This window comes from Streptomyces sp. NPDC045021, assembly GCF_056432645.1.
In genome coordinates this window covers 1-98802 of record NZ_JBWKIQ010000023.1, presented here as the reverse complement: position 1 = coordinate 98802, position 98802 = coordinate 1, and the positions used below count along the sequence as shown (strand labels likewise).

Below are 98802 nucleotides of genomic sequence, written 5' to 3'. Positions count from 1 at the left end.
GCGCGCGGTCTCCTCCGGAGACACGACGCGACGGCCCTACGGGCCGTCAAGATGCAGGGCGCTCCGCGCCCTTGACGGGCCTCCGGCCCTGAAGGTACGTCACCTTCGGTGACATACACGGGCCTTCGGCCCGAAGGGCCGGCCTCCGGCCGCCCCTTGGCTGGCCGTGGACAGTGTCCGCATCGACTGTCCTTCTGTGCAGGTTGGAGAGGTTGTAAGGGATGGGAGTGTGGTCCCCCTGGTCCTCGTACAGGTCAGGGCCTCTCGAGCCGCTCCACGCTGTCCTGTTGACGCTACGCAATTTAGCCTAACGTGTCGTCAGATTTTGTGGGCAACCCCAGGAGGGCTCTCCACCCGCGCGCGCCACTCTGCCAAGAGGTCTAAACCACTCGGTTTTGCACGGAAGGTTTCATCACTCACTCCAACGCAACAGAATTCCCTTACCCCTTATGCGAGAACTGCCAGAGCGAAAAGAAAGGAAGGGTTCCCTTTTAATGACGCACTCGGAGTACAAGAAGCTCGACGTCTGCTTTCGCGAACTCGCCTCCATATTCCTTGAGTTGCATTGACCTCCCCTTTGGATAAGCGTAGAATTACAATCGTTGCACCGAGCGGCAACTCGGATCAACACCAACGGGCACCAACCCGCCAACAGGAACGGACGGATCGTCAGTGGAAATTTCCATCGAACAGCAGGCGGAAGCATTCACTCGAGGTGCAGAGACCCTCATTGCATTGGTCGCCCGACTAGAGACGGGTAACCACCTATTGCAGTGCTGGACGACGTTCACTGGGGTGGAACTTCCCGCCCGTCTGATGGTGAGGGTTGCCGGGCCGACGCCCGATGACTTGGTCAGCATGGAGCCGCCGGAGCAGCGCGACACTTTCGCCCTGCTCCTGGGCGTGGCCTTGACGGACGCGCGCGCGACGGCGTGCGAGATTGTTGCGAACTCCACTGCACCGGGGTCGGTGCCGGTTGAACGGGCCTGGGTGGTGGAGCCCGGTTGGGCCGATGGTGAGCCTGTCCCGGAGGGATCGTGGGTCCGTCCTCTGTCTGAGGCGGAAGCCTGCGCCTCCTACGATCCACGGGATGCGGACGGTCGCGCGTTCGCTACGGCCTTCTGGCTGGGTGATGAGCCGTGTGAGTCGGATGATGAGCGGCTGGTCGGGCCGTTCGAGCGGTGACCTAGGAGGTCGGTAGAGGGCCCCGCACCTCATGGTGCGGGGCCCGTTGCTGTCTGGCCGTGCCTTGTTGCCACCCCTGCCGACGCGGCGGCCACCGGCCGACGCCCACCCTCAGCCAGCGCAGCCAGACCATGACCCGACCGCCAGCCGCCACCCACCCCACCCACACTCCATCAACGCTCATCAACACCAGGTACAGAAAAGGGGGCACAGCCGAGGGGAAGTCAGCGTAGTGCGCCCTCGAAAAAGGCCAACTGACCTGCGGTAACAACGAGGCCCAGCCCGGAGTAGTGCAACAGATGTCGCAACAGGTGTTGCAACAGAAGACGCAACGGAAGTCGCAACAGATATTGCCGCTCGCGTGTGTTGGGAATGGACCTCCCCCACTGTAGGGAGTATAGTTAGTCATGTCGGAATGGAGTGGGCGGCAACCCTCCCATACCGGCGGACCAGCCCACCAACAGCGGAACGGCCGGAGGCCGGCCTTTGCGCGCACCTGCCCGAGGAGCCCCATTGCAGACGATCGAAGTCGACCCGGAACGGGAGTACACCAACATCGAGCGCGCCCGACGCGGCGCCTCCCTCTTGGAAGTCTTCCGCCAGCAGTCGCAGTGCGTGCCGCCGATCACGTGTGAAGGGCTGGCAGGGCTGGCCCGGTTCGCGGTCGAGGCGTACGCGACCGCTCGGCAGATTCCCGGACCGAACGAGGCCGCGCTGTTGAGCGATGTCGCGGCCTACGTGCTGCACCACATGGACGGAGCAGTGTCGGCGCCCGGTTTGATCGTTGCTGCACTGCACCTGTTCGACGTGCAGACCGGGCAGCGCACGCCGGACGTGATCCTTCCGTCCGGGAGCGAGCCCGCTGACGCGGTCGCGTTCCTGACCGCCCTGGGCTATGCCGCCGTAGCTCTGGACGTCGAGCCTCAGGACGCGCTGTACGACGCGCTCCGGGCCTTCAGTGCCGAGGCCGAGGAAGAGCGATTCGAGCGCGCGGCTCAGGCCCGTACCGAGCGCCTGAGCGCCTAGAACGGCAACCGGCCGGTGTCGGCGGGTACTGCCCGCCGACACCGGCCCCACGAGGGGAGTTGTCTTGTTCCACATCGAGTACACGGACCCGGTTCCGGGATCGTTCGAGATCGCGAACGCTGCCATGCATTCACTGGTCGCCGGGTTGGGACCGGGCACGCATCACCTGGTGTGCGCCGGAGGACCGGACGCCAGTGATGGGCTGGGCCGCTGCGTCGATGTCGCGTGCGCACCCGATGGCACGGTCACCGCAGACCCGGCCCAGATCCTGGTGTTCTGCATCAGCCTGGCCGCCATCCTTGCTCCGGACCGGCCCGGCGGAGTAGTGGCCCGCACCTACGGCGCCGACGGCCGGGAAGTCGTGCGCGGTTGGGTGCACACGGGCCGATGGCTGGCCCCGCTCACCGCCACCGAGGTATTCGCCGCCTACTGCCTTGGACCTATTCCCATGGCGCCGGAATGGAACGTGGATTATCTGGCCGGTACGCCCCTGGAAAACCCCTGGTTTTCCAGCACGTGCGGAGAAGCCCTGAAATGAACGAAAGGGTGGGGCCGGTCAATTCTGGCCGGCCCCACCCCCGGCGGAAAGGACGTGCGGAATGCAGTTTTACCCCGACTATCCGACCCTGGAACCGCGCGGAGGGCGCACCCACTACGGAGTCATCGCCGTCTTCTCCAACGGAAAAGACGCTCTCATAGCCGAGATCCAGGGCGATGCAGACGAAGCGGGCAGGGTCGCTCTGTCTGCGTGGCGCCGATACCACGGGAGCGCCCGGGTAGAGATCCTGTGCGATGGGTGTTCCTGGGCCTACGTGACCGTCGACCGGCGCACGCACGAGAAGGAACCGTTCCTGTGTCAGGCCGGTTTCTGCCAACACCACTTGTGCGGGCAGATCCCTCCGGAGGAGTGCTACTGCCTGGAGGGCGCGTGAGGCGTGCCGGTTTCGATGAAGTGCCTGGTCACTGGCCCCCGTTGGGTTGACCGACACCCAGCATGGGAGTATGATTACAAACGTTGGATCGGGCGGTAACCCGGACCGACACCAACCCACCAACCGGGGGCCCGGACCATCGGGCCCCACCCCAGGGAGTCACCTTGACGGACGATCAGACCACCCACACCGGCCCGCAGCGGCCCACACCCGCGCAGTCGAGCCTTCCGGCCGAACAGCACCGCAAGCGGCGCGGGCACGACTTCTACCCGTCGCCGCAGGCGCTCGCCGCGATCCCCGCCCTGTACGCGACCGAGGACATCGCCCCGGCGGACAAGATCGTTCATGTGCACTACTTCACGGGCGCAGCCGACTGGTACATCACCGAACTGGACCCGATCTCCGGCATCGCGTTCGGATGGGCCCACCTGGCGGAGGGCGAGTGGGGGTACATCTCCCTCCCTGAACTGGAGGAGGTCAACTCCGGTTTGACCATCGTCGAGCGAGACCTGTACTTCAAGCCGACCCGGGTCGGCGACATCCCCGGCATCCGCCACTGAACCCCAGGGTGGGGCCCCAGCCCGGGGCCCCACCCGCACCCCGCCCCGTCACGCCCGGCAAGGCGCGGCAGGCACCCCAACCCACCACGAAGGAACATCACCATGAGCGAGACGCTCGCCCTGTCTGCGATCACGGCGCACATTGCCGCGCACGCCAGCGAATCCGATCTTGACCGCATTGTCGCTGTGGTCGTGGAGCGCCGTAAGGCGCTCGCGACGATGGCAGCCGCCGCCGTGACCGTGGGCGCGAAGGTCGAGATCGTCAACCTTCGGCCCGCCGACTACAAGGGCAAGCGGGGCACCGTCGCGTCGATCGAGGGCAAGCGCGCCACGATCACCTTCGACGGGCAGTCCACCAAGGACCTGCGGTGGGCGCGTAGCTCGAAGATCCACGTTCCCGAAGGCGTGACCCAGTGGACGCCCACGTCACTGTTCCCGCTCACCTGCCTGCGGCTGGTCTGACCCAGCCGGACCCGATGCGGTCCGGGCGCATGCGCCCGGACCGCATCACCAGCCCAGACCCCAACCCGCCCCCCAGGAGGACATCCGTGGCCGCTGAGAACCCCGCAGCTCCCCGCACCTACAGCCCCGCCGCCGAAGCCCAGATCCGGTCCGATGCCGAGGTATGGATGCACGGCAACGTCGAAGCCAACCGCGAACTGTTCGACAGCCACCGCGACTATGCGCGCCTGCTGACCCCGGAGCGCCGCATCACCGAGGCCGCCGACGCGTGGCACGCCAACAACCTCCTGAAGCGAACGGCGATCCACGAGGTCATGCGCGAACTCGGCGAACGCTGAACCCCCGCACACCACGAGCCCGCCGGCCCCGGGGCGGCAACCCCGGGGCCGGCCCGGCCGACCAACCCACCACGGAAGGCACCGCCATGACCCAGACCACCGCCGAGAAGACGGACACCCCCGCGGAACCGAAGGCCGCACCGCCGCTCCCCGCCGCACGGTTCCGCGCCAGTCACCGCGAACTGACCGACGCCCTGAACCTCGCCGCCCTGGCCGTGCCCAGCCGACCCCCCGTGCCCGTCATGCGCGGGATCACCGCCCACGCCCGGGGCCGGTCCGTCACCATCAGCGCCTACGACTACCAGGTCGCCGTATCAGTCACCGTCCCGGCCGAGCCGGGCAGCACCGGGCGCAGCCTGTTGGACCACGAGGAGTTGACCAAGGTCCTGGCCGCCGCCGTAGCGGGCGAGACGAAGGCCGACGCCCAGCGCATGAGTGTCGCGTTCGACGCCGAGCAGTTGTCCACGCCGGATGTGTCGGTCCCCCTCACGGCCCTGTCGTTGGAGGACTACCCGCCGCTTCCGGAACCGGTCGCGCCCCGGGCGACCCTGGACGCGCCGGAGTTCTTCCGCCAGCTTGCCCGAGTGCTGCCCGCAGCGGGCAAGGACGACACTCTTCCAGTCCTCACGTGTGTACAGATGAAGCTCACCGCAGACACCCTGACCCTGTACGCCACCGACCGCTACCGGCTGACCGAGGCGCAGGTATCCGCCGAGCCGTGGGACGAGGCCGACGCAGCTACCGCCGCGACGTCGGTTCCCGCCGAGGCGCTGCGTACCATCGCCAAGCGTCTGGGCACGTACACCGGGCCGGTGTCGATCGGGATCCGCGACGGCAACGACGGAGCCATCACGTTCCGGATCGGTTCGGCGGAACTGACACTGCGCACGGTGAGCGCCGACGACTTCCCCCACCTCCAGAAACTGATCCCCACCACCGCCGACACCGACACCGCGATCACCGTCACCCGCGCCTCGCTGATCAAGGCTGCGAAGAAGGCGCATGCCCTGCTCAAGGCCAAGGGCATGGCGGGCGGACACGCGCTGTTCCAGTGGGATGCCGCCGCCGCGATGACCCTCGCCCCCGGCATCGGCAGCGAGGAACAGGACAAGGTGCGCGGCGCGGCAGTGACCTCCAGCGTCGCCCGGGGAGACGCCGCCCCGCTGCAAGGCCAGAGCATGGCGATGAACGCCGCCTTCCTCCTGGTCGCCCTGGACGCGTTCACCAGCGACACCGTGACCATCCACCTGCCCCGGGCCCAGGGCAGGCAGTACTTCGGTCGGGTGCTGTTCACCGAAGGCCCGGACATCGCAGGCAACCGCTACCGGCACGTCGTGATGAGCGTCCGACTGGAGGAGCCCGCCGAGCAGTAGACCGCCGGCCTGGGGGCCGGGCGCAGTGCTCCGCCCGGCCCCAACCGGCCCCAGCAGTACCGGCGGAGGGGTTGCACATCCAAGGATTGAGAGTAGAATTACTACTGTAGATACGGGCGGCAACCCGGACCCCGACCCACCAAGGAGCCCCGCAATGACCGTCATCGAGCAGGAGCCCCGCTCCACCACCGTCCACGTAATGGTGCGCAACGACCCCACCGTGGACGCCCGGCACCGGATCACCGAGTTCACCGCGGACAAAGCCGCCGAGTGGGCACGCCTGTACGGGCCCGCGAACGCCGACCTGACCCAACCCGCCACGCTGTCCGCGCCATACGGCGAGAACGGCCCACTGCGCCCGTTCGGGACCCTGATCCCCATCGTCCTGGAGTGGAAGCACCGCACGCGGGTGGAAGCCGCCGCGATGTGCGCGGACCAGGCCGAGGGCGAATGGCTGTACACCCCGTTCACCAGCGCCCAGTACATGACCTCCATCCCTCTCGCCGCTCTGGCCCACGAGATCATCGAGGTGCTCGCGGGCGAGGACGAACCGACCGCCACCGCACCCGGAGTCATCGCCACCTGCCTCAACGACGGTAGGCCATGGCTGTTCTACAGCCCCGACTTCCCCCCGCAGACCTGAGACAGCCCACCGGTACAACCGCGCCGGTCCGGACGGCAATCCGAACCGGCGCGCCCCAGCCCACCACAGCGCATCGGCGAACCAATGGAGGAACCATGTACCTCGTTGAAGGCAAGCCCAGGACCATCACCGGCACGGACGGCATCACCCGCCAGGAGACGCCCCCACCATGACCTTCCACACCGCAGTCGCCATGTTCCGATGGGCGGTCCGCAGCGGAGAGATCAGCTATACCAGGCTCCAGAACAACGGGAGCCGGTCGACGCGTATCAAGGATGTGTTCCTTGGCTGCCCCGCCGACAGTGCGCCGGTCCGCACCTACTGGACGTTCGACACCATGGGCAAGTACCGGTGGACCGCCGACCACTGGGACGCGATGTACGCCGCCCAGCAGCGCATCCGGGCACTCTGGCACTACATCAGCGAAGTCCTGCCCGAGTGGCAGGAGGAGCGGACCGTCCACTACGCCGACAACTCCATCGTGCGCTACGACGTCGACCGCAACGGCAACCGGCGCACCATCACCCTGACCGGCCCCAGCGGAGACCTCTGCTTCTGACAAGTGAGTGCCGGTCCGGGCGGCAACCCGTACCGGCACGCCCCACCCTCCACCCAGCCCACCATCAGGGAGTCGGCATGCCCGCGAACACCGACCGCTGGACCGCATCGACCGTCACCGACCAGGGCCCGCGCCGTGTCATGGCCGACGCCGCCCACGATGCCCGCGACCGGGCCACGGGGCGCCGCGCGTGGGCTGTGGCCGACGGCATCGGCGACGAGTACGAAGCCGGGTACGCCGCAGAGCTGGCCGTGCGGACCGCCGCCCGGGCCGCCCTGCGCGGGGGCGCCGCCGCGGGCATCACCGCCGCACGGGCCGCCTTGCAGTACGAGTACGACGGCGCGCCGCGCGGGCAGGAAGGCGACTGCGTGATGGTCACCGCCGTCCCCATGCCCGCACGAGTCGGGGGCGGCTGGGACATCGCGTGGGTCGGCGACTGCCGCGCCTACGCCATCCAGGGCGGCATCCTGCGCCAGCTCACCGAGGACCACACCGAGGGCGAGACGATGCGCCGCCACCCGGACCCCTACTGGCAAGACCTCGCCTACTGCTTCGACCACATCGTCACCCGCAGCGTGCTGCGCCCCACTCCGATCGCCTCCATCCGGATCACCGGGCCCACGCAAGGGATCCTGCTGTGCACCGACGGCATGTCCAAGGTTCTGGATATCGAGGCCATCGCCGCACATCTCACCGTTGCCGTCCCGCTGCGGGCCGCCCGAGCCCTGGTCGCTGACACCCGCGCGCAACCCCGCGCCCGCGACAACATCGCCGCCACCGTCATCCAACCGCGCACCCGATGAACCGGACCCTTTGACGAGGAGAACTCCCATGGCTCGCACACCCAGAACACCGCCGCCCGGACGTCCGGCCGGCCCGCGCCCCCGCACCAACCGCGCCACCTTGAACGCCGCTACCGCCGTCCTGGAGGCCAGCGGCTGGACCCTGGATACCCACTACCGGTTGCGACGGACCGAGGTCAGCCGGGACGAAGTGCTGATAGCCCCCATCGTGGGAGGCGTCGACGCCGCCCCCGGAGGCCCGAGCGCCGAATGGCGAGACCAGGACCACAAGCGGGAATGGTTCGCCGCCGCCTACCGACTGCGTGACGTCATGACCGACGCCGGATGGACCGCGCTCGGCGGAACAGACGTGGGAACCTACTACCGCCGCCCTGCAGGCGACCCCGACCCGGCCCCTGCCGTCCTGGCGTCAGCCCCGCCGGGCGCGCCCGTCCGACTACTGGCGATCGTCGCCGATCTAGGCGTAGGCGAGGGCGACCTGGACGCAGCCGTCGACGAGGCGGTACACGAAGAGGCCGCCCAGGAGTACAACAACGGTGCCCACCCCGAGTTGGACGAGCAGGCCGCGCACGAGGCGGTGCACGCTGCCGCCGACGCCCGCGCGAGCGCCATCAACAACAAAGGGCCAGCCGCCCAACTGGCTTTCCTGTACCAGGGATGCGTGAGCGAGGCCGCATTCCGATCCCTGCTGAGCGACCTGAAGCATTGACCCCACCACCGCAAGAGTGTAGAATTACTATCGTTTGTTAGGGCGGCAACCCGAAGCCAACGATCCGACCCACCACACACCGGGAGTACTCCGTGAGCAACGACACCACCACGACCGCGCCGCCGGACCCCGACACCGGCCCCACGCCTACCGGGGGCGTGCCCATGCCGGTGAGCCGACTCGTGCCCAACCCGCGCAACGTGCGCTCGAACATGCACCTGACGGACTACTACCTCCGGCGGATCAAGGCCAACGGGGTCAAGGTCCCCGTGGTCGCCGTCGCCCAAGGCGACGGAACGTTCATGGTGACCATGGGTCACCGCCGCCTGGCCGCCGCCAAAATGGTCGGTCTGGAGGAGATCCCCGTCTACGTCGTGGAAGGCGACGGGCGCGAGGCGGGCGAGGACTTCATCGAGCAGCTGGTGGAGAACGACGCCGACGGCCGGGAGCCCCTGTCGGAGCTGGAGCAGGCCGACGCCCTGTTCGGGGCCGCCGAGGCCGGTATGGACCTCGCGACCGTCGCCACCCGCACCGGCAAGACCAAAGCCGCCGTCGAGCAGGCCGTCACCACCGCCCGCACGGTCGGGCCCGGCACACGGCGCGCCCTGGCGCAGGCCGACGACTACGAGTGGACCACCGAGGTCCTGTCGGTCCTGGGAGAGTTCGACGACGACCCCGACGCGGTCGAGCGGCTCATCACCGCGCACACCGCCGGCTACTTCGCCCACCAGGTCACCCGCGAGGAGAACGACCGCGCCGACGCCCGCGCCCGCGACCAGCGGCGCAGCGAGTTGCAGGCTGCCGGGGTCCGCCTGTTGGAGGACCCGGACGATCTTGGCGACGCCGCCCAGTGGCTGGCGGACCTGGTCGACGCGCAGGGCGAACCGCTGGACGAGGACACCCACACCGCCTGCCCCGGACATGTCGTGACCTGGGACGAGGACGCGTCCGAGCCGGAGGCCATCCTCACCTACTGCCTCGACCCGCAGGCCCACGACCACCACGACCCCGCGGAGTTCGCGCCGGAGTCGGACCCCGAGTCCACCGCCGACGACGTCCCGTCCACGCCGACCACCGCCGCGCCCGGCACGAAGGACGAGGGTCTGCCGCACAAGGTGAAGATCGAGGGCAACAAGGCGTGGCGGGCGGCGCTGGCCACCCGTCGGGATTGGCTGCGGAGCGAGCTGCTGGGCCGCAAGACGGCCCCGAAGCCGATGCAGCGGTTCCTTACCGAGCAGTGGTTGATCTGCCCCAAGCCGCTCCAGATGTGGACCGGTGAGGTCAGCCGGACCGCGATCCTGGCCGAGCTGCTGGGCCAGGACAAGCAGGCCGAGGCCGCGCAGCGCGCCGGATGGGTTCCGGCGGCCGCGACCCCGGGCCGCATGGTGCTGACCGGTTTCGCGATCTTCGCGGCGTGCTTCGAGAAGCGCATCACCGAGTCCCAGACCTGGCGCCACGACGAGCCCCAGTTCGACACCGAGGACATCCGCGCCGATGCCCGCACCTACCTGGCGTTCCTGGGCTCGATCGGTTATCCGCTGTCCCCGATCGAGCAGGCTGTCATCTCCGGCGAGCCCTACACCCCGCCGAGCGCCCCGCAGCGGAGCGAGGACGAAGGCGACGAAGGCAAGGACGACGCGGCCGAGGGCGACAGCGCCCCCGACGCCGCCTGACACACCCGCGACCGGCCCCCCGCCTCCGGGGGGCCGGCCCGGGCCACCGGCCCGCCACGCCCCGCCCCCACCTCTGTCGTCTCCCTGGGAGGCTCACTGTGAATTCAGACCGCGCCACCATCAGCGAGCGTGCCGCCCGCGCCGCGCTCGCCCGCTTCCGCACCCCCGAACAGGTCGCCGCCGACCTGGCCCAGGTCGGCCCCGTGGCCCTGTGGGAGCAGCTGGCCCGCGCCGACCACACCGGCCAGCTCTCCGGCTACGACCCCGAAAGCCAGCTCACCGCCGCGCAGCTCACCGCCCCGTTCCTCATCCCGAGGGCGACGCCAACTGGCCCGCTGCCCTGGAGGATCTCGGCGACGTGACGCCGCTGGGGGTATGGGTGCGCGGAGCAGACCGCCTGCCCGCGCTGCTGAAGCGGACCGTCACGGTCACGGGCAACCGGCACACCACCAGCCCCGGCAAGCAGCGCGCCGCGCTCCTGGCCGGTGAACTGGCCCGCGCCGGGCACACCGTCACCGCCACCACCGCGTACGGGATCGACGCCGCCGCCCACACCGGCGCGTACATCGCCTCAGCACCCTCCCTCGCCGTCCTGCCCTGCGGACTCGACCAGTGCCACCCCGCCGACACCGCCGATGTAGTGCGCAACGCCCTGGGCGAGGGCGGAGCCGCCCTCAGCGCCCAGCACCCCGGCACGCCCGCCAGCCGCCACACCCTGCGCACCGCCGCACAGCTCCTCGCCGCCCTGGCACGCGCCGTCGTCCTGGTCGAGGCCGCCATCCGCTGCCCCGCGATGGAAACCGCCGCCATCGCCCACCTCCTGCAACGACCGCTCTTCGCCCTGCAACCCGAAGACAACAACGACCCCGCCACCGCCGGGGGACGCCGACTCCTGGCCAAGGGCCGCGCACGGCCCATCACCCCCACCGACGCCGTCATGACGCTGGCCTGACACCCCTGGGTCCGGCCGGACAACGCACCGCCGTCCGGCCGGCCCCGGCCCACGCCGCTCCACCACCACGAAGGGACAACCCTGATGCGCGTCTCCGACAGAAGCCGCAATCGCTTCCACCGCATGGCCCGCTTCTGGCCCATCGACCGGGCCGAGTCCGGCACCCTGCCCGCCCTCCACGTCGCCGGCGCCATGGTGTTCGTCTACATCAGCCCCGACCGCACCGAACTGTGCGTCAGCGTCGACCTCGACACCATTCACCACACCCTGCTGCGCCCCGGCCCCAACGGCACCGTGCCCCTGCGTATCACCGTCGCAGACGAAACCGTCTACCTCGCATGAACTCCCGACATCGTCAGACACGGGCCGCGGCACCATCGCGCACCATCCCGCCCCCGAACGCTCAACCCTCAACCACTGAAGGGGATTGACCAGCAGACGATGGGGAGTACAATTACTAATGTTGGGTCGGGCGGCAACTCGATCCACCTACCGACCCACCATCCGGAGGAACTTCCGTGATCACCATCCGACACACCCGCGCAGCAGGAACCCTGATCGAAGGCAGCGCCAAGGGCGACGGCGTCTACGAGATCGTCCGCCCCCACGGCTTCCACTACTTCCCCTCGCTTCAGCAGATCGGGATCCGCCGCTCCCGCGACCGCGCCGCCAAGAAGTGGGAGATCAACGCAGCCACCAACGCGCTGCGGGCTGCCGGATTCGAGGTCGAGATCGTCATCGACGAGGACGACCGCCGCACCTTCGCCGAGGCCGAGCAGGACCGCTATGACCGCGCCGAGGACCGTACCGAGCGCCTTCAGGAGCGAGCCGGCCACGCCGCCGACACCAGCCAGGCACTGCGGGACGCGGCGAAGCGGCGGTGGGATGCGATCCCGTCCGGTCAGCCGATCCTGGTCGGCCACCACTCCGAAGGCAGGGACCGCAGGTTCCGGGATCGCACGCACCGGATGGAAGGCAAGGCCATCGCCGAGGGCGAGCGCGCGGCCTACCTGGCCGGCCGTGCGGACAGCGCCGCGCACTTCCAGCAGTACCGCCGCAACCCCGGTGTGACGCTGCGCCGTATCGCGAAGCTGGAGGCGCAGCTGCGGCGGATCCACAAGTGGCTGGACGGCAAGTCCGCGGGCGGCTACACCCGGGCACTGACCCCGGAGGGGACGGCGGAGCTGCACCGTGAGGAGGCGGAGACGTCCGAGGAACTGACGTACTGGCGCACCGTCATCGCCCAGGCCGAGGCCGACGGATTCAAGGTCTGGGGCAATGCCGATTTCACCAAGGGTGACTTCGCTCTGTCGCGCGGGCCGCTGGTACGAGGTCCTGCGTGTCAATGCCAAGTCCCTGACCGTGCCCGGCGGACCGGACATCCAGCGCGTGATCAGCACCCAGACCCGCGCCTACAGCTGGAACGACCTGCTGCCCTACGACGGCGTCACCGGCCGCCGCACCGCCGACGAGATGCGCGCCACCCTCGCCAAGTTCACCGACAACCCACAGCCGTAGCCGCTGGGTTGTCACCACAGCTCCCGCCGTCCCGGCGCGCCCTGCATGCCCGGGGCGGCGGGGATCCCGCCCCTAGCCACTCGGACCCCTGCCCGGCCGATCGAAGGAAGCTCCGCCGTGACCTCCAGCACCAGCAAGGCCCGCAACGGGACGTGGCTGGCCATGGTCGGCGCCGTCCACTGGAAGATGCTCGCCGATCTCCTCGGCCTCGCCGACGGCACGGCCCACAACTGGCACAAGCTCAACGGGGGAGACCGCGCCAGCTACGTCGCCAGCCACCTCCGAGCAGCACAAGCCCCGACGAGCCCCGAATAGCCCTACTACTGGCAGTCACCTGGCACGCCCACGCCAACACGAGGCCGGCGCTCACCGGCCACCTCTTGGCCTTCTTCGATGCCAATGCCTCCACCGTGGCCGCTCTCCTACACGTAGCCGCACCGAGCACCCTCCAACTACTGGGCCCGAGCTCAGCGCCCGCCGCCGTCCGGTTCCCTTCCTTCCACCACCTCCCACGGCTTGGCGATCGTGCCGTCGGGCTCCCAGCCGTACCGCGTCAGTCTGGCCGCCTCCTCTGCCCGGCCCATCTCTTCCAACAGCTCCGCCGTCGACCGCAGGGCATTGCGGTCCCCGGCGTCAGCGGCGCGCCGGTACCAGACCAGCGTCTCCGCCCGACGCCCGACGTGCCGCAGCATCGACGCCGCCTTGCCCAACTCGCCAGGGTCCTTTGGCGCTGCACGCACGTACCAGGTGAGGGCCTCCTCCACCCGGCCCGCCTCCTGCAGGATCCTCGCCACGTGCAATGGGGCGTAGGTGGCTCCCGCATCGGCGGCACGCTCGTACCAGGTGAGCGCCTCCGCCTCCTGCCCCGCCCGCTTCAGCATTTCCGCACCCCACATCAGGGCGAGCTCGTCGCCCGCCCTGGCCGCGAGGTCGTAGTGGGTGAGCGCATCCGCTTCCTGCCCCGCCCGCTTCAGGATCACCGCGATCTCCCGCAGGGCCCCCGCATCGTCGGCGTCGGCCCGCTCCCGCAGCCAAGCGAGTGCCGCCTCGTCCCGGCCCCCTTCCGTCAGCAGCGAGGCCGCCGCGCCCAGCGCCATGGTGTCCCCCGCGTCGGCGCGCTCGCCGAGCCACGCGAGCGCCGCCTCCGTGCCCTGCGACTCCTCCATCAACTCCGCCGCGCGGCCGAGGAAAAGGAAACCGCCGACCACGTCGACGGCCCGCAGGTACCAGCCGAGCGCCTCCTCTCGCTGGCCCGCCGCATCCAGCCTGCGGGCAACCCACTGCAAGGAGCCAGAGTCGCCCTGCTCGAAGGACTTCTGGTACCAGGGCAGCGCTTCGTTCATCCGGCCCAGCTTCTCCAGAGTCTGGGCGATGTGCAGCGCCAACGGAGCACCGGCCTCGGCATCACGCAGGAACCAGACGAGCGCTTCCTCCAACCGTCCTTCCTCCTTCAGCATCCTGGCCGTGGCACGCACTGCGGCGAGGCTTCCGGCGTCGACGGCACCCCGCAGCCAGGCGAGCGCCGCGTTGACCCCCCGCGCCTCCCGCAGGATCCGCGCCTCGGTGTAGACGGCTTCGGCGTCATCGGCCGCAACAGCACGGCGGTGCCAGGTGCGCCACTCCTCCGTCCGGCCCGCGTCTTTGAGTAGGGCGAACCCCAGCCGCCATTCCTCGTGCCTGCCGGTGCCATCGCCGTCCGCGGCGGCGGCGTAGAGGCGCATCGCGATCCGCAGCAGGCCCCGGACCCGGGCAGCGGTCGCAAGGCGGCCACGGTCGCCCGGGGCGGCGTGCCGGACGAGTGCGTCCCACGCCGCGGCGGGTACGCGGTCGCCGTGTCGGCGCTGTCGGCCGTGCTGTTCGAGGTAGTCTGCCAGGCGGTAGGCCGGCTGGTCGGATTCCGACCGATGACCGGCCCGGGGGCGGATCCGGGTGAGTGGGCCCCGGGTACCGCGCAGCGGCATGGCCGTGTAGGCGAGGGCGCGTTCCAGCCAGTCGTCGTCAAGCAGGTCCCACTCGATGTCGGTGAGGTAGCCCTCGGTGCTGGCCTCCAGCAGGGTCTGCGGAAGCGCGAGACCGTGGCCCAGCCGTCGAGCGTCCATAGCGGCCTCGATCAGCGCCCGCGCCGCTGGCGGCGCCGCACGATAGCGTTCGATCAGGGCGGGTGCGCCCGCGAGGTACTGCGTGATCTGCCCTTGTTCGGCGTGCTGGAGGGCTTCCGCCAGGCGGCAATCGCCGGCGGCCGAGGAGCGGGCCGCCGTCAGGTCCTCACTGGTGAACACGCTGGGGACGGCGATGCTCCGGTTCTTAACCAGCTGGCGGGCCTGCGCGTGAGGGTCCGGGCCCCGACTCGACTCGGAGGTGAGGGCGGCCCAGTGCTCGGGCCAGATGGTGCCCAGGATCAGAACCGGGCCCCTGTCGGGCGCGTTGAGCAGGGCACGAAGTTTGCTGGCGACCTGCGCGCCGTGCTCCGGGTCGAGCAGGTAGTGCTGGGCCTCGTTCAGCCACACCACGGTCTGCGGCGCCACCCGGTCCAGCTGTCCGATCAGGGCCGACGCGCGGTCGGGCTCGACTGGGTGCCACAGTCGCCAGCCGTCCGGCAGCCGCCGGACCGCCTCCCAGCAGGCCCGGGTCTTGCCCGTCGATGAACCGCCGACCAGCACCGCGATGTCGCTTCGCCCGCCCGCCACCACGGCGGCGACCACCTCGGCCAGCTCCGCGTCGAACCCCCGGGCGACGTAGGCGGGCAACGCGCCGAGCTCGGTGCCGGCGGCCGCTGGGGACAGCGCCGGGTGCACCTCAAGGTCGTCGAGGACGAGCCGGTCATCGTACTCGCCGATCGGGCGGCCCGCGGGGACGCGCATCAGCGCCTCAACCCACAGCGCGCGCACCCGTGCGGCCACGTCGTCCTCGTCCCACCTGGCCCGGCGTGCCAGCACGACTGCGACTGCGACCGCGTCCGGCTGGCCGGGCGGCAGGGTGGGCGAACTGATACAGCGTCCGATGGTGTCCCGGCTCGGCGCACCTGACAGTTCGTCGTCCTCGGCGACGTCCGCGGCCATCTCGTCGAGGCTGGGCGCGCCCGCCGCCGCGTATAGCTCGTATAGCAGGTCCTTCAGGTTCCGCAACGGACCCGGTGCCGGCAGCGCCCGTTCCAGCGTCCTCGGCCGCCGGACCGGGCGGCCCCCCTTGTCGCGACTCATCGCATCATCCTGCCCGACGGGGGACCACGGCGGGGCCCGTTCCGGGTCGCTGCCGATTCGGTCAGAGTTGCTTGTCGCAACTGGGAGTTGATCTTCCTTCGGGCCGCAGTGTGGTGCCCAAGCCGGCGCCGGCCGCCTGCCCGGCCTCGGGGACACCGGCCGTTCGAAGGAGAAGAACATGACGACGCCCAGCCACACCCCGCCGAACCAGCCCGATCCGGCGCCGTTCATGACGGTGCATACCGCCCTCATCCTCCTCGCTGCGGCCTTCATCGGCTCGGTGGTCGGGGGCCTGACCTTCCTCGGCGGCGGGCCCGTCGCCGGCGCGGTCCTCGCCGGGCAAACCGGCTTCGGGGCGAGCATTCCGGTGCTGCGATCCCTGATCCGCTGAGGCATGACCGACCCGGCTGAAGTCCTGCGGGCAGCGCACGTGCACGATGGCCGAGTCCCTGACGGACGCGGCTTCCCGGGTTCCGGTCCGACAGCGGGACCCGTGCGCCTGCGCCGACTTCGGCACTTCCGTACAGGCGCCCAGGGACGGTCCCGCGGCCGGTTTGGTCAGGTTGGGAGACCATGTGGCCGAATGACGAACTATCACCGGCTGTGTCCACGACGCGAGGGCACTCGGTAAGATCGAGTATTGCTCAGCGCCAGCACTGTGAGGGCTGCATCAGCGGCGTCGCAGTGAATAGTTCCCTCCGCCTCCGCTTATTCCAGTAGATTCGCAGTTCTCATCTTGGCAAGAAGTGCGTTGAACTCTTCCCTCAGCCCGGCAATGTCCGTCGCTGCCGAGTCCGGCTGACCTTTCGCGCGCTGAGGAAGCGGTTCAATGATCCATGCATTTGCGGGAACATCCAAGTCATAGAGCGTCTGCCATTTTAGGTGGTTGTCGGAAGTCACGCCTCCAACCGACTTGCTCCAGTCCGGCTCGCGCTCACCGGAGACCTTCTGCAGCGGGTAAGACGGGCCACCGATGTAGGCGGTCAGCCGATACAGGTGGCCTCTGCCATTAGGTTGCGCCGGCCTGACAACTTCCCCGATGCGGTAGTGCTTATTGGGAACCCAGTCAGAGCCATCAGCCTTTGGCCGCCTTCCACACAGGGCCTTCACTGCCCACCCGATTCCACCTTGGCGCTCCTCCGTTGGTCTTCCGGTGGCATTGAGAAGCAGATCACCCGGGCTGTAGAAATCGACGCTCCTGTCGCTATGCGGCACTTTGAAGGGAGATTCGTTATAGACAACACCGATTCGCCGCTCGCCGAAGTAGTAGTCGCCAATCCAGGAATCCGGAAGCAGCAGCGTACCAGGAACCGGCCCGTTTTCGTACGAGTTCTGATAGTACGTGTGGCGATCCGTCCCGCTCGTGAGGGACGTTTCAATCCTGCCCTTGACCTCAGCAGTGGGCGAGACTTGGGTACGGAAGAAGGGATTCTGATCTGCTATATCCGGCTTGTCATAGCCGTAATCCTGAATGATCGTAGAATCCACATAACTTCCGAGGTAATTGAACGCTGAGACTGGATGCTCATATTTACCCTCACAGCTCCATATCAAACCCTCGAACTCTTCCACCGTCTCCCCGACCTTTTCCGGCCACCTTTTAGGCGGACTCTCGACGGGACTGCGATGTTCTCCATAAGTGCGCCCGGCGTGAATTGCTCTATATTTGAATCCGTTCCCGGGCGTCTGCAGCTCGCCCTTGTCGATATGAATTCCGAGCCCCGCACCCGTGCCTGGATACAGGTGCACTTCAGAATAGTGGTTTCTCACACGGAGGCTAGAAGGTCCACTACTGGCAGGGGCGAAACCCCAATATTTCGAGTCCGGAGTAATGGCTATATCCCCTCCGATGACAGCGATATTGTCATTGCCATTGAACACCGATGGCGCGTCGCCTTCGCCGTAGCAGCCGATGTACGTGGCGAAATTCGGAGCGACGTTATCACAGCTGTAGTTTCGGTGATGGTTTGATGCAGTATGACACGAAACGAAGGTGCAGCCCAAGAATGAATGGTCATTAATTCCATCGCGGCCATTAGTTGAGGCAGAAACGTTCATAATCAGCATGGTATTGGCATCGTTGTTGCCATGGCTGCCGATGTCGAGCCCGTGTTGGCCATTGTTATCGAGAACGCAATCACGTATCTGCGTGAGGTTGGCGTTGGCTTGCCCCAAAGGGCCGTCTACTGATAGTCCGTTACGCCTGAAGCCAGAAACACCCACCGTCTCGATCAATGGGCCGTGCGCCAGAATTCGTACGCCATCCATCTGCGGGGCCTGATAGAAGGCGGGGGCAAATATTCCTTGATCGGGGAACGACTCAAGGGTGAACTGGCGAAGCACAGCATAGTCCGCACGAGCACGAGAGGGCGCTACAGCCGATCCGGAGGTCCAAGCGCCCACCAGGGCAATTGCGCAATAGACGGTCTCCCCTGCGACTGGACCGATAGCGGAGAGGTCGAAATTTCCGGCTTTGACATCTGCGAGTATGCGAGTATTTTCAGTTACGCCAAGGCCGGTTCCCCCTACTCCCTCCAGAATGCAATGGTGCTTGACGACAAGAGGTTTCCTAATCAGATAGTCTCCCGGAGGAAGGTAGACCACTTTGCCCTCGAGCACCGGCTCACCCGCTTCAAATCGCGTTGCGCAGTCCAGGGCAGCTTGGAGCGCGTCCGTGTCGTCGACCTTGCCGTCCCCTGCCGCTCCGAAGTCGAGCACGTTCAGCCGCGTGTCGCGGCGGGGCCGAATTGTCACCGTGCCCGAAGCATCACAGTCACCGATCCAGTTCGGAGCGCTGATGCAGGCTTTATCCTTAGCGCGGACGAGTTTTCCCGCACTGTTGACGCCAACCGCGCCAGGCTTTTCGGAGCCTAGGCCGCTGAGAACACCGCCTATTTGAACGTCGACCTTATTCCCAACACCCACCGTCTGCAGAGCAACCCCAAAGAACGGAAGGGTATGCACCGTCCCGCCTTCGGAGGTGCTCTGGACGGCAGGGGTGACGGTGCGCGATCCTGTGGTGCGGACCGCCTGGCCAGCTGTGATGGAGCGTTCGGCTTGCATGGTGACGGTGGTGACGGTGTCCATCAGAACGTCTCTTCCATCGAGGCTTAGTCGGTCGGACGGGTCGGCGAGAGAGCGGCTGAAGCGCGCGACCACCTCGACCTCGGGGGCGAAAATCGGCGCCCTTCGGCAGTACTACGCAACACACCACCGCTCGCACCTCTTGCGCTATCCCCCCATACCTCCACGCTAGGCGTGACCACCAGCCCGCGCATATCGGCAAGGCCTGATGGCCGTCCCGACCGCGGCCACTGCCCGTATTCACGCGCTGAAGGCATTTGGCGGAATCGAGTATTGCTCGCCGCCAGCAGGCCGGCTACCGCAACGTGCCTGACCAACCGGGACCGGCACGTCGACGAATGGCTCCCCATCCGCGACTGGACCATTCTGACCGTCCGGGAGTTCTGCGACGCCTCGGGCATCGCCCGCCACTGGACCTACGACTCCGAGCCGGGCGCCGCCGATTGGAAGGGCTCCAGTCGCTGCAGCTGCTCCCTGTGCATCCTGGCCAACCGCCAGGACCTGGTCCTAGCGGTACGCCGCCGCCCGCGCCTGACGGCCCTGTACGCAGAGGTCGAACGGGTCCGCGGGCATCGGTTCCGCGCCGATCTGTCCATTGCCCAGCTCGCCCAGCGCCCCGGCGGGCCGACTCCCGGCATCATCCTCACCGAGGACGGTCCCGCCTTCGACGCCCTGGAAAGTGCCGTGCGCGCAGCGCTGGCCCAGCCGGCTCGCCGCAGCTCAGCAACTGACCCGACCGCGCCGCATCAGCTGGATCTGATGTCCCCAGGGGACTGCGGGAGTTGCGGGCGATAGCGGCGAGGACCTGGTCAAGCTCCTGCGGTACGGGAGGCAGGGGCTTGACCCCTTCCCGCCTAGAGCGTACAATTACTATTGTAGATGGGTTTCCGGCAAGACACCCACTGCGCCCAACCCACCACACCAGGAGCGCTTCATGCCGCTGACCTTGAACGACCTTGACGTCACCGATCTGTTCTGCGGAGCCGGAGGCAGCTCAACCGGACTGGTCGAGGCCGGATACACCCTGCGTCTGGCCGCGAATCACGACCCGGTCAGCATCCGAACCCACATGGCCAACCACCCGATGGCCGAGCACCTGTGCGTAGACCTCAACGCCTATGAGAAGCGCCGGCTGCCCCGCACCCGCATCCTGTGGGGCTCCCCGATCTGCACCGAGATCGCCCCGTGCGGCGGCAAGAAGCGCACCCACGGCCAGCAGGCGATCGACGGCCTAGCGGACGGGGGCGCGAAGCCGGAGACGTTCGAACGCACCCGCGCCACCGCACTGGACATTCTCACCGCCGCCGAGGTGCACCGCTACGACGCGGTGCTGTGCGAGAACGTCATCGAGTTCGCCACCGACTGGGAGCTGTTCGACTGGTGGCTGGGCGGCATGGAGATCCTCGGCTACCACTACCAGATCGTGTGCGCGTCCTCCGCGCACCTGGGCGGCGGCACCAACGTGCTGGCGCCGCAGCTGCGTGACCGGCTGTACATCGTGTTCACCCGCAAGGGCATCCCGCTGCCGGATCTTGAAGTGCGGCCGCAGGCCCGGTGCCCGCAGTGCGGGCCGATCCTGGCCCAGCAGGTCTGGCGCAACCCGCGCCGCCGCAAGGTCGGCAAATGGGGTGTGCAGTACGACTACCGGTGCCCCAACCGGGTCTGCGGTCACCTGATCCTGGATCCCACGGTCCGCCCGGTCGAAGAGATCATCGACTGGGAGCTGCCCGGCACCCGGGTCGGCGACGGCCGCCCCGACCGCCGAAACTTCACGCCCTACGCCGCCTCCACCCGGGCCCGCATCGCCCGCGGGCTGGAGCTCTTCGGCGCCGACCCGCACATCGCGGTACTCCGTCGCAACGGCACCGCCGTTAGCGTCCAAGGCGCCGTCCCCGCCCTGTCCGCGCAGGGCCGCCATCACGCGCTGATCATCCCCAACGGCCGCAAGGGCTCCCCCCGCACCACCGACGAACCACTGAGCACCATCGCCACCAAGCAACACCACTCCCTGGTGCGCCCCGCCGCGACCGTCGACGACTGCACGCTGCGGATGCTGTCCACACGCGAGCTGATGTCCGCCCAACGCTTCCCGAACGACTACGCCGTGCACGGCAACCAGACCGAGCGGATCCTCCAGGCCGGCAACGCCGTCAGCGTCAACGCCGCCCGCTGGCTCGGCGAACGCCTCCTGCCCTGCCTCACCTGAACATCACGCCACCGCTGGTCCCGGGGCGGCAACCCCGGGACCAGCGCCTCCAACCCACCACCACCATCGCGGCCGCCCGCGCCGCCGCCACGGAAGGAGCGCCCACCATGCACCTCGATCCCCGCCGCCCGGCCTTGTGCGTCATACAGGCCACCATCGCCGACGCCGACGGCCACGCAGTGCTGGTCTCGCATTCCATGCCCGCCGCCCCGTTCGGCACCCCGGCCTGGCAGCTGCCCATCCTGGCCGGATACCTCAACCAACTACGCCGCGCCTCCTGCCCACCCACCAGCCAGAACCTCACCGACTACCTCACCACCCGCCGGGCAACCGCCCTGCCCAGCCCGCTGCAGCCCTACCGGCACAACCCCCTGCACGACAACCGCGTCACCTGCCTGCTCGACATCGCGCTGACCCCCAACGGGCCCATGGGCTGGCCCTACGTCAGCCTCGTCGTCATCGAGCAGGAACCCGACCTCGGCCGCTGCGGCTGGTCGCACATCGAGCGCCACCACGGCTACCTGAACGTCATCACCCACACCGCCGACACCATCCGCGAAGAACACCGCCGGATCACCGAACGGCTACGCACCGCCGAGAACGACGGGCTGCGCGCCGTCCAGCGGCTGGCCGCCGACGTCACCAACTGGATCGGCAAGATCCGCACCGCAGCCAAAGCCGATCACACCCTGGCCCGCGCCGCGCAGACCCGCCGGTCCATCACCTCACATCGCTGACCACCGGAGCGCGCCCGCTTCGCCCGTCCGGCAGGCGCGCCCCGGTCTGCCCGTGCCCCGTGGTTCGCCCATCGGAAACTTCCAGGACTTCCGCTGCCTGCCCAGCGCTGGACACCCCACTGGCTCGGGCGGTTTGAGTGGGCCCCACTGGGGCGGCTCCAACTGGCCCCAGTGAAGGATCAATTCGTTGTTCGCGGCGGCTTGAAGTGGGACCACGTGGCGGCTTGACGTGGCCCCGTCCTCGGGTCGTCGGAGCTACTCCTGCTGGGCGGCTTCGCCCAGCATGCTGTCCCTGGGTGGCGACTGTGCTTCGACGATGAGCACCGTCATGCCGGTATCGGTCCAGGTCTCGTGTTCCTCGCCCGCTGCCCAGCAAGCGGCCTGCCCTTGCACCAGGAGCTTGGGTTCGCAGTCGGTGCTGCTGGCCCAACCTTGGCCGTCCGTGACGATGAGGACCTGCGGCACTGGCGCAACGTGCCGTCCGAGACGTCCTCCTGCCGCCAGGTGCATGATGTTCACGGAGGCAGGACCAGCTCCGCCGTGGACACGGACGCGACGGACACCGCTGCTGCCGTAGGCGGTCGTCTCCCTGCCGGCAACCGAGTCGATGTTAAGGATCTTCATGCGTTGATTCTGACGGTGCGCGTGCCGTCCCGGAACCAAGATCCATTCACGCCCTGCATGAGACAGCTCCGCGTACTTCCCGATGGCTACTCGGCTACTTTGAGTTGCTGTTGCGCTTTGCTGTGAGCCAGGCGGAAGGACTCGGTGCCGGTCTCGATCAGGGTGCCGTTGAAGGTGAGACGGTCGACGATGGCCGCGCAGAGCCGGGGATCGGTGACGTGGTGATCAGCGCAAACGCCGCTCGATCGCTGATCGGATCTTAGGCACGGCCTGCTTGTCAAAGCCTTCGCGACGAAGCTCGAAGCGGTGGAGTTTCGGCATGGTTCCCTCGTTGTATCCGGTGACGAGGTAGCCATCGAGGTGCCGGTTGGGGTCCTCCTCCACATCCACAAGACCGAACCGGTTCAGCATCCGGTGGGCCTCGTATGCGTCCTTGCCGAGGCCGAACTGCCGGAGCCGGATGTCACTGGCGACGAATACAGGCTGGGGACCGAATCGGTAGTGGAGCCAGGCCAGCATCAGCAGGAAGTTGATCTCGGTGTCTTCCAGTAGATGGATCCATCCGTTGTGGAACAGCCCTGCTGGCAGCCATGGGATCCTCTCCTCCGCCGGCACCATGTAGCGGTCGGGGTTGCTGCCACCCTCGTATGGCGCGCCGCGCTCGTGGAGGAGCTGGAACCCTTCGTACTTGCCCCTGCCCTTGTTCCCGCTGGGCAAGTGAATGAGTTGGAACGCGTCTCCCGACAGGCGGTCCAAGGCGCTGTGCAGCTGCCGCACCTTCTTGTCGCGCACGGTGACGTAGTTCCTGTCGCCCTTCCGGCTCAGCTCTGACGGCGTGGCGAACAGGTCGACCCAGCTCACTGTGTCGATGTTGTTCAAGAGCAGTGGATTGCCCGGATGGGTGCCGGGACTTCGTGACTGGGCCACGAACAGGGCCGTGAGATAAGCCCTGAGGGCGATCCCACGGGGAGAGGGCAGGCGCGTCGATGGCGGACGCTCCTTCGGCGGTGGAAGGCGCCTGTCCGAGGGATCCCCGGGGAGTTCGGCCGACTCGGCGCGGAACATGAACTCGGACCGGACTCGCAGCCGTCCTCCAGACTCGACCGCGGCGAACTTCTCACACGCCTTGCTGACCTCGGCCTCGCTCTTCTCAAGCTTCACGCGGCGGGCTTCGTAGCGCTTGCGCTCGCTCGCGGAGAGGGGCTGAAGATCGTGGAGAAAGATCATGGAAACAACTTCCCCCTTCTTGATCTGAACGTCTTGATCCGCCAGTGACACCGTTGATCCAATGAATCGGAGTCGTCACTGGCGGATCAAGACGCGCTCCCAGTGTACTCGCGCGCCTTGGCTCATCAAAGGCATGCTCGGCAGCAGTAAGAAGCGCAGGCGCGGTTGGCCGCAGGAATGCGGATGGCCCCCGGGGACTAGCCGGGGGCCACTCATCCGGTGCCTCACCCCTCAGTAGGCAAGCAAGAAGGAGTACACCTTTGACGAGCGTACGTAACTCTCGCAATTCGCACGAGCCCGAGCGTCAGCCGGAGCGGCTGCCGCTCCGTTGGGCAGTGATCATCACGGTCGCAGCGGTGGCGGCTGTCGCCGTCGCGACCGCGGGGGGCCTCCCGGCAGCGATCGGGACGTTCCTCGCGGTGGCCGGAGGGCTGCACGTGATCGTGGACTAGTCACTTGCCATCTCCCGAGGTGGCCGGAAGCTGTCGAGCTCCGGCCACCCGGCCCGCCAACACCTTCCGCGCAGACCGTGGTCAGCGGTTTGCGTCAGCGGTGGCCGGTCCAGACGATCCGGTCCGCGAAGCCACCGTGCTCACGCGCCTTGACCTCGCGGATCTTCTCCAGCTGTCCCGCGTCGACCCCAGAACCGCGGCGAGCGCGTGCACGATCTCCAGCACGTCGGTGAGTCCTCCGATGCCTTGGCGTCGCCCGTGGAAATCGTCGCAGCCCAGCAGGCCCTGTAGGACCTGCTGGCCGACTCCTACCGTGCCCCGCTGTGGGCGGACGCATCCTGGAACTTCGACTTCGGCGACCGCAAGGAGATGATCCGCCGACTGCCTGCCCCGACCACGCTGTACGCGTACTGACCGGAAATGGGCGACTGCATCACCGCGCCACGATTGACACCTCACCCAGCAAGGCGCACAATTAACAGTGTCGGATCCGGGATCCGGTGCAAGACGCAGAAGATGGCCGGCGGAAGCACCTCGAAGAGGTGACGGCCCGGGGCGGCAACCCCGACCGAACGTCCCGCCGGCCATGGCACCCCAACCCACCAGGGAGGAGTGCCTCCAGTGTACTGACACCCGCTGCTGCGGGCGGTCGGCCCCGAGAATCTGGAGACCACCACCATGACGACGAAGCCCCCGAACCCGCAGATCATCACCGTCGACGGCCGTCGACTGGTCAACCGGGACTGGATGGCCGAGCACACCGGCGCCAGCCGCCCCACGGTGAACCTCTGGTACACCAAGCGCGACGCTCAGCCCGAGGACGTGCGCCACCCGGAGAAGGCCGTCACCATCGACCGGGTCGACTTCTACGACCTTCAGGCCTTCGAGCGGTTCTACGCCGGGCTGAAGGACCGCAAGAAGAAGAAAGTCCTGCCCACCGACCCGGCCCTGTACGCCGGCGACAGCGACGACCTGGTCTCGATCAACGAGGCCGCGCAGTGGTTCCACTTCGCCGGTCCCGGCGTCATCCGCAAGTACCTCGGCGCCAACGGCGACTACTTCCCCCAGCCCGCCGGCACCGTCGAAGGCCCCAGCGGGCGGCAGATCCCCGCGTTCCGCCGCGCGGACCTGCAGGAGTTCGACCGCAACCGCAATGGCGACAACACCGGTGCCGCCGGAAGCCCGGCCGGCCCCCGGCCCCGCGAGCGCACTGCTCGCACTCTGGAGCGTGTCGACATCGCGCTGGCGTACCTGCGCGAAGAAGGCGGATACCACCGCGGCGCAGGCGCCGCTCTCGCCGCCCAACACGGCGACCCCACCTGGAAGTGGGAGCGCGCCGTGAAGGAAGCGCGCACCCAGCTCGAGGAAACCAGCGGCGACGCCACGTCGTAGGGCCGCATCCCGCCTGTCCGGTCCGCCGACGTCCAGCAGGGCTGGCCGGAACGCTGGTCGCTACCGAAGCCCGTAGTTGATCAATGACGTTGCGGTGCCGCGAGGTCCCACCGTCCCGCAGGAGGTCGCATGTCGATCAGTTCGCGGGCGGTCGACTCCAGCCGCAACGCGTTCGCTCCCTTGATGAGCACTACGTCGCCGGACCGGACCTCGGCACTGATGTGCGCTGCCAGGTTGACCCCCGTCTCGGTGTAGGTGGCCTCGAGCCCAGCATCGCGAAGGCTCGCGATCATCCGTTCGGCGTGGTGACCGCCAACGCCGAACACACGGCCCACCCCGACGTTGATCACCTTCCGCGCGATCTGGTCGTGCCAGTCGGCGGTGGCTGCGCCGAGTTCGGCCATCTCGCCCAGGACGGCGATACGTCGGCGTTGCGTGCCGGCGATATCAGCGAGGGCATCCAGGGCGGCGAGGACGGATTCCGGACTGGCGTTGAAGGCGTCGTTGATGATCGTGACCCCGTCGTGCGCGCGCTCGAAGACTTCCATCCGTCCGCCGGAGGACACGACGGCCTCGTTCAGGCCGCGGATGATCGTGGCGAAGGGCACGCCTGCGGCGAGGGCAGTCGCGGCGGCAGCGAGGGCGTTGGTGACGTTGTGGCGTCCATAGATTCCGCGGAGCGCTACGGGGGCGTGGTGGGTGGCGTGATGCAGGACGAAGGCGGGCTGACCTTGGGGGTTGATCGTGATGTCGTCCGCGCGGACCTCGCAGCCCGGGTTAGTGCCGAAGGTCAGGGTGGGGGCGGCGGTCTGGGCGGCCATGGCCGCGACGAGAGGGTCGTCGGCGTTGAGGACGGCCACGCCGTCCGCGGGAAGCGCTCGGACAATCTCGGCTTTCGCGTCGGCGATGGCCTCCTGAGTGCCGAATTCGCCCAGGTGCGCGGAACCGACGCCCAGCACGGTGGCAATCTGCGGGCGGACCATGCCGCACAGCGCTGCGATGTGGCCGGTACCGCGGGCGCCCATCTCCAGCAGCAGGTAGCGGCTGTCGGGGGTGACCCGGGAGACGGTGACGGGGAAACCGATCTCGTTGTTGAAGCTCTTGAGGGTGGCGACCGTCGGGCCGTCCAGCGCCAGGATGGTGGCAAGGATGTCTTTGGTGGAGGTCTTGCCGGCCGAGCCGGTCAGCGCCAGGACGGTTCCGCGGTAACGGGTCGCGACGGCACGGGCGATGTGACCCATCGCATCCAGTACGTCGGGCACCAGGACCGCTGGCGCGTCGACCGGTCGGCTGACCAGCGCGGCCACGGCACCGTCGGCCACCGCCTGGGCGGCGAAGCTGTGCCCGTCGAGGGTGCGGCCCGCCAAGCACGCGAACAGGCCGCCGGGGGCGATGTCGCGTGAGTCGAACGACAGCGGCCCGGTGACCGGCAGGGCGGGGTTCTCGATCTGGTGCAGGGTGCCACCGGTCGCCGCAGCGACATCGGCGAGGGTCAGGGGGATCACGGAGCTCCTGGCGTGTGGGGGCCCAGGACGACGCCGCGGCCCGCGAAGAACCGGCCGAAGTCGTCCCACGGCACATGGTGGAATTGCTGCGACTGTCCAGGCAACCCGGACGGGTTGTGCAGGATGACCCCGTCAGCCCCGGAGCCGACCGCGAGCACCAGGTGCCCGCCCCGTTGCGCGGGGGCCGGGTCCAGGGTGCGGATCGTCTTGTAGACCGACAGCAACAGCAGACGGCCGCTAGCGGATTCGGCGTCGATCTCGCCGGCGGTCAACTCAGGTCGCACCTCGGCGTGCAGGCCCCAACGGCGGGCGACCCAAGCCGCGAACGGGGCGTAGATCAACCCCTGCACCGTGTCCTCGCCGGTGCGGACGTACGCGCCGGCCTCCAGGGCCTCGTGCAGCAGCGGCACGGAGGGCGGTACCGGGTGGCCCCAGAAGTCCAGCGCCATCCGCAGGCACGCCATGCCGCATATGCGCGGCGCCCAGAACGCGTACTCCTGCGCGCTGTCGGCGCCGGACTTCTGCCACAGCGGGTCGTCGGCCGCAGCCCGAGCACCCGTGAGGAACTCGGGCACCAGGGCTGCGGACTCCCATTGCGCGTAGTACGGGACACGGTGCGTGGTCACGAAGCCAGTCATGACCCCGCATTCTGCTACGGCACGTAGGCCCGTTTCGTGAACGCCGTGGCCAACACGTGCCCGATCAGGTCCTCGTACGCCATCCCCGCGGCCCGTCCCATCGTGGCCAGGTTCCCCAGATCCGACAGGCCCGGCACCGTGTTGATCTCCAAGACCGGGGTGCGGCCACTGGGGGCGAGCAGGAAGTCGACGCGCGACACACCGTGGGCACCCACCAGCCGGTGGACACGCAGCGCGAGCTGGCTCAGCCGTGTCGCCTCCAGCGCTGACACGTCGGCCGGACACGTCTCGCGGCGCTGCGCCAGGTCGTGCTTGGCCTGGTAGTCGTAGAACTCCCGATCGGTCTCCGCAGTGTGGATGGGCAGGGTGGTCAGGTTCCCGTCGATCTCCAGCACCCCGATCGTGGCCGGAATGCCAGGGATGTATTCCTCGACGAAGTACTCGCCGTACTGCTGCTCCCGGCTCTGCTCCAGCAGTTCGGCCAGCTCCTGGTGGGTGCGGGCGATGCCGGCCTCCAGGCTGCCGCCGCCGGAGGCCGGTTTGACGAAGACCGGGAAGCCGAGCGTCAGCGCCGCGGAGGAGACCATGGTTGCGGTGGAGTGGGAGGGGTGGATTTCCACCCAGCGGGGTGTGTCGATCAGGTCGGCGGTCACCGACCGCTTGAAGGTCGGCTTGTGCATGCCCACGGCCGATGCCTTGACGCCGGATCCGGTGTAGGGGATGCGCAGCGTGTCGAGCGCTCCTTGGATCTTGCCGTCCTCCCCGCCCAGCCCGTGGGACGCCAGCAGCGCCACGTCGATGCGGCCTTTGAGAGCGGTCAGGTCCAGGTCGTCCAGGTCGATGAGTTCCGCCGTCAAGCCGCGGACGGTCAACGCCTTGCACGCGGCTTCCGCCGAGGCGATCGAGCCGGGCCGTTCCGGCGAATCACCCCCGAAGAGGACGCCGATGCGCAGGTCGCAGTAGTCAGGGGAATGAGGCATGAGTGCTCCCAGGATGGCGGAGGGGGGTGAGGGTGGGGCCGTGCCCCGTTGACGCCGAGACCGCCGCACAGCGACAAGCCGTGAGGCCTGGTCGGCAGTAGGGCGAGGGGCCCGTTCGGCCGGGTGTACTGATCCTGGCCGCCGGCCTGGACCGCCGACAGTGAGAGTTCACCGCCCTCGGCGGGAGGAACCACCGCCCTGCCTGGGCGAGTTCGTCCGCAGGCCTGAGCGGGTACGGCCTGCGGCGTAGCGTGGAGACGACGCGTCAGCCCGGTTCGGGTGGACGCAGAGCAGGGGGCCTCTGGTGAGCACTCCAGTTCCGCCGCACCCGGCCGTACACGATGCGGCCTGCGGCAAGCGCCTGCGCGAGCGGATGCTGGGACAGCTCGGATCCGCCGATCCGGTACCCCCACAGCTCCGTGGGGCGATCGCCGAGCGAATACACCGGTGCTGCGGGCACACCCGGCTCAAATGCCACCGCTTGGCTGCGGGATGGACGGTCGCCCAAGCGGTGACCGCCGCCCACGCCCTGGTCGCCGAACAGCAGCTGCGGCCCGTCGGTCTGACCGAGCGGTCCTGGAAGGACTGGGAGGCCAGTACGGCGCCGAGCCCGGACTATCAGGACCTGGTGTGCCAGTTGTTTGCCACCGGCCCGGTGCAATTGGGCCTGGCTCGCGACTACTCCGACGCGCCGACGACGGGAGTCGCAACCGTTCCCAGACGGGACGACGTCGCAGCCGCACCACCCACGTCGCCGGTGGCGGCGCCGATCGAGGGAGACGCCACGAACCGCCGCACCGCACTCAAAGTCCTCACCGCCACCGCCACCATCGCCGTGCCCTTCACCATGCGACCGCCGTCGGTGGCCGACGCTTTCGCCTTCACCCAGGACCTGGAACGCACCGACCTGGGCCCCGGCACCTTGGAGCAGTTACAGGAGCAAATCGACGCCTTCGCCGGCGACTACGCCGCCTGGCCCGCGACGGCCGCATGGCCCCAGGTCATGGCTGTCCGCGAACACGCGGCCCAACTCCTGGCCGGGCGACACACACTGCGCCAAGGCCGGGATCTCGCCCATACCGCCGGGATGCTGTCCGTGGTGCTGGCCTGGCTCGCCCACGACCTGGGCCAGCCCCGCGCGGCCCTGGCGTACTGCGCCGACGCCCGCGCCCACGGCACCGCCGCCGAGGCCGGGGACGTGTGCGCGTGGGCCGACGACGCCGCAGCCACCACCTGCCTCTATGCCGACCAGCCGCACCGAGCCGCCCACTACGCCGCCCGCGGTCTGGCCTGCGCCACCACCACGGCGGCCCGGGTCCGGCTCGCCGCACAAACCGCCCGCAGCCACGCCCGCGACGGCAACACCGATGCCTTCACCGCGGCCCGCTCCCTCGCCCACGAAGCCGCCGCCGCCCTGCCTGCCCACGCCAGCGGCCTGTTCTCCGCCGACCAGGTCCGCCTCCTCGGCTTCGATGCCACCAGCTACCTCGCCCTCGACCAGCCCCGCCCGGCACGCGCCGCCGCGGAAGAAGCCCTCACCCAGTACGACACTGCGGTCCACCGCTCCCCCACCCGCGCCGCCATCGCCCACCTCGACCTCGCCGACGCCCACGCAGCCCTCGGCGACCTCGACGCCGCCCTGACCCACGCCACCATCGCGCTGCACGGCCGCCGCCCCGCCAACGCCATCACCACCCGCGCCCACCACCTCGCCGACACCCTCACCATCCACCACCCCCGCACACCGGCCGTTCGCACCTTCGTTCAACACCTCGCGCACTGAGGTCTCTGCACCGCCGAACGGCGGCCCGGGCTCGGCCCGCACACGGTTCGGTGGCTCTCCCACGGCGTCGACCCCAGCCGGACCACGCCACAGATGCGTGATCGTCATTAGTGGGTCGCCAGCGACGTGTTCCGCTGCGCAGTTACTGTCGGCGACGACGTCGCGTCTGCGCAACGGAGGCAATGCGGTCGGTGGGAGGTGCGGTCTGCGCCGTGCGCACCGCGTCATGCGCACGGGCCGATTGCGCATTGCGCAGCGGCCGCCCATTGCGCAGTGCGGAGCAAATCGGACACTGCGCAAAGGACGGTTGCGCAGAGACCCGTTGCGCAGGCGAACATAACGGACGCTGCGCAGTGGCTCGGGGGGCGCGCACGGGCCAGCGCCGCGATCACGAAGTGCGATGGCACCCCGGGATGGCGCCGCCTACGGCGTGGCACGGGACACGCGTGTCTGTACGCCCCGGGAGCACCGATGGCGCCCGTGGCTCCTCCGGCCGATGCCGTGGTTAGTTACCTCGAGACCCCGGTGTTGGCTCTTTCGGACTCCGTGGTTAGTTCGTCAACCATGGTTAGTTTCCTCGAATCCCATGGTTAGTTTTTATGCATTCCGTGGTTAGTTTCCATCCGATCCGTGGTTAGTTCTCCGACGACCGCGCTCGGATCCATGGTTAGTTCCAAAATACTTTTCCAGATCTCAGTTCCCGGCGCGCACGCAGACCTGCCCGGTGGTCAAGCCAAGTAGCCTCTGACCTGCCATGGAGAGGTTTCCTCCTGGCAACTAACCACGCCTGGTCGACAACTAACCATGGGGCGTTATGGAAACGTGATTTCTGACCCCCTTTCATGGTTACGTTCGTGGTTAGGTCCGTCGGGTTCTCTGGAGGCATCCCCACCGCCTCTTTCCCGGGAGCCCCGCCATGCCGTTATCCACCCGCAACCACCCATCACCGGAATCTCCGGATGCCACGCGCGAACTGCGCTCCCCTGCAGCCGCACCCGCCGTGGTGCGGGCAACGCACCGCCGGGTCTCGATGGCCCGGATCGGGGTGTGGGTGGCCGTGGCCGCCGGCCCTCTCGCCCTGGCCGTCACCGTTGCCGTCCCCCGCACCGTCGTGGCCGCCACCGCGCCGAAGGCCGTTGTGACGACCACGCCGCGCAGTGCGGATCCGGCCGGCGTGGCCGCGTTGTTCGTCGATCTGTGGCTGCGCAGTGACGCCGCCAAGCCGGACTCCTCCACTGCGCAAGCCGTCCGCACCCTCGCGCCGAACGTGGAGCTGCCGATGCGCAGTACCGCCGTCCCGGCGGTTGTCGTGCGCACGGTGGCGGTGCGCAGTGCGCTGCTGCGCCGTGGTGGTTGGTCGGTCGTGGTGGCTGCGCAGTTCACCGTCGGTGACGGTACGGCCGATTCCGGAAAGGTCGCCGGCGGGACGCCGGTGGCTTCGGCGGGGACGGTGGTGCGGTACTTCGCGGTGCCGGTGTTGGCGTCGGATGGGGCGGGACCGGGAGCGTTCACGGTCACCTCCGCGCCGGCGGAAGTGACCGGCCCGGCCACCGCGAAGGTTCCTGCTTCGGCGTTCCGGAGCCCGCTGGCGGCCGGTACGCCGGTGGTGGTGTCGGTGGGTGAGTTTCTGTCGGCGTACCTGGCCGGGGTCGGCGAGGTTGATCGCTATCTGTCCCCGGGCACCCAGCTGCCCGCGGTGCGCGGGGCGGGGTACCGGTCGGTGGTGGTGGACCAGGCCGCCGCCGATACCGACCGGGCGGCCGGAGCCACGGTGCCCGGTGATGGGACGCGCGTGCGCCTCCAGGCTCATGTCACCGCGAAGGACAGCTCGGACGGTCAGTGGCCGCTGATGTACACGGTGGCGATGACTGCCCGGGATGGGCGGTGGGAAGTCACCGCCCTCGAAGCCGGAGCCGAACCCGTCGACCGTTCGCCGGATCCCGCCCATTCGGCGCCGGTCGGCGGCAGCACTGCGACGGATGGTGCGTCCCGATGACGATCCTTCTCGCCGGGAAACTCGACGCCCTGGGTAACTCCTGGCTGAACACGCTGGGCAGTTGGGGCGACAAGGGTCTGAAGGTCGCCCTGATCGTGATCGTGTGCATCCAGGTGGTGCGCAAGGTCTCCCTGAAAGCCGGCATCGGCGCGCTGATCGCGATGGTCCTCGCGCTGGGTATCTACAACTCCCGCAACACCCTGGCCGATCTGTTCTCCGACGAGGTCAACAACCCCGCTGGCGGCGCAGGCCCCATCTCCCGAGTCGTCGACGGACAACAGCCCGACCTGGACCCCGCCCGGCCACTGCGCCTGACAGGCGCCTTCGGCGGTGGGGCGTGAGTACCGCGACCGCACGACCGCGGGTCGCCCGGGCCTACACCTCAGCGCGGCGCCACCCCTGGGTGCTGGGCAAGTTGGGCGACTGGGTGATTTGGTTCGGTCCCTACACGCCCGCGCAGATGCTCGTCATGGGCGGCGGCGCGTTCGCCCTGATCAAGACGTTCGCCTGGTGGTCGTGGATGGGACCGGTGCCGGTGGTGGGCTGGCTGGTCTCCATCTGGGCGGTGCGCGGCGCGAAGATCGCCGGTCAGTCGCCGTTCGCCGCCGCCTGGGGCTGGCTGATTCTCCTCGCCCAACCCGCCGCCGGCCGCATCGCCGGGCGCACCGCCCGCGACCACCGACCCACGGAACTGACCGGCACGTTCGTCATCGAGCACGCGACCGCCATGACAACGAAGCCAGCCGCAGTGACTGCCACGTCCCCCACCCCCGCAACCCGATTCGCGCATCAGCGTCCGGTCCGTACCACGAAACCCGCTCGCTTCCCCCGGCCTGGCCGAGCGGCACCGACTGCTCCGGCAGCGCTTCCGATCAGTGGTCTGGCGCAGCTGCTGCGCGCCGCGCAGGTCAGCGAGAACCAGGAGGCTGTGCGATGAAGGTTCCGTTCCGGCACATCGCCGGGCATCTGGTGTGGTCGGCGCATGGTTCGGTGTGGGCGATCTGGCGGATCGAGCCGACCGGCGGCCGGTACCTGCCCGACCGCGTTCGGGAGGAGTTCCTCAGCCGCGTCACCTCCCTGGTGCGCTCGTTGAACGGGGCACCGCGGCTGTTCGGACTGTGTGCGCGCACCGACCCGACGGAGGTCGCCGAGCAGCTCGCGGCCGGCGTGAACTGGCAGGAGTTGCCGGCGTGGAAGGAAACCGCTGGGGTCAACCTGGCGAGCCTGGCCGGGGCGGAGATGCACCGGCGCACCCTGTGGCTGGCGGTCCCGCTGTCCGCGACCTCCAACCGCTTCGATGTGGCAGCGACTACCGGAGCGATGTGGGCGGAGCTGTCCACCGCCTTGGGCATGGCCCCCGTGCCCGTCGCGGCCGCGGAGGTTGCGGAGTTCTACGAGCAGGCCGAACGGCTGCAGACCGCCCTGGGTGGCGGGCTGCCGTTGCGACCCGCGTCACCGGCGGAAATCGTGTGGATGATCCAGCACGCGATCCACCGCGGCCTGGCCGAACCCCTGCTCACCGACGCGGAAAACTCCCCGCTGTACGGGAGCCGGATGCAGGACGGCCAGTTGCGCTCCCCGTCCTACGCCGACCTCGGACAGGTCCGCCTCGCCGAGGGCGGCCGCCCCCACCCCGCCGACGACGAAGAACCCTCCGACCACGAGCACCGCCGACGCACATCGCGCCGTCCGGGATCCACCTCGGGTGCGCCGTGGTGGCGCAAGGACGGCGCTTCCCCGCTGTTGCGGCGGTGGCTGCAGGTGGAGTGCGAGGCCGGCATCGGCTACCAGGCCCACCTCGCGCTGGCCGAGCTCCCGCCCGCCATCGACGCGAGCTCGGCTGACGTGCTCGCCCAGCTGGAGCAGCTGCCCTTTCCTGTCGACTTCACCGTCGACCTGCAGATCGTCACCGCGGAACGGGCGCGGGAGACCGTGCGGCGCAAGAAGAAGGAGCTGCTGGACCAAGCCGAGCAGTACGGCGCCCAACCCACCGGCATGCCCCACTCCCTGCCCGAAGCGGCCGGCGACCTCGGAGAGATGGATGCGCGCCTGTCGCGGACCTCGGTGGAGGTCGAGGTCCAGTCCGTGACCGTCCTGACCGTCTGGGCAAACGATGTGCAGACCTGCGACGCGCGGGCCCGCGCGTTGGCGGCGGTCCTGTCGGGAGCGGATTACCGGGCGATCCGCCCGCACGGACTACAGACGAAGCTGTTCGCCCTAGGTCTGCCCGCGACCCCACGACCGACGGAGGTGCGGCAGTTCACCCAGCACCAACTGTCCGAGGACTGGGCGATGGGCGGCGCGTTCTGCGGCACCACGGTGGGCGACCCCACCGGGCTGATGATCGGCATCGATCTGGACTGCGGCACCCGACGCCCCGTCCTGCTCAACGTCGCCGACGCCCCGCAGCGCAACGCCTCCGCCTCTGTCGGCGTCGCGGGCGACCTGGGAGGCGGCAAGTCCGTGCTCAAGAAAATGCTGGCCATCGGGGTGGTGGACCGCGGTGGGCGCGCGATCGTCATCGACCGCACCCCCATCCGCGAATGGGCCACCTTCGCCACCTCCGCCGCCGGCGACCGCTGCCAGGTCATCGACGCCGTGCGGGCCGAGCTCAGCATCGACCCCTTGCGGGTCTTCGGCGGCGCCACCGGCGCCCGCTACGCCTTGTCGTACCTCACGCTGCAAACCGGCGTCGGACCGATGACCGAGCACGGCGCCGCCCTGCACCACGCCATCCAGGACGCCATCGCCACCCCGCACCCGTCGATGTCCGCCGTCCTGGACGCGCTGGACCGGATGTCCGGGCAGCGCACAGCAGCGGGTGAGATGGGCGATCTGCTGCGCATCGTGGCGGGCAACCCGCTGGCGGCGATGGTCTTCGATCCGGACCTGCCGCCGGTCACCTTGAACGACGACCTGGGCTCGGACCTGGTCGTGGTCACCACCACCGGCCTGACCTTGCCCCCGCGCGAGGCCTTCGCGAACCCCGAGGTCCTGCGCCAGCAACCCCTGGAGGCCCTGATCGGGCGGGCGGTGCTGTATCTGATCGCCGCCATCGCCCGCCAGGCCGCCTTCAGCGACCCCACGCAGTTCTGCGCCGTGGTCATCGACGAGTGCTACTGGCTCACCTCTTCCGCCGAGGGCGCCGCCCTGGTCTACGAGATCCTGCACGACGGCCGCAAGCACGGCGCCGGTGTCATCCTCGGCGCCCCCGACGTCGACGAACTCGGCGAGCACCACGGGCTGCTCGCCTACAAGGCCCTCACCCGCACCACCGACCGGGCCCGCGCCCAACGCGGCCTGGCCTTCCTCGGACTCAACGGTGAAGACGAAGACCTCCTGCAGACCGTCACCACTGATCTGTCGCCCGTCGGGCAGGCCGGGCGCGAGGGGGAGATGCTGCTGCGCGATCCGCGGATGAACGTCGGCCGCATCCGCGTAGACGTCCCCGCGGTGCCCCGCATCACCAACGCGATCTTCACCACCCCGGGCGCCACTCAGCCGCCCGGCGCACCTGGGGTGCGCATGCACAAAGCGCCGGTTGATCCGGCCCCTGCTCCGTCCGGCGGCGTGCACAGCAGTCCGGCCGATCTCGTCAACGCCCCGGGAGCCCTGCGATGACCGCCACCCGCAACCCCTCCGCCCTGTTCGTACTGTCCGCGCTCCTGCTGGCCGTGAGCATCCTGGTGTGGACCCACCCGGTTCACTCCGCTGCAGACAGCCGCCCCGCCCCCGGTAGCACCGTGAGCACCGGAAGCGGGAACTGCGCGCTGATCATCGGGCCGGCCAGGGACTACTGCCTGCACCCTCATGGCGATGTCCGGTGAGGCGCCTGGATCGCGGGACGCTGCGTTCGGCCGGCTTCGTCGGTCTGCTGGTCGTGGTGTTCCTGACGGTGAACACCACCGTGGCCGCGGCCGCCGACGGCACCGGCCAGGAGGTGGGCGGGCTGCTGGCCCCACTCAACGTCACCACCTCCGAAGGCGCCCCGCTGGACGGCTACGAGCTGGGGGCCGATGGCGGGAGCATCGTGAACTTCTCCGGCCAGACCCGCGCGCTGATCCTGGGCGGCCTGTTCACCCTGGTCCGCCTGATGGTGGGTCTGTCGTGCTGGCTGATCGAGTTCGCCTTCAAGTTCCCGCTGTTCACGATGCTGCTGCGCCCTGCGCAGGCGGCCTCGGATGCCTACAACGCCCACGTGGTGGGTGCGCTGGGCGTGAAGGGGTTGCTGCTGGGGTGGGCGTTCGTGTTCGGGCTGATCGTGTTCATGCGCGGCAAGCCCGGCAAGGGATTGGGCGAGATCGTGCTGACCCTGGTCATCGCGGCGTTCGCCGCCTCCGCGTTCATCCGCCCCGACTACCTCCTGGCCACCGGCGGACCCCTGGACCAGACCCACCAGGCCGCCCTCGAAGTCGCCCAGATCACCGTCAGCAGCCACACCTTCAGCACCGGGACACCGCCTCCGGTCGGCAACGGCTGCGATCACATCGTCGGGCCGGCGCAGGACGCCTGCACCAGCTCCGACGCGCAGGCCGTGGCCACAGCCCGGCCGCTGGAGGACGCGCTGACCAACGCGCTGATCGTCAAGCCGTACATGCTGCTGGAGTACGGACGGATCCTGGATCCCAAAAGCGGGGCCGACGCCGCCGCCTACAAGGTCCACCTGAAGTGGGTGAAGGGTGAGTACGCGCCTCGAGCCCCGGACCGGCCCGCCGATGGAAGCGATCCCTGCTCCGGAGTGCATGGCCCGGCCAAGGACTACTGCGAAAAGGGCAAGGGCGGCGGCTCTGGTGTGCTGGACAAGCTGACCGGCCCGCAGGATGAGAAGTTCTCCTCGTTCGCCAGCGACCTCGACGGTGCCGGCGACGTCGGCAAAGCGGCGGCCGACTACGCCAAGGACCCCACGTGGTCCCGGGTCGGCGGCGTGATCTTGCTTCTGGTCGCCGCGTTCCTGATCAGCATGATGGTCATCTCCATGGCGCTGGTCCTGCTCGGCACACAGGGCGCGGATGTGGCGGCGAGTGCCGGCGGAGGCATGGCGTTCGTGTGGGCGATGCTGCCCGGCCCGTCCCGCACTGTGCTGTGGAAATGGCTCGGCGTGTACCTGGTCTCCGCGATGGTGATGTTCACCGCCGCCGTGTTCCTGCCGCTGTTCGGGATCGCGGTCGACGCGTTGCTGACCGACGGCCCGCACCTGATGATCGAGCGCCTCATCCTGCTCGATGCCGCAGCTCTGGCCGGGCTCGCCTTCCAGCGCCGCCTGCTCGCCGGGGCCTCCCACTTCGGGGAGCGCCTGGCGCAGCGGATGCGGTACGCGAAGGTCGGCGGCACACACCTGCCCGGCGACAGCTCCGACATCGGCGCGGCTCTGGCCATGAACCTCGGCGGCTCCGGGAGCTCTGGCGGCGGAGCCGGAGGTCTGGCGGGCATGTTGTCCTTCGGTGGTGGGGGCGGTCGTGGCGGGCCCTCGGGTGGTCTGCTGGGTGGGTTCGGTCGGGGTCGGGGAGCGTTGTCGCATCTGGCGGCGCTCGCCGACGGAACCGGACAGCCCATGGACACCGGCCGGCTCCTGGGTGATGCCCTGGCCGAGGCCCGCCACGGCTTCGCGCCGTTGGGCCTGGCAGCGCACGGCGTCGGCATGGGGTTGCGGGGCACGCACGCGGCGCTGATCGGCCGGCGCCCGGACGACGAGAAGCTCGCCGCGATGCGCCGACCCACCCCGGACGAACCGTGGAACGCCCCGGGAACAGCCAGCGCCCCAGTGGGGCCTGGCTGCCCGGTGGCCGGGGTTCCGGTCCAACCGGTCACCCGTCCCGCTCCGGCGGGCTGGTCATCAACGCGGAGACCGGGGAGATCCTCAACGACCCGTCCGATGAACGGCCGCTGCTCAGCACCCGGTTGCACAACCGGGCGGTGCGCTACCGCGGGGCGCGGATCGCGATGCGCGGCGGCCGCCTGGCCTACGGCAGCACCTATGGGCTGCCCAGCACCATCAAGAGCGGGTGGAAGAGTGCGGGTCAGTTCTTCGGCGAGGACGTCCCCACGCAGGCGAAGGCCACCGGTCACCGGCTCGCGGAGGACGGCAAGGCCTGGGCTCCGGTCGGACGTGTCGCCGTCAAACCGGCCAAGCTCTTCGGGAAGGCGACGTCGTACGGCGGTCGGCGCGCGGCCACCGCCTGGAATGTCCACGGTGCCCCGGCCGTGCGGGACGCCACCACCGCGGCCACGATCTTCACCTCCGCCCCGCAGGTCCCCGACCCGGGCCCCCGACCGAAGAGCACCCGCACCCAGCCGGTCGACCCGCAAGCTCAGGCCCGCCAGCAGGTGTTCGACGCGCTGATGCAGGCCCAACGCATCGGCTGGGACCAGCAGCCGTCCTGGGGCGGTGACGGCGAATGAAGCGGGTCAAGCGGAAACTCGCCGGGCTGGGTGTGCTGCTGGCCTTCACCGCCGTGTGCTGTGCCGGGCCGCTGAACGCCGCCATGTCGGCCACCACGATTGCCGCTGCCGAGCAGGAGCAGCAGTCGGCGGTGACGGGTTCGGCGGCCGGGATCCCGGACCGGATGTTCGCCGCCTACCGGTCCGGTGCCGGCCAGGTCACCGACTACGTCCGCGCGTGCAAGGGGATGCGGTGGCAGGTGCTGGCGGGGATCGCGGCCATCGAGTCCCACCACGCCGTCGGGCACAGCATTGCGCCCAATGGCGACATCACCCCGCACATCCTGGGCCCGCGCCTGGACGGGACCGGGGTCGGCGGCAACGCCACGCCCATCTTCGACACCGACCACGGGGCGTGGGACGGCGACGCCACCTACGACCGGGCGGTGGGGCCCTTTCAGTTCCTGCCCTCCACCTTCAAGGGCGACGGCAAGGACGGCAACGGCGACCAGGTCGTCGACCCGCACAACGCCGACGACGCCGCCCTGTCGGCCGCGATCTACCTGTGCGGGAGCGGCCGCGACCTCACCGATCGCGGGCAACTGAGCCAGGCGATCTACGGCTACAACCACTCCGACGCGTACGTCGCCGACGTGCTGGCGAACATCGACCGCTACAACAGCCTCGGGGCGACCGGGGCCGTCCCCGGCGGGGCCACGGGGGATGCCCGCACCGTGCTGGCCGCCGCCCTGGCACAGCTGGGCGTGCCCTATTCGTGGGGCGGCGGCACCCCGAAGGGCCCCTCCCCCGGGGTCTGCTGCTCGCCCGGCGGGCAGGACGGAACCACGGTCACCGGCTTCGACTGCTCCGGTCTGACCCTGTATGCGTTCGCGCAGGCCGGCATCGAACTGCCGCGGCAAGCCGCCGACCAGGCCTCACGCGGCACCCGGATCCCACCATCAGCCGGAACCGCGGCCCTGCAACCCGGGGACCTGGTGTTCTACGCCTACGCACCGGGTGAGGACTCCACCATCCATCACGTCGGGATCTACCTCGGCGACGGACAGCTCATCAACGCCGCCCGCCCCGGAACCGTCGTACGGGTCGAACCCGTCACGGCCCAACCGGGCTACGCGGGAGGAGCCCGCCTCCTATGACCACCTCACCTCACCGTGTCTCGGGGCGCGCCCTGGTGGTGGCCGCCCTGGGCCTGGCGACCGCCGGAATCCTGCTGCTGGGCGTCGGCAACGCAACACCGCCCGAGCCTCGCGATCACAGCGCAGCTATTCCGGCAACGGCCACCGTGCCGCCCCCATCGTCCGCGAGGTCGGCACCTGCGGCCGGCAGCGCGCCTGCTGCCGGCCCGGTCAGATCCGCCCCGAGCGCGCAGCAGCATCCAGCAGCAGCCCCGGCCACGCCGATAAGCCCGCAACTGCCGCCGCCGGGTGCTGGTCCAGCCGCCGACCCACTCATCCAACGCGCCCTGGACCAGGCCACGCCCGCCGACCTGCCGCCTGTCACCGCCCGTGAGGTGGCGGAGCTGGGGCGCCAGGTGTGGACCGCCGAAGCCACCGGTAGCGGCCGCACCCGCTGGCCGGAGTACTTCTCCGCGCGGACAACCGGCCGGTCCGCCGCCTACACCCGGTTCCGCATCCAGGCCGTCACCGCCCGCCGCGACGACGGAGACACCCGCCGCGTGCTCGTGCGCTTGGTGTGGGCCGGCGCCGACCCGGCCGGGACCTTCCTCGACGGCCGCAACGCCGTCCTGTACTTCGCCCTGAACGGAGCAGGCCCATGGACACCCACCCGCTAGTCCGCAGCACCTTCGCCTCCCCCGACCACGACCAGCGGTGGCACGGTGCCCTCGGCGCCCTGCACGCGCTCTGGGACTTCCTGGACTGGATGCTCGACCGCGCCGTGTGGCTGGCCGGCGTCGGCATCGCCGCGTTCGCCTGCTGGACGTGGGTGCAGAAGCGTCTCGCGGCCAAGGCCCTGGCGCAGCGCACGTACCTGGAACTGGTGCCCTCCCGGCAGTTCGTCACCACACCGGAAGAGATCCTGCGCTTCGGGGCGCAGCTCATCCGCGCGGCCGGCGCCGGGAAGTGGTGGACCCCCCGCTCCGCGCGCACGGTTCGGATCCGGCTGCGCGCCGATGGCAGCAAGCCGCTGGCGTACCGGTTGGAGGGCCCGGCCTCCGCCCGCGACCTCCTGCTGCAGACGCCGTATCACCTGGTGCGGGTCGAGCCGGCCCGGCCGGTGCGGGACAAGGCCCGCGACTACACGGTGCGGTCCGTGTTCACCTTGCACGGCAACCCCGGATCCCGGTTGCGGGATGTGCCGCTGGAACCGGACCCGCTGCAGCCGCTCATCGACGCGGTCGCGGACCTGCGCAAAGACTTGGGTGATCTGGCCGAGGTCTGCATCGATGTGTCGCCCGCGTCGAAGTGGCGGATTCGGGCGCGGCGCTGGCAGGTCATGAACCGGGCCCGCGAGCAGAACCGCAAGGAATCCCGGCGCGAAGCGCGATGGATGAGCACGGACGCAGCCCAGGCCGAGGACTCGTTGGCGTGGCAGCTCATCAAGTGGCTTGCCCCGGAAGGCCGGCGCGGTGGTGGTGAGGGCCGGCGTCTGCTGATGGCGCCGCGGCCGCCACGTGTCGATCGGGACAAAGCGCTGGGCAAGCTGGTCGACGACAACGGGCTGGTGCGGGTGCAGCTGCTGGTGCGGTGCGCCTCCAACACCGTCGGCCGCGCAGAGCGGCGGCTGCGGCACATCGAGGCCGCACTGGACGTCTTCGGCGCCCGCGCCCGGTTCTCATCATCGGGGTGGTCGCTGGGGCCGCTGCGGGTGGGGCCGGACCGGTGGCCGTGGCGCAACGGGTTCGATGCCCGCTGGGCGTCCGGGCTGATCAAACCGGGCCGCAATGCGTGGGCGCGGATCGAAGAGCTGGGCGGGCTCCTCAAGCCCCCCACCCTCCACGCGCAGCTGCCGCTGCTGGCGGGTGACATCCCCACCTGGCGGCGCGGAAAGGACCTGCTGCCGCAAGGGCTCTACCGGGGCCCGGACGGCACCGAACGGATCATCGCCACCCGTGAGGCGGAGACCCTGTTCGAGACGCAGGTCGGCAAGGCCGGCTGGGGCAAGACCGAGCGCGCCCTAGTCCAGGCCGTCGCGGTCGCGCACAACGGCGGCGGACTGGCGTTCATCGACCCGCACCGCGACTCCCTGCACCACGTCGCCCCGTACCTCGCCCACAACACGATCATGGCCCGCCTCTGCCTGATCGATCTGACCGTTCACGCTCCCGAGGACCGCCTGGCCTGCTGGAATCCGCTGTCCATGACCTCCGGCCAGGCCCCACACGAAGTGGTCACCGCCACGGTGGACGCCTTCGCCTCCTCGCTGGGCTGGGGAGATGCCAATGCGCCGCGCGCCATCACCATCCTGACCAAGGCCGTCGAGGCGCTGGTGGCGGTCAACGCCGCCGCGGTAGCGGCCGGGGCGGCGGATTGCCAGGCCACCCTCTTCCAGATCCGGCCCCTGCTGTCCGACCCCGCCTTCCGCGACCTGGTCGTGGCGCGCCTGGACGACGAGGCCGCCCAGTGGTGGCGGACCTCGTTCGACTCCATCCCCAAGGAGGCGCTGCCCACCGTTCTCAACCCGCTGGACCGACTCGCGGCCTCCCCCGTCATCAAGGCGTTCTTGGGCCAGCCGGAAGGCTCCTACGACATCCGTCGCGCGATGGACGACGGACAGGTGGTGTGGATCTGCCCGCCAGGCACCGGTCCGACCAACCGGCTGCTGGTCTCCCTGATCGTCCGCGACATCCTGCGCGCGGGACTGTCCCGCCGCGACCTCCCCGAAAACAAGCGACGCCCGTTCCGGGTCTACCTGGACGAGCTGATCTCCCTGGACGGGGCGGCCAGCCAGTCGTTGGCAGAGATCACCGAGCAGCTGCGGAAGTTCGCGGTCCGGCTGCACGGGATGACGCAGTCCCTGGACCGGCTGCAGGCCTCCACCCGCACCGCACTGCTGCAGAACGCCTCCAGCCTGTCGACGACGGCCGGCTCCGTGGAGGCCATCCGGCACATCACCAACGAATGGAACGGCCAGGTCACCCCGGAAAGCGCAGCCGAACTGCCGCGCTTCCACCACTGGGCGTCATTCACCGTCAACGGCAACCGGGTCGGACCGCTCCTGATGCGCGGACCCACCCTCGAGGACGTCCACGCCGACCTGGCCCGGCCCAAGAAGCTCCGCGCCCTGCAGCGCGCCGCGGACACCAACACCGAAGCGCGGCCACTGAACGAACTCACCGCCGCCGCCTCCACCCACCAAACCCACGTCGTGTCCTTCCTGACCGGCAACCGCCCTGGCACCGCCCAGAGCGCTGGCGGCGCCGGCTCCGGCGGAACCGGTCCTACCCGGCGCCCCTCCCTGTCCAAGCAGCACGCACAGAAGGAGACCCAGTTCCTGTGACCACCGATCTGAACAGGTCCGCAACCGAATCCGCGACCGACGGCGCCGCGTTCGGCGGCACCGAGGAGATGCAGCCCTCCACCGAGGACACCGCCGCCCACCGGGCGCTGGCCCTGCTCGCCCAGCACCGGTTGGTCACCACCCCGCAGCTCCACCAGATGCTGGCCCCCGACACAGCACGGCAGGTGACCGGCAGGATCCTGAACACGCTGCGGGAGGACAAACTCGCCTCCTACACCACGTTGGGCGGCACCAGCCTGCTGCGCGCCTGGTACCTGACCGTGCGCGGAGCGCGGATGGTCAGCGGCTGGCCGGAGTTGCGCGGCCGTACCGTCCAGGCCCCCGCCTCCGGTACCGAAGCCTCGATGCGGGCCGCCCACACCTTGACCGTGCTGCGCGCACATCTGGCGTTCCTGGCCGATGCCCGCCGGCGCGGGGATGAGTACGGGCCGCTGGACTGGACGCCGGAGATCGCCCACCAACTCCCGGACACCGGGGGCGAGGACAAACTGATCGCTGATGCGGTCCTGCACTACACCGCGGCCGCGACCCGCGCTTCGCGGCGGGTGCAGTACCGGGCGTTCGTCGAAGTGGACCGGGCCACGATGAGCTCGGAACGGTTGTCGCGCAAGCTCATCTCCTACGCCCGCTTCCACGCCTACACCCCCACCTCCCCCCTCGGGCGGCGCGGCACCGTCGCCGAACAGCACGCGATGCTCGCCTGGCAGCGGTACTACCCCCGCTTCCCCCGCGTGCTGTTCATCCTCACCGGCGCCCACGCCCCCGCGCTACAGCGGCGGATCGAGGACCTGCGGGCGATGGTCGCCGGGCACCGGCTGGTGACGCAGCTGGCCGCGCAGGTTCAACTCGGCGCCGCGGTCTTGGAGGACCTCGAGGAGCACGGGCCGTCCGGTCCGGTGTGGACACCACTGGCCGGCCCCGCAGGCCACCGCACCTCGTGGATGGACCTGTGATCGCCGCCCCGCACGCCACCTCATCCCGCGCTACGGCGCCGCCCCGTGGTGGACACCACTGGCCGGCCGGGCTCGTCCCGGCACCTCACGGAAGCCGAAGGAGAGTTGCGTTCCCATGACCACCCACTCCCGCCCCACCAGCCCGCCCACCCACCCCGAACCCGCACCCGACCACGTCGGCGGCGCACAGACGTCGGCGGCCAGCGTGCGAGACACCGTCGCCGACCAAACCCTGGCACTGCTGGCCCAGCACCGACTGATCACCACCCCACACCTGCACCAGATGCTGGCCCCCCACGCAGCACGCCCGGTCACCGACCGGATCCTGAACGCGTTGCGGGAAAACCAGCTCGCGTCCTTCGTCATCCTCGGCGGCACGAACGGCCTGCGTGCCTGGTACCTGACCCCCCGCGGTGCGCAGATCGTGGCCGGCTGGCCTGAGCTGCGCGGCCGCACGGTCACCGCCCCGGCCTCCGGTGCCGAGGCCTGTCTGCGGGCCGCTCACACCCTGACGGTGGTGCGCGCGCATGTGGCCTTCCTGGACGAAGCGCGCCGGCGCGGCGACGAGTACGGACCACTGGACTGGATGCCCGAGGTCACCCAACCGCTTGCCGACAGCGGCGGCCAAGACCCGCTCATCGCCGATGCCGTCCTGCAGTACACCGCCGCAGCCACCCGCACCACCCCGCGCCGGCAGTACCGGGCCTTCGTGGAAGTCGATCGGACGACGACGTCCTCCGAGCGGCTGTGCCAAAAGCTCCTGGCCTACGCCCGATTCCACACCTACGCGCCGGCCGCCTGCCCCACGGGAGAGCCGGGCGCGACGTTCGCCTGGGAGCAGGTCTACCCCGACTTCCCCCGACTGCTGTTCATCGTCACCGGAGCCCGCGCCTCCCTCCTACGGCTGCGGATCAACGATCTACGGGCCATGGCCCACACCAACACCCAAGCCCTGCACTTCACCACACGGGTCAAAACCGGTGCCGCCGTCCTGGAAGACCTCGAAACACACGGCCCCTCAGGGGCGGTGTGGACGCCACTGATCGGCTCCGCCCACCGCCGATCCTGGATGGACCTATGACACCGATGACACACCCGAACAGCGCGACACACCACCGGGGTGTTCCCGCATGAGAAAGCTGCGCAGCCGCCCACCACGCTTCGTGGCCATCGACAACAAAGCCGTCGATGACCTGCGCCTGAGCGTCCTGGACGTCGGGCTGCTGGCCGTAGCACTGCGCTGCCCGGACGGCGCCGAATTCACCATCGAAGCCACCGCCCGCAAACGCAAGCCCGGACGTGAGGCCCTGACCGGGGCCATGCGCAACCTGGTGCAGCGGGGGTACGTCGTCAAACTCAAGATCCAGGACAACACCAACGGGCAGTGGCGCACCGAGTTCTCCGTCGCCGATGCCCCCTTCACCCCCAAGGACGTGGCCGACCTCCTCGACGAGCTGCCTGGGGCTCGCGCGGTGCGGGTGGAACCGGTCTGGTTGGACCCCCGCGACGACACCCCGGCACCAGCCTCCCCCACCACCCGACCGACGGGAACCCGTAACTCGGGTACGACCAGCAGGAACAGGAGAAACCCGCAGGTGACACCGACCGACGGGTTTCCGACGGTCGGCTACCCGACGGCCGGTAAACCGACCGCCGGAAAGCCGTCGGCTAAAAGAAGAAGACTTCAAGTACAAGACTCCTCTCTCTCCAGCGGCGACCCCTCACCAGACCCAGCGGACGCGCAGAACGACCGGGACAACAACGAGACAGACACTCCGGCTGCGCCACGCCAACAACCCATCCCCTCCAGTGCGCGGGCCGCAACAAAACCCGACCACCCGCCGGTGTCACCTGCATCGCCGGCGACGCCCGACAGCGCGCTGCCAGCGGTTGCGGCGCGGGTAGCGGAGGCCTGGGCCCGGGCCCGGACACGCCACGGGCACCCGATACCCGTCCGCGGCAAGACGCGGGTAGCCCGAACCGCGGCCGGTCTCCTCGCCGAAGGAATGGCCGAAACCGTGCTCCTCCAGGCTGCCGCTGACATGGCCCGCCACCCCACCTGGCTCGACCTCGGCCGGCATCTGGAGCACTGGAACCCCCCGCCGGCCACTCGTCGTCCCTCTCCCACAGCCTCAAGCACCGACAGCTACTGCAACAGCTGCGAATTCGGCTGGACCACACAACCGGACGGACGCGTCCGGAAATGCCCCTGCAGATCACAGCCGCCCCCAACCAAACCAGCGGAACCCCAGCACACCCACCGCCCCGGATCCTCGAGCACGCCCAGCACACGCCACTCGTCACCAGGAGTCCTCACATGAGCCCAACCCGCCCTCCCCGGACGGCCATCGACAACGCCTCGTATGCGCTCAGCCAGGCAGCGCAGAGATCCAGCCGCACCACCATTTGGCATATGCGGGCAAACCTGAACGAGGAGCCCCACCCGCCCCGGCAACCCCATGGCCCGAGCCGAACGCCCGCCGTACTGTGCGGTACGAAACAGATCGTGATCAGCCCGTCACACCACTTGATCGGGTTAGCCGGATCAGGCGGAGGCACGCACCGATCACGACCGTTGACAACCGGGGAGAAGCACGTGGCAACCAAGGCAGACCGCACCGCACCTCCGGTATGCCGCCGCGACGCTACTGCGGCCGCAGTCAGCGTGACCGCGCTCCTGATGGCCCTGACCGGATGCAGCGGTTCGGATACCAACGCACCGCGCACGCCGGCCCCAACGGTCTCGACGGCGAACTCCACACCGACCGCAGACCCGACGGCCGCAGCCAAGGCGGCAGTTGTCAGCACCATCGCGCACATGCGACAGGAGCAGGTGAAGGAGTACGCCGACATCGGTGGAACGACCAAGACGCAGCTGAAGCAGTACATCACCGGCAAGGGCCTGGCCCAGATCAACCAGTCTCTGTTCTCCTACGAGCGGTCCGGAGTGGTCTTCAAGGGCAAGCCGACCAGCACCTTCAAGGTGACCGCGATCGACATCAAGCAGAATCCGCACAAGGCCACGGTCGAGGAGTGCTTGGACACCAACGCCTGGCACGCAGTCTCCAAGGCCACCGGCAAGGATCTGGCCTACAAGGACCAGGCGCGGCGCTACATCGTCACTCACGACGTCCAAACGTTCGGAGTTCAGCATCAGTGGATGGTGCTGAACTACGCCGTCGACAAGGCCCGGGCATGCTGAGGCTCCGACTCGCGGCCCTGTGCGGCAGTGTTGTGCTGGTGAGTTGGGCGCTGACCGGCCTGGCTGTAGCCGAGCCGCATCCCTCGCCCACCATCACGCCGCCGCACGACTGCGGCAACCTCGAGGTATGTATCCCTGCCGAAGATCCCGGACATCCCGGGCAGGGCGGAGGGAGCGGCGGGTCCGGAGGCGATGGTGCAGGCGGCATCCAGATCTGCAAGATCCAAGGACAGGTCGTGCCGTGTCAGACCAAATTCGGCACGTTCATGGACGGCTGCTACTACGACGTCGCAGACCCGCCCCCGGATCCATCCGACGGGGTGTGGCACGGCCATAAGCCCGGCGACGGCGCGATCTACCTCAGGACGTGTCCCGCCGTGGTCGAGGGAGGCCAACCGGTCGGGACCGTCGGTGCCTTCATCTGGCTGCAGAATCCTCCCGCTACCGCAGCGGTCGATCCGGCGGTCCTCGCGCAGCAGGCCGTCGCCAAGATGACGCTGACCGGCGCCGAGATCGGTATGGCCCCCGCACCGGGCCGAACGGGTCTGGTCGGGCTGCCAGTGTGGATGTGGACCGCAAAGACACAGACGGCGTGGGGCCCCAATTCCGCGACCGCGACCGCTGGAGCAGTCAGCGTGACCGCCACCGCCCACGTCTCGCAGATCGCGTGGTCCATGGGCGACGGCACCTCCGTGACCTGCACTACGGCCGGCACCCCCTATCAGGGCTCCTTCGGCAATACGCAGTCACCGGACTGCGGGCACGTCTACCGGACCACGTCGGCCAAGCAGCTGAACAGCAAATTCACCGTGCTTGCCACGTCCACCTGGACGATCCCGTGGCAAGGCGGCGGCCAGCAGGGCACCGTCACCGTCGTCCGCACCTCGCAAGTGCAGATCGGCATCGGCGAGCTGCAAGTCGTTAGTTGAGTCTGCGCTTCAGGAGGACCAGGACGTTGAGCCACACCACCACTCCCCCACCGGGTACCGCGTACCCGGCCGGTGTCCCCGGCCAGGGCGGTCCGCAAGGGCCGGCGGTCGCAGCCCCCCGGGTTATCAAGCAACGTCGCCGCCGTCCGGGCCTCATCGCTTTGTCTGTTGCGCTGATCGCGAGCGGCGGCTTGGCCGGCGCTGTGCTCTACGCCTCCTCCGGGCATCGCACCGAGGTCGTTGTCGTGGCTCGGGACGTGGCCATCGGTTCGCAGATCACCCGGGCCGACCTGGGCCACGCATCGATCGCGCTGGACCCCGCTGTGAAGTCAGTGAAGTCCTCCCAGGCCGGGACGTTGGTGGGGCAGCGCGCGGCGGTGGATTTGAAGGCCGGGTCGTTGCTGTCGCCGGGCCAGGTGACGAAGGAGTCGCTGATCAAGTCCAATGAGCAACTGGTGGGTGTCTCCCTCAAGCCCTCTCAGCTGCCGGCGACACCTTTGTCGCCTGGTCAGAAGGTTCTGATCGTCAGCACCCCGGACCCGAACCAGGTCTCCGGCGCCGGCAAGACCAGCGAGCAGGGTCCTCCCAAGACGCTGTCCGCCACGGTCGTCGCGGTCGGCAAGCCCGCGACCGCCACCGGCGTCGTCGTCGTGGACGTCGCCGTGCCCTCCGTCGATGGTCCTGGCCTCGCGGCCCGGGTGGCGACGGGGAACGTGGCGCTGGTGGTGGCGTCCAGGGACGGCAGCTGATGGCCGTCATCGCCCTGGCCGGCGGCCTGGGCGCGCCGGGTGTGACGACGACGGCGATGGCGTTGCTGATGACGTGGCCGCTGGCGGCGGAGCGTCGGATGATTCTGGCCGAGTGCGACCCCGACGGTGGGGCGATTTTGTCCGGGGCGTTGCAGGGCCAGCTGGGCAACGCCCATGGTCTGCGCAATTTGGCACTGGCCGGGCGGCAGAACCAGCTCACGCAGGCGTTTTGGCGGCAGCTGGTGGACCTCACCGAGGCGGGGACCAGCGATCGGTTGGTGCTGCCGGGTCTTTATGACCCGGCGCATGCCTCGTCGATGGGGCCGGTGTGGGAGCAGTTGGCGTCCCTGTTCACCGGGATTGAGCAGCACCGGCACGACGTCCTGGTGGATCTGGGGCGCCGCGGTGCCTTCGGGCCGTCCGCGGTTCTGGCGCAGCGTGCCGATGTGGTGGTGATGGTGGCCCGGAACACGTTGCGAGGTTTGCAGAGCGCCGAGGTGCGATTGAAGGCGCTGCGTGAGCAGCTCGGCAGTGCGACGGAGATCGGGCTGATCCTGATCGAACAAGGTCCGTTCACCCGGCAGGAAGTGGAGAAGGAGCTGGCCCGGTTGGGTGTGCCGGTTCCGGTGGTCGCGACGTTGCCGTGGCAGGTGAAGCAGGCGGCGGTGCTGTCCGATGGGGTGGATCAGCCGCGGCGGTTCGAGCAGTGCGAGCTGATGCGCGCCGCCCGCACGGCGTCTGGGCCGCTGTTGCAGATGATCACGGAGCGGCGGCGTCGGCTCGGGGCGCCGGTCGCGGCGGGGAGAGGGTGATCGACGATGCGTGCCAGGCCCGTTCACAACGATCCTGTCGTCGTGCCGCAGCTGGTCAACCGGCTGCCGCAGCCGCAGTCCCCCTCCCCGGTCGACCCCCGTCTGGCCGCGGCTCACGCTGGCGCGCCCAGCATGCTCGCCGGCACGACGGCTCCTCAGGTGGTGTTGGACTACGAGGCTGTGCGGCTGATCAAGAAGGAGGTCGGGGACCGTCTGAAGGAACTCTTGCGCTCGCACCCCGGTATGTCCGTGGCGGCGCAGGAGCAGCAGGGGCGGGCGCTGATCAACGAGCAGGTTGCGATCTGGGCGGACGCGGTGGCCATCCAGCGCGGCACCGCCACCGACAAGGCCGAGGATGCCGCGGTCGCGCAGGCGGTGTTCGACCTGCAGTTCCGGGCCGGGCGCTTGCAGCAGCACCTGGACAACCCGCTGGTGGAGAACATCTTCATCAACAGCCACACCCAGACGGTGCTGGACTTCACCGACGGCCAGCGCCGTGAGGTGGCCCCGGTCGCGGACACGGAGGAAGAACTCAAGGAACTGTTGCAGGACTTGGCGCGCCGCTCGGGCCAGTCGGAGCGGTCCTTGTCGACCGCCAGCCCGTTCCTGCCGCTGCGGCTGGCCGACGGTTCGCGGCTGCAGGCGATGAGTGAGGTCACCCCGGGCACGTATGTGACGATCCGCCGGCACAGTCTGCGCGACGCGAACCTCGACGATCTGGTCCGACTCGGGGTCATCGACACCACGCTGCGCGACTTCCTGCGCGCCTGTGTGCGGGCGGGCAAGAACATCATGGTCGCGGGAGGACAGTCCGCCGGGAAGACCACTGTGCTGCGGGCCCTGCTCAAGGAGATCGACGCTGACGAGCGGTTCGGGACGTTGGAGACGGAGTACGAGCTGTTCGCGCACGAGAACGGCTACCACCGCCAGGTCGTGCCGATGGAGGCCCGCGAGTCCAACGGCGAGATCATCGACGGCCGCGGGGCCGGTGAGATCACGCTGATGGATCTGATGTACCGGGCGCTGCGCATGTCGCTGAAGCGGATTGTGGTCGGGGAGGTCCGTGGGCCGGAGATCGTGGCGATGTTGCAGGCCATGACCAACGGGCAGGGCGGCAACCTGTGCACCCTGCACGCCTCGCACCCGAGGGTGGTCTTCGACCGTATCGCCGAGCTGTACTTGCTGGCGCAGGGCAACATGTCGGAGGGCTTGGCGTACCGGCAGGCCGCCAACGGCCTCAATTTCATCGTGTTCGTCGACGGGTCGGTCGATGAGACCCTCATCGGCGGTCACCGGCACCGGTTCGTCTCCCACGTTCTGGAAGTGACCGGGATCGGGGAGGGCGGCCGCCCCGACACCAACGAGGTCTTCGGGCCCGCCCCGGAGTGGAACGAACCGCGGGCGGTGCCGCGGCTGCACCCCCAGTGCATCGTCGACCTGCGGCGGGCCGGCTTCGACGCCGAGCTCCTCAACGCCCCCTACGGGACCTGGCCCACCCGCCTGCCGCTCCTGGTGGAGGGGGCCGCGTGATGACGGGTCTGTTGTTGTGGGTGGTGGCGGGCCTGGCCGTCACCGCGGGTGCGGTCGGTCTGGTCGCCGGGATTGTGGGGACCAGTGCTCCACGCACGCCGACGCTGGTGGCCAGAGCGCGCGCACGCAGGTCGGGCGATGAGGCGCTGCGGGTGCGGCGGCGCACCCGTCTCGCGGTCGGCGCGATGGCAGGCGTCGCGATGTGGCTGGTCACCGGGGTGTTCATCGGCGGGCTGCTGATCGTGCTCGCCGTCATGGGCCTGCCCTGGCTGCTGGCCCCGACGAAATCAGCCGCCCATCGGATCGAGAAGCTCGAAGCGTTGGGCGACTGGACCCAGCGCCTGGCCAACGTGCTGCGCCTGGGCCGCGGCCTGGACGAGGCGTTGAAGCTGTCGCGTAAAGGCGTCCCTGCGGAGATCGCAGCCGAGGTCGGCGACCTGGTGGACCGGCTGCAGGTCGGCTGGCGGCCCACGGACGCGTTGCGGCTGTTCGCGGACGAGCTGGGCGACGTCACCGCGGACAAGGTGATCGCAGCGCTGATCTTGTCGAGCCAGGACCGTGGGCCGGGGCTGGCGACCGCGCTGGAGGATCTGGCGCAGTCGGTGCACGAGGAGGTCGCCAAGCGCCGCACCATCGAATCCGACCGGTCCAAGCCGCGCACCACCATGCGGTGGATGACCATCATCACCCTCGCGGTCATCGCAGCCGGATTCCTCGTCCCCAGCTACACCGCCCCCTACGGCACGCTCCTGGGGCAGCTGGTCCTGGCCATGCTGCTGGCCGGGTTCGCCGGGGTGCTGGTGTGGATGCGGCAGTTGTCGGAGACCCGACCCGTGCCCCGCTTCCTGATCGTCGACCCCCGCTCCCGCGTCACCCCACCCGCCGCACCAACTACGGCGGGCGGTGAGGGCGCGTGATCCCCCTTGCAGCCATCGTGGCCGGCAGCACGGTCGGCGCCGGTGTGGCCCTCCTGGTCAAGGAACTTCTGCGCCCGGCACCAGCACTGGGACCAGCCCTGCAGCGGCTGAACTACCCCGGCCCGGAAACGCCCGTGCCGGTCAGCGCTGACCGGGACGAGCGCTGGGGCGCCTGGCTGGTGGGACACCTGCAGGGCGTGCCCGGGGTGCGGATCCCGTTCACGAACCTGGCCCTGCTGGGTCGGACTCCGGCGCACTTCGTGCTCCGCAAGGTCGCCCTGACCGCGGCGGGATTGCTCCTACCGCCGCTGGCGACGTTGCCGTTCCTGCTGATCGGCATGCCCCTGTACGCCCCCGCGGTTCTCGGTTTGGTCATCGCCGCGGTGTTCTGGATCACCGCTGACCTGGAGGTCCGCGACCAGGCCCAGCGGGCCCGTGAGGAGTTCGCCCACGCCATGGCCGCGTTCTTGGACCTGGTGGCGCTCAAGCGGGCCGGGAACACCGGCGCGGAGCAGGCCATGGAGGAAGCCGCCGCCGTCGGCCACGGCTGGGCCTTCCAACGCATCCAAGAAGCCCTGGCCCGCTCCCGCCTGGACAAGATCCCGCACTGGGAGTCGCTGGAACGGCTGACCGCGGAGTTGGACCTGCCGGCGTTGGACGACCTGTCGGCGATCATGCGGCAGTCCTCCGACGACGGGGCGTCCGTCTACGCCACGCTCCGCTCGCGGGCGAAGAACCTGCGCACCGAACTCCTCGCGGACCAGGCCTCCCAGGCCAACGCCGCCAGTGAGGCGATGACCGCCCCCGGAGCCGTCCTCGCCGTCCTCGTGATGATCATGATGGCCTTCCCGTCGATCATCCGCATCCTCACCACCTAGACCCCAGCCCTTGAGCCGTTGAAGAAGGAGCACGAACTCATGCATGCGATGGCCGCCTACCTGACCCTCTGGGCGCAGCGAGCCCGTGAAGCCGTTGCCGAGGCCGAGGCGCGTGGGGACCGCGGGGACATCTCCATTACGACCGTGATCATCTGGGTCGCCGCCGTCACCGGCGCCCTCCTCATCGCCGGCACCATCGCGGTGATCATCACCAAATACAACGGCAAGCTCAGCGGCATCTGACGGCCGACATCACATGACGACGGGGAGGAAGACCACGTTGCGGGGACTGCGGCTGCGCTTATGGGCCGGCTCGCTGCGCAAGCACGCCCGAGGAGACCGGGGAGACTCGAGCATCCAGATGGCGATCGTGTTCCCGTTCGTCATCCTGGGCACCATCGCGGTCCTGCAGGTGTCCATGTGGTACTTCGCCCGCAACATCGCCCTGACCGCCGCCCGCGAAGGCGTCGCCGCCGGCCGCTCCTACCAGGCAACACCCGCCGACGGAGCCGCCCGCAGCCGCGAAACCCTGGAGCGCATCGCGGGCGACTCGCTGCGCGCAGCCGACGTCTCGACCGCCGGGAGCAGCGCCGTGCGGATGCGGATCACGGTGTCGGGGACGTGTCCCTCGATGCTGCCCGGCATCGGCGACCTGCACGTCTCCCAATCGGCCTCGGGTGCCCGCGAGCGCTTCACCACCCCGGCAGGCCCCTAATGCGACACCTCATGCGCCTGGGTGCACGTACGGGTTCGGATCGGGGCAGCGAGGCGATTCAGGCCGCGATCGTCACCCCGCTGCTGATCATGTTCCTGTGCCTGGCCATCGGCGCCGGACGGCTCGTCACATCCGGGAGCAAAATCGACGCCGCCGCGGAGGACGCCGCGCGGGCAGCGTCGATCGAGCGGACCTACGCCGCCGCGAAGACCGCAGCGGAAACCGCGGCCGTGGAGTCCTTGGACGATCAGGGGCTGGCCTGCGCATCGAGGGACGTCGCGGTCGATGTGGGCGGGTTGAGCGTGCCGGTCGGGCAGGTCGGGACGATCACCGTCACCATCACCTGCACCGTCGACCTCACCGACCTGCTCCTCCCGGTCCCCGGCGCCAAGACATTGAGCAGCACCTTCACCTCGATCGTGGACGCCTACCGGGAGAGGCAGACATGACGAACCCCTCGTACGGCGAGCACCTGTTGGCCCGACTGCGGCGTGACGACGGTGGCATCGCGGTGTTCGTGGCCATCTGCACGGTGGTGTTGCTGGGCATCATCGGTCTGGTCGTGGACGGCGGCGGGAAACTCCGCGCGACCGAACGCGCCGACGCGATCGCCATCGAGGCCGCCCGGGCCGGCGGCCAGGCCATCGACCCCACCCAGGCGATCCCCGGCACCGCCCTTCGCGTCGATCCCGAAGCCGCCCAAGCCGCCGCCTACGCCTACCTGCAGCACGCCGGCGCATCCGGCACCGCCGCGATCTCCCCTGACAGGACCCAGCTGACGGTGACCGTCACCGGCACCTACACCACCAAATTCTTGCCCGCAGTCGGGATCGGCTCCATGACCGTGACCGGCCACGGTCACGCGACACTCCTGCACGGTATGACCCAGCCAGAAGGGCCCTGACATGCCCCACCCGCCCTATACGGCCGCCGGACCGCACCGACGTTCAGCACCGCGGCGGCCCCGGAATTTCCTCATGGCTGGGGTGCGCGCCCTGACCAGTCTGGTCCTCCTGGTCGTGCTGCTGGCCGGGCTGCCGGTGCTGCTGTGGTGGGGCACCGCGATCGTCGCCGAACCGGGCCTGCAGGCGTTGGGCAGTTTGTTGACGACGCAGGACTCAGGTCAGGTCTTCCTCCTGGCCCTGGCCGTGGCCGGCTGGATCGGCTGGGCGTTGTTCACCCTCTCCGTCCTGGTGGAGATCCCAGCCCAACTGCGGGGCCACCGCGCACCACGGGTTCGGCTCCTGATCGGCCAGCGGGCCGCCGCCACCCTGGTCGGGGCGATCCTCATCGCCCTGCCCACCGGCACCGCAGCCCTCGCCTCCGCCGCCCCCGCACATGCCGTCACCACCACCCCCACGGGCGCGCCGGCCGGCGGCCGCGCCGGCGCCACGACCGCACTAGCCGACGCTCCGCACAGCGCGCGCGAGACCGGCACCGTCACCCACACCGTCCTCGATGCCCGGCCGGCGGAGAGCTTGTGGTCGATCGGCGCAGCACGCCTCGGTGACGGCAACCGGTGGGAGGACATCGCCCGCCTGAACACCGGCCGCACCATGACCGACGGCACCATCTTCCGCGCCGACGCCCCCATCCAGCCCGGCTGGACCCTGCACCTGCCCGCCGACGCGAAACCCGCGCCTCCCACGACCCACCACGGCGCTCCGGACAACACCCGGCCGGCGAGTGGACACCAGACACAACCGATGGGCGGGGCACACCGCGCGAACTACACGGTCGTTGCCGGCGACAACCTGTCCGAGATCGCCGCGAAACGGTTGGGGGACGAGCGAAGGTATCCGGAAATCTTCGCGCTGAATCAGGGCGAGGCCCAACCGGGCGGGCATCATTTCACCGATCCGGATCTGATCTACCCCGGGCAGCACCTCGACCTCCCCGCTCCCCCACACACCAAACCACCGGCACCCCGCCCCTCAGACCCCCACACGGTGCCAGGTCAGCACACGACCACTCCTCCAAGCCACGCGGAGCCCTCCGCCAACCCGGCCTCCCCCGCTACCACCGCGCCACGTCAGAGCGCGCACCCGACGGTGACACCCTCCGCCGCGGCGCCTGCCGCCCCCACCCAGGCTCCGGCGCCGAGCTCCGCACCGGCCACCACCACACCCCACCCCACCAGCAGCGGAACCTCCGCGCCCCCTGCCTCCGGGAGCGCCGCCGTGCCCTCTGCACCCCCGCGATCTACGACACCGGCCGTGGTGCCGGGTCCGGCTACCCGTGGTGACGACAGCACCGACCGCACCGTTGTCATGGCGGGCGGCGTGCTCGCACTGTTGGCCGCCGGCCTCATCGGCGGCCTCGGCCTGCGGCGGATCCTGCAGCAACGCGCCCGCAAGGCCGGGCAGACCATCTCCATCGAAGGCGAACCCACGCCATGGGAGCAGTCCCTTCACGCCAGCGCGGAACCGACCACGGTCTCCCTCCTCGACCGGGCGTTGCGGACTTTGGCCCATCACGCCGCGGCCGCCGGGTTGGAACTCCCCGTGGTCCGCAGGGCGCGGGTCACCAGCAAGACCATCACGCTCGTGGTCGAGGATCCCGCGCTCGCACCGATGACCCCGTTCGCGGCCGGCGAGCGGGACGGGCAGTGGGTCCTGAGCAGCAGGGCTCCCCTTCTGGATCCTGATGTGGCGCGGGAGGTGCCGGCCCCGTATCCGACGCTGGCGACACTGGGCACCACCACCGACGGGCACCTGGTCCTCACCAACCTCCTGCACTCCCGTGTCCTGCTCTTGGACGGACCCGAGGACGACGTGCTGGCCGTCGCCCGGGCCATGGCCTTGGAGGTGACCAGTAACGGCTGGTCGGACCACCTGGACATTCTGACCCTGGGGTTGGGCGGCCGGCTGGCGCAACTCCTGCCGCAGGGACGGCTGCGCGTGATGCCGCACCTGGCCTCCGCCGTCACCGATCTGGGCGGAATGCTGGTAGAGGTTCACCAGCAGCGCACCGACCCCGACGCCCCGGAACCCGACCCGCTGCCCTGGGTCCTGATCTGCGCCACCGCCCTGGACACCGCCCAGGCCTGGGAGCTGGCCGACACCCTGGCCACCGCCGCTCACCTGCCCGTCGTAGCGGTCCTGCCCGCCAGCGACAGCACCCGGCAGGCGTTCCCCGACGCCGACATCCTGCCCTGCGCACCGGCTGCCGAAGTCACCCTGACGCACCTCGCCGACACACCGCTCACGGTGCAGCGCATCAGTGACGACGCCTACCGCAGCTACGTCAACACCCTCGGCGTCGCAGCGCAGCCCGCGCAGCCCGCAACGGGGGCGTGGCAACTGGCCGCCGACCACAGCCGGGTTGCCACCGACCCCCGCCTGGCACCCACACCCGTGCTCCTCCAGCCCCTCGGCACCAACCGAGCACCGACCTCCTCACCAGATCCGGGCACACCCTTCCCCGCCCTGCGCGCAGCCGCCGAGCCCGCCCCCATCACCCTGCTCCCCCCACCCTCGCCCGACAGCGCACCCGCGACGCCCACGGGCAACCTCGAACCCCGCATCCCGCCCGCAGGCGGCTCGGTCGGCCCAGCGCCCAAAGTGCCCGCGGCCGCCGCTTCCAGCGAATCAGCGGATGTAACTGATGAGCCGGTTGATCCGAACGGTCCGTACATCCGGGTACTGGGGCCGATCGAGGTCACGGGCTTGGGCTCCACCGGCCACGACCCGAAGCTGGCCGCACTGGCCGCGCTGATCCACCTGCGGCCGGGCAAGAACCCCAGCGCCCTGGGCGAAGCGATGAGCCCGCACAAGCCGTGGTCCCCCACCACCGTGCAATCCAGGATCACCGCACTGCGGGGCAAACTCGGCTCCACCCCAGCAGGCGACCCCTACCTCCCCCGGCTCACAGCAGACGGGTACACACTCGCCCCCGGAGTGCGATGCGACCTGCACCAATTCGAACGGTTGGCCGCCCAGGGCCTTGCCGCCGGACCCAACGGGACCGGCCCCCTGGAAGACGCCCTGGCCCTGGTCCGCGGCACCCCCTTCGACGGGGACTACCCCTGGGCAGGAGGGCTGCAGCACGACATGATCTCCCGGATCGTCGACGTCGCCCACCACCTGGCGACCCTGCACGCTGAGGGCGACGTGCCCGATCTTGATGCCGCACGCCACGCCGCCCTGCGCGGCCTGTCCGTGGATGAGACCGCGGAGGTCCTGCATCGCGACCTGTTCCACATCCTGTTCGCCGCGGACGACATCCCGGCCCTCCACCAGGCCATCACCCACTGCGAACACATGGCCCACGCACACAACATCAGCCTGCAAACCCTCACCGAACAGACCATCACACTCCTGACCACCGACCATCCCGGAACAGCCCACACCGAACAGGCCTGACTCGGGAGCCCCAACATGACTGGGACCAACCATCAACACCCGCCCTACCGGCAGATCGCCGACGCTCCGCCACCAGATCCAGGGTGGCTGCCTCAAACCAGGTGCACGACTGCCGTCCTACAGATCATTGGAGGGGCAGTACGGCGTGGCCAACATGACGGCCCGCAGCGCGCTGCGGGTCCTGCGCGACGAAGGCCTGATCTACACCATTCAGGGCCGCGGCAGCTACGTCACCCACGCCGGCGGCCAGCTGACGGGCACGCAGGCGCAGGAGTCCTTGCCAGACGCCGTGCGCGGGCTGCGAGAGCTGCTGATGCTGATGAGCCAGAAGGTCGAGGCACTGGAGCAGCGGGTGTCGGAACTGGACGTGCCGAAAGCGGTGACGCGTAGGCCGTCGCCGTCCCGGGGGCGGCCTTCCGCTGAGTGTCAGTGGGGCCGATGAGCCTGCGCGCATGGCCGAAAACCGCGCGTTGCCCGCTGACCTGATCACACTCCAGACGGCTTTTAAGGATGCCGACACGGCGGTTGCCACGTACGTCGCGGACATCGAGGCCGCCCGACGTCTGGAGTTCCCCGATCCGCCCTCCGGCTGGTCCTCGGAGCAAGCGGCACTGAGAACTGCCTGGCCACAGGAGCAGGTCGAGGAGCTGGAGCGGCTACGGACAGCCCGATTGGCCGCGTTGAACGCCCTGTGGGAGCACCCCGACCACGCAGCCACCCTCAGCTCCGGGGACTGGAAAGAGCTCAGACAAGCTGCCGCCGGCACGGGCGCAGCGTAGTCCGCCCGAGGTCCCGGCCCTGCTCGGGTGTCTAGTGTGCGGCGGCGAGGTGGTGGTGCGCGGCGGCCAGTACCTCCGCCCGCGCGGCCTGCTCTCCTGCCGGCGGCCGGGTCTGCCATTCGACGAGCACGTCACGCACTGCCGAACAGACTGCCTTGATCTGTACGGCCATGTCGGCGTCCAGATCCTGCGATGCACCGTCCGCACCGTCAGGGCCGGTGACGACGGCGATGCCGTGCAGACCGTACGGGATCTCCGTATCCCGCCATCCGCTGGCCAGCGCCCAGGCGGCCACGTTCAACGGCGCCGTGAGGATCGCGCCTTCACCGTGAACGTGAAGGTAGGCCCGCCGGTGGAACACCGCCGCATCCACAGTGCCACCCACCAAATCACTCAGCACTTGGCGCTGCGCGGTGTACTCCTCGGGCAGAGCGATCTCCGAAACCGTGGCATCCAGTGCGATACACAGGGCAGCGGGCGGCATACCTGTCCTCCGACGACAGCGACAACTGGCAGCACCCGAACGGGTGCCCGATCATCACCCTTCCACGCAACCCGGGGCCGAAGTGCGCTTTCCAGCCCACGAGCAAAGGCATCAGCTGAATATGCGGCTCGGTCGAGCGCAACCGCGGGCACCGACAGCCCGGCCCACTCCGCACTCAATCCTCACCGCGCACGCGCACAAAACGGACGACGCCATGGCTTCCCCGGCCACAGGGCCATCGGGGACATGTTGCGCGCCGCCGGCCTAGAGCCTGTCTCCCTGATCCGGGCACATTTGGTTCGCGCGGTTCAACTGCTTGGTGGCAGGCTGCGGTTATGGATCAAGCTGAGGTATTGCTCATCGGAGGGCGCGCCGGCGTCGGCAAGACGACGGTGGGATGGGAGGTCTCAGCACATCTGCGTGCTGAGATGGTTGCTCACTGTGTGATCGAAGGTGACTTCATGGGGCAGGCCCATCCCGCTCCGGAGGGGGACCCGCGCCGCAGGAAGATCGCCGAGCGCAACCTGACGGCGCTCTGGTCGAACTATGCCGAGCTCGGGTATCGCCGTTTGATCTACACGCACACGGTGAGCGTTCTGGCTGAGAATGAAGGCATGTTCCGGCGCGCCATGGGTGCGAAGGTCAGGATCATCCGGGTGGTGCTCACCGCGTCCGATGCCACCGCTCGTGAGCGGCTGACTGGTCGGGAACTGGGGTCGGAGCTGGAGCATGAGTTGGAGGGCAGTGCCCGCAAAGCGCGGATTCTGGATGAGCAGATGCCCCTGGACACGGTGCGAGTGGCGACCGACGGACGTGCCGTGGTCGACATAGCGCGCGACGTGGCGAGCGCCACCGGCTGGCTGCCGAGCGTCTCCGGGTAGGTTCCTCGCCGCTCAATGTCGGGCCCAGATGAAGATGGCAGCGAGGTGGAGCGCGGCCTGGTAAACGATGGCGAGCTTGTCTGTTCGCAAGGCCAGGCCGCGCCACTGTTTGAGCCGGTTGATGCATCGCTCGACCGTGTTGCGCTCCTTGTACACCTCGGCATCGAACGCCGGTGGGCGACCGCCGGCGCGGCGCCTCGCCTCAGACGGTGACCGACCTGGTCTGAGGGCTGAGGAATGACTGCGTGGATTCCGCGTCGGCGCAGATGGCTGCGCCCGTCTGCGTTCCCGCCGTAGCGAGAGGAGCGCCAGCAGGTAGAACTCCGATGGCCGCGTGATGTCACCGCCGTGACGACCCTGCAGCCCGACGAGGACTGACCCCCTCCCGCCGGCGCCGCACCCCATGGCGCGGCACCGGCCCCCGGCCAGACGTCACCCCAAGCGCCGCCCGGAGGACCCGTCATGCCCCGCACACCCCACGCACCCACCGCTCCCCCGTCCCGACGCGACCAGCGACGGCCGGCCACCGGCCGCACCGTCCCGCCGCCCGTGTGGTTCACCGACCGGCTCGTATCCGTCCTGACCGCCACCCGGCCCATCACCTGCCTCGCCGGATACCTCGACCCCCCGACGTACGACCACCTGTGGCACCAGATGACCGCCAACCCCGCCCGGCCCTACTGAGCCCGCCTCCACCGCCCCACCATCCGCCGACACCGCACCATGCCCATCACGCCCGGAGTGCTCGAAGTAACCGCCATCGTGGTCCTGGCCCCCGCATACGTCCGCGCCATCGCCTTCCGCCTCCAACACACCACCACCAGCAACCCCACGCACGACCTCAACAACTGGCACGACACCGCCATCAAAACCGGCTAACCCCTCCCCCACCGACCCACGGACCTGACCGAACCAATCCCCCGACCCACCCGCCGCTGGGCGCGGCTGCAGCAGCGGCCACCTGACCCGCACAACGACCGGAACGCTGCGGCATAGTCGCTGCCTTCATCCCATCGGGCTGGGCTAAGCTCACGCCGCCCACCCCACTCAAGTGCCGGGGTCCCGAGTCCTGCACAGGTCTCGGGACCCTCGGCGCGCCGGAGCCGTTGCGACGCTCAGGCGTTCTGTCGCCCGGCGGTCAGCGGGCGCGGCGACGGAGCAGGATGTTCAACGTGGCGCGGGCGTCGCGGCGGCGCTCGGGGCTGCGGGCCGCGATCGAGGTCAGCGCCACCGAGGTGACGGTGAACGCGTACAGCGCGCCGGCCGCCCCGACGGTGATCGCGCCGTTGGTAGCGAGGGTGAGGGTGTCCATGGCGGATGCCTTCCGGTAGCGCCCGACCGCCGGTGCGGCAGCTCGTGACCCGCCCCAGCCATCTGCTCCGGAGGCAATCCGGCGATCAACCACCCACCCGCCCACAGCGGTCTACGCTGGTCACTGCATCCAGGCCGGATATTCCGGAGCTCTCCGGTCCGGATCCGGACCCCGGGGGCGGACATGGACGACACGACCGACGGCAGCGCCACGACCGTGTACGCCGCAGCCCTGCGCGACCTGTACGACAAAGCCAGCGCCCCGACATACGCCACGCTCCGCCGCCAAGGGCTCGCCCAGAAACCGCCGGTGACGCTGAAAGGCCAGACGGTCAGCGACTGGCTCTCAGGGATCGCTGTCCCCAGCCCCGGCCCGGCCATCCGGTTCCTGACCACTTACCTGCATGCCAAGGCCCGCCAGCGCAGGCAGCAGGTCAACGCGCCCGAAGGGTTCGAAAGCCTGCGGGTCGCCGCACAACGCGAACGCAACGCCAACCGGGGCCAGCGCGCAAGCGTCAGGACCGGGAAGTCCGCCAGTCCGGGCGTGGCGTTCGAGGCTCGCTACCGACAGTACGTGGCAGAGCGGCACGGCCAGTTGTCCGTGATCGGGCTCGACTTGTCCCGGCCCGGGTTGTCCTGCTGGTCGCTGGACGCCGCCTACCTCAGCCTGGAGCTCGCCTCCCACCGTCCCCTAAAGACGGCTGTCGATCCGGGTGGTGCACGCGTGGAGCGCGCCGAGCAGGCGCTGGCCTCGCTGCAGCGCACGTTGGTGCGGGGGCTGGCGGGCAGCGGCAAGACCACGTTGCTGCAGTGGCTGGCCGTCGGCGCCGCCAGTGGGAGCCTGCCACCGGAATTACTTCACCTGCGCGGGCGGCTTCCCTTCGTCCTGCCGCTGCGGACCCTCGTCCGCCACGCACGGTTGCCTGCCCCGCAGGAATTCCTCACCGCGGTCGGCTGCCCTTTCTACGCCGCCCAACCCGCCGGTTGGGCCGACCGGGTCCTGCAAGCGGGGCGCGGGCTGCTGCTCATTGATGGCCTGGACGAAGTGCCCCAAGCGCAGCGGTCCCAGACTCGCGAGTGGCTACGCGACCTGCTGGCCGCCTATCCGCAGGTGTCCTTGGTCGCGACGACGCGTCCGTCCGCCGTACCCGAAGGGTGGCTGGCGGACTGCGGATTCACCGAGCTGACCGTTAGGCCGATGAGCGCCCGGGACGTGGCGGTCTTCATCACCCGCTGGCACACCGCCGCGACAGGCAGCACCAACATGGACCAAGAACGCGCCCACCTGGCCGGGTTGGAAGACACCCTCAAGGACACCGTCCGCGCGCAACGGGACCTGGCCCAGCTGACCACGACCCCGCTGCTATGTGCGCTGGTGTGCGCACTGCACCGTGACCGGCGCGGCCACCTGCCCCAGGGGCGGATGGAGCTGTATGAGGCAGCGCTGGGGATGCTACTCGTGCGCAGGGACCGGGAACGCGACATCGACGCACCCGAGGGCATCGTGCCCACCGAACACCAGAGCATCCAGCTCCTGCAACGCCTGGCCTACTGGCTCATCCTCAACGGGCAGACCGAGATGGTCTACGACACTGCCTTATCCCTCATCGGCGACACCCTGCCCGCCATGCCCACCGTCAGCGCCCAAGGCAGTGCCGCCGACGTCCTGGCCCATCTGGTGGCACGCAGCGGCCTGTTACGCGCACCGACCGCCGACACCATCGACTTTGTCCACCGCACCTTCCAGGACTTCCTCGGCGCCAAAGCCGCCATCGACAACCGCGACATCCCCCTGCTCGTACGCCGCGCCCACGACGACCAATGGGAAGACGTCGTGCGCATGGCCGTCGGCCACGCCCGCCCCCATGAAAGCGCCGACCTGCTACGCCGCCTGATCACCCGCGGAGACCGCACCCCCAAACGCCGCACCCGCCTCCACCTGCTCGCCACCGCGTGCCTGGACAGCGCCACCGAACTCGACCCACACATCCGACAAGAAGTACAGGACCGCACCACATCGCTCCTGCCTCCACGCAGCCGCGCCGAGGCAGAGACCCTCGCCGCGATCGGCCCCGTCATCCTCGACCTCCTCCCCGGGCCCACCGGGCTGGAGGACGACGAAGCCGAAGCAGTAGTCCGTACCGCCGCCCTCATCGGCGGCGACGCCGCTCTCACCGTCCTCAAAAAATTCCGCACCTGCACCCAAGGCGAGGTGCCATGGGAACTCCAAGACGCCTGGGACACCTTCGACACCGACGACTACGCCCGCGAAATCCTCCACCACATCCCCGAACTACCCCTGCTGAACGTGAACTCTCGACAAAAGCTCAACGCACTCCAACAGATGAAAACGCCGCCATATATTATCCTTGACGGGAACTTCACCTGCAAAGACATCGCCGACACCCTCGATCCAAAGCTGCTCACATCACTGAACATTCATGATAATTCCACATTGCAGAACCTGGAATTCCTGCGCGCATACACCGGACTGACAGAGCTCCTTCTCACCGGCTGCCCCAACATTGCAGACCTCGAACCACTCACCACCTCGGCCGTCACCACACTCGGCCTCTACGCAGCTCTGCACAGCCCCGTCCCCGCATATGACCTCCGAAATCTCAAAAATCTTCTGCGCCTAAATCTGAGCACAAGTGTCCCGCACCCAGACCTCGCCACGCTTCCCGTCCAGGCCGATTTGATCCACCTCTACCTCGGGCCCACCACGAGCCTCACGCTCCACGGCATCAGCCGATGGCCGCGACTTACCTCATTGGCTTTGGGAGGCAAGTTCGAAGGAATCGCAGAGCTAGCAGAACTACCATCACTAAAGAATTTGTCTTTCCCAAGCGAGACCCTTATGGCACTTCCCCAAAAATTCCCCCCCTTCCCAGCATTGCCTATCTCCACATTTTCGATTGCGCATACCTCAGCGAGACAATAGGGCTTCGACATATTCGAGAAGTCTTTCCTCATCTCGAAATCCTCACTCTCGGCGCACCCGCCGGAGCCCGGCTGGACCTGACCTCGCTGCGCGACATGGCGAACCTCCACATCCGCATCACCGGGCAGGCGGAAGTCACCGGCGTCGAACTCTTCCCCGACGGCGCCATCACCCGCTCACCCCGCCCCCGCACCTGACCACCCCACCCCTGGGCATTCGGTGTATGAGGGTCAGCGCGCATTCGCAGGCCCCCGCTCCGTGGGTCTTGGGTCTCCCGCAGCGCACATCAGGCGTAGGCGCCTTTTCACACTACTGTGGGTGCGAGCCGTCCACGATCTCGGGATTGATCGTGTCGAAATACACCCAGTCCGTCGCAGGGGCTAGGTGGAACGTGCCCGGATAGTGCGAGTTGGTGATGTGGTTGTCGTAGCCGGCGCGCCACTCAGCCGCTCGGTGTTCTTGGGGATGAACTCTGCCAGTTTCTCCGGCGATTGGGCCGGCGGGGAGGGCTCGAAGGCGTACCCCGGCACGCTGACCATCGACTTGACCGCGCCCTGCCCAGGTGACGGCACGCTGGCCCGTGCCTGATGTGTTTTGTTGGATCAGGCCGTGTTCAGGGAACGGACCATGATCGCGTAGACCGGGGAATCGGCGAACGGCTGCCGTTCGCCCACCTTCGCGTACTCCCATGCTTCGTAGAGTCGTTGCACCTTGGCGTGCTCGGTGTCCACCAGGAGCACCGCGAGGGATTCGGGCCGGTTCGCCAGCAGACCTTCGTGGAGTTGTTCGGCGTATCCGGTCTTGCGCCATTTCGGTCGGACCATCAGTTCGGAAACGGAGAATGTCGCCGACGGTTCCGGGACTGGCGTGAGGTGTCCCTGCCACCATTCTCGTCCGGCCGTGGCAGGTGCGCCGTAGGCGAAGCCCACCGTTTCACCGTCTTCGTAGCCAACGACGCACGAGAAGCCGGGCATTGCACCCCAGTGATCCACGAACCAGGGGAACCGCTGGACGAACGGGTCGTCCATCTCCGTGGCGTAAGCGTCCGCGTGCACGTCAAGGAGGACCTGTCGCAAGGTCGGAAGGTCCTCGTGGTGGTAGTGACGCAGCTCTATCACGGTCGGCTCCATTCGGTGCGGAATCGGTCCGCCCACTCTTGCGTCACCACGGCGGACGGCGCCAGGGTCAGCAGGTCACGGTAGAAGTCGCCCAGGAGCGTTCGCATGCGCCCGGGGATGACGGAGTCGGACATCAGGTCGAAGACGCTCCCAGCGGTCGCACAGGCTTGGTCGACGTCGCCTTGGTGGAGCTGTGCCAGGGCGAGCCGTGTCGTGGCTAGGGCCCGGTTGCGGCGGAACTGACTGGGGATCGTGGACAGCGCTCGATGGGAGGCGCCCTCCGACTCATCCGCCCTGCCCAGACGGTCATAGACGATCGCGGTGATCGCGTGGAACTCGGCTGGGCCGTAGAAGGCGACCCAGCTCGGACGTACGGCCTGGGGAGCCTTGGCGAGCGCTTCTTGCGCGTACCCGAGGGAACGCAAGGACGCTTGCATGTCGTGCCGGTTGGAATGCGCGATCGCGGTCCGGGCGTGAGCCAGGGAGCCGAAGAGTGGATCGCGCCGGGTGATGGCCGTTCGTTGCGCCGCTTGGGCTGCCGCCACGGCGTCAGAGAACCGGTGTCGCTGGTGAGCGAGCATGGCAAGCGAGTTCCACACGCGCAGTTGCGCGGTGCTGTCGTGGGCCATGCCGGCCAGAGTCAGCGCACGGTCGAGGTGACGTTGGGCTTCATCGAGCCGCCGGGCGTCGATACAGGACCATGCCGCGGTCGCTGTGTAGTCGGCGGCCACACTGAACAAGCGCTGCCGTACCCGTTGAGAAGCGCTCTGTTGCTGGAGGTCGATGGCCTGCTGGGCGCCGGCCAAGGCCGCGTTCTCCAGGGCGTTGTGCCCGCCTTGGCGGTCGTCCAGGGCCATGAGCGCGTCGAGGCCGGCCCGCAGACGGAAAACGTCGGAGGCACCGACGGCCGGACGAGCCGCCAGCAGGGGAACGGCGGCGGCAGTTGCGGTGCCGGTCGCCGAGGTGAGGAAAGTGCGGCGCCTCACTGGCTGCTCCGGTGGCGCTGACGGGCGGGTTGCGCCCGATGGGACGAAGCCGAGTTCCTCGGCCGGACAAGTAAATACTGCCTCTAATGCGAACCTGTTCCTTGCTTGAGGCCACTTGGTCTCGCCGGAGGTGAGGTTGCGGATCGTCCGCTCGGATACCGTGCCCATTCTTCCGGTGAGCCGCTCAATCTCCGCATTCATGCGGAGCGCTAACTCAGCCTGTGTCAGAGCCAGTTCACACATTCGTTGCCTCAGGACCGCATTGCCCCCCATGAACCGACCGTAGCTCTCTGGTCACCGATCGCGCCAAGGGTCAGGTAATACACAAGTCAAATCTTCCGGTTGGTGACGAGCGACCCAAGCCCCTTCTGCCTGGTTCCCAGTGCCTGAGCCGCCGTTGACTGGACTCCAGGCCGCCCGACTCGTCAGCTCACGTTCGTTCCAGGTGAGCGGCCCACGAAGTACCCGACTGCGACGGAGGCACATCATGACCGGCGCCGACAGCAAGACCACACAGACGCGACCAAACCTGTCCAGCCGCCCCGCGCCCGAACGCGCGTCGCGTCAAGAATTGAGCAGCCGTATCCTCGGCCTTGCCGCCAGTGGCTGGGACGCGTTCCAGCGCCGATCCAGCCAGATCGGCGAGGGGCAGCCATCGGCTGGTGATGCCGAATGAGTGTGACCGGGTGGGACTGGATCAAGCGAGACGCTCTCGTCCTGGACACCTCCACTCACCGGGTCGGCGAAGTTCAACAAATCGGGTCTGCCTACCCCACCAGCGCAAGCCCCATGGAGTTCGCGTGGCTGCGGCCTCCGGGTGGCGGCGTCGAATGGAGCGCTCCCCTGTCCGCTCTCGAACCCGTGGATGACACCCCGTGACCCGGTCCGTGGTTGACCGGCCACGCCACCGCCGCCCACCGTGCCCCTCCAGCGACGGCCGCACCGCAGGCGCGCTCCTGATGCTCCTCAACGTGCTCGGCGCGCCCGCAGTTGCTGCCCTCCTCGTCTACGGGCAGCCGGCCGCTCCGCCTGCTCCGAGTTTCGCTGCGGCCGCTCCGGACACTCCGCCCCCCAGCCTCTGATCCCCGGTCTCCGCCGACGACCCGTTCCGGCGGAGACCGGTACCAACGCGCCCGGCTCCCGCCATCAAGGGATCACGGCTCCCCCGACCGTGACAGCGGGAGCCGGGCGCCCCCTGCAACACCCGCACAGCAGCATGCCCAGAAAGGACAACGCATGGCCAAGCCACCCCCGCCAGGTCCTCGCCGACCCCAGACGCCGACACCCCGGCCTCCGGACCCGACGCCGATCCCGACCCACGACCGCACCGCTGCCTAGAACCACACCACCTCAAGATCACTCGCAAGACGAAGGAGACCAGCCATGGGATGGGGAACTGGCAAGGGCGGTAGTGGCAGCAATGGCAAGCACTCCGGCGGGAAGGACCCGGGCACCAGCAAGCCGTCTCCGGACGGGTCACGGCCTGCTCCGGAGCCCAAGCACAAGGGCGGCGACAAGAAGTGACGCACTCGCACGAGCCGGAGCAGGCCGCAGCGCAACGCGACCTGCTCCGCGCGATCTCGACGGACCTGGGACATGTGCCGGCCCCGGAGTGGGTGAAGGCCATGGAGGGCGTGCCGCGACATCACTTCCTGCCTGACCGGATTTGGCTGGAGGACGGCGAGGGCGGATACGAATCCTGCGACCGGCAGAGCGACGCTGAGCGGTGGTACGCCGCCGCCTACGCCGATGCGCCCGTGGTGACGCAGGTCAACGACGGTGCGGAGCCGGAGGAAGGCGACGTGTGGGCCTCCTCCTCGGCCTCTGCCCCTTCCATCGTGCTGCGCATGCTGGAAGACCTCGACGTCCACCAGGGCGCGCACGTGCTGGAGATCGGCACCGGCACCGGCTGGAACGCGGGCCTGCTCGCACATCGCCTCGGCGAAGCCAACGTCACCACGCTGGAGATCGACGGCGCGGTAACCGCCCGTGCCCGTACCGCGCTCCATAACACGGACCTGTACCCCGAGGTGGTGTGCGCCGACGGAGCAAGGGGCTGGCCCCCACGGGCCACCTACGACCGGATCATCTGCACGTGTTCGGTGCGCCGCGTGCCGTACGCATGGGTGAAGCAGTCTCAGCCAGGAGGGGTGATCATCACGGCGTGGGACAACCCGTGGATCACGTACGGGCTGCTGCGGCTGGAGGTGAATGCCGGGGTCGGCGAAGGCCGGTTCAGCCCGCACAGCGCCTTCATGCTCATGCGGAACCAGCGCGCCGACCTCCGCATCTACCGGGACGTCGTCCGCGACGAACACCAGCCCGACGAGTCCAAGACCTGCCTGGCACCGTGGGACGTGACTGGCCAGGACATCGACGCACAGTTCGCGATCGGAGTACGACTGCGCGACGTCTGGTACTCCCGCCAGCAGAACCCCAACGTGGACGGCGTGATGACACGCCTGTGGGTAGCCACCACCGACGCCACCTCATGGGCCGCAGTCGACTACGACGGCGAGCACGACAACCAATTCACTGTCTGGCAGCACGGCCGACGCCGTCTCTGGGACGAAGTGGAAGCCGCCAACCGCTGGTGGAGGAAGACCGACCGCCCAGGACCGGAACGGTTCGGCCTCACCGTCACCTCAGCCGGACAGCAGACCTGGCTCGATGATCCCGACAACCACGCGACCCCGTGATCATCTTCGCCCGCTGAAACCCTGACACATCATGGCGATGACCCCCACCAGGTAGGTCGGTGGGGGTCATCGCGCGCTGTCTCACTCCCCGATGTCGATACCAAGCGAGTCGTCCACCTCCCGTAGCGCCTTCCCGGCGCGGCGCACCGGGGGTCGTCGTCCTGTTCGGGCCGGCGTCCGCGTGGCTTCATCGGAACCCTGGGCATCACCCTGCGTAATCTCACCGGTACCCGGAGCGCCGAAGTGGCGTACGCCGGCCAGGGAATGGAGAATTCTTCGTAGTCCTGGACGATCCGGTTCGCCTCGCGTGCAGCGAACGGATCTCAGCCGACCCAGGTTTCCTGGCCTTTCAGTAACTCTCGCTGGGCGCGGTCGCAAAGAAGGGAGGTGGCGTGACGAATCCCCAAACCGTCCTGATGCAGGCAAGCCAAGGTCCCGTACCGGAGAATTGGCGGGTCTTCACCAAGAAGCGGGGAAAACTGTCCGGCTTCCTGCGCGGGACATCGGATGATCCGGATCCGCTGCTGGTCATCACCCCTGACGAGGTCATCGAGTACAAGGACGAACGCAAGCCGCTGACGATCGTCAATTTCTACGATCTAGCTGGAGTAACCCTGAAAGCGACCGCAAGCACCTCCTCCGGAAGTATGCTGGCGGATCTTCACGTATGGGTGGACCTCAACTACCGCGACGGCCGGAAGGAAAAGTGGCGATCCACATCTTTCGCGGACGACCTACAGACGATTCAGGGGTTCATCGAAGCGTACGGTGTTCACAAGGCACTTCAAGGGCGCTGACCTCTGGCCCGAAACTTCTGCCCATTTCAGGTAACAAGAAGCCTCGGTAGCGCACCAAGCAGGCGTCGTCGACGATGTCGTCTGCGGTGGCTGGATGGTTGTAGAAGGCGGGCATGGGCGGCACGATGGCGGCGCCCATGCGGGCGAGGGCGAGCATGTTGTCCAGGTGGATCTCGCTCAAATGAGTCTCACGGGTGACGAGGACGAGCTTTCCGGCGCTCCTTGAGCGTGACGTCCGCGGCACGGGCCACCAAGCCGTCGGCGTACCCGGTGCGTATCCCGGCGAGCGTCTTCATGCTGCACGGGACGATCACCATCCCGTCGGCGGGGAACGAGCCGGAAGCGATGGCCGCCCCCTGGTCGTCGGGAGAGTGGACGACGTCGGCCAACGCGGCGACGTCGCGGGTACTCATCCCGGTCTCCAGTTCGACGGTGGCCCGCGCCCAGCGCGTCAGCACGAGGTGCGTCTCCACGTCGGGATGCCGACGCAGTTCCTGAAGGAACCGGACCCCCAGGACGGAGCCGGTCGCTCCCGTTATTCCGACGATCAGACGCACTTCTGTCTCCCCATTGCTCTCTTCGGTCAACGGATGGGCCGCGGACAGGGCCCCGGTCGCGGTGTCGGGTCGTCAGCCCCTCAGGCGGTCGCCTTGAGGGTGTCGTCGAGCCAGTCGTAGATGCGGGCCTGGGTCAGGCGCATGGCGCCGGGGTGGCAGTGGGCGCCGGCGCCTTCCTCGGCGGTGAACACCATCAGGGTCTTGGGGCAGGTGAGGTGGTCGTAGAGCTGTTCGGGCTGGCCCTTGAAGAACATGTCCTCTTCGGCGTCGCAGACCAGGGTGGGGCACTGGATCCGTTCGGCGATGCCGCCGGCGAGGGTGTAGTCGAGGTAGGAGGCGTTGAAGGCTCGGGGGGTGTCGACGCCCATCACGTACATGCCGTGGTTGATCGCCCAGCGGGCGATCGGGTCCTTGGCCATGATCTGCTCGAGGGAGGCGTCGAGCTCGGGGGCTGAGTCCGCGCGCAGGAGCCGCTCGGCCTCCTCGCGGGTGCCGGGAATGTTGCGGACGGAGGTCCCGCCGAGGTCGTAGAGGCCGTCGACGGCGATCAGCGCGGCCAGGCGGTGCTCGAACGCGGCGGCCCTGGGGGCGAGGATGCCGCCCATGCTGATGCCGAGGAGCGCGATGCGGCTGTTGTCGACGTCCGGGAGGGTCTCGGCGAAGTCCAAAACGGGGGTGATGACGTTCTCCCAGTCGGGACGGAACACCAGGCCCTCGTGGTGGCGCGGACCGGGCATGCCGGGGCCGTCGAAGACCAGCACGGTGTAGCCGCGCTCGACGCCGGCCATCGCCCCGAAGAAGTGCAGCTCCTCAGCGGTACCGTCGAAGCCGTTGTGCATGATCAGCGTCGGCCGCGGGGTCCTGGAGTCGTCGACGCGGTACAGGTAGCCCGGCAGGGTGGTGCCCTCGTACGGGATCTCGACCGGCTCGATGACTGGGGTGAACAACGCGGCCGCCGCCCGGAAGCAGGCCACGCTGCGGTCGTAGGCGTGGTCGTGCCGCGGGTCGCAGGGGTGACCGTGCAGGAAGAACTCCGCCGACCGGTAGTAGTTCGACGCCCGCAGGAACCCGTCCCGGGCACTGACCCGGTGACCGGCCGCCAGCGCCTTCTCCGCCTCGCCGGACACCCGGTCCGCGGTGGCCAGCCACTCGGTGTACCAGCTGGCGTAGTCACCCTCGACGATACGCTCCCCTGTGGAGACGACCTCGCCGAAGTCGGCCCCGCCGTAGGCGATGTGACTCATCGAGCGCAGGGTCTCGTACCAGAACTGGATGTTGTTCGGGAACAGCAGTTGCTTCATCGGAAACTCCCTCAAGGCCGCTAAGCACCGATCTGTGCTTACGACCGGAACTGTAGCCCTTCCGGGTGCTCGAAGCAAACATCTGTGCTTACGATGTGGGGGTGACTCCGAATCAACCGACCACACGCATCCGCAAGAGCCCCGAACAGGTCCGCGCGGCCGTCCACCAGGCGGTCATCGACCTGCTCTGCGACCCGGAGGGCGAAGACCTCAACATCCCCGCGATCGCGCAACGCGCCGGCGTCAACCACACCAGCGTCTACCGGCGCTGGGGCAGCCTCGACACCCTCCTGGCCGACATGGTCACCACCCGCCTCGAACGCGACTCACCGCTGAACGACACCGGCACCCTGCGCGGCGACCTCCTCGCCTGGGCCCAGGCCAGCGCCGCGAGCATCCGCACGCCCGAAGGGCGCGCCCTCGTACGCGCCGTGATCCTGTCCATGCCGAACAGCGCCCAGGCCCAGGACGGGCGTGCGCAGCATTTCCGGCGCCGGATGCACTCCATCGAGCAGATTCGCCAGCGCGCCACGGCCCGGGGCGAGAACCCTCCGCCCTTCGAGCAGATCCTCGACCAGCTCATCGCACCGTTCTACCTGCGGGCCATCTTCGGCATCGACCTACCGGCCACCGGCTACCCGGAACTTCTCGTGGACAGACTGCTGAGCACCACGAATGGGCCGACAACGGCCTGAGCGAGCGCACCCGAACCCCCGAGCGCCGGGCACCGATCGGCCCCACGGACATGGCCGCGGCCGGCACCCGGGCCCCGCTTCGCGTCGTCCGAGGGGCCCCTCTTTACGCGGCGCGGGGCCCTTTACGATGCTCCCGAGCCGTCCGATCAGCGGGGGCCATCGGGAGGGTGGGGGAAAACTCGACATGGAGAATCCGGCGGATTCACCGTGGCCAGTGCCGGTTCGCAGAGCGAATCGGAAGGGGCTGATCGTCTGGTGTGCCGTGCTGACGGCCGGACTGCTGCTGGTGTTGAGCGACATCATCGCGTTCCGGATGAACATCCGGCTGTACTCCCCCGCGGGCGACGACGGCAAAATCATCGCCGAAAGGATCGAGGGCAGCCAGGCGCGACGCGGCGACATGGTCGTGGTCGACATTCCGCAGTGGGAATTTCGCGGACCCATCATGGAACGGGTGATCGGTGTCGGCGGGGACCGGGTCACCTGTGCCGTCGAAGGCAAGGTGATGGTGAACGGCACGCCGCTCGACGAGCCCTACGTCCTGAACGGGGTGAGCAACGGGTTGCAGCGCGGCTACGACGTGACCGTTCCGCCCGGGCGGCTCTTCCTGCTCGGCGACAATCGCATCGACTCCTTCGACTCCCGTTTCCACCTCAGGATGGACCAGGGAACAGTACCCACCTCCGTCGTGTCAGCACGGGCGACGACCGGTACCGGGGCGCTGATCCCTTACTCGGTGTTCTTCGGTGCCGGGCTGATCATCGCGCTGGCCGGGCTGATCGGCGCTGTGATCGCCTGGGCCAAGGGGCGGCGCTGGATCGTCCCCGTGCCCAGCGGTACCGCGGTCCCGCACAACTGGCCGTAGCCGGCGGCGAGAAGCGGCACCGCCGCACACAGATGACGGCGCGCCGCCCTGTCTCATCGCGGCTGTCCCGCAGCCGGGAGTCTCGGCACCTCAGGCAGTCGGCCCTCCCGGTGCGCGAAGTGTCCGGCGGACGGCGTCGCGGAGCCAGTGGTGGGCGCCGTCGGCGGCCTGGCGGGGATGCCAGGCCATGCCGATGGTCAAGGGCGGCAGAGACAGGGGCATTTCGAGGAGGTGCAGGCCGAAGGCCGTGGCGTCGGCGGTGAGGGGTTAAGGGGTCGCGCCGGGGAGTGCCGCGGGGACGAGGCAGACGACGTCACTGCGTGCGGCAAGAGCCATCGCGGCCAGATGGCTGGGGAGGACGACGGCCACCCGCCGGCGAGGTTTCCCGACCTGGCTCTCTTCTCTCATGCACTCTCTTCGCTGAGGCGGTCGACTGCCCACGGCAGGTGCTCCTTGGCCACCACAAGGCTGAACGGCCTCACCAGCGAGCGAAGTTCGGCGCAGGCGGCAGGGCCGAGCGTGATGTAAGGAAGGGCGGCCAACCTGTCGGTGGTGTGCTCGATCTCCGCCCTACGCCGCGTACCGTCCTCGGTCAAGGCCAGGTGGGGTCCGTCGTCGAGCCATCCACGCTCACGCAGGTTCTGCACGGCCTGTCCCCACTGCTCCGGCGTCCATGCCCGCGAGTCGCGCAGCACCCCTGCGTCGATGTCGCCTGTGGCGGCGTGCGTGACGAGAGCTTCGAGCCCGCTCAGCCCGGCAGTCATTAGTGCCGCCACGTGACCGTCGCCACGGAACTCCCGCAGCAGAGTCTGCGCGTGCCAGAGCACGAGGTGGGGTGCGTTCGGCCACGGCAGTGCGGCGTGCGCGGCGAAGAGGGGGCGGCCTTGTGGATGGCGCACGGTCACCTCAGCCGCGGTACGGGCCAATTCCGCTGCGCGGGCCAGCGCCGGTGAGGAGACGTCCGCGCCGAGGATGCGGCGGAGCGTGGCATCCACCCCGGTGAGCCGGGCGCGGGCGAACCGCTGCGGCGTGGCGGCTTCCCATGCCGCGGGTATGGCTCGGCGCACCAGTTGGGGATTGAAGTTGTAGAACGTGGCGATGACCAGATCCGCCGGCGCGGCGCCGAGCGCGGCGGAGCGGGACGCGAAGTACCCCGTCCTGGCGTCCACGCCCAACTCGGCGTACTGCCCTGAGGCTTCGGGCGAGAAGTAGACAGCTCCGTGGTAGGGCTCGAGAGTTCTCCAGGTCTGGCGCGCGAGGGCCAGGCTGTCGCGGTCCGTGTTCTGCGTCATGAGGGGCTCTCCGTCCCGTGGCGGATGAAACGTTGCTGTTCATCGAGCACACGACGGCGTTTGGGGCACACTCAGTCATACCGTCTGGTCGGTACGTTATCGGAGAGCGGCTCCGGCGACTACTGCCCTGTAACCAGTTCTCTCCTGACCAAGGTGCGCATGCATCCGCGGCATGCGACCGCGTTGGTGGGAGCCTTGCTGGTGCTGGCGCACCACCAGGTGGCTCGGTGACCGATGATCTCCTCGCAATGATCACCGTGATGAGCTGCGCGAGCACCCCAACGACTCATTACGCCAGGACCGTTGACCTGCATGAATCACGATGGAACTTCCTCACTGCATCGCGCTGGGCAAGGGCAACCACCCCACCCTGCAACGACAGCTCAAGCAGCTGCCCTGGAAAGACTTCCCGCTGCCGCACAAGACCCGAAGCACCGGGCATGGCCGCGACGAGATCCGCCGCATCAAGGTCGCCACGGTGGCCAGGCTGCGTTGCCCCTACGCCGACCATGCCTCCAGATCGTCCGGCGTCGAAGGACCGTGACCACCGTCGCCGGCTGCTGTTTCCTGGCGAAGTTGCCTGTGTCGGCTTCGCTGAGGTGGGCAGGCAGCCACGCCACCAGGATCGACAGGATCAGTCCGCCGATGACCCCATAGAAGATGACGCCGAAACCGGTCAGGGGACTCGGCCACCGGCGACGGCCTGCCCCGACGCGATCTTCGGTGCTGTCGTTGTGTCCGTGCCGGGGCTTACTGCCCACGCAGGTGCCCCGTCATCCCAGGCGGGGGATGGCGGGGCACTTGGGGTGGCCGGTGGGGTCCGGTCACCGGTGGCGGAGGTCAGTGGCCGTGGCCGTGGCCCCAGGACTTGGTGTCGGCGACGTGGTTGTGGCTGTCGCGCAGGGTCGCGGTGTCGCGGTCGTTGTTCCAGACATAGTCGCGGCGGTCCTGGTACACGTTCGCTGCGGTGTCGCGGCCGGTTCCGGTGTGGACGCGGACCGCGGCGTGGCCGGCCAGGCGCAGGTGGGTGAACGTGTAGGTGTGGTGGTCGGCGTCGGACAGGGACCAGCCCGACAGGTTCACGCTGTTGCGGCCGGTGTTGACGACGGTGACCCACTCGGCGTTCAGCGAGGCGTTGCTACGGTTGTCGCGTCCGGGGCTGTCGTACTGGATGGCCCCCAGCACCACCTGGGAACGCGGGGCGTTGCGGCCGTGGTCGGCGGCGGTGGCCGGCAGTGCCACGGCGGCCAGCACAGCGCCGGCGGCCAGCGTGGTCACGGTCAGACGGGATGCGAGACGGGACATGTGGATCCCCCTTCGTGCAGGGCACACCCCCCTGAGGGTGCGTGCTGGTGGGACTGGTCCCCGGCACGTGCGCCGAGAACCACCACATTCCCCCGCCACCACCGTGAGCGACGGGCTCGCCGCTTGGCGTTACAGATCGCGAACATGCCCGTGACGCTCACGTGCACACCGCAACCAACCCCATCCCGGGCGCGCCGCCCCGCACCCTTCCCGTACACCCCAGTCACCACCGCGCACCAGGCAATCCCGCCACCCCGAACCACCCCAAACACCCGTACACACGCGCCAGTCGGCACCGGTAACAGAACCGCCAGCGACCACGTCAACACTCACCATCCCCTCACCCGGGCGGAGGGCGGACAGGGACGTGGCGCGCTCGGCCGAGTTCGCGCTGCCGCCCATGGGCGGCGAGACGGGACGCCCGTTGGCTGCGGTTCACTGCTCCGCCCCCTTCTCCGGGGCGGCGCACATGGATTCCCAGGGCACGCCGTGGCCGGGGGTGGCGCGCAGGGCTTCGGCGCGGGCGCGGTCAGCGGGGACGGCCGGACTGACGGGCGCCAGCGGGCACGGCCCACTGCCGGTTGGACTATCGGAAACTCGGGCCGGGCGCCCGGCAGGCGCTGACGGGCCTACGCCAGCGCGGGCTCGCCGCTGATGTGGGCGACGCTCGCGGCGAAGGCGCGGCGGTCGGCGAGGGCATGCCGGGCGCGCGACCAGGGCCACCCGAAGAACTGCCGCTGCACCGGCATGGTCAGTGCGAGCAGCAGTTCCACTTTGGTGGTGTCCTCCCGTTCGAACAGCACTACCGCGCGGGCCTGGCCGGCGTACTCGATGGCGAAGTGGATGTTCTGGGCGGATGGCCAGCTGCCGGCGTACGTCATGGCGTTGTCGAGCAGCCACCGGGTGGCGTCGTCGAGCTGCTGCAGCCAGCGGTTCCGCTCGTCGGTCAGCCGCTCGCGCATGACTGGCGTGCAGTCGGGATCGTCGGCCGGCGGAAGCTCGAACTGCTGCAGCAGGCAGCATGCGGAGACGATCCGCAGCATGTTCGCGCCGAAAGCGTCGCGGACGGCGTGGACCTCGCCCAGCCGATTCTTGCGGGCCTCCATGCGCGGAGTCACGAACAGGCCGACCACGAGAGCGGTCACCACTGCGGTGCCGGCGGCTACCAAAAGGGTCCACAGAATGTTGGGCATGGGCACAATGCTCCCAGCCAGGCACGCTCGGCTACGTTGCCGAGTTGCACTTTGCGGCAGCTTCGGGAGCATAGAGCCGTCTAGGACAACCGGCGAATGAGTCCCTTGGCCTCGCTCCACGCAAGTTGTTGTTGGTGGTGTATCGGGCGCGGCTGACTGTTGTCGGTTCGCTCCCACCAACCACCAGCCGCGTCAACGAACCTGAACGTCACCCGAGGGCGCTCACCCTGCGTGAGATGTGGTTTGAGCTTCTCGTACGTCTCAGGTGGGCACACCCATCGCCAGGTCCGGAAGCGATGGGATCTTCGCGCACCGCGTCCGACGCTGCGCCTTGTAGGCCCCGGTGTCCTATCCCTGACCCACGGTGCAAAGTAGCCGCTACAGCTCGAATGTCATCTGACCTGCGGCTTCGAGCGCAGTCCGACGGATTTCAGCTCGGGTGCGTGCGTGGTGGTCCCGGTCGTAGTGCAGGTGGCAGCCCTGGCACATGGCGCGGAGGTTGCCCGGGTCGCAGTTCTCGGCCGTCCGCTCCCGAAGCTGCCGCGAAGTGCCAAGTACCAGAGGCACGCACGCTGATCCGAACGGGATTCAGACACAGGCTCTGACCGGCAGAGGATCTTGCGTTCGGTAAAGTTCCGCGTGCGCCGGGCGGGTGCCGCGGCGCGGGCCGAAAACGACCGTAGGGGAATCGAGTTGGACACTGTCTTTCATCCGCTGGAGGGCGACGACCCGCGGTCCGTGGCCGGATACCGCATCGCGGCCAGGCTCGGCGCCGGCGGCATGGGCAAGGTGTACCTCTCGTACACGCCGGGCGGACGGCCAGTCGCGATCAAGGTGATCCGGCCGGAGTTCGGCGAGGACGCCGAGTTCCGCCGCCGCTTCCAGCAGGAGGTGCGGGCCGCCGAGCGCGTGCAGGGGCTCTACACCGCGCCGGTGATCGACTCCGACACCGAGGGCCGCCACCCCTGGCTCGCCACGGCCTACGTCCCCGGACCCTCCCTGGCCGACGCCGTGCAGCGGCACGGCGGCCTGCCCGTGCCCACCGTGCTGCTCCTGGTCGCGGGCGTCGCCGAGGCCCTGCAGGTCATCCACGGGGCCGGCATCGTCCACCGCGACCTCAAGCCGTCCAACGTCCTGCTCGCGGGCGACGGGCCCCGCGTCATCGACTTCGGCATCGCGCGGGCCGCCGACGCGACCGCCCTCACCGGCAGCGGCGTCACCATCGGCACCCCGACCTTCATGGCGCCCGAACAGGCCGCGGGCGGTGCGGTCACCCCGGCCACCGATATCTTCGCGCTCGGCCAGGTCGCGGCGTACGCGGCGACCGGCCTGCCCGCGTTCGGCGAGGGCACCTCGCACGGGGTGCTCTACCGCATCGTCCACGAGCAGCCCGACCTCACCCGACTCCCGCCCCAGCTCCAGGAGTTGGTGACCCGCTGCCTCGCCAAGGACCCGGCGTCCAGGCCCTCGGTCGACGAGGTCCTCGCGCTGTGCCGGGCCGCCAACGGCGACGCGCCGCTGCGCCGCCCCGAGGCCTGGCTGCCCGGCGCGGTCGCCGCCGACATCACGCTGCGCGCGGCGGCGCCCGCACCGCCCGAGGTGACCCGGGTTCCGGCGGCCCCGGCACCGGCGCCGCCCGGCCACGCGCCGACGGTGACCGCCGCGCCCGCCGCGCCGCCCGCCGTCCAGGGCGCGTACGGACCGCCGACGCCGCCCCCGCCGGGCCCCTATGCCCAGCCGTCGATGCCACTGGGCTACCCGTCCCGGCCGTCCGCGCCGGGCCGCCCGAACCGGCGGCCGAGCGTGGCCGTGGCGGTCGGGCTCGCCCTGGCGCTGCTCGCCGGCGGCGGCCTTTACCTCGTGAGCCGCAACTCCGGCATGGAAGAACAGGCCGCGGGAAAGGGGAAGGGGGCCTCGTCCACCCCGAAGTCCTCGCAGTCGCCGGCCGGCGTGGCCAAGGAGCCGGAGCCGGTCACCCGCACGGGCATCAACCTGCCGGGCAACTACACCCTCAGGTTCGGCGACGGTGAGCTGCGGCCGCAGGAGTCGGGCGGTTCCGCCGGCGACCTGGAGTTCGCCGGGCACTCGCTCCCGTACCGCGTGCGCACCCAGGCGGGCAACCACCTCGTGCTGCTTGACCCGGGACAGGCCGGATCCCTGGAGACCTGCCGCGGAGAGACGCGCTTCGCCAACTACATCCCCCTGGACAAGCTGTCCCCGGGCGCCCAGTTCTGCGTCCTCACCAAGGCGGGTCACATCGGCCTGATCACCTTCCGGGGGCAGACGGCCAACACCGACCCCGCCTTCCACGTCACCCTTGACGCCACCGTCTGGCGCCGGGCGGTCGCGCCCTCGTCGGCCGACTGAGTTTACGGACTTCTGATCTTGCTTTGAGGACGCAGACGCCGTGTCGTCGGCAATCTGCTCACGGATGGCAATATATGCAGGTCAGCGATCCAGCGCACCTTCGGTGCGCGCCGGGGGCGTGGTAAATCCCGTGGTGCGCGCCGGCTTCGACCTGCGCCTCGACGGCCGCTCCAGCGTCAAGGTCCACACCGGCCACGGCCGCGACACCCGCCACGACGTCTACCAGAACCGCAACCAGCAGATCTGGGACGCACGCGACACCGCCACCCTGCGCGACAACCACCACCACGTCATCGACACCGAAACCTGGGGCCGCGGACACCACCACCACTAACCCCCACCGGCGGCACCCACACCGCCCAGTGACCCAGCCCGCCACGGGAACGGCGTGCCACGGCAACCCAGCCGCGGCACGCCACACCCACGACCCCCAGCACTCCTCCCCAAGAGGCCGAGGACGGATGGCGATACGGAGACATTGCCGAGCCAACGCGTGCGGTGCACATGGACGGTGTAGCGGCGACCCGGTTCTCCCGGGCTCAGCAGCAGGGGGACGCTCAGCGGCATGACGGGGTCGGCCCTTCGTCGGGGAAGGTGCGGGTCAGGTCGGTCACGGCGATCAGTCCTCCTGGGAAGCAAGCAGGCGGCGGAGTTCTTGGACAAGTTCGGCGGTGTCGCGCCCGGGGCGCTGATCCGCCTGTGCCTCCGCGTGGGCCAGCGCCCGGCCGACGGCGCCCGGCCGACGGCGTCGGGCAGGCTGACCGGGTTGGCGCCGTGCTCGGCATACAGCCTCTGGTGCTGTTCGGCCCAGCCGGTCAGCTCGGCCAGGCGCTGTTCCAGCTGATCGACGAGGACCTGCTCTGCAGCGTCCGTGCGGTACGGCTCGGCGGCCAGCTGGTGCAGACGGAGGGCGAGTTGGAGGCAAGCCCACCGCTCCTCGTCCAGCCGGAGGGCGACTTCGCGCAGGTCGAGCAGCCCGGCCAGCGGGCGGGCGGTCGTCCATACCTGGAGGCAGGCTTGGTTCACTTCGTGGTGCGCGTATCGCAGGCTGCCGTACAGGCCGGTGCCGGACAGCTGGTAGCTCAGTTCCTCCTCGAACAGCACCCGGTCGCCCCACTGCTCCCGGAAACGGCGCCGGGCCCGATCTCCGTAGGGCAGCGCGGTGCAGTTCGCGATAGGCACCTCCGGGGCGTACACGATCCCCTGGATGTCGGGCTCCCAGCGCTGTGCCGCGGACGTGAAGTACGCGGCGCTTGGGGTGGTGCTGTCGGTGGACACGTGGGGCGGTTCCTCTCGGAGGGTGGGGCTCGGTGGTCGGGTGTCCGAGCCGCTATCCGGTCTTTGCGTTAAGCCACAGCAGCAGCCCGCAGACGCAGAGATCCAGCGACTACACCACCGGGCGGGACCCATCCTGCTCGGTCGCGCTGGACTTGGATACGAAGAAAGTCCGCACCCGAAACTGACCTACCAGTTCCACTCTGTCTTCAATGACAGTTTCGTGAAGGCACTGACCGCGTTCCGAAGGACGATTCGGCGGGGTCCAGGGATCGGGCCGAGCACGCACACGGCAACCCAGCCGTCTTTTTCAAGGTCCGTGGGGTCGATTCGTGTGTGCCATCCGGCGGGGCGGTACAGGACTGGAGGCGTATCAGGGGGCGCGGGCGTATGTAGCCGTAGGTGGAGGGCGAGAAGGGTGTGCTGATGGTGGGTCATCGTGGTGTGACGGACGTCGATCCCCCTGATCTGTGTCCAGGGGATCTGTTGTTCCCCGTAGGGGTCGCTGGTCGTAATGCCCGCTTGATCGACGCGCAGCGTCCTGGCGTTCAGACTCTTCTTCAGCCATCTGCCCATTCTCCACTCCTGAGTACATGGGAGAATGACGAAGAATGCGGCTAGTCCCCAGACCAGGATCTCCCCTACTTTGTTGCCGTCCCAGTCGTGGAAGTCGGCGCAGCCGATGAAGAAGAGGGCAGTCAGGATCGCGCCGAGCATTTCGCCCCAGGGCTGCTGGTGGCTGCTGAACTCCTCAGGGTTCTCGTCGCCGGTCCATGACTGCTCGAAGGCCCTCCCCCCATCGGGTGGGGTGGTGACGGGCTCGTCGGGCGGTGTCTTCCCCCGGACCTTTTTGGGTTTGTGCGTCTTGGGCTTGCTCGGCAGGGGGCCGCGCACTGTCCGCGGAGGGCGTGTGCTGGCTGGAGGATCGGCTGTTGTGCTGTGGGGGACGATCGTGGCCTGGACGGCTGTGTTCTGCGTTGACACACCGGAAATGGGCTGGCTTCCCTCCTCCAGGAGCTGACGGTTCTGCTCGCGCAGGACACCGACCTCGTGCTGGAGCAGGCGTGCCTGTTCTAGCTGCCCGGCCAGTTCGGCATCGATCTGCCGGGTGTAGTTCTGGGCGTGCCGCAGGCTCTGTTGCTGTGCTTCGACGGTGTCTTCGAGGGCCTGGCGTGCCTCTTCCGCGCGCCGTGCCCGATCGAGCGCTTTGTCGAGGGCGCGGGCGAGGCGGCCGGCGTTCTTCTCCAGCGCGGCAAGCCTCGCCTCGGAGAGCTGCTGCGCGTGGTCCTGTTCTTCGCGGAGGCTGGCGAGTTCCTGCTGGAGCTGGGTGAGCTGGACGGCCGGCGAACCGCTGGCGGCATGCGCTTGGCCGCACAGCGCGACCAGGCCCTCGTACGCCTCGGCATTCAGCGGGTGGCCCCGGTCCGCGAGGAAGGCTCGCAGATCCTGCACGGCCTTCAGGGGCGCGATGCGCTGGCCGCTGAGATAGCGCGAGAGCGTGGCCGGAGAAACGTGGAGAGCCTTGGAGATTGCCTTCTGGGTACCGCCCCCGGCCAGGAAGGCCGCTGTCGCCGCCCGAAGCGCTGCCGCATACGCGATCAGGGGATCGGGCTCCCCGGGTATCGACCCGTCATCCATCCGCTCTCCCAACCCCGCCGCGTGATCTCCGCTCACTGACGACGGAGGTGCGCAATTCTTCCCCACCGGCGTCACCCACACCATCGAAAGCTGTTGCGGAAGGGGGGTGTTGCCAATCGCAGGTAACGCGCTGTTCCCACTGCTGCAACTCAGGCCGGACGCCGAAGCTTGAACCAGTGGCCGCACGGGACGGCCGCACCGAGAGCGAATGAGGTCCGCCGATGCCTATCTCCACACACCTGGTGCCCACCTCGGTCACCGGTATCAGCGGGCTCTCCGCGGCAATGGCCGGCGCCCCGTGGTGGGGCATCGTGATCTGCCTGATCGCGGCCCTGGCCGCCACCTCACTCCAGGCCCTCTTCCCCCAGGACTCCTCCGACCGCCTCGCCTGGTGGACCGACCTGCGAACCCACCGCCACCTACGGCGCACCACCCGCCGCTCCCACCCACCGACCTGATGAGGCACAGCCACTACCAGTCGCTGGATCTCTACCCGTGGCCTCAAAACGCCGTCCAGCAACGGGTGACGCGCTACCAAGATCAAGAACTGGCGGCTTCTCGGCACATCTCGGCGCTACCCCCTACAGGTCCGTTCGCCCTGGCTATACGAGATGCAGGGGGAGCCCACGGACCGCGGGCCTGACCGGGCTCGGGTCAGGCGCTGCGTTTGCGGGTGGCGTTCTTCTTCGCCGGGGTCTTCTTGGCCGTCTTCTTCGCGGCCGCCGTCGACTTCTTCGCCTCGCCGGTCTTGGGCGTGCTGCGTGCGCGGGTGTGGCTGGCCGACGTGGTCGCGTGGCTGGCTGCCGTCTTCTTCGCCGTCGTCTTCTTCGCGGTGGCCTTCTTGGTTGTGGTCTTCTTCGGCGGGGTGACGTCGTGCACCGTGGCGTCCTCGCCGCGGTTCTTCCTGGCCTCGGCCAGGCTGGTCTGCAGCGCCTCCATGAGGTCGACGACCTTCCCGCCCGGCGCCGGGACGGAGGCCCTGGCCGGTGGCGCGCATTCCGTCTTGGCCTGCACCAGGTTGACCACCGCGGCGGTGTACTGGTCCTCGTACGCGTCCAGGTCCGCATCGCCGAGAGCTCCGATCAGTTCGATGGCGGCCTCGATCTCGTTGTCGGCGAGCTCCACCTTGCGGGTCGGCGCGGCCTCGGCCGAGGGTCTCATCTCGTCGGGCCAGTGCAGGGTGTGCGCGATCAACACGTCCTCGTACGCGTAAATCAGCACCAGCTGCTCCTTGTCGCGGAGCGCGACCTTGCCGACGGCGGCCTTGCCCGAGCGGGCCAGGGCCTGGCGCATGAGCACGTACGGCTTGTCGCCGCCGGGGCCGGGCTGCAGCACGTACGGGGAGTTGTACTGGGTGGCCGGGACGCTGGCCATGTCCAGGAAGCCGCTGATCTCGATGGTCTTCGCGGTGGGCAGCGGCATGGCGGCGAGCTCGTCGTCAGTGATCTCCACCAGCGTGCCGTCGGGCGTCTCGTAGGCGCGGCCGATCTCGTCCTGCTCAAGAACCTTGTCGTCCAGCTCGCACTTATTGCGGTGCCGCACCGGCCCGTGATCTGCCTTGTGCATCTGCCGGAACGGGATCTTGTGACTGCTCACCGCCGATCCAAGACGCACCGGAATGGAGACCAGACCGAAGGAGACCGTCCCGGACCACAACGGCCTCATCGGCTCGATCCCTCGCCTGAGCAGGTCATATTCCGACGCTACGACCGCGCCCGGTGGCCCGCGACCGCAGCGAACCGGTGACCCGTCCCTCCCGGGCGGCGTGCCAGATGGGGCTGTCAGTGCGGGCGCATAGCGTGGCCGACATGCCCACGGATGAACTCCCCGCTGACCTGATCGCCTGCCAAGCCGCTTTCCAGGACGCGGACGCGGCCGTGGCCGCCTATGTCGACGCCATCGACCACGCCCCCGTGGAAGGACCCGCAGACGGCCAGGGCCCGGCTCCCCACCGGAAGGTCTGGAGTGAGGAGCAGGAGCAGGAACTGGAGCGACTGCGAGGCGTGCGGATGGCAGCGCTCAAGGCCCTGTGGGGTCACCCGGCAGTGGTGGAGGCGATGGCCGGCGGCAGCTGGATGAGCCTCCATACCCGGTTGAAGAAAGAGGTCGGCGCGCCCGGCTGGTCCTAGCGGTTCTACGCCCCGAAATCGGTGTCCTGGGCGGGATAGTCGTCGTCCCAGGGCGCCTGCTTCCGGGGCGAGCCGGAATTCGGGCCGGAGTGCAACAACGTGTTCCGCCGGGTGCGGCGCAGGGTCGCGGGGTGCCGCCAGGTGATGACGCCGCGGTAGTCCTGGCCCTCGATGGGCGTGACGACGGCGGCCGGAGCGAGGAACACGGTGGGCGCCGGCTCACCCGCGATGCGGTCGGTGGACCGGTGGTGGGTCTCCACCCGCGCCCACAGGGCCAGGTTCAGCTCGAACCACCAGGACCCGTCGGCGTCCCGAATCCGCCGGATCATCATCGCCCGCACGCTCTGCCCATCGGGCAGCCGCACGGCCACCAACGGGCCGGTCTCCGGCGCCCGGCCACTCCTCCCACTCTCCACTGTTCGATTCTAGTTCGAATCGAACATGCTGCCACTACTCCTTCCGCTCCAGCAGTTCGTCCGGCTGGGCTCCCAGGCCCCCTGGCCCGCCCGGCATCTGCGTCGCCAGGCGGGCCGGCTCCTAGCGCTAGCGGGTCTGCCACCAGTGCAGAAGTACCAGGAAAAGACCCGTGGTCACGGCCCTGGCACCTGCTCGGGTCACCTCGTCAGCCGCGGTCCGCATGAGGCGCTTGCCGCGGAGACGAGTGCGGAGAGGAGCTTTCGGCTGCTCAGAGCCGAGAGGCGGCCCCTCAAGGAACGTCAGATGAGGGCTCTGACACTGGCAAGGCTTACTCTCGGAATCGTCGGTACTCATCGTGGGCCTCCAGGTTCATCGATCGGGTACTGCGAGTGGGCGGCCTCCTGTTACGAGCAGGGGGCCGCCGTCGTTTCCGCCGGCAGCCCGAAAGGCCTTGCGCCCCATTGTGCTGGCCGTCACCGACAGCGTTGCTTCACACTGCGGATCGAACTGCGGATCGGACAGGGCGCGATGGTCGGCTCGCCTCCGGAAAGGACTACTCCCTATATGCGCATGGCACTGAAATTTACGAGAGCACAATCGCGGCACTGAAGTCGCTCACTACTGTTCCCGCCAGGCCGCTGACCTGCAGTACCTTGACGATGCTGAGCGTCCGGAGCGCTCCGGCTGCGGTAGTTCCGAGTTCCTAAGGATCTCGTCGACCAAGTCGACCAAGACGAACATGCCCCGCAAGTACGACACCAGGAAGAGCATCTTCAGGTTGTTGACCTGCTCCAGCTCGTCGCGCCCGAGGTAGACCTCCCTATCGCGCAGTCGATGTCGACCAACATTTTCGACAGGTCCGGCTGGGCGCAGGTGTCCTCGCCATCGTTGATGAAGAGGTTCTTGTCGTTTGCCGGCGCCGGACTGGCCGATCAGGGCGGTCGTGCCGGTGGTGCAGGCACGCAGGATGTCGATGCCCTCGCCGGTCTCGGCGCTGACGACCAGCACCGTGACGCCGGGGGCGATGCCCTCGACGTCGGCGCGGACGAACTCGGCGTCGTCCGCCAGGTCGGCTTTGGTGAGGACCACCAGCGGCTCGGCGCCGGACTCCCAGGCCAGGGCGAGGAAGCGCTCGATCCGGCCCAGGTCGGGGTCGGCGGCGAGCGAGTGGACGATCAGGACGGTGTCGATGTTGGCCGCCAGCAGCTGGCCCTCCGAGCGCTTGCCGGAGGTCTTGCGGACGATGGCGGTGCCGCGCGGCAGCAGGGCGCTGACGGTGGGCATCGGCTCGGCGGTCAGGTCGACGGCGGCCCAGTCGCCGGTGCACGGGTTCTTGAGCGGGTCCGGGTCGCCGACGGGACGGGAGTCGGCCCGGACGGTATGGAGTTCGCCCGTCGCGGGGTCGGCGAGGACGACGTCGCATCGGCCGCGGTCGACGCGGGCGATGCGGGCAGGGGTGAGACCCGCCTCGGCGAGTGGGGCGAAATCGGCGGCCCGGTCGTCATTCCAGCCAAAGCCGGACAGCGGGTGGGCAGCGGAAAGCGAAGTCAACTTGGGGGCGACCCTTCGAAAGGGTGGCCCCGGGCTCGGAATGCGGTGCAGCCAAGCCGGCCGCTGCGGCTGGGAGTCCGTAGGCGGCCGCCTCCGAAAAGGGCCGGAACAGGTATCGGGTACTCATCTCGGCCATTCCTGGCGCCATAGGGTGTATCGATGAATGAATTCCTTGCCCGCGCTTACCGCCCCGAGGACGCAGCGGCCGTCGCTGATCTGCTCAACGCTATTTCCAAGGCCGGTGGCGGGCAGCTCGAGCTCCCCGCCGCCGCGATCGAGAACGTGGTGAGAACTGAGGTCAAAGACCTGGCGAGGGACACCCGGCTGATCACCGACGCGGAGGGGCGGCTGGTTGCCGCCGCATTGGTACGCCTTCCGCCTGAGGACGGATTCCGGGTCAGCCTGGAAGGCGGGGTGCACCCCGACCGGCAAGGCCTCGGGATAGGCCGGGAGTTGCTGGCCTGGCAGCTCAACCGGGCGGCTGAACGACACGCCGAGGCCGCGCCGGAGGTGGAATGGCTGGCTGAGGTCGACACCGGCGTCCCCGACACGGCCGCGATCCGGTTGTACGAGCGGCTGGGGTTCACCGTCGAGCGGTTCTTCCTGGAGATGGCCGCGCCTACCTCAGCGCCTTCCGCTGCACCGCCCGTCGAGGGCCTGCGGATCGTCCGGTACGCCCCGGACCGGGAGCATGAGCTGCACGCCGTCCACACAGCGGCGTTCCGCGGTACCTGGGGCCACCAGGAGCGCACGTTCGACTCCTGGGCCGCAATGACCGTGCGGTCAAAGACCTTCGTCCCCGAGCTGGCCCGGTTGGCACTCGCCGACGACAAGGTCGTCGGTTACGTCCTGCCGTACGCCGACGCGCCCCAAGCGCTCTACATCGGGCAGGTCGGCACCGCCACGTCCTGGCGCCGACAAGGGGTGGCGGGCGCGCTGCTCGCCGACGTGCTGGGTGCGGCTGGCCGATCCGGTTACACCACAGCCGCACTCGAGACCGACGCCGACAGCACCACGGGCGCATCCACCGTCTACGAGAAGGCCGGCTTCGTCATCAACCACCGCATTGTCGTCTACCGCAAGCCCGTCCGATGACGGCCAGGAGCCGACACTCCGACTGATACTGCCGAGGCGCGTGTGACGTGGCCAGCTGCCCGGCGAGGGCCGGGCACCAGCGGGGGATAGCGGCAGGTCGAGGCGCTTGTCCATGTCGAGGCGGAACGTCCCGTAAGGGTTGAGGTTCGACCAGAACAAGGCGGTCAAGCCCCGCCGGTCCTCGTCGCTAAGTCTGTCCGCCCAGACCGGTTCAGCGAGGACCTGTTGCAGCAGCAGGGTGTTGACGTGTACCAATGCGGACTGCAGCAGGTGCAGGGCGAGCATGCTGGTCTCCGCATGTTCCCTGTCCGGGCCGGTCAAGGCGCCGTCCTTGCCGTAGTGGAGGACGGCGTTCGCGCTGTTCCAGTTCTCCACGACCTGCAGGCCGCCGTGGATCTCGCGGCGCAGGTTGGGGCTGGCCAGGTATTCGCACGCGAAGATCGTACGAACCGCACGGCCGAGTTCCTCCAGGGCCTGGTAGGTGGGGTGTTTGGGGCCGCCTCGGGTGAAGCGACGCAGGACCTGCTCGGCCTCGGCGGTTCCGAGCCGCAGGGCGGTGGCGTACTTGACCATCTGGTCGTACTGCTGGGCGATCAGCTCCCACTTGATCGCCCTCGTCAGCGAGCCGCCGAACGCCGGCCAGCCGGGCGGGTCGTCGTCGGGGCGATACAGCCGGATGCTGCCGATGTTCTTCAACCGGGGCAGGAGCCGGAAGTTCAGCAGTTCGGTGAAGGCGAACCCGACCACCGAGGCGCCGTGGGTGTCGACGTAGTTCGATTCGATCTCGGCATCCGTGCAGTGCCGTAGCAGGCCTTCGATCATCGCCGCGACCTCGGACGACGAACAGCTCTTGAGCTGGCTGTAGATACAGACATTCTTCCGCTCCACGTGCCAGTAGATCATCACGCCGTTGCCGCCGTAGCGGGCGTGGTACTCCGTCATGAAGTTGGACGACCAGGAGCCGAACTTCTTGCTGTCGGACGCGCAGGCCGTACCCCGTCCCCACCACTGGGTGTCGCGGGTGGCGAAGGTGGTGTTCACCAGCCTGGTCACGGCGGCCCGCAGGGTGTCGACGGTGATGAAGTGTCGGCGCACGTGCCGCAGCGAGGCCTCGCTCTCGCCGTGCTCGCCGGTGGCCACAATGGCGCGGATGCCCATGTTCGTCCCGAGCGCGAACAGGGCCAGCAGCAGTCGGCGCTGGAGGGTGGCGCGGTCGATGCGCTCGTAGGCGGCTACCGAGGAGAACTCGTCGGTGAAGCCGGTCAGGAAGTCGGCGTTCTTCAGCACGTCCAGGAGATCGAGGACGCCCCATCGCCGGATCACCTCGTCCTTGAGCGCCTGCAGGCCGGTCGGCTCTGGCAGCGGTTCCAGCTTCGGCACGGTGATCCACGGGTCGCCGTGCCGGGTGGTCACCTTCACCCCGCCCGCCGAGCCGTCCGCCAGGGCCAGCGACAGGCGGTCCAGGCCGGCGGTCATCCGCTTCTTCAGGCTGGTGATGAACTCCCGCGGGTCGATGGGCTGGCGGATCGCCGCGTAGTGCACGGTGCGGGTGGCCTCGAAGTCGCCCGGCATGTCGTCCTCCGGATTGCGCCACCGCGTCGCGCCCTCGACGTAGATCTCGCGGCGCCGGATCGCGTCCCGCAGCGCCACCAGCACGCACAGCTCGTACGGGATGCGCTCGATCTTCCCCTTCTCGTCCATCACCGCTTCGCGCCAGTCCTTGCGCACGACGCCGTCCATCGGCACCGCGTCGCCGGCGTCGTAGAAGCGGGTCTTGCCGTCCACCGTCGCGTACTTCTCCAGCAGCACCAGAGCGTCCATCACCGGCCGGTACGCGGTGTTGTTGCTCTTGAAGCCGAGCGTCTTCAGCAGCGGCGGCAGCATCTGCCGGTAGTACGAGCTGTACGAGCTCCGCAGCGTGGTGCGGACCTTGGCCTTGAATACCTTCTCGTTCGCCTTCGCCTCGGTGACCAGGTCCCGCAGCGTCTTCTCGCCGACGACGGGGTACAGGGCCCGCCGCACGATCTCGTCCGGCTGGCCGATCGCCGCGTCGGCGAGCTTGAAGAGGATGCCCTCCTTGCCGCGGACCTTCTTCAGCTCAGCGGTGAGCTGCCGCTCCACGCGCCGCTCGGCCCGGGCGTTGATCTTCTGCACCAGGGCGACCAGCAGGTCCACCAGCGCGTCGGTGATCTCCGCCTGCCGAGCCGAGCACAGCGCGGCCAGCAGGGTGGCCCGCGCTTCCTCGGCCGTGTCTCGGAAGTCCGAGGGGTACATTCTGATCGCCCGGGCCCGCCAGGCGGCCAGCAGCTTCTCCGAGCAGTCCGCGAACAGCCCCTCGGGCAGGCCGAACTTGCGCACCGAGTTCAGCTTGGTGATCTCCGCCAGCAGCGACTCCAACCCCACCGCGCCCGGGTCCTGCTTCAGGTCGGCCAGCAGGACGGCGCCGGCCTCGTTGCCCTCGGCCACCAGCGCGAGCAGCCGGGACGCGCACACCTCGCCCAGGCGCTCGACGGTCCGCGCGCAGAACGCCTTCTCCGCCCGGGCCTGGGCCGAGGCGATGATCCGGCCGATCCGGCCCGGCGGCTCGATCCGACCCACCCGGCACTGCACCAGCAAGGCCTCCCGCAGCCGGTCCTCCACCAGCTCGACCGGGCAGACCTCGTCCGCCAGCCACCCGATCAGCCGCTCCTCGTCCACCCGCGTCGAGGGGCGGAAGCCTAACCTCGTCGTTTCACTTGGGTACGGCGGCCGGCGGGGGTGGAAACGCGAAAGTGCCTTCCTGACCTGGGACGATGAACCTTGCTGAGGGGTTCGATCAGACCAAGCGGAGGGCACCTTCTACGTGCAGGCTATCGGTTCGCGTCCCAAGGTCCGTGTCAGTGCGGATGGTTCGGGGGTTGTCGGGCATGTCGGGGCCCGACTGCTGGCCGACCTCGCCGAGGTCACCGGGCTGACCCCCGCGTACTCCGCCGCGCTCGGTCCGCTGCGACCGCGCGGCACCGGGCACGGCCCGGGCCGGATCGCGACCGATCTCGCGGTGATGCTCGCCGACGGTGGCGAAACCATCACCGACCTGGCCGTGCTGCGCGACCAGACCGAGGTGTTCGGCCCCGTGGCGTCCACACCCACCGCCTGGCGGCTGCTCGCGGATGTGGACGAACAGCTGCTCGCCCGGCTGCGATCTGCCCGGGCCGCCGCCCGGGAGGTTGCCTGGCTGCAGGCGGCCGAACGGAGTGAAGGCATCCCGACGGCGCGGGCCGGTGGACGCGAGATACCCGGCCTGGTGGTGGACCTCGATGCCACGCTGGTCGCCTGCCACTCCGAGAAAGAGGCGGCCGCCGCCACCTACAAGGGCGGCTTCGGCTTCCCCCCACTGCTGGCCTTCCTGGCCAACACCGGTGAGGCCCTGGCCGGGCGGCTGCGGCCCGGAAACGCCGGAGCGAACACCGCAGCCGATCACATCACAGTGTTGGACGACGCCCTGGCCCAACTCCCCCACGCCCACCGCCACGGCACCGAGATCCTTATTCGTGCCGACAGCGCCGGGTCCGCGAAGACGTTCCTCACGCACATCCGCAGCCAGCGCAGCAAACAGATCCGTACGTTCTTCTCCGTCGGCACCGCCGTCACCGAGACGGTCCGGCGCGCGATCCGTGCGGTCCCCGAACGCCTCTGGCACCCCGCTGTGAACCAGGACGGCATAATCCGGGACGGGGCCGAGGTCGCCGAGCTGACCGGCATGGTCGACCTGTCCGGCTACCCGGTCGGCACCCGGATCATCGTCCGACGCGAGCGCCCGCACCCCGGTGCCCAACTGTCGCTGTTCGACGCCGACGAGGGCCTGCGCCACCAGGTATTCCTCACCGACACGCCGTTCGCCGGTGGCGGTTCGGCGCAGTTCCTGGAGGTCCGCCACCGCGGACACGCGATCGTCGAGGACCACATCCGAACGGGGAAGGACACCGGCTTCGGGCGCTTCCCCTCCCGCCGTTTCACCGTCAACGCCGCCTGGCTCGAACTCTCCCTGGCCGCGATCGACCTGCTCGCCTGGACACGCGTCCTCCTACTGGACGGTGACCTCGCCATGGCCGAGCCGAAGAAGCTCCGCTACCGACTCCTACACGTCGCCGCCCGCCTCACCCGAGGCGGGCGGCGCCTCCACCTGCGGATCTCGACGACCTGGCCCTGGAGGAACGAACTCGCCACGGCTTTCCACCGCCTGGCCGCACTGCCCCGCCCAGCCGGCTGATCGCCGGCCAGCCTGACCACCCACGACCCGAGGAACCCGGAGAACCCGACCACCGCGCCGGGACTCCGTCATGCCCAGGCATCGAAAACGCCTCAACCACCAAGCAATTGACCATCAGCGACGTCGCGCCACCCCAACCGAAACAGCGAGGCTAGCCTTGCATTCATTCGGTCGGAACTCTGTAGCCCGAACGGCGTGGTCTCGGCGGTCGGGCCTGTGGCCCCAAGCGCCGTGGCACACCGCCGCCGGGAGGGCGGCCCGGGAGCGTCCTTCCGCCGCCCGGGCGGCGGAAGGACGCTTGCAGCCGGGTGGCCCACGAGTTGCTCAGTCGCGGCTGTCCGAGACCGAGCACCGTCGTCGACTTGCTCGGCCATTGGGGCGAACGATCGGCGTGTACGCGTCACCGCTCTCCAGGCCGCCCCGCACCGTGACACGCACACCAACCACACGGCCAAGGGCGGAGAGCATGATGAGACTGGTGCGGAGCCGGAAGGCGCTGGAACTGGCGGAGAAGCACTTGGAGCTTCTCAAAGAGGTCGGCGACGACTCGCAGGAGTTCACAGACGTCTTCGTTCCGAGCATTGCCATGATCCGCAGGGTCGGTCATGCAATCGACGTGGAGTCAAAGGGGGCCCGGACGCAGCAGTTCGGCCAGTGGTGGTCGCAGAGCAAGAAGAACCTCCTGCTGCGGTGCATCACGGAGGTACGGAACCTGGTGTTCAAGGGCATGGAGGAGGGAACGCAGGTCCGGCACGAGGTGCACATGACCGATACGGCGACCGGAGCCGCAACCGCACACGACGCGACGGTGATCACCGAGACGACACGCATTGCCGTCGTCAGGGACGGGCGGGAGGGGGAGGAATATACGTTCACTAGCCCGCCTACGTCAGAACCAGAGGTGGCTGATCCGACGTACCGCCGTACCTGGGTGTTCAAGGGCGGAGAATGCGACGGCCAGGAACTGATTCCTGCCTTGCATCAGTACCTGGAGTGGATGCGGGGCGAGGTCATCCCCGAAGCTGAGCGGCTTCTAGCCCTCGTCGATTGACAGCGCGCACGGGCCCGTGGTCGGTGCGCAGCTCGGCGGGCCAGACGCGGTCCAGGGCGACGTTGACGGAGTCCACGAAGGTCAGCTTGCCAGCCCGCGGTGCTGAGCGGGCAAGCTTCGTCCGGAGAGGGCACGGCCGGGTGACAGCCCACCGCACCGTGATCGCGTTCTCCCGCGGCGTCGACACTCCGCGTTCCAGCGCGCGGGGCGGACGGCGCCTGTTGCCTGTTGCCGAATGTCCGCGGCTCGGTCGGGAGCGGCTGATCGGGCTGGAACCGCTGCGGGGCTCCAAGCATCGGTCCTGGCACCGTGACGACTCGTCGCTTTGCGTCGTTGTGCGTGCCATGACGGAGGAATCCCAGGACCGCCGCGCCGTGGTCGAAGATCTCAACGCCGCGTCGCTGGCGCTCGCTCGGATGATGACCGCGATCACCGCCGAAGACTTGCGCTGGCTCAGCTCGCAGGAACACGCGGAGCTGGAGGGGCTGGCGGACCAGGCCATGGGCCTGCTGGACGATGTGGAGCAGATCCTGGGCAGGGCCGTGCCGTCCCCTGCCGGCCTCATCCACGCGGTGTGTGCGTCTGCCCGGCTCGCAGATCGGCTGCGCGAGCGGCTGATCGACAGCGCCGTTGCGGCCACCCGTGTACCCGATCACCCGTGACCCGCGAATGGGTCATGCGGGGCAACCATCCGTGGGGACTGGCCAGCGGTGAGGGCGCGGCTCAGGGAGGAACTGCGTCGCGCGGCTGGCGAGTTCGGCCTGGCTTCGTATCTGAAGTCGGACTCCATTTGCTGCTCTGGGCACCTCGTTGTGTAGGTGAGATTTGACTCCACTGGCCGGCGTCGGACGCTTGGTCGGGGCGGCTCTGGGTAAGGTCCGGGCGTGGGTTGCTATCTTGGGTCGCCAAACGGCTGCAGGCAGGTGAGGCACATTCCGAGGTTCGGAAGACGCGACCCGACGCCAACGATCTGACCCCGGCCCCCGCCGCCCCAGTTAGCCGCCTTGAGGGGTGGAACACTGATCCGTATGGCCGTGTCCACGGAACCGGCCATGGACCTGTTCGTCGCACAGATCAGAGGAACCGGCACCATGAACCACGACATCACCGCGGTCCTCCCCATCGAGGCCGACCTGGGACAACTGCGCACCCAAGCCAAGGACCTGCGCCTGGCGGTGCTGGGCGACAGGGCTGGCGCCAGAGACCGCGCGGCGACGGCCGGACCGGTGGACCCAGACGGTTTCTCCATCCGCGACGCCCAGCACGTCATCGCCCACGAGCACGGCTTCGCCCGCTGGCAGGACGTGATCTCGGCGTTCGGCAGCCGCCAACCGCGCGAGCGTGATCTCCACCGCTGGTTCGCCGTCGAGCTCAACAACGAACTCGGGGACCTGCTCTTCGACCTCACTCCGCGCACCCCGCGTGCCGAGCAGGACCGTGCGCTCTACCAGGCGTATGCGGCCTGCTACCACTGGCTGGAGGCAGGAACCCCGGCCAACCACGGCCGCGCCGAGTACTCCATCGCCCGAACCGCCCTGGCCATCGGCCGCCCGCAGGTCGCCGCCCCGCACGCTGCGCGTTATGCGGAACTGATCGCCGAGCACCCGGACGCCTTCACCGATTGGGACCGGGCTTTCGCCGTCGAGATTCAAGCTCGGACAGCCGCCGCCATCGGCGCCCCGGACGCGGGGAAGCTCAAGGCCCACGCGCAGTACCTCGCCGGGCAGGTCTCCGATCCCGAAGCACGCGAAGTCGTCCAGGACCGCCTCGGCCACGGGCCCTGGTTCGGACTGGACGAATAGCACAGCGCAACGGCACCGGCGGAACGACCGCCCGTCCGACCGGTGGTCGAGCCATCTCCGCCGTACAACTCGACCTTCGAGACCGGCACTTGAGCCACCCAGGGCTACCTACTGCACTCGGCATCCTCCCGCCGCAAGGGCCCCAGTGGAGTCAAATCTCACGACATTGAATCCGGCTCCACGCCGCCCCACTCCACTGGAGTCAGAACTCACCTACCACTGGTCTCAAGACTCGGTTCTGGAACACATTTCGTGAGGACGATCAGCTGTTGAGTTCCGAGGCCCAGGTGGTCAGGGCGGCGAAATCTGCGGGTAGCAGTCCGCGGTTCGGGTCGATGCGTCGCAGCAGTGCCGGTCCAGAGTGGTGGGCGGTGACCCATGCCTGGTCCGCGTCGGTGATCTCGTCGTCCAGCCAGGCGAACGGGCGGCCTTCAGCCCAGGCGACGAGTTCGGGGGTCTTCCAGAACACGCCGCCGACCGGCGTGGGCCGAGGCGAGGACCAGGCGATGAACGGCAGTTCTGGGAGTCCGAGGACCGGTGCGATGTAGGTGTTGGCTTCCTCCTCCCATGTTGATGCCCATGCCAGGTCGAACGGCAGTGCTGCCAGAGCGGGGCCATGGCTTGGGTTCAGCCAGACCGGGAGCGGAACGGGTTCCCGATTCCGCGGTCCTGCGGGCATCCTCGTCATTTCGGCGGCCACCCAGCGCGGGGTGAGCCAGCGGTGGGTCTCGTATCCATCGGGTTGATGGTCCGGCATCGCGGCAAACGGGTTGAGCGGTCCGTCCACGTCCACCAGCAACAAGGGGCGCGACGACAGGTTGTCCACGGTCATGCGCCGAACCCTATCGACTGCCAGTTCCATGTTTTCTTGCGGCGGACGCGTCCGTGGGCTGTCGTCCACAGGCGGTGAGGAGGACGCTGTGGACGACCACGTAATTCGGCTCTGTCGGGGATCTTGTGATGTCGCAGGGCTGAGCTGGGCAGTCTCCGGGTGTGCGGTTCAGGGGTGTTGGGGCGGTTGTTGCCGCATCTGTCCGGTGTTGTCATCGAGTCGATCAAGCGAACGGCCGGGGTCATCACGCTTCGCGCGGGGTGTCAGACGTCTCCTGTGAGATGCCCGGGATGCGGTATGCCGTCGTGGCGGGTGCACGGCCGGTACGTCCGCCGGCTCGGTGATGCCCCCGTGGCCGGCAGCCCCGTGGTCATCGAGCTGACCGTGCGCCGGTTCAAGTGTCTGAGCAGCTGGTGCCCGGCCGTGACGTTCGCCGAGCAGATCGAGGGGCTAACCAGGCCGCATGCCCGGCAGACGCAGGTGCTGCGGTCGATGCTCGCCTCGATCGCTCTGTGCCTGGCGGGCCGTCCCGGCGCCCGCCTAGCCGCGGCCCTCGGGATCCGCATCGCCAAGGACGCGCTGCTGGACCTGCTCCGCTCGGTTCCGCAGCCACCAGTCGGCGCCATCAGATTTCTGGGAGTGGACGACTTCGCTCTACGCAAGGGCGACTCCTACGCGACGATCCTGGTTGATCTGGAGGCCCGCCGCCCGGTCGACGTCCTGCCCGGCCGGGACGCCGAGCCGCTAGCCGCATGGCTTCGCCGCCACCCGGAAGTAGAGGTGATCTGCCGGGACCGGGCCGGCGCCTACGCTGAAGGGGCCCGAAGCGGTGCCCCGCATGCGATGCAGGTCGCCGACGCCTGGCATCTGTGGCGAAACGTCGCGGATGCGGTGGAGAGAACGGTCGGCTCTCACCACGGTTGCATCCAGGCCGCGTTCGCGGCGACCCCGGTCATGGCGGAGGCAACCGCGAGGGACCTGGTCGCACCGGAGCCGTCCAGACCGGTGGCCGTCCCGTTCGTCCCGCCGGACGGCACGCTCGACGTCAGCGGCCAACCCCGGCGCCTGGTAGCCCGCACGACGCAGAGATACGAGACGGTCCAGGCACTGCTGGCCGAGGGGAAGTCGTTGGCGGCGATCGGCCGGACACTGCGGCTGGACCACTCCACCGTCCGCCGTTTCGCCCGCGCCGCCAGCCTCGACGAACTCCTGGCCAAAGCCACCGGACGACTGTCCGTGTTGGACGAGCACAAGCCCCACCTCCACGCCCGCTGGCTGGAGGGCTGTCACGACATTCCCCAGCTCCACAGGGAACTGCGCGAGCGCGGATTCACCGGGAGCGTCCAGTGCTCCGCCGCTACTTCCGCGCCTTCAGACCTCCCCGCCAACCAGGACGAAGGCAGCAGCCGGTGTCCCGGCCGCGGCCCAGGCCAGCCCCGAAACCCCGACGCGTCGTCCGCTGGATCATGACGCACCCCCAGCACCTCGCGGCCGCCGACGCCGCGGAACTGAAGGAGATCCGTACGGCCTGCCCTCACCTCGACGCCGCCGCACGGCACGTCCACGACTTCGCTGAAATGCTCCACGACCTCCGCGGAGACCAACTTCCCGACTGGATGGAGCGAGTCCTTGCTGACGACCTCCCAGCCCTCCACTCGCTGGTCAGCGGCCTGCGACGCGACTTCGACGCCGTCACCGCAGGACTCTCCACACCATGGAGCTCCGGCCAGGTCGAGGGCCACGTCACCCGCGTCAAGCTCATCAAGCGCATGGCCTACGGCCGAGCCAACCTCGACCTCCTACGCCAACGCGTACTCCTCGGCCCATAACCCGGCGACATCACACGATCCCCGGCAGAGCCCGTTTTGCCCCCATGGGCCCGTCTGGCTGGGGGCTGGTGACTCGTCTCGTCAGAGGTCGACGCGATTTTCCGCAGCCGATGGGTCATCGGCGGAGCCGTAGCGCAGGACGACGTGCGCCGGCCGGAACGGCAGGTCGTTCAGGATGGATGCCATGACGGCGAAGAGCGCGTCGGCGTCCGGTCCGTAGGCGTAGAGGGCGACCTCGCCGCCTCCGTACTCGTTCCCATCGAACTCGCCGACGTCGGCTTGCTCGATCGCCTCGGTCAGGAGGGACTGGGCCTGGCGGACGGCCTCACGCTGGGTTGGATCACCGAGGCCAGCGTCGGCCAGTCGGTAGTGAGCGATGACGGCATGCTCAACGTCGATTTCTGCTTCGTCTGTGTCGGCCATACGGGAAACGTTCTCATCCCGGACCGACATCCTCGCCGGCCTGGCCCTGCGGGACGCGGAGACCTTGACCTCCCTACACCAACATGTACTGCTCGACCCGTGACCCTGCGACGTCACAAGATCCCCGCCAGAGCCGAATTGCGTGACCGTCGACACACCTGCACGCCGCCGCTCTCCCGCTCGCGTCGCCCCTCCCTTGTCTCCCGACCGGCCGTCCCACAGACTGACGGCACTGCGAAAGAGACTCCAGGGGAGGGATCTGTGGCCACGGAGGCGGAGCGCGCGCTGGGCACCTTCATCCGTAACCATCCGACGGACAACGCGCGTCGCGGGCGCGTCGCGATTGGCGCGCTGCTGGTGGGCCTGGTCTTTGCGGCCGTCGCCATCCCGGTGACCATCGCCCTCTTCTCCGAGGGCGGGGATGGCGCGCAATTTGCCGGGCTGCTGTGGGGC

96 protein-coding genes and 7 pseudogenes are annotated in these 98802 nt (G+C 69.0%); 76 read left to right on the top strand and 27 right to left on the bottom strand.

Annotation, left to right across the window (positions count from 1 at the left end):
- Positions 1–672 precede the first annotated feature (672 nt).
- The 19 genes and pseudogenes from AC07DC_RS40010 to AC07DC_RS39920 all read left to right on the top strand — a co-directional run bounded on the left by AC07DC_RS40010 (position 673) and on the right by AC07DC_RS39920 (position 13048).
- Positions 673–1185, top strand: coding sequence for a hypothetical protein (locus AC07DC_RS40010; protein ID WP_478919803.1), 513 nt, complete (start codon positions 673–675; stop codon positions 1183–1185).
- A gap of 513 nt (positions 1186–1698) precedes the next feature.
- Positions 1699–2211 carry a hypothetical protein gene (locus AC07DC_RS40005; protein WP_478919802.1) on the top strand — a complete coding sequence of 171 codons (513 nt, stop codon included), beginning with the start codon at positions 1699–1701 and terminating at the stop codon, positions 2209–2211.
- 64 nt (positions 2212–2275) lie between these two features.
- Positions 2276–2749 (top strand): hypothetical protein, encoded by a 474-nt coding sequence (locus AC07DC_RS40000; RefSeq protein WP_478919801.1) that lies wholly within the window; start codon positions 2276–2278, stop codon positions 2747–2749.
- A 61-nt stretch (positions 2750–2810) separates the two neighbouring features.
- Positions 2811–3143 (top strand): hypothetical protein, encoded by a 333-nt coding sequence (locus AC07DC_RS39995; protein ID WP_478919799.1) that lies wholly within the window; start codon positions 2811–2813, stop codon positions 3141–3143.
- Positions 3144–3307: 164 nt separating this feature from the next.
- Positions 3308–3703 carry a DUF2958 domain-containing protein gene (locus tag AC07DC_RS39990; RefSeq protein WP_478919797.1) on the top strand — a complete coding sequence of 132 codons (396 nt, stop codon included), beginning with the start codon at positions 3308–3310 and terminating at the stop codon, positions 3701–3703.
- A 102-nt stretch (positions 3704–3805) separates the two neighbouring features.
- Positions 3806–4165, top strand: coding sequence for a hypothetical protein (locus tag AC07DC_RS39985; RefSeq protein WP_478919795.1), 360 nt, complete (start codon positions 3806–3808; stop codon positions 4163–4165).
- 86 nt (positions 4166–4251) lie between these two features.
- Positions 4252–4503 carry a hypothetical protein gene (locus AC07DC_RS39980; RefSeq protein WP_478919794.1) on the top strand — a complete coding sequence of 84 codons (252 nt, stop codon included), beginning with the start codon at positions 4252–4254 and terminating at the stop codon, positions 4501–4503.
- 86 nt (positions 4504–4589) lie between these two features.
- Positions 4590–5876, top strand: a complete 1287-nt coding sequence (locus tag AC07DC_RS39975) for a DNA polymerase III subunit beta family protein (protein ID WP_478919792.1) — start codon at positions 4590–4592, stop codon at positions 5874–5876.
- Positions 5877–6030: 154 nt separating this feature from the next.
- Entirely contained in the window at positions 6031–6519 is a 489-nt protein-coding gene (locus AC07DC_RS39970) for a hypothetical protein (RefSeq protein WP_478919791.1), read from the top strand.
- 169 nt (positions 6520–6688) lie between these two features.
- The gene (locus AC07DC_RS39965; RefSeq protein WP_478919790.1) at positions 6689–7078 is read left to right on the top strand and encodes a hypothetical protein; all 390 of its coding nucleotides are present in this window, start codon (positions 6689–6691) and stop codon (positions 7076–7078) included.
- A gap of 77 nt (positions 7079–7155) precedes the next feature.
- Complete coding sequence (locus tag AC07DC_RS39960; RefSeq protein WP_478919788.1) at positions 7156–7881, top strand: PP2C family protein-serine/threonine phosphatase; 726 nt, start codon at positions 7156–7158, stop codon at positions 7879–7881.
- A gap of 28 nt (positions 7882–7909) precedes the next feature.
- Positions 7910–8590: a hypothetical protein gene (locus AC07DC_RS39955; protein ID WP_478919787.1), complete on the top strand. Its 681-nt coding sequence runs from the start codon at positions 7910–7912 to the stop codon at positions 8588–8590.
- A 92-nt stretch (positions 8591–8682) separates the two neighbouring features.
- Positions 8683–10263 carry a ParB/RepB/Spo0J family partition protein gene (locus AC07DC_RS39950; protein ID WP_478919786.1) on the top strand — a complete coding sequence of 527 codons (1581 nt, stop codon included), beginning with the start codon at positions 8683–8685 and terminating at the stop codon, positions 10261–10263.
- Positions 10264–10361: 98 nt separating this feature from the next.
- Positions 10362–10625 carry a hypothetical protein gene (locus tag AC07DC_RS39945; RefSeq protein WP_478919784.1) on the top strand — a complete coding sequence of 88 codons (264 nt, stop codon included), beginning with the start codon at positions 10362–10364 and terminating at the stop codon, positions 10623–10625.
- A complete protein-coding gene (locus AC07DC_RS39940; RefSeq protein ID WP_478919782.1) occupies positions 10622–11215 on the top strand; it encodes a DNA-processing protein DprA in 594 nt (197 codons plus the stop codon). Before AC07DC_RS39945 ends, AC07DC_RS39940 begins: the two co-directional genes overlap by 4 nt.
- Positions 11216–11299: 84 nt before the next feature.
- Positions 11300–11557 (top strand): hypothetical protein, encoded by a 258-nt coding sequence (locus tag AC07DC_RS39935; protein WP_478919781.1) that lies wholly within the window; start codon positions 11300–11302, stop codon positions 11555–11557.
- A gap of 176 nt (positions 11558–11733) precedes the next feature.
- Positions 11734–12276, top strand: a pseudogene (locus AC07DC_RS39930) (DUF3560 domain-containing protein); the annotation flags it as partial.
- 217 nt (positions 12277–12493) lie between these two features.
- Positions 12494–12733: a hypothetical protein gene (locus tag AC07DC_RS39925; protein ID WP_478919779.1), complete on the top strand. Its 240-nt coding sequence runs from the start codon at positions 12494–12496 to the stop codon at positions 12731–12733.
- Positions 12734–12850: 117 nt separating this feature from the next.
- Entirely contained in the window at positions 12851–13048 is a 198-nt protein-coding gene (locus AC07DC_RS39920; protein WP_478919778.1) for a hypothetical protein, read from the top strand.
- A gap of 152 nt (positions 13049–13200) precedes the next feature.
- On the opposite strand, the gene AC07DC_RS39915 is transcribed toward AC07DC_RS39920, so the two are convergent.
- The gene (locus AC07DC_RS39915) at positions 13201–15933 is read right to left on the bottom strand and encodes a hypothetical protein (RefSeq protein WP_478919776.1); all 2733 of its coding nucleotides are present in this window, start codon (positions 15931–15933) and stop codon (positions 13201–13203) included.
- Positions 15934–16111: 178 nt separating this feature from the next.
- Here AC07DC_RS39915 and AC07DC_RS39910 point away from each other — a divergent pair, with 178 nt between their 5' ends.
- Positions 16112–16324 (top strand): hypothetical protein, encoded by a 213-nt coding sequence (locus tag AC07DC_RS39910; protein WP_478919775.1) that lies wholly within the window; start codon positions 16112–16114, stop codon positions 16322–16324.
- A 317-nt stretch (positions 16325–16641) separates the two neighbouring features.
- Here the strand turns inward: AC07DC_RS39910 and AC07DC_RS39905 are convergent, their stop codons facing one another.
- Positions 16642–19020 carry a glycosyl hydrolase family 28-related protein gene (locus AC07DC_RS39905; protein WP_478919774.1) on the bottom strand — a complete coding sequence of 793 codons (2379 nt, stop codon included), beginning with the start codon at positions 19018–19020 and terminating at the stop codon, positions 16642–16644.
- 270 nt (positions 19021–19290) lie between these two features.
- On the opposite strand from AC07DC_RS39905, the gene AC07DC_RS39900 reads away from it, so the two are divergent.
- The 3 genes from AC07DC_RS39900 to AC07DC_RS39890 all read left to right on the top strand — a co-directional run bounded on the left by AC07DC_RS39900 (position 19291) and on the right by AC07DC_RS39890 (position 21960).
- Positions 19291–19812, top strand: a complete 522-nt coding sequence (locus tag AC07DC_RS39900) for a hypothetical protein (RefSeq protein WP_478919773.1) — start codon at positions 19291–19293, stop codon at positions 19810–19812.
- 139 nt (positions 19813–19951) lie between these two features.
- Positions 19952–21223, top strand: coding sequence for a DNA cytosine methyltransferase (locus AC07DC_RS39895; protein WP_478919772.1), 1272 nt, complete (start codon positions 19952–19954; stop codon positions 21221–21223).
- 107 nt (positions 21224–21330) lie between these two features.
- On the top strand, positions 21331–21960 hold the full coding sequence (locus AC07DC_RS39890; RefSeq protein ID WP_478919771.1) for a hypothetical protein: 630 nt from the start codon (positions 21331–21333) through the stop codon (positions 21958–21960).
- A 255-nt stretch (positions 21961–22215) separates the two neighbouring features.
- Here the strand turns inward: AC07DC_RS39890 and AC07DC_RS39885 are convergent, their stop codons facing one another.
- The 3 genes and pseudogenes from AC07DC_RS39885 to AC07DC_RS39875 all read right to left on the bottom strand — a co-directional run bounded on the left by AC07DC_RS39885 (position 22216) and on the right by AC07DC_RS39875 (position 23862).
- The gene (locus tag AC07DC_RS39885) at positions 22216–22584 is read right to left on the bottom strand and encodes a cupin domain-containing protein (protein WP_478919770.1); all 369 of its coding nucleotides are present in this window, start codon (positions 22582–22584) and stop codon (positions 22216–22218) included.
- 86 nt (positions 22585–22670) lie between these two features.
- Positions 22671–22799 (bottom strand): annotated as a pseudogene (locus tag AC07DC_RS39880) (IS21-like element helper ATPase IstB); the annotation flags it as partial.
- A 10-nt stretch (positions 22800–22809) separates the two neighbouring features.
- Positions 22810–23862, bottom strand: a complete 1053-nt coding sequence (locus AC07DC_RS39875; protein ID WP_478919769.1) for a hypothetical protein — start codon at positions 23860–23862, stop codon at positions 22810–22812.
- A gap of 209 nt (positions 23863–24071) precedes the next feature.
- Here AC07DC_RS39875 and AC07DC_RS39870 point away from each other — a divergent pair, with 209 nt between their 5' ends.
- Positions 24072–24263 carry a hypothetical protein gene (locus AC07DC_RS39870; protein WP_478919768.1) on the top strand — a complete coding sequence of 64 codons (192 nt, stop codon included), beginning with the start codon at positions 24072–24074 and terminating at the stop codon, positions 24261–24263.
- Positions 24264–24941: 678 nt separating this feature from the next.
- On the top strand, positions 24942–25655 hold the full coding sequence (locus AC07DC_RS39865) for a hypothetical protein (RefSeq protein ID WP_478919767.1): 714 nt from the start codon (positions 24942–24944) through the stop codon (positions 25653–25655).
- Between the two features lie 80 nt (positions 25656–25735).
- On the opposite strand, the gene AC07DC_RS39860 is transcribed toward AC07DC_RS39865, so the two are convergent.
- The 3 genes from AC07DC_RS39860 to AC07DC_RS39850 are packed head-to-tail and all read right to left on the bottom strand — an operon-like array spanning position 25736 to position 28778.
- Positions 25736–27160, bottom strand: coding sequence for a UDP-N-acetylmuramoyl-tripeptide--D-alanyl-D-alanine ligase (locus AC07DC_RS39860; RefSeq protein WP_478919766.1), 1425 nt, complete (start codon positions 27158–27160; stop codon positions 25736–25738).
- Positions 27157–27798, bottom strand: coding sequence for a C39 family peptidase (locus AC07DC_RS39855; RefSeq protein WP_478919765.1), 642 nt, complete (start codon positions 27796–27798; stop codon positions 27157–27159). The genes AC07DC_RS39860 and AC07DC_RS39855 overlap by 4 nt, the downstream gene beginning before the upstream one ends.
- 14 nt (positions 27799–27812) lie before the next feature.
- Complete coding sequence (locus tag AC07DC_RS39850) at positions 27813–28778, bottom strand: D-alanine--D-alanine ligase family protein (protein ID WP_478919764.1); 966 nt, start codon at positions 28776–28778, stop codon at positions 27813–27815.
- A 304-nt stretch (positions 28779–29082) separates the two neighbouring features.
- Between AC07DC_RS39850 and AC07DC_RS39845 the strand changes: the two genes are divergently transcribed.
- The 27 genes from AC07DC_RS39845 (at position 29083) to AC07DC_RS39715 (ending at position 59263) form a co-directional block, all read left to right on the top strand.
- Positions 29083–30561: a hypothetical protein gene (locus AC07DC_RS39845; RefSeq protein WP_478919763.1), complete on the top strand. Its 1479-nt coding sequence runs from the start codon at positions 29083–29085 to the stop codon at positions 30559–30561.
- A 916-nt stretch (positions 30562–31477) separates the two neighbouring features.
- Positions 31478–32557, top strand: a complete 1080-nt coding sequence (locus AC07DC_RS39840; protein WP_478919762.1) for a conjugal transfer protein — start codon at positions 31478–31480, stop codon at positions 32555–32557.
- Complete coding sequence (locus AC07DC_RS39835; RefSeq protein ID WP_478919761.1) at positions 32554–32898, top strand: hypothetical protein; 345 nt, start codon at positions 32554–32556, stop codon at positions 32896–32898. Before AC07DC_RS39840 ends, AC07DC_RS39835 begins: the two co-directional genes overlap by 4 nt.
- Positions 32895–33494, top strand: a complete 600-nt coding sequence (locus AC07DC_RS39830; RefSeq protein ID WP_478919760.1) for a hypothetical protein — start codon at positions 32895–32897, stop codon at positions 33492–33494. Before AC07DC_RS39835 ends, AC07DC_RS39830 begins: the two co-directional genes overlap by 4 nt.
- Positions 33491–36178 carry an ATP-binding protein gene (locus AC07DC_RS39825; protein ID WP_478919759.1) on the top strand — a complete coding sequence of 896 codons (2688 nt, stop codon included), beginning with the start codon at positions 33491–33493 and terminating at the stop codon, positions 36176–36178. Before AC07DC_RS39830 ends, AC07DC_RS39825 begins: the two co-directional genes overlap by 4 nt.
- Complete coding sequence (locus tag AC07DC_RS39820) at positions 36175–36384, top strand: hypothetical protein (protein ID WP_478919758.1); 210 nt, start codon at positions 36175–36177, stop codon at positions 36382–36384. Before AC07DC_RS39825 ends, AC07DC_RS39820 begins: the two co-directional genes overlap by 4 nt.
- A complete protein-coding gene (locus AC07DC_RS39815; protein ID WP_478919757.1) occupies positions 36381–38897 on the top strand; it encodes a hypothetical protein in 2517 nt (838 codons plus the stop codon). Before AC07DC_RS39820 ends, AC07DC_RS39815 begins: the two co-directional genes overlap by 4 nt.
- A gap of 55 nt (positions 38898–38952) precedes the next feature.
- Positions 38953–40092, top strand: coding sequence for a C40 family peptidase (locus AC07DC_RS39810; RefSeq protein ID WP_478919756.1), 1140 nt, complete (start codon positions 38953–38955; stop codon positions 40090–40092).
- Positions 40089–40748 carry a hypothetical protein gene (locus AC07DC_RS39805; RefSeq protein ID WP_478919755.1) on the top strand — a complete coding sequence of 220 codons (660 nt, stop codon included), beginning with the start codon at positions 40089–40091 and terminating at the stop codon, positions 40746–40748. Before AC07DC_RS39810 ends, AC07DC_RS39805 begins: the two co-directional genes overlap by 4 nt.
- Entirely contained in the window at positions 40730–43414 is a 2685-nt protein-coding gene (locus tag AC07DC_RS39800; RefSeq protein WP_478919754.1) for a type IV secretory system conjugative DNA transfer family protein, read from the top strand. The genes AC07DC_RS39805 and AC07DC_RS39800 overlap by 19 nt, the downstream gene beginning before the upstream one ends.
- Positions 43411–44388: a replication-relaxation family protein gene (locus tag AC07DC_RS39795; RefSeq protein WP_478919753.1), complete on the top strand. Its 978-nt coding sequence runs from the start codon at positions 43411–43413 to the stop codon at positions 44386–44388. Before AC07DC_RS39800 ends, AC07DC_RS39795 begins: the two co-directional genes overlap by 4 nt.
- A 115-nt stretch (positions 44389–44503) precedes the next feature.
- Positions 44504–45469 (top strand): replication-relaxation family protein, encoded by a 966-nt coding sequence (locus AC07DC_RS39790; RefSeq protein WP_478919752.1) that lies wholly within the window; start codon positions 44504–44506, stop codon positions 45467–45469.
- A 49-nt stretch (positions 45470–45518) separates the two neighbouring features.
- Complete coding sequence (locus tag AC07DC_RS39785; RefSeq protein WP_478919751.1) at positions 45519–46709, top strand: hypothetical protein; 1191 nt, start codon at positions 45519–45521, stop codon at positions 46707–46709.
- Positions 46710–46984: 275 nt separating this feature from the next.
- The gene (locus AC07DC_RS39780) at positions 46985–47590 is read left to right on the top strand and encodes a hypothetical protein (RefSeq protein WP_478919749.1); all 606 of its coding nucleotides are present in this window, start codon (positions 46985–46987) and stop codon (positions 47588–47590) included.
- A 38-nt stretch (positions 47591–47628) separates the two neighbouring features.
- Positions 47629–48519 (top strand): ATP/GTP-binding protein, encoded by an 891-nt coding sequence (locus AC07DC_RS39775; RefSeq protein ID WP_478919747.1) that lies wholly within the window; start codon positions 47629–47631, stop codon positions 48517–48519.
- 161 nt (positions 48520–48680) lie between these two features.
- Complete coding sequence (locus AC07DC_RS39770) at positions 48681–49268, top strand: SAF domain-containing protein (protein WP_478919745.1); 588 nt, start codon at positions 48681–48683, stop codon at positions 49266–49268.
- On the top strand, positions 49268–50080 hold the full coding sequence (locus AC07DC_RS39765) for a CpaE/TadZ family protein (protein WP_478919743.1): 813 nt from the start codon (positions 49268–49270) through the stop codon (positions 50078–50080). The genes AC07DC_RS39770 and AC07DC_RS39765 overlap by 1 nt, the downstream gene beginning before the upstream one ends.
- Before the next feature lie 42 nt (positions 50081–50122).
- Positions 50123–51610 carry a CpaF family protein gene (locus AC07DC_RS39760; protein ID WP_478919741.1) on the top strand — a complete coding sequence of 496 codons (1488 nt, stop codon included), beginning with the start codon at positions 50123–50125 and terminating at the stop codon, positions 51608–51610.
- Positions 51610–52527 carry a type II secretion system F family protein gene (locus AC07DC_RS39755; RefSeq protein ID WP_478919739.1) on the top strand — a complete coding sequence of 306 codons (918 nt, stop codon included), beginning with the start codon at positions 51610–51612 and terminating at the stop codon, positions 52525–52527. The genes AC07DC_RS39760 and AC07DC_RS39755 overlap by 1 nt, the downstream gene beginning before the upstream one ends.
- Complete coding sequence (locus tag AC07DC_RS39750; protein ID WP_478919737.1) at positions 52524–53405, top strand: type II secretion system F family protein; 882 nt, start codon at positions 52524–52526, stop codon at positions 53403–53405. The genes AC07DC_RS39755 and AC07DC_RS39750 overlap by 4 nt, the downstream gene beginning before the upstream one ends.
- Before the next feature lie 48 nt (positions 53406–53453).
- Complete coding sequence (locus AC07DC_RS39745) at positions 53454–53648, top strand: hypothetical protein (protein WP_478919806.1); 195 nt, start codon at positions 53454–53456, stop codon at positions 53646–53648.
- 13 nt (positions 53649–53661) lie between these two features.
- Positions 53662–54120 (top strand): TadE/TadG family type IV pilus assembly protein, encoded by a 459-nt coding sequence (locus AC07DC_RS39740; RefSeq protein ID WP_478919735.1) that lies wholly within the window; start codon positions 53662–53664, stop codon positions 54118–54120.
- Positions 54121–54131: 11 nt separating this feature from the next.
- A complete protein-coding gene (locus AC07DC_RS39735) occupies positions 54132–54569 on the top strand; it encodes a TadE/TadG family type IV pilus assembly protein (protein ID WP_478919733.1) in 438 nt (145 codons plus the stop codon).
- Positions 54566–55024: a TadE/TadG family type IV pilus assembly protein gene (locus AC07DC_RS39730; RefSeq protein ID WP_478919731.1), complete on the top strand. Its 459-nt coding sequence runs from the start codon at positions 54566–54568 to the stop codon at positions 55022–55024. Before AC07DC_RS39735 ends, AC07DC_RS39730 begins: the two co-directional genes overlap by 4 nt.
- A gap of 73 nt (positions 55025–55097) precedes the next feature.
- On the top strand, positions 55098–58484 hold the full coding sequence (locus tag AC07DC_RS39725; protein ID WP_478919730.1) for a LysM peptidoglycan-binding domain-containing protein: 3387 nt from the start codon (positions 55098–55100) through the stop codon (positions 58482–58484).
- A gap of 19 nt (positions 58485–58503) precedes the next feature.
- On the top strand, positions 58504–58926 hold the full coding sequence (locus AC07DC_RS39720) for a GntR family transcriptional regulator (protein WP_478919804.1): 423 nt from the start codon (positions 58504–58506) through the stop codon (positions 58924–58926).
- 10 nt (positions 58927–58936) lie between these two features.
- Positions 58937–59263, top strand: a complete 327-nt coding sequence (locus AC07DC_RS39715; protein ID WP_478919728.1) for a hypothetical protein — start codon at positions 58937–58939, stop codon at positions 59261–59263.
- Between the two features lie 31 nt (positions 59264–59294).
- On the opposite strand, the gene AC07DC_RS39710 is transcribed toward AC07DC_RS39715, so the two are convergent.
- Positions 59295–59747: a hypothetical protein gene (locus AC07DC_RS39710; protein WP_478919726.1), complete on the bottom strand. Its 453-nt coding sequence runs from the start codon at positions 59745–59747 to the stop codon at positions 59295–59297.
- Positions 59748–60082: 335 nt separating this feature from the next.
- On the opposite strand from AC07DC_RS39710, the gene AC07DC_RS39705 reads away from it, so the two are divergent.
- The gene (locus AC07DC_RS39705; RefSeq protein WP_478919724.1) at positions 60083–60628 is read left to right on the top strand and encodes an AAA family ATPase; all 546 of its coding nucleotides are present in this window, start codon (positions 60083–60085) and stop codon (positions 60626–60628) included.
- A gap of 12 nt (positions 60629–60640) precedes the next feature.
- Here the strand turns inward: AC07DC_RS39705 and AC07DC_RS39700 are convergent, their stop codons facing one another.
- Positions 60641–61033 (bottom strand): transposase, encoded by a 393-nt coding sequence (locus AC07DC_RS39700; protein WP_478919722.1) that lies wholly within the window; start codon positions 61031–61033, stop codon positions 60641–60643.
- Positions 61034–61090: 57 nt separating this feature from the next.
- Here AC07DC_RS39700 and AC07DC_RS39695 point away from each other — a divergent pair, with 57 nt between their 5' ends.
- Positions 61091–61312: a hypothetical protein gene (locus AC07DC_RS39695; protein ID WP_478919720.1), complete on the top strand. Its 222-nt coding sequence runs from the start codon at positions 61091–61093 to the stop codon at positions 61310–61312.
- A gap of 39 nt (positions 61313–61351) precedes the next feature.
- Positions 61352–61507: a hypothetical protein gene (locus AC07DC_RS39690; RefSeq protein ID WP_478919718.1), complete on the top strand. Its 156-nt coding sequence runs from the start codon at positions 61352–61354 to the stop codon at positions 61505–61507.
- A 259-nt stretch (positions 61508–61766) separates the two neighbouring features.
- Here the strand turns inward: AC07DC_RS39690 and AC07DC_RS39685 are convergent, their stop codons facing one another.
- Positions 61767–61940 (bottom strand): hypothetical protein, encoded by a 174-nt coding sequence (locus AC07DC_RS39685; RefSeq protein ID WP_478919716.1) that lies wholly within the window; start codon positions 61938–61940, stop codon positions 61767–61769.
- A gap of 183 nt (positions 61941–62123) precedes the next feature.
- Between AC07DC_RS39685 and AC07DC_RS39680 the strand changes: the two genes are divergently transcribed.
- Both AC07DC_RS39680 and AC07DC_RS39675 read left to right on the top strand, forming a co-directional pair.
- Positions 62124–64883 (top strand): NACHT domain-containing protein, encoded by a 2760-nt coding sequence (locus AC07DC_RS39680; protein ID WP_478919714.1) that lies wholly within the window; start codon positions 62124–62126, stop codon positions 64881–64883.
- A gap of 465 nt (positions 64884–65348) precedes the next feature.
- On the top strand, positions 65349–65471 hold the full coding sequence (locus AC07DC_RS39675; RefSeq protein WP_478919713.1) for a hypothetical protein: 123 nt from the start codon (positions 65349–65351) through the stop codon (positions 65469–65471).
- 14 nt (positions 65472–65485) lie between these two features.
- Here the strand turns inward: AC07DC_RS39675 and AC07DC_RS39670 are convergent, their stop codons facing one another.
- Complete coding sequence (locus AC07DC_RS39670; protein WP_478919711.1) at positions 65486–66013, bottom strand: N-acetyltransferase family protein; 528 nt, start codon at positions 66011–66013, stop codon at positions 65486–65488.
- Complete coding sequence (locus tag AC07DC_RS39665) at positions 65998–67260, bottom strand: tetratricopeptide repeat protein (protein ID WP_478919709.1); 1263 nt, start codon at positions 67258–67260, stop codon at positions 65998–66000. The genes AC07DC_RS39670 and AC07DC_RS39665 overlap by 16 nt, the downstream gene beginning before the upstream one ends.
- 214 nt (positions 67261–67474) lie before the next feature.
- Here AC07DC_RS39665 and AC07DC_RS39660 point away from each other — a divergent pair, with 214 nt between their 5' ends.
- The 4 genes from AC07DC_RS39660 (at position 67475) to AC07DC_RS39645 (ending at position 70483) form a co-directional block, all read left to right on the top strand.
- The gene (locus AC07DC_RS39660) at positions 67475–67663 is read left to right on the top strand and encodes a hypothetical protein (RefSeq protein WP_478919708.1); all 189 of its coding nucleotides are present in this window, start codon (positions 67475–67477) and stop codon (positions 67661–67663) included.
- Positions 67664–68370: 707 nt separating this feature from the next.
- Positions 68371–68511, top strand: coding sequence for a hypothetical protein (locus AC07DC_RS39655; protein ID WP_478919707.1), 141 nt, complete (start codon positions 68371–68373; stop codon positions 68509–68511).
- On the top strand, positions 68508–69686 hold the full coding sequence (locus AC07DC_RS39650; RefSeq protein WP_478919705.1) for a methyltransferase domain-containing protein: 1179 nt from the start codon (positions 68508–68510) through the stop codon (positions 69684–69686). The genes AC07DC_RS39655 and AC07DC_RS39650 overlap by 4 nt, the downstream gene beginning before the upstream one ends.
- 392 nt (positions 69687–70078) lie before the next feature.
- Positions 70079–70483: a hypothetical protein gene (locus AC07DC_RS39645; RefSeq protein ID WP_478919704.1), complete on the top strand. Its 405-nt coding sequence runs from the start codon at positions 70079–70081 to the stop codon at positions 70481–70483.
- Positions 70484–70550: 67 nt separating this feature from the next.
- On the opposite strand, the pseudogene AC07DC_RS39640 reads toward AC07DC_RS39645, so the two are convergent.
- Both AC07DC_RS39640 and AC07DC_RS39635 read right to left on the bottom strand, forming a co-directional pair.
- Positions 70551–71040, bottom strand: a pseudogene (locus AC07DC_RS39640) (UbiX family flavin prenyltransferase); the annotation flags it as partial.
- Positions 71041–71120: 80 nt separating this feature from the next.
- Entirely contained in the window at positions 71121–72341 is a 1221-nt protein-coding gene (locus AC07DC_RS39635; protein ID WP_478919702.1) for an alpha/beta hydrolase family protein, read from the bottom strand.
- A 101-nt stretch (positions 72342–72442) separates the two neighbouring features.
- Between AC07DC_RS39635 and AC07DC_RS39630 the strand changes: the two genes are divergently transcribed.
- Positions 72443–73036 (top strand): TetR-like C-terminal domain-containing protein, encoded by a 594-nt coding sequence (locus AC07DC_RS39630; protein WP_478919700.1) that lies wholly within the window; start codon positions 72443–72445, stop codon positions 73034–73036.
- 262 nt (positions 73037–73298) lie between these two features.
- Complete coding sequence (lepB, locus tag AC07DC_RS39625; protein WP_478919698.1) at positions 73299–73901, top strand: signal peptidase I; 603 nt, start codon at positions 73299–73301, stop codon at positions 73899–73901.
- 90 nt (positions 73902–73991) lie between these two features.
- On the opposite strand, the pseudogene AC07DC_RS39620 reads toward lepB, so the two are convergent.
- Both AC07DC_RS39620 and AC07DC_RS39615 read right to left on the bottom strand, forming a co-directional pair.
- Positions 73992–74276 (bottom strand): annotated as a pseudogene (locus tag AC07DC_RS39620) (type 2 periplasmic-binding domain-containing protein); the annotation flags it as partial.
- 29 nt (positions 74277–74305) lie between these two features.
- On the bottom strand, positions 74306–75193 hold the full coding sequence (locus tag AC07DC_RS39615; protein ID WP_478919696.1) for an SCO6745 family protein: 888 nt from the start codon (positions 75191–75193) through the stop codon (positions 74306–74308).
- Between the two features lie 322 nt (positions 75194–75515).
- On the opposite strand from AC07DC_RS39615, the gene AC07DC_RS39610 reads away from it, so the two are divergent.
- The gene (locus tag AC07DC_RS39610) at positions 75516–75737 is read left to right on the top strand and encodes a hypothetical protein (RefSeq protein ID WP_478919694.1); all 222 of its coding nucleotides are present in this window, start codon (positions 75516–75518) and stop codon (positions 75735–75737) included.
- A 296-nt stretch (positions 75738–76033) separates the two neighbouring features.
- On the opposite strand, the gene AC07DC_RS39605 is transcribed toward AC07DC_RS39610, so the two are convergent.
- Both AC07DC_RS39605 and AC07DC_RS39600 read right to left on the bottom strand, forming a co-directional pair.
- Entirely contained in the window at positions 76034–76498 is a 465-nt protein-coding gene (locus tag AC07DC_RS39605; protein WP_478919692.1) for a lamin tail domain-containing protein, read from the bottom strand.
- Positions 76499–77127: 629 nt separating this feature from the next.
- A complete protein-coding gene (locus AC07DC_RS39600) occupies positions 77128–77691 on the bottom strand; it encodes a hypothetical protein (RefSeq protein WP_478919690.1) in 564 nt (187 codons plus the stop codon).
- Positions 77692–78384: 693 nt separating this feature from the next.
- Here AC07DC_RS39600 and AC07DC_RS39595 point away from each other — a divergent pair.
- Together AC07DC_RS39595 and AC07DC_RS39590 are read left to right on the top strand one after the other, a co-directional pair.
- Positions 78385–80058: a serine/threonine-protein kinase gene (locus AC07DC_RS39595; protein WP_478919688.1), complete on the top strand. Its 1674-nt coding sequence runs from the start codon at positions 78385–78387 to the stop codon at positions 80056–80058.
- 145 nt (positions 80059–80203) lie between these two features.
- Positions 80204–80392 (top strand): annotated as a pseudogene (locus AC07DC_RS39590) (lamin tail domain-containing protein); the annotation flags it as partial.
- Here AC07DC_RS39590 and AC07DC_RS39585 read toward each other — a convergent pair.
- Together AC07DC_RS39585 and AC07DC_RS39580 are read right to left on the bottom strand one after the other, a co-directional pair.
- On the bottom strand, positions 80389–81336 hold the full coding sequence (locus AC07DC_RS39585; RefSeq protein ID WP_478919686.1) for a hypothetical protein: 948 nt from the start codon (positions 81334–81336) through the stop codon (positions 80389–80391). The pseudogene AC07DC_RS39590 and the gene AC07DC_RS39585 overlap by 4 nt on opposite strands.
- Positions 81337–81522: 186 nt before the next feature.
- Positions 81523–82971, bottom strand: coding sequence for a helix-turn-helix domain-containing protein (locus AC07DC_RS39580; protein ID WP_478919684.1), 1449 nt, complete (start codon positions 82969–82971; stop codon positions 81523–81525).
- 221 nt (positions 82972–83192) lie between these two features.
- Between AC07DC_RS39580 and AC07DC_RS39575 the strand changes: the two genes are divergently transcribed.
- Positions 83193–83429, top strand: a complete 237-nt coding sequence (locus AC07DC_RS39575; RefSeq protein ID WP_478919682.1) for a hypothetical protein — start codon at positions 83193–83195, stop codon at positions 83427–83429.
- A 196-nt stretch (positions 83430–83625) separates the two neighbouring features.
- Here AC07DC_RS39575 and ku read toward each other — a convergent pair whose 3' ends face one another.
- Positions 83626–84636: a non-homologous end joining protein Ku gene (ku, locus tag AC07DC_RS39570; RefSeq protein WP_478919681.1), complete on the bottom strand. Its 1011-nt coding sequence runs from the start codon at positions 84634–84636 to the stop codon at positions 83626–83628.
- Positions 84637–84779: 143 nt separating this feature from the next.
- Here ku and AC07DC_RS39565 point away from each other — a divergent pair, with 143 nt between their 5' ends.
- A complete protein-coding gene (locus AC07DC_RS39565; RefSeq protein ID WP_478919680.1) occupies positions 84780–85100 on the top strand; it encodes a hypothetical protein in 321 nt (106 codons plus the stop codon).
- Positions 85101–85105: 5 nt separating this feature from the next.
- Here AC07DC_RS39565 and AC07DC_RS39560 read toward each other — a convergent pair whose 3' ends face one another.
- Together AC07DC_RS39560 and rsgA are read right to left on the bottom strand one after the other, a co-directional pair.
- Entirely contained in the window at positions 85106–85516 is a 411-nt protein-coding gene (locus AC07DC_RS39560) for a hypothetical protein (protein WP_478919679.1), read from the bottom strand.
- Between the two features lie 619 nt (positions 85517–86135).
- Complete coding sequence (gene rsgA, locus AC07DC_RS39555) at positions 86136–87068, bottom strand: GTPase RsgA (RefSeq protein ID WP_478919678.1); 933 nt, start codon at positions 87066–87068, stop codon at positions 86136–86138.
- Positions 87069–87227: 159 nt separating this feature from the next.
- Here rsgA and AC07DC_RS39550 point away from each other — a divergent pair, with 159 nt between their 5' ends.
- On the top strand, positions 87228–88163 hold the full coding sequence (locus AC07DC_RS39550) for a GNAT family N-acetyltransferase (protein ID WP_478919677.1): 936 nt from the start codon (positions 87228–87230) through the stop codon (positions 88161–88163).
- Positions 88164–88340: 177 nt separating this feature from the next.
- Here the strand turns inward: AC07DC_RS39550 and AC07DC_RS39545 are convergent.
- Positions 88341–90860: pseudogene (locus tag AC07DC_RS39545) on the bottom strand (Tn3 family transposase); the annotation flags it as partial.
- A gap of 145 nt (positions 90861–91005) precedes the next feature.
- Here AC07DC_RS39545 and AC07DC_RS39540 point away from each other — a divergent pair.
- From AC07DC_RS39540 to AC07DC_RS39525, 4 genes are all read left to right on the top strand, one after another.
- Complete coding sequence (locus AC07DC_RS39540; protein ID WP_478919676.1) at positions 91006–92412, top strand: IS1380 family transposase; 1407 nt, start codon at positions 91006–91008, stop codon at positions 92410–92412.
- Between the two features lie 466 nt (positions 92413–92878).
- Positions 92879–93463 (top strand): hypothetical protein, encoded by a 585-nt coding sequence (locus tag AC07DC_RS39535; RefSeq protein WP_478919675.1) that lies wholly within the window; start codon positions 92879–92881, stop codon positions 93461–93463.
- Between the two features lie 140 nt (positions 93464–93603).
- Positions 93604–94125: a hypothetical protein gene (locus tag AC07DC_RS39530; protein WP_478919674.1), complete on the top strand. Its 522-nt coding sequence runs from the start codon at positions 93604–93606 to the stop codon at positions 94123–94125.
- Between the two features lie 366 nt (positions 94126–94491).
- Positions 94492–95265 carry a hypothetical protein gene (locus tag AC07DC_RS39525; protein WP_478919673.1) on the top strand — a complete coding sequence of 258 codons (774 nt, stop codon included), beginning with the start codon at positions 94492–94494 and terminating at the stop codon, positions 95263–95265.
- Positions 95266–95527: 262 nt separating this feature from the next.
- Here the strand turns inward: AC07DC_RS39525 and AC07DC_RS39520 are convergent, their stop codons facing one another.
- A complete protein-coding gene (locus AC07DC_RS39520) occupies positions 95528–96097 on the bottom strand; it encodes a hypothetical protein (RefSeq protein WP_478919672.1) in 570 nt (189 codons plus the stop codon).
- A 159-nt stretch (positions 96098–96256) separates the two neighbouring features.
- Here AC07DC_RS39520 and AC07DC_RS39515 point away from each other — a divergent pair, with 159 nt between their 5' ends.
- Both AC07DC_RS39515 and AC07DC_RS39510 read left to right on the top strand, forming a co-directional pair.
- Positions 96257–97567: an ISL3 family transposase gene (locus AC07DC_RS39515; RefSeq protein WP_478919671.1), complete on the top strand. Its 1311-nt coding sequence runs from the start codon at positions 96257–96259 to the stop codon at positions 97565–97567.
- Positions 97564–97926 (top strand): ISL3 family transposase, encoded by a 363-nt coding sequence (locus tag AC07DC_RS39510; protein ID WP_478919670.1) that lies wholly within the window; start codon positions 97564–97566, stop codon positions 97924–97926. The genes AC07DC_RS39515 and AC07DC_RS39510 overlap by 4 nt, the downstream gene beginning before the upstream one ends.
- Positions 97927–98007: 81 nt before the next feature.
- Here the strand turns inward: AC07DC_RS39510 and AC07DC_RS39505 are convergent, their stop codons facing one another.
- On the bottom strand, positions 98008–98349 hold the full coding sequence (locus AC07DC_RS39505; RefSeq protein WP_478919669.1) for a hypothetical protein: 342 nt from the start codon (positions 98347–98349) through the stop codon (positions 98008–98010).
- A 261-nt stretch (positions 98350–98610) separates the two neighbouring features.
- Here AC07DC_RS39505 and AC07DC_RS39500 point away from each other — a divergent pair.
- Positions 98611–98802 (top strand): annotated as a pseudogene (locus AC07DC_RS39500) (hypothetical protein); the annotation flags it as partial.

Bases quoted from the DNA above. Each gene is read 5' to 3' on its own strand.
- AC07DC_RS39995 (WP_478919799.1), top strand. From the start codon at position 2,811: ATGCAGTTTTACCCCGACTATCCGACCCTGGAACCGCGCGGAGGGCGC.
- AC07DC_RS39985 (WP_478919795.1), top strand. From the start codon at position 3,806: ATGAGCGAGACGCTCGCCCTGTCTGCGATCACGGCGCACATTGCCGCG.
- AC07DC_RS39975 (WP_478919792.1), top strand. From the start codon at position 4,590: ATGACCCAGACCACCGCCGAGAAGACGGACACCCCCGCGGAACCGAAG.
- AC07DC_RS39970 (WP_478919791.1), top strand. From the start codon at position 6,031: ATGACCGTCATCGAGCAGGAGCCCCGCTCCACCACCGTCCACGTAATG.
- AC07DC_RS39965 (WP_478919790.1), top strand. From the start codon at position 6,689: ATGACCTTCCACACCGCAGTCGCCATGTTCCGATGGGCGGTCCGCAGC.
- AC07DC_RS39960 (WP_478919788.1), top strand. From the start codon at position 7,156: ATGCCCGCGAACACCGACCGCTGGACCGCATCGACCGTCACCGACCAG.
- AC07DC_RS39955 (WP_478919787.1), top strand. From the start codon at position 7,910: ATGGCTCGCACACCCAGAACACCGCCGCCCGGACGTCCGGCCGGCCCG.
- AC07DC_RS39935 (WP_478919781.1), top strand. From the start codon at position 11,300: ATGCGCGTCTCCGACAGAAGCCGCAATCGCTTCCACCGCATGGCCCGC.
- AC07DC_RS39925 (WP_478919779.1), top strand. From the start codon at position 12,494: ATGCCGATTTCACCAAGGGTGACTTCGCTCTGTCGCGCGGGCCGCTGG.
- AC07DC_RS39915 (WP_478919776.1), bottom strand. From the start codon at position 15,933: ATGAGTCGCGACAAGGGGGGCCGCCCGGTCCGGCGGCCGAGGACGCTG.
- AC07DC_RS39910 (WP_478919775.1), top strand. From the start codon at position 16,112: ATGACGACGCCCAGCCACACCCCGCCGAACCAGCCCGATCCGGCGCCG.
- AC07DC_RS39905 (WP_478919774.1), bottom strand. From the start codon at position 19,020: ATGGACACCGTCACCACCGTCACCATGCAAGCCGAACGCTCCATCACA.
- AC07DC_RS39895 (WP_478919772.1), top strand. From the start codon at position 19,952: ATGCCGCTGACCTTGAACGACCTTGACGTCACCGATCTGTTCTGCGGA.
- AC07DC_RS39890 (WP_478919771.1), top strand. From the start codon at position 21,331: ATGCACCTCGATCCCCGCCGCCCGGCCTTGTGCGTCATACAGGCCACC.
- AC07DC_RS39885 (WP_478919770.1), bottom strand. From the start codon at position 22,584: ATGAAGATCCTTAACATCGACTCGGTTGCCGGCAGGGAGACGACCGCC.
- AC07DC_RS39865 (WP_478919767.1), top strand. From the start codon at position 24,942: ATGACGACGAAGCCCCCGAACCCGCAGATCATCACCGTCGACGGCCGT.
- AC07DC_RS39855 (WP_478919765.1), bottom strand. From the start codon at position 27,798: ATGACTGGCTTCGTGACCACGCACCGTGTCCCGTACTACGCGCAATGG.
- AC07DC_RS39850 (WP_478919764.1), bottom strand. From the start codon at position 28,778: ATGCCTCATTCCCCTGACTACTGCGACCTGCGCATCGGCGTCCTCTTC.
- AC07DC_RS39840 (WP_478919762.1), top strand. From the start codon at position 31,478: ATGCCGTTATCCACCCGCAACCACCCATCACCGGAATCTCCGGATGCC.
- AC07DC_RS39835 (WP_478919761.1), top strand. From the start codon at position 32,554: ATGACGATCCTTCTCGCCGGGAAACTCGACGCCCTGGGTAACTCCTGG.
- AC07DC_RS39825 (WP_478919759.1), top strand. From the start codon at position 33,491: ATGAAGGTTCCGTTCCGGCACATCGCCGGGCATCTGGTGTGGTCGGCG.
- AC07DC_RS39820 (WP_478919758.1), top strand. From the start codon at position 36,175: ATGACCGCCACCCGCAACCCCTCCGCCCTGTTCGTACTGTCCGCGCTC.
- AC07DC_RS39810 (WP_478919756.1), top strand. From the start codon at position 38,953: ATGAAGCGGGTCAAGCGGAAACTCGCCGGGCTGGGTGTGCTGCTGGCC.
- AC07DC_RS39805 (WP_478919755.1), top strand. From the start codon at position 40,089: ATGACCACCTCACCTCACCGTGTCTCGGGGCGCGCCCTGGTGGTGGCC.
- AC07DC_RS39800 (WP_478919754.1), top strand. From the start codon at position 40,730: ATGGACACCCACCCGCTAGTCCGCAGCACCTTCGCCTCCCCCGACCAC.
- AC07DC_RS39790 (WP_478919752.1), top strand. From the start codon at position 44,504: ATGACCACCCACTCCCGCCCCACCAGCCCGCCCACCCACCCCGAACCC.
- AC07DC_RS39785 (WP_478919751.1), top strand. From the start codon at position 45,519: ATGAGAAAGCTGCGCAGCCGCCCACCACGCTTCGTGGCCATCGACAAC.
- AC07DC_RS39765 (WP_478919743.1), top strand. From the start codon at position 49,268: ATGGCCGTCATCGCCCTGGCCGGCGGCCTGGGCGCGCCGGGTGTGACG.
- AC07DC_RS39755 (WP_478919739.1), top strand. From the start codon at position 51,610: ATGACGGGTCTGTTGTTGTGGGTGGTGGCGGGCCTGGCCGTCACCGCG.
- AC07DC_RS39745 (WP_478919806.1), top strand. From the start codon at position 53,454: ATGGCCGCCTACCTGACCCTCTGGGCGCAGCGAGCCCGTGAAGCCGTT.
- AC07DC_RS39740 (WP_478919735.1), top strand. From the start codon at position 53,662: ATGACGACGGGGAGGAAGACCACGTTGCGGGGACTGCGGCTGCGCTTA.
- AC07DC_RS39735 (WP_478919733.1), top strand. From the start codon at position 54,132: ATGCGCCTGGGTGCACGTACGGGTTCGGATCGGGGCAGCGAGGCGATT.
- AC07DC_RS39730 (WP_478919731.1), top strand. From the start codon at position 54,566: ATGACGAACCCCTCGTACGGCGAGCACCTGTTGGCCCGACTGCGGCGT.
- AC07DC_RS39725 (WP_478919730.1), top strand. From the start codon at position 55,098: ATGGCTGGGGTGCGCGCCCTGACCAGTCTGGTCCTCCTGGTCGTGCTG.
- AC07DC_RS39715 (WP_478919728.1), top strand. From the start codon at position 58,937: ATGGCCGAAAACCGCGCGTTGCCCGCTGACCTGATCACACTCCAGACG.
- AC07DC_RS39710 (WP_478919726.1), bottom strand. From the start codon at position 59,747: ATGCCGCCCGCTGCCCTGTGTATCGCACTGGATGCCACGGTTTCGGAG.
- AC07DC_RS39705 (WP_478919724.1), top strand. From the start codon at position 60,083: ATGGATCAAGCTGAGGTATTGCTCATCGGAGGGCGCGCCGGCGTCGGC.
- AC07DC_RS39700 (WP_478919722.1), bottom strand. From the start codon at position 61,033: ATGGGGTGCGGCGCCGGCGGGAGGGGGTCAGTCCTCGTCGGGCTGCAG.
- AC07DC_RS39695 (WP_478919720.1), top strand. From the start codon at position 61,091: ATGCCCCGCACACCCCACGCACCCACCGCTCCCCCGTCCCGACGCGAC.
- AC07DC_RS39690 (WP_478919718.1), top strand. From the start codon at position 61,352: ATGCCCATCACGCCCGGAGTGCTCGAAGTAACCGCCATCGTGGTCCTG.
- AC07DC_RS39685 (WP_478919716.1), bottom strand. From the start codon at position 61,940: ATGGACACCCTCACCCTCGCTACCAACGGCGCGATCACCGTCGGGGCG.
- AC07DC_RS39680 (WP_478919714.1), top strand. From the start codon at position 62,124: ATGGACGACACGACCGACGGCAGCGCCACGACCGTGTACGCCGCAGCC.
- AC07DC_RS39675 (WP_478919713.1), top strand. From the start codon at position 65,349: ATGAACTCTGCCAGTTTCTCCGGCGATTGGGCCGGCGGGGAGGGCTCG.
- AC07DC_RS39670 (WP_478919711.1), bottom strand. From the start codon at position 66,013: ATGGAGCCGACCGTGATAGAGCTGCGTCACTACCACCACGAGGACCTT.
- AC07DC_RS39665 (WP_478919709.1), bottom strand. From the start codon at position 67,260: ATGGGGGGCAATGCGGTCCTGAGGCAACGAATGTGTGAACTGGCTCTG.
- AC07DC_RS39660 (WP_478919708.1), top strand. From the start codon at position 67,475: ATGACCGGCGCCGACAGCAAGACCACACAGACGCGACCAAACCTGTCC.
- AC07DC_RS39655 (WP_478919707.1), top strand. From the start codon at position 68,371: ATGGGATGGGGAACTGGCAAGGGCGGTAGTGGCAGCAATGGCAAGCAC.
- AC07DC_RS39635 (WP_478919702.1), bottom strand. From the start codon at position 72,341: ATGAAGCAACTGCTGTTCCCGAACAACATCCAGTTCTGGTACGAGACC.
- AC07DC_RS39615 (WP_478919696.1), bottom strand. From the start codon at position 75,193: ATGACGCAGAACACGGACCGCGACAGCCTGGCCCTCGCGCGCCAGACC.
- AC07DC_RS39610 (WP_478919694.1), top strand. From the start codon at position 75,516: ATGGAACTTCCTCACTGCATCGCGCTGGGCAAGGGCAACCACCCCACC.
- AC07DC_RS39605 (WP_478919692.1), bottom strand. From the start codon at position 76,498: ATGTCCCGTCTCGCATCCCGTCTGACCGTGACCACGCTGGCCGCCGGC.
- AC07DC_RS39600 (WP_478919690.1), bottom strand. From the start codon at position 77,691: ATGCCCAACATTCTGTGGACCCTTTTGGTAGCCGCCGGCACCGCAGTG.
- AC07DC_RS39580 (WP_478919684.1), bottom strand. From the start codon at position 82,971: ATGGATGACGGGTCGATACCCGGGGAGCCCGATCCCCTGATCGCGTAT.
- AC07DC_RS39575 (WP_478919682.1), top strand. From the start codon at position 83,193: ATGCCTATCTCCACACACCTGGTGCCCACCTCGGTCACCGGTATCAGC.
- ku (WP_478919681.1), bottom strand. From the start codon at position 84,636: ATGAGGCCGTTGTGGTCCGGGACGGTCTCCTTCGGTCTGGTCTCCATT.
- AC07DC_RS39565 (WP_478919680.1), top strand. From the start codon at position 84,780: ATGCCCACGGATGAACTCCCCGCTGACCTGATCGCCTGCCAAGCCGCT.
- AC07DC_RS39550 (WP_478919677.1), top strand. From the start codon at position 87,228: ATGAATGAATTCCTTGCCCGCGCTTACCGCCCCGAGGACGCAGCGGCC.
- AC07DC_RS39535 (WP_478919675.1), top strand. From the start codon at position 92,879: ATGATGAGACTGGTGCGGAGCCGGAAGGCGCTGGAACTGGCGGAGAAG.
- AC07DC_RS39525 (WP_478919673.1), top strand. From the start codon at position 94,492: ATGGCCGTGTCCACGGAACCGGCCATGGACCTGTTCGTCGCACAGATC.
- AC07DC_RS39520 (WP_478919672.1), bottom strand. From the start codon at position 96,097: ATGACCGTGGACAACCTGTCGTCGCGCCCCTTGTTGCTGGTGGACGTG.
- AC07DC_RS39510 (WP_478919670.1), top strand. From the start codon at position 97,564: ATGACGCACCCCCAGCACCTCGCGGCCGCCGACGCCGCGGAACTGAAG.
- AC07DC_RS39505 (WP_478919669.1), bottom strand. From the start codon at position 98,349: ATGGCCGACACAGACGAAGCAGAAATCGACGTTGAGCATGCCGTCATC.